Here is a 115,343-nt window from a genome sequence, read left to right as displayed (position 1 = left end):
AAAGTCTCATGAAGAAAATGCCAAGGATCATATGGGAAAGTATTTAGGCCCTGCACAATGGAAATTACCTTTTGATTATTTAAATGGGACACCTGTAAACGCTTATGCACTGCGCCATTTAGCACGCCAACATAAAATGGTAGATGTGGCATATCAGTACTATTACCAAAATAAAGATCCAAAATATATTACTTATTTCAAAGACCAGTTGCAATCATTAAATGGAGCCTTGCAAGCAAATGAGTTTGAAAAAATAGAAGATGGGAATGGCGTATATGAAGTGTTTAGATCTGGTTACCGGGTTTTAAATTGGTTACAGATTCATAACCTATTTTTAGGACAAGAAGCGTATACAGATAAGGATCAGTTAACCACTATTGCCACCTTATTACAGCATGGAGCGCATTTGTTTCAGCATAATCCTGAGTTTGCTTCAGGAAACCATCAAACCAGAGGAATGTCTGCGCTTGCTATGATTTCTATGTTGTTTAGAGATTTTAAAGATACAGACACCTGGTATGAGCATTCCATGTTGCTTTTAGAGCAACATATGTCTAAAGAAATTAATGATGATGGTTTTCAATTTGAACGTTCTATTCATTACCATATGAGCGATATTGATAACTATTTTTATGTGTATCAATTAGCTAAAATTAGCGAGTTAACGGTAAAACCGTTTTGGAAAGAACGCCTAAAATCACTCTTCATCACCCTTACAAAAATTGCATATCCAAATAAAACAGCTCCTGTATTGTCTGATGATACAGATAACCCTTGGGCCACTTATAACGATATTTCAGGAGCTTTAACCCTTGGGTATTTACTCTTTGAATCTCCTAAAATTGGTCATTTTGCGAATGATCATGTGGAGCGTAAAATGTTTTGGTATGTAACCAATTCCCAATTAAAAATGTTAACGCATATTGAAGCGCAAGCACCAACAATGAAGTCGGTTGAGTTTCCTACGACAGGATATTATGTGATGCGTGAGGGCTGGAATCCTGAGGATAAAATGATGGTAATTTCTGCCGGACTAGATGCGGATAAGCCAGACCACCAACATGGTGATATGCTAGGAATCCAAGCTATGGCACATGGAAAAGTTATGCTGCCAAACTATCAAGTACGTTACTCTTTGGAAGATTATGGTTTTTTTAAAAATTCTATGGTTAAAAATGTAGCACTGGTAGATGATGAGTTACAAGGTAAGCAGTATACTTCAAACCAAGGAGGTAGTGGTTTTGGGAAATTTTTGGAGTTGCCACAACCAAAAGTGATTGCTTGGAAAAAGAATGAGAATTCAGATATATTTATAGGAAGTCATAATGGTTTTGAAAAAAGTGGTGTACGTTACAGTAGGCAAGTTATTTACTTAAAAGATGATTTCTGGGTTGTAAAAGATAATTTCTCATCAGCAGCGCCACATGATTACAAGCAAGTTTGGCAAGGACATTATTCTTTAGAAGAAGCGCCGAATTTAATTAGAGCTAGTTTTGATAATGCTTCGGGTTTAGATATTTATCAACTTAAAAAAGCAGATACCATAAGCACTTCTGGCGCACGTGGTAAGCAGTGGACTGTAGTTACCAAAAAAGAGCAAAGTACCTTTAGTTTTATTAGTATAGTATATCCGTATCAAGGGTATGCCAATAGAATTGATGAGAATAAGGAGAAACCCAGTTTTAAAGAGTGGGTACTAAATGATACTTTCTGGAAGTCTTCCGGGGAGGAAACCTATTCATTATCTAAAGAGGAAACAGCAGTATTCTTTTCCGTAAATAAACTGGAATTTGAAAAAATAGTTTTAAATTTTTCTATAGTATCAGATCTTATGGTGACCCTTAAGGATAAAAAACTATCGGTACAAGCTATCGGAGAACACGAAACTGAATTATCGTTTAAAAATAAATCAACTAAAAAATCTATGATGTTAAAGCCTGGAGAGACAGTAGAATTAAGTATCAAATAGAAGTAGCTGATTTATTTGTTAAAACCATTTCAATAGAGGAATTTTGCCAATTATATTTAAATTGAAAGCAGCCCTTTATGGAGATTGAAAAATTTATTTTCTGTCTTGAAGCCGTTCCGGATATAGATGTTGAAAGCATTACGGAAGTGGTGAATACTTTAGAAGATATGGCCTTAAACCAAGGTATTGCAAGTATCTATAAAACTTGTGATACCATTGAAGGCTTAGAGCAGAGCCTGAATGATCTGTTGTATGAAGATCATAATTTTAAAGATTACGAAATTATTTATCTTGTGATGTCAGGAGAGCCTAATAATATTCTGTTGAATGACTATTACTATAGCATTGAGGAGATCGCAGAAATTTTTGAAGGTAAAATGAGTGGGAAGGTGATACACTTTGCCAATGAAAAAATCTTAGACTTAACAGATGAGGAATCACAGTACTTTTTAGATGTTACTGGAGCACGAGCCATATCTGGTTATGGAGCAAAGAAGGGAGCAATTTCTAGCGTAGCAACTATTGACAGAGTCTTTTTTAGCTTGTACCAAGAGAACGATGATTTTACGGAAGTCGTAGAAGAAATGTTTCAAAAGCATTATAATCTTTGCAAACTACTAGATTTCAGATTGTATTACTAAAACTAGTTTTTGGTGCCTTGACAAGAATCAGGTTTGTTAGTAAATATCTTAACTTTAAGAAGTTAAGACTACTCTGTTAAAATACTAGAGTTTACAATGAAATAAAAAGGGTCCTTTTTCAAGGACCCTTTTTTACTAAACTAACTCAACTATAGTCTCAACTCAACTTTAAATTAGATTGTTAATACCCAGAATTCTGCAGTAGTGAAGGTGCTTTTTCAACCTCTGTAGCAGGTATAGGTAAATAGTAATGTTTTTGGAACCAAGGTCTTGTCACTACAGTGTATTCTGTATTTGACAAAGTACCATCAGGTGCTTTTGTCCAAGTAAGTCCTTTGATAGGAAATCCTAGATGCTCTTCGTTCATCCAACGTCTTTCATCAAAAAAGTTATGCCCTTCAAAAGCAAGTTCAATTCTACGTTCTCTTTTAATAGCTTCTTTTAACTCTTCGCCGGTAGCTGTGATAGCTGGTTGCAAGGCTCTAGTAGAAATTTTATTTACAAAAATTCTAGCACTATCTTCATTGCCTAGTTCCGCTTGTGCTTCGGCATAATTTAGATATATTTCTGCTAAGCGATACAATATAAAAGGACGTTGTGCAGCTATATCTGTTGGGGCAGTAAGGCTTTCATCTTGGAATTTTCTAATATTATATCCTGTTTTAGATGAATGTTCCTGGTTTACGCCAATCCCTTCTACAATACCATTAGGAGAGTCAGGACCATCGGGTGTTGTTGCGCTAGGAGTGTCCGCAAGTGCATAATCTACCGTGCGGCCTCGAAACTGTGCTCCTTGATAATTCAAATCAGCATAATAGCGCATTTCTCTATTAGCATTTGGGTTTGCAGGATCATAGATACTTCCTGTAGCATCGGTACGTGTACCGTTTGCCATATTAAACTGTAAGGCAAAATTATGAGTAGGTGATGATAATCCCCATCCTCCATAACCGCTTGGCGATTGTGTTTGGTCCCAAAGCGTATTAACATCCGTTCCAAAATCATAATAGGCAGCGCTAAAAGGCCTAGCGAAAAGAATGTCTTCATTTGGGGCTAAAAATAAGTTTTGGTAGTCTGTGGCATTGCTTACCGCAATAAGGTCTCTGGCGCCTACCATGTCAATAACCACTTTGGCTGCATCTGCAGCATCTTGCCACTTACTAGCTTTAGCATAGTCATATAAAGGTCCGTTTGGCGCAGTACTAGGATCATGTAATTTACTGGCGGCATATAATAGTGTTCTAGATTTTACAGCCAATGCAGCTAGTTTAGTGGCTCTACCAAACTCTGCATCTGGGCGACTCTCAGGAAGGACTGCTGCAGCCTCATCCAATTCGTTTACGATAAATGTGACGCACTCTTCATAACTATTACGTACCAATTGAAAATTGTCATCTAGTCCTAAGGCGTTCTCTAAGATAGGGACACCGCCGTAGTATTTCAGTAATTTAGTATAGGCGTTTGCTCTTAAAAATCTCATCTCGGCTTTTAGGACAGCAACATGTTCAGGATCTTTCTGCATGGCTTCACTTTCATCAATGCGGTCCAAAAATTCATTAGCTAACCTTATGTAATCCCAATAGTTTCTCCATTTTTCATTTAATATTCCAGCATTACTATCGGTCCAACCCGCTCTTAAACGGAATAAATCAAGGTTTTTAAAATTGAATTTAGCTTCAAAAGATCCCGCTTCAATATTAAACCTTCGTGACCACCATTGGGCTTTATTTATACCCCAACTTTCAGTACTATTATAAACAGTATATACTAACCTTTCTACTTGTACGGGGTCACTATATATAAGATCTTCGGCAAACGCATCTGAGGCTTCAACATCTAAAATATCTTCACAACTTAGTGTTGTAAACATGCTAAAAGCGACGAATAGATATATAAATTTTAGTTTTTTCATTGTGCTACATTTTTATTTTAATAAATGAGGGTAGTTGATAATGTTGGATTAAAATGAAAAATTTAAACCTAAGGTGTATGTTTTTAAAGATGGATAGGTACTACCTCTAAAGTTGTTGTAACCATCTGCTTCAGGATCTAGACCCAGTTTGTATACATCAGAAAACATGGTAAGTAAATTGAAACCTCTGGCAAATATTTTTATGTCACCTACTTTTATAACATCTTTAGATAAGGTATAGCCAATCTCTACTTCTTTCAATCTTAAAAATGACGCATCTTTTAACCAGAAATCTGCTCCTTGAAATGGGTCTGCTACGTTGTTTTGTTGACCGCTAAAAGAATCTCCTTGTTGAAAAGCTCTTGGATATGCAGCACTTCTGTTTTCAGGTGTCCATCTTTGGTTGTATACAAATTCTGGTTTTGCGCCAGACTGATCAAAGAACACTAATGTTTCTGCTTTAGCTTGTCCTTGTAATAAAAAGCTAAAGTTTACAGCTTTGTATTTGAAGCCACCAAAAATTCCGTATTGAACTTGGGGTACGTTAGAAGTAAATTTACGAACACGATCTAGGGAACTAATCTCACCATCGCCGTTGGTATCTAAATAAATAGGTTCTCCTTCTACCGTGTTGTTTAATTTAACTTCAGTAGCATCTACCTGAGCTTGGTCTCTAAAAATACCATTCGTAGGATATACAATATAAGAATCTAATGGCCTGCCTTCTCTCTTTAATGCATCAGGAGTATCTAATGCTTCCGCTAAATATTTAACTTCATTTTTAGCTAAAGTATAGTTCATTCCAAGGTTATAGGAAAAGTTATCATTGATTTGGTCACTCCAACTCAATTCAAATTCCCAGCCATAATTATCTACTTCTCCAATATTTTCTGCAGGCAGTGATAATCCAGCAGCATCCGGTATAGCTGCTGCTCTTGTTACTAATATATCTTCTCTATTTTGATTAAAGTAATTAATATCTCCGTTTAATCTATTATCAAATAAAGTATAACTCAAACCAATGTTTTTCATATAGGCTGTTTCCCATGTTACATCTGGATTAGGAACGTTATCACTTCTATACCCATTATAACTCGTGCCAGATACACCAAATACATAATAATTTGGTTGTGCAACGTTTATAGCACTACCATAATCAAAGCGAGTTAAATATTGAAAAGGTCCAATACGGTCGTTACCCATTATGGCATACGAAGCTCTAACTTTTAGTGCATTAAGCCAGCTTACATTTTCTAAGATAGATTCCTTATTTAGGGCCCACGCGACAGCTACACCTGGAAAAGTTCCAAAGCGTTTTCCTGGTCCAAAATTGCTGGAACCGTCACGACGTAATGTTAAGTCTATAAAATATTTTTTATCAAAGTCATAAGACAGAGAACCAAAGTAACTTACGGTAGCAGACTCACTAGAGATACCTGATGATTGCTGCCCTTCGTCACTTCCTGCAAATAATTCTGGATGATCTGCTGTTGGAAAATCTCTTCGTTCTGCCCAGAAATTACGAGAATTAGAACTTTGTTGTTCGTATCCAATAAACCCACTAATAGAGTGTAAATCATTAAAAGTATTTGCATACCTAAGTGTTGTATTTAATAAGGTTTCATCAAATTTCCAGAAACTTTCTCTTAAGATTCTTTCGTTACCTCTTTGAGAGAATCCTATAGAAGGTAAATATTCATTTGTAATTTCATCAAAAGCATACGTAGTCCACGGTGTGTACCATGATTTTTGATCATTATTCATCCTACGGATACCGGCATATCCATTTAAGCTTAGTCCCTTAGTTATTTTACTTAAGTCCCAATTGTATGAGAATCTACTTCTAAGATCGTTATCTACTTGTTTCGTGAAACCAGATGCATTACTTGCCATTACATATGGGTTAGATCCGTTTTCTAAGCCTACACCAGCGGGTAATCCATTAGGATAAATACCTACGCGCGTAGGTTGGTTGGTGTAAATTTGCTTGTATATATTGCCTGCATCAACTCCTGGTTCATTTGTTTCACCAAATCTTCCAGATAAATCGATTCCAATTTTAAAATTATCCGTAATCGTAATATCTAAATTAGAACGAATTTGCTTTTGCTGAAAATTTAGGTCTCCAGAAGCGAACATCCCTTCTCTATCAATTAAATCGCCACTCACAAAATATTTGACATTTTCATTACCTCCAGATATAGATAAAGAGCTTCTAGATTCGGGAGCAGTTTTAGCAAATGTAAGGTCTGCCCAATCTGTATTTGGAAAATTTATAGGATCTGTACCTGCAGCATAGTTATTAATTTGCTCCTGAGAATAGGGTAGTGCTATTCCATTTCGTGTAGCTATTTCATTTTCATAGATGGCAAATTGCGAGGAAGACATCAATTTAGGAGCAACAGAAAAAGAGGAAATTCCGTAGGATGTAGAAAAGTTTATTTTTGGTTTTCCGTTTTTACCTCTTCGGGTAGTCACTAAAATAACGCCGTTTGCAGCACGCGTACCATAAATAGCAGCAGCACCATCTTTAAGAATGCTAATAGAGGCAATATCTTGTGGTGATAATTGAGAGAAAGACCCTTGACCAGCTGCAATACCATCAATAAGAATAAGCGGCGAATTATTCCCTAAAGTAGATTTACCTCTAATCAATAAAGAGATGTCATCATTAGATCCAGGGTAACCTCCTCTATCCGAAACAATTAATCCAGACACTTTACCCGCTAGAGATTTAGCAACATCCTTGTTAGAAGTGTTTTCTATCTCTTCGGTATTTAAAGTACTTACTGAACCGGTTAACTCTCCTCTTTTTCTAGTGGTGTATCCTAAGACTACTACTTCTTCTAAGTTTTGAGCATCAGCTTCGAGGCTAACATTCACTACAGATTGACTCCCAACGGTAACCTCTTTGGTGGCGTATCCTATATAAGAAAACTGTAAGACAACAGCGTTTCCTTCTGTATTGATGCTGTAATTACCGTCAAAATCTGTGCTCGTACCTGTTGTAGTTCCTTTAATGACAATACTCACACCAGGTAAAGGTCCATCAGCATCGGAAACTGTACCTGTTATAGTTTGTTGTTGCTCAAGATTTGAGGATGCTATGGAGCTATTTATCTCAGTGGCAAATCCAGATAATGGCACCAAAGCTATGGCTATTAAAAATACATGCAACAGGCCGTATTTTGTTTTAATGGAAGTATAATTTCCATTTTGTTTGCTTTTTGGTTTTTTCATAATTGTGAGTAATTAAGTGAGTTTTTTTTTGAATAAATTTTAAAGTTTGGTTTCAGTATTTATATCACTCTAGATAGAAGACAGGTATGATTTAAATAATTTTTAGGGTACTTGAATTCTACTTGTGTCTTTTGTGTTTTTAGATTGATAAAATAAACCTCTTAAAATGCGTATTTGATAAAATTTATATTCAGTTATCAAAATAAACGGAAATTAATGCCATACTCATTATCAATTTTACCTTTCAATAACATTATTTTAACCCTTTTAACGAAAAGAAGATAGAATTGGGGTAGTTGAAAAATAGAAGGAGGTGTAATTTGTTGATTTGCAAATTTTTGGATAGATTTTAGGGACGCGCAATTAAATTGAAGAGAATAGGGTGGGCTGAAATATATGGCAATATAAGAGCTGTAACTTTGAATTTTTTGTCATTCCAGAGTCAAGAGAATTTTAGGATAATGCTATTTCAAACTTTTACTCACTACCTAATGAAATACGGGTGTTCAATTGTGAAACTTTTTTATGAAGTGTTTCCCCATTAGACCAAGTTATTGAAATAGATACAGGCTTCTTACAAGTGCCTAATCCAAAATGGATAAGGTTATTGAAACTTTGGGAATAGCCATCGTTTGTGGCGCCAACAATTCTTGTTTGCTTATTCTGGCAGTTTTCAATAGAAATTGCTGCGCCAAGTGCTGTTGCTTTCCCTGAAGGGGCATTTCTAACAGCAACTTTTAAATAGTGTTGTTCTGTGCTAGTTGTTTCGTTTTTAAACAAATGCCATTTTCCTCTATCGTGTCCTAGAAGTAAATCTACATGACCATCATTATTATAATCAAAAGCTTCGATACCCATTCCTATGGCCCCTAGTTCTGGGCTCACGACCTTATGATCATTGATAGGAGTAAAAACTCCAGCACCCTTATTTAGAAATATCGTTGCGTTTATTTCGTGAATTAAATCTCCTCTAGGAACTAATATAAGGTCTTGATACCCATTATTATCTATATCAGCTACGGTGATGCCTGCCGTATGCTCTTTAAAAGATAGCTTGTGTTTTTCGGTGACCTCTTGAAACGTGCCATTTTTGTTTTCTAACAACATATCGTTAAGTCCTTCGGGATGTGGGGATGCTGTATAATTTTTAATTCCATGCAGGATTCCAGTTGCAGGAGACCAAATGTCTCCTGCAAGCATCCATTTGTTGTTTCCTATATAACCAATATAGGTTCCTTTTTTTGAAAAGCTGTCAGGAAATCCTAAAGCATCACTGTTTACCAATCGGATAGTTCTGCCTGAATGTGTTTCTCCAGGGAATTCATATTCATAAGCCGATTCGCCGATGTACAGTGTTTTTTGTGGCCATTGCGACTGTAGGTTCTCTATATTTAGGATTTCACCAGCCTCTAATGGATCTAATTTAAAAGGGCCTCTTTTGGTATAGAAACCAAGAACTTTTCTGCTGGCATCATAAAATGTTTCTCCAATTTCAAAATCTTTGCCTCTAGTAAAGTAAAGGTCAAAGTCGCCATCGTTATCAAAATCTATTTCAGCAACACCCGTAACGTTATCAATATCTTTTTTTAATACTTTAGCCGTTACCTCCGTATAGCTTAAATCGCCATTGCCCTTGTATATTTTTATATTTCCATTCCCGTATAAAATGATGTCTTTAATGCTATCACTATTAAAATCTGTGATTAGCGTTTTTTGACCGTCCGCTTTAATTGCGGGTAAATTTGTAGTATGTACTAATTGGTGATTACTACTATTCTTATAAATATAATTTTCACTTGTGCCTCCTTTTTCCGCATCGGGAAAGGCAAAGTTGAGAAGGTCCAAATCCCCATCGTTATCTCCATCTATAAATTTCACGGTCCTACCGCGCATTAGGTGCAAAGGAGTTTCAAAATCGGCAACAGTGCTAAAATTACGCTGGGTATCTATTTTAAATATTTTAGAATTTCGTGCATTACTTCCAGAACCACCACCTCTTGCAAGAATGAGCTCTAAATTGCCATCAAAATCATAATCTCCTATAGCAATACCATGCATATCGCCCATAATAAGATCATAAGGTTTTTCAAACGTACCGTTATTATTCCAAAGAACTTTTATACTAAAACCATGGTCATTTAATAAGAGATCTAAGAAGCCATCTTGATCTAAATCAGCAATAACAGGTGCCCCCCATTTTCTTAAGTTTTTTTCTTCTCTAGGAAATTCTTTATGAACTTCCGAGAAGCTAAGTTGTTTGCTATGTTGCTGCCCATAAAGTTTAGTGGCGAATGGCTGTGACAATAGGGTAATACTAATGAAAATGAATAAGTTGGTAAGCTTTTGCTGAAACATAGATTTTGTTTTTTGAGGATTTTAGAATCCTTAGTCTTGTGATATTTTAAAAGTTTTATTAAATGTTGCCATGGTACTATCGTTCCACATTTGCTCTAAGTACAATGGATCAAACCATAAGGGTTCTGTATGTGTTTTGCTCCAGTTTTCCGCCTCCGTAACTAGTTTTTCTAAGATTGCTGGATGTGCAGCACTTAAGTCTGTCTTTTCGCTGATATCATGCGTAATATTGAAAAGTTTCCAAGGCTCTTGATGGACTTTTACAGCTTTCCAATCGTTTTGTCTAGCAGCAACATCTGTATAGCCTTCACGATGACGCATGGCAAAAAGTGTTTCCTTGTCATGCGGATTTTGATTGGAAGTAAATGCTTTCCAAATGTTTTTGCCATCTAGAATTTTGTTTTCAGGTATAGTAGCTCCGGCTAAATGGTTTAATGTAGGATAAAAATCTAGGGAAGAAACAGGAAAATCAAACTTTAGACCTTTAGGAACCTTGTTAGGCCAGTGAAAAAACATAGGTACTCGATAACCACCTTCCCAGGTATCTCCTTTTCTTCCCGTAAGTGGAAAGTTATTTGCTCCATGACCCGTATGTCCTCCATTATCACTTAAAAAAATGATTAGGGTATTCTCAAATTGACCAGTTTTTTTTAAATTTTTGACGATATTACCAACTCCGCGATCTACGGCATAAACCATTGCGGCATACGTACGTCTGTCTAGATTTTCAATATGTTTAAACTGCTCTAAATCTTCTGTTTTGGCTTCTAGAGGTACATGTGGAGCATTATAAGCTAGGTATAAAAAGAAGGGTTTGTTTTTATTTTTAGCTTCACGTATGAAACGAGAAGCTTCTCTAGAAAATGCATCTGTTAAATATTCTTTTTCATCAATGGTATTCCCATTATGCTCCAATGGAAGAAGGTAATCATTCACTGGGTTTTTACCCTCATCTTTTTGCCGGTTGAATTGTTTTTTAAACTCTTCAGGGAAATATTTATGACCTCCTCCTAGAAAACCATAAAAATCATCAAAGCCTCTATGATTAGGATGATATTCTGAGGTTTCACCTAAGTGCCATTTACCCATGGCACCTGTATAATAACCAGCTTCTTGCATGGGTACGCTAATAAATTGTTCTTGAGTAGTAATTCCTTTTCCGGTAGAAGCACCATTGGCAGGTAAATTAAATTGAGAACCAATGGTATGTGGGTATCTGCCAGTAAGCAAAGCGGCCCTACTGGGGCCACAAAAAGGATGCGCTACATAGGCTGCCGTAAAAATGGTACCATCTTGTGCTAATTGATCAAGATTAGGAGTACGGATATCCGTAGCCCCATTGAAACCAACATCAGCATAGCCTAAATCGTCGCATAATATAAATAGAATATTAGGGGATAGATTTTGTGGGGTTTTATGTTCTGCAAGATCAGTAGTATTTTTTTCTTTACAACTATTAAAAGTAAGTAGGCTTATAACTACAAACAGTACTATATTTTTAATGCTCATAATGATAGTTTCTTAATTTAATTGCGCCTCATTTTTTTGCCATCCTTGGTTGAATTGAAGCATTAATTTAGCCACTAATTCGGGGTTTTCTTTTGCAATATTTATGGTTTCTGAAGGATCAGTTTTATGATTATATAATTCTATAAAAACAGGCTCGCTATCCTTTTGTGTATAATCTTTCCAGACGATAAAACGGTATTCTTGGGTACGCATAGAATAGCCCATCAACCTATTTTCGAATAAATCTCTATCCCATTTGTCGCCCTGCTGTTTTATGATGCGCTCTTCTACTTTTTCTATTAACGGGCCAAAGTAAGTTTCACGCATTCCTTGTGATAATGGATTTGCCGCCCATTCTCGTAAAGCTGGGGTGGGGAATTGACTAAATGCAGCTTTTTTCCATGCTAGGTCCGGGTTTTTTAATAGTGGAGCAAAACTTTGGCCTTCTACCGTAGCAGGAATAGAAACCCCAGTTAAATCACATAAAGTAGGATACATGTCTACAAGCTCTACTAAGGCATTTGTTTTTTTACCCCGATGTTCTTTTGCCATATCAGGAGACCAAACAATTAAAGGTACTCTTGTTGCTATCTCATAATTGGTAGCTTTTCCCCAGATTCCCATATCGCCTAAGTGCCATCCGTGATCACTCCAAAGAACTATAATTGTGTTGTCACGGATACCAGCCTCGTCTAAAGCTGTAATCATTCTTCCTATTTGCGCATCTATATAACTTACACAAGCTAAATATGCGTGTTTTAGTTCTAAGGCTTGTGCGTCGTTTATTTCTCCTGCATTCGGAATATTTGCCCGCGCTCTTAATTCAAAAGAAGCATGTAATCCCATCTCAGCACCATCCTTTGGTCCAGTAGTTTCTTTTGCTAATTTGATATCTTTTTCATCATACAAATCCCAATATTTTTTTGGAGCAACCCAATCTAAATGAGGTTTTAAAAAACCCAAGCCTAGAAAAAAAGGCTTGTCTCCTTGTTTCACCATATCTTTTAGTGTAGCTATAGCCAAATCTGTGTTGTACCCATCCTCATATTCATTATCGGGCAGGTCCACAAATTCATAGGCAGGTCCGCGACCTAGACCGCTCTTTAAAGATTCTCTTCCGTATTTTTTGACCATTTCGGCACTATTATTCTTATAGAGCTCTTGGTTTTCTACTAGTTTATATCCTCCAGGAGTTCTTGGTGCTCTTGCAGCGATACTATTAGGGTCTGCTTTTCTGCTCCAGGATAATGCTTCATCGGTATATCCAGGATGAAATATCTTACCGGTATAGACCGTTTCGTAGCCATTGGCCCGTAAATGTTGCGGTAAGGTTTTTATAGTTGGATTAAGATCCCTGAAATAGGAGTAATTTTCAATGACACGTAAGGTTTCTGGGCGTGCTCCTGTCATTACACTAGCCCTTGAAGGACTACAGATAGCTTCCTGACAGTATGCATTATTAAATAGCAAACCATCAGCGGCCAAGGCATCAATATTAGGAGAGATAGCAATATCAGAACCGTAGGCTCCTAGTTCGGGTCTTAAATCATCAATGGCTATAAAAAGAATGTTTGGTTGTTTTTTAATTGTATCTTTTTTTACCTCTTGTTCTTTACAACTACTCAGAATAGCCAAAAGGATAAAAATTTTCAGATAATTAATCATGTTCATAAAATTAGATGGACTCAAAGTACAATCATTTAAAGGACTTGTACTTCTTGTAATTTATCTTCTTCTTAAACTATCTTACCCTAGTAAATTAATGCAATTATTTGCTTGTGCATCTCAAAGCCTTTATCATCTACAATGCTTAGATAATTCCTGGTATTATAATCATACATTGTCTTGATTGAGGGGGAGTCCTTCAAATAATGGTTAAAATAGTGCCCATAATGGGGAAAAACCTTTATTTTTATCTATAATGTTTGACGTAATTTGTTCAGATAAAATAGGTTTTAACGAAAGGATATATGGTTACACTTAAAATTAATGGAAAAGAACATCAAGTAGATGCTGCGGAAGACATGCCGCTACTTTGGGTTATACGAGATATTATTGGTTTTACAGGGACCAAATTTGGTTGTGGTAAAGGTTTGTGTGGCGCATGTATGGTGTTGATGGATGGTAATGCTATTAATTCTTGTCAGCTTCCAGTGTCTCTAGCAGTAGGCAAAGATTTGATTACGGTAGAAGGCGAACAAGAAAATTTACAACGTCTTCAAAAATCTTGGGAGAAATTTAATGTACCACAATGTGGTTTCTGTCAATCAGGACAGTTAATTACCGCTACGGCATTATTAACTTCAAAAGCAAATCCAACGGAAGAAGATATTCATAATGCCATGGGGAGGAATATTTGTAGATGTGGCACCTATCAAAGGATTAAAAATGCGATTAATCATTCTGTAGAATTAAAAAATAAAGGATAGGTATGAAAGATGTACAAAATGTAAGCCGTAGAAGTTTCATTAAAGGCATTGGATTAGCTTCTGGAGGGTTAATTATAGCCTCAGGCGCAAGTCTTTTTAATAGTTGTTCTGTAGAAACAAAAGAACTTATCGCATTTAATCCAAATTTATTTGTTCAATTAAATTCTGATGGTTCTTTAATTTTAGTAGCTTCTAGATCAGAAATGGGGCAGGGGGTACGTACTTCTTTAACCTCCGTGATTGCAGATGAGATGGAAGCTGATTGGGATAGAGTTCGGATCTCTCAGGCGGTAGGTGATGTGAAGTATGGCGACCAAAATACAGATGGCTCTAAAAGTGTGCGTCTCCTATATGAGGAAATGCGAAAAATTGGAGCGGCAACAAAAGCCGTGCTAATTGCGGCAGCAGCTAAAAAATGGGAAATAGCAGCAGAAGACTGTCATGCAGAAAATCATTTTATCTTAAATACACAAGGCGATAAAATTGCTTTTGGAGATTTGGTGGAAATTGCAAAAACCTTGGAGGTACCAGAAGAGGTACAGTTGAAAGATCCGAAAGATTTTAAATATATAGGCAAATATCTACCCAGTAAAGATGTCAAAAATCTAGCAAACGGTAGTGCTGTATTTGGTTTGGATGCCAGATTGGAAGGAATGAAGTTTGCGGCAGTTAAAAGATGTCCAGTAGCTTTTGGAAAAGTGGTTTCTTTTGATAAAACAGCCGCTTTAAAAATTGCAGGGGTCATTGATGTGGTGGAAATTCCAATGATAATTAAACCTTTTGGACCCTTAGGAGGTGTTGCTGTAGTTGCAACTAATACATGGGCAGCATTTAAAGGAAGAGATGCATTAGAAGTAGTATGGGATTTAGGTGATAATAAATCCTACGATTCTGAAAAATATATGGAGGAGATTACGGCAAATGTTCAGAAAAAGGGTTCTGTCGTAAAGAGTCTTGGAGATGTGGATCAAGCATTTAAAAAGGCATCTAAAACAATTGAGAGTACCTATCAACTTCCACATTTAGTACATGCTCCTATGGAGGTACCAAATGCTGTGGCTTGGGTAAAAGAAGGTAGTTGTGAGATTTGGGCGCCTACACAAGAACCGCAACGTACCCGAACAGAGGTAAGTGAGTTTTTAGAGACTTCCGAGGATAATGTAACAGTTAATGTTACTTTTTTAGGAGGCGGTTTTGGTCGAAAATCTAAACCAGATTATGTCGTTGAAGCAGTTGCTGTTTCAAAAGCAATTAATAGTCCCGTACAGGTGGTATGGACGCGTGAAGATGATATTCAACACAGTTATTTTCATACGGTATCCTCTCAGCATATGAAAGGGAGTATAGATACGGATGGCAAGGTAACAGGGTGGTTGCATCGGTTTGCTTTTCCTACCATAGGTTCTACTTTTAGTCCGGGTGCAGATGAGCCGGCGTCTTGGGAAGCCGCAAGTGCTGCAAATGTGCCTTTTGAAATTCCGAATATGCAATTTGAAACAGGAAAGGCCCCAGCGCATGTTAGAATAGGATGGTTGCGTTCTGTGATAAATATACCGCATGGCTTTGCAATCAATGTATTTGCAGATGAACTAGCGTATGAAGCAGGAATAGATCCTTTAGAATTTAGACTAAACCTAATTGGTAGTGACCGAATAGAAGAGACTCAAAACGACTATAAATATGATACGGCCCGATTAAAGCACGTTTTAAAAACGGCAGCTAAAAATGCTGAATGGGGTAAAGAATTACCAGAAGGTCATGCTATGGGATTAGCGGTACATTATAGTTTCTTATCGTATGTAGCCTCTGTAGTGGAAGTTTCTGTTATCAATGATAAAGTAAAAGTACATAACATACACTCTGTGATTGACTGTGGTCTAGCTGTAAATAAGAATACAATTACGGCTCAAATGGAAGGCGCTGCAATTTTCGGAATGTCCTTAGCTTTTTATGGTAAAATTACAGCTAAAGACGGGGCTATTGAGCAAAGCAATTTTCATGATTATCAAATGATACGAATGCCACAAGTACCAAATATTCATGTGGAAATTGTAGAAAATAACGAGAGACCAACCGGAGTAGGGGAGCCGGGTGTTCCTGTAATTGCACCAGCAATAGTAAATGCTATTTTTAAAGCTTCAGGGAAAAGGTATAAGAATTTACCTTTAATGGAGTATAAGTTGGTGTAATATAGATCGATCAGAACTTAAAGAAGCAAAAACCCACTACAGCAATTAAGATGTAGTGGGTTTTTTATGAGAGATAGTACTAGCTATTATTCCCAAACTACGGGCATGAAAACCGTCATTTCTGCTTGCCCCCTATTACTCCAAGCAAAATAAGGAACTAGCTGTGTTTTGTACGCTTCAAATTCTGGTGTTTGAACTGTTCTATACATACTTTCGCTGTTATCTTTTCGTAACAGCAATTCGCCTTCTAAGGTAGTTACACCACCTAAAAAGTCAGGCTGGTGCTTCGCTACTAAAGGTCTTTTTTTATCAAAATAGACCTCTAAAATGTTTGTATGCTTAGGTAAATCTGGAGATTCTATACAGTATACTATAGGGCCTCTTTTTACCGCAATTTGATTTCTAATTTCTTCAATTCTTGGATGACCTTCTATTATTTGAATTTCCATGGGCATGTCTAACACGACAGTATCGTTTTTTTTCCAAATACGATTAATAGTAGCATATTTTCCCGCGGTTACAGCTACATCTGTTTCAGATCCGTTTACCATAATTTTTGCGTCTATAGCCCAAGACGGAATGCGGATCATTATATCGAAGGCGGTTTCCTTACATTCTTCAATTGTTAATTTAACCAAACCTTTCCAAGGGTATTCTGTATCTTGGTGTATAATTAGACTTGACTCATCTGATAGTTTTGTCTTTAATACACTACTTCCAAATAAATTTATAGCAATACCATTTTTAGCGATACTATAAGTCCAACCAGAAACTTGTGCAATAGTACGTACTAAGTTCGGCGGACAACAAAAACAACTTAAATAGGGTTCTCTATTAGGTGTTTCCGTGACATTCTCGTGTGCATGATAATCTCTAGTGTTGTTAAGCATTCGCAGCGGATTCGCGTAAAAATAAGAATCACCTTTTATGCTGATTCCGGAAAGGGCACTGTTGTACAGCACAAGTTCCATGATGTCTGCGTATTTAGATTCTCCATGGAGTCCTAACATTCTATAACTAAACATAGCATTACAGATATTTGCACACGTTTCATTATAGGCAGTCATATTTGGCATCATATATTCATTGATGAAGCCTTCTTCAATCATATCCAGATTTGTAGAAGCGCCGTAATGCGCTTGTCCAACAGCCCCAGTGAGGTACATTTTTTTTTGCGTTACATTTATCCAAAGGCGATCTAAAGCATCAATCAAAGCTTTTTCACCAGTTTCTGAAGCTACATCTGCAGCGCCAGCATAGTAATATAATGCTAGTACAGCATGCCCAACAGCTTCCTTAGATTCTCGGATTGGCGTGCGTTCCTGCACCATATCTCCAATAGGATAACCAATCGTGGTATCTGTATGCTCCACAGCATATTTACCTCGATTATTTATAAATCGTTCAGCTAATTCTAAATACTTTTTATCATCCGTAGTTCTATATAACTCTACCAAGCCCATTATCTGAGTTTGATTAAAACCAAACCTACCATAATGCTTAGTTTCAGGCATGAAAATGGTATGCAGTAGGGTAGCATGCTTAATGGCAATGGCTAAAAAATTACGTTGTCCTGTTACTCTATAATGCACGCAAGCCGTAATTAGTAAGTGACCGGTATTATACATTTCATGGTATTTACGATTCTCGTAACGGTCTACCTCAGGACGTAATTGAATTTGTGTTTGCAAATACCCATCAGCTTCTTGCGCTTTGCTTATGATGCTTATATAGTTATCTATTTCTTCAAGAATTTTACTATTTTTATTTTGCGCGTAAACATATATTTTGGCTTCTATAAACTTATAAAAATCACCATCATGCCAGAACATACCTTTATGTTCTCCTTCCTTTTCTCCAGCAGCAATCTTAAAATTATTCAAGGCGTGACCAATATCACCACACAAGACCTCACCCATGTAGGGAATCATCACCTCTTCACAGGTTTTAAACTTTTCAGCCCAAAATCCACTGGTCCATTGACAATCTGTTAGGTTGATATTTTTTAGTTGAACAAATGGACTTGATGAATTATCAATGCTGGAGACTACTGGTTTTTTTATCGTATTATTCATAAAAACAGAATTATATTTTTTCTAAACGACTTATTTTTTAATTTCAATATCATCAATAAAAAACTTGGCAGCCTTTGTTGCAGGCAGATCTTCTTTTTTGATTTCTAGGATCATTTGATCATCGGACTTAGAAGCTAAGGTTCTACGAACTGTAGCTTCTACATGTACCCATTTTCTTCTGGGCAATTTTTTAAGGTCAGAAAAAACCACTTTAATCATTGGATTAGTCAATGTAAGATGAATTTTGTCGGCCACTCTGCCTTGGTCCAACCAAATTTTCATAGAAACCTTTAATTGTCCTGCGGGTAATTTTAGAGCGCCTTTTGGGCTTATTATTTTAACAGTATTAATCGCCAAAGAGTCATTTTTGCCATAGCCTGTAAATTTTAAGCTATTTACTCCCGATGCATAATCGCCATGAACAATACGTAGATATTGAGAGGAAGCTTCATCAATAGACCAAAATTTTTGATAATCATTAGGTTCAGAATCTTCAGGAACCATTTTTAAAGGTCGTGGGTTTTCTTCAAATAAAATAGGACCTTCGAAGCCATAAAATGCAGGCGCTAATAGGTTGCTTGTAGGCTTTTGCCATACACGCATGTATTCAATCTCAAAATCTACAGGAAGCTCCTCTTTATGAGGAAGCCCTAACCATTTGAAAATTTCAGAATCTAACCATATTTCCATGGGATTGTTCAATACCCAATCTGTTCCTACTTGATCTTGGGTAAAATGATGAACCATTTTACCATCTATGAATAATTTTAGAAAGTCTTTTCCCCATTCCGCACCATAAACATGAAAATCGTCTGCTGTTCTAAAGGGCAAGCTTTCTACGTGATTAAAAACTTTAGTAGGTCTTACTGCGGGTGGGCTCCAATCATGAGCGGTTGCTAAATAGGAATTAGCTTTTATATTTCCGTCTATTTTTGGATTCCCCATTAATTCATAGACATCTAACTCTTGTTCATAGCCAATAGCCCAAAAAGCTCCTGTAATTGCAGCATTTCCTTGTTTGGATTTTACTTCCATATAGCCATTTAAGAAACGTTTCTTACCCACTACACCAGCCGTGGTAACAGGTAGCGGTTCGCCTTCAAAAACGCCATAGGTATCATTGTTACTGCCATCTGCATAGTTTTCCTTCGCAAAAGGATAATCAGGTTCCCATTGGGTACGCAATTTAAGAACACCGTCTTCTACGATGACGTTGTGGGGTGCAAATTGAGAAGGAGCTCTCCCTTTCCAAATATAGTAATCTCCATTCTGGCCTTCTACAAACCATTTGGTAGTGTCAATTTCAGTACCTTCAAATTCATCGCTGATCTCTTCATTTAAAATCCAATTTCCTTCATTTGTGGGATCTGAAAATGGATGTATTTTAGATGTAGATGTAAGTGTTTTTATTTGTTTTTTTTGAGCAGAACTCGCTGTTGTATGTAGTAGCAAAAGGGCAAGAACTACTAGTGGGTATAGTGTAAAAGATTTCATTATTAATTTTTTGAACGTTTATTTATTTTGTAGTTTAAGTTGAATTTCTTCGATAGTTAAGTTCTTGGTTTCAATTAAATAGCGGTAAAGAATAAGCATGCCTAGGAACACTGTTGCTGCATAGAAAAGTAGCGTATTACTAATCCCGAATGTTGCCAATTGTGTAGGGAACATCATTTGAATTAACCAGCTAGCTGTACTCGTGATCAAAGTAAAAAATGGGATGGCAATACCGCGTAATGAAATTGGAAAAATTTCTGAAAATAAAACCCACATCACGGGCCCTATAGAGAAATGAAAGGCCGCAATAAAACTTAGAATACCAACCAATACTAAAACAGCATTTATAGTGGCAGATTTCTGGATTAGTAAGCTAGAATGTTCACGGGCATCTTTTTCTCCTAATGATTTAATTAATGCCTCTTTTAAATCAATATCACTATCATATTCAATATCAATCATGCTATGCAACCGTTCAACATTTGGTATTTGGGTCATTTCTGTGATGGCCTCTTTTGTGAGGGTGTAAGTAGCCGTTTTAAAACCTGCATAGGCAATGCCCAAACTTATAACAACCCATACCATTCCGCCAATAATCATGGGGCGTCTTCCTATCTTATCTACTAATAGTAAGCCTAATAGGGTAAATAGTAAGCCAGTTAGTCCTGTCCAAATAGCTTGCATGAAAGCAGCATCAGTTCCTATGCCTATCTGTTCAAAAACTGTTGGCGCATAAAACAAAATAGCATTGATACCAGAGGTCTGTTGTGCAATTGCTAAAGTAAATGCAATGATAAAAGTTACTCTATAATTTTTACTAAAGATTTCTTTTAGCTGTGAGACCACAGAACGGTTGTCATTACTGCTTTTCATGCTTGTCTCCATATCAAGAAGCTGTTCGTTTACCTTGTCTTCAGGCAAAAGTTTCAGCAAGGTTAATCTAGCGTCCTCTTGTTTTCCATTATAAAATAGCCAAGCAGGACTCCGAGGAACAAAGAATAAAAGTATAAACCAAGCGATAGCCGGTAAGATTTCGGAGCCCAACATCCATCGCCAAGTGTTTTCATTAAAATTTAGCTCTTGTATCCAGGCTGTATCGGAGACCCCTAATTGTAGTATCAAATAATTAATGAAATAAGCTCCAGATAATCCTATTACAATATTAATTTGGATCATGGTAACTAGCTTTCCTCGCAATTTAGGAGGTGCTATTTCCCCAATATACATAGCAGCTAATGAGATTGATGTAAAGGCTAAACCACCTAAGAATCTAAAAGCTAATAGGCTTATATAGTTAGGAGAAAAGGCAGATCCGATAGCCGAGAGCACATAGAGGGCAGCCACTATTTGCAAGGTTTTTCGTCTTCCATATTTGTTACAGGCATACCCTGCAAAGAATAAAGCCAATAATACACCAAGTGCTGGGGCGCCTACGACCATTCCTAATTGCAGATCATTCAACGCAAATTCTTGCGAAATGAATTTTACGGTACCCGATATTAAGGCTGCATCTAAACCAAAAACAAAGCCCCCCATGGCAACAATGAGTGCGTAGATGTAAGCGTTTTTTTTATATGAATTCATAAATTATAGGCTTTTGGTGTAGTAATTCTAAGTGTTTTATTCCCAAATAACGGGTAGAAAAACAGACATTTCTGTTTCTTCATTACTTCTATTAGACCAGGTGAAATAGGGAATAAACGTAGTTTTAAAAGTGTTCCATTCTGGTTGATTTACTTTTTGGTACATTGCCGTACTATTCGCAGTTTCTTTTCTAAGTAATACCTCTCCGGAAATTGTGGCAACACCTCCCAAGAATTCAGGATGATACGCTGATTTTAAATTTTTGGTATCTCCTTTGATATAGGCTTCTAAAATACTCGTGTCTTCTGGTAAATCTACAGATTCTAAACAATACACTACCGGCCCTCTTTTTATGGCTACTTGATTTCTTACTTCTTCAATACGACTATGACCTTCGATTAAATTAATGTCTAATGGTATAGTTAAGCGAATAACATCCCCTTTCTTCCAGGGTTGATTTATGGTAGCATATGTTCCTGGAGTAGTTTCTATTTTGGCCTCCTCATCATTAATTGTAATTTTTGAGCCTACTGCCCATTCAGGAATTCTCAATAGAATATCAAAGGGTTCGTCTTTACAGGCTTCAATAGAAATTGCGATATCGCCCTCCCAAGGGTATTTTGTTTCTTGTTTTAGTTTAAGAGCTGAACCATCATTTAAGGTTGTTACTAAATTATTGCCACCATATAAATTAACAGCAATGCCATTTTCAGATTTACTGTAGGCCCATCCAGATACTTGAGCAATGGTGCGCACGAGGTTAGGAGGGCAGCAGAAACACTCCAGATACTCCTGTCTAGTAGGGAATTCTGTGTTCATTTTATCATAATCTCTTGCGCCATGTACGGTACGCAGTGGGTTTGCATAATAATATCGATCACCCGCTATGTTAATTCCAGACAATGCGCTATTATATAATACAGTTTCCATAACATCAGCATATTTTGCTTCTCCATGGAGACCTAACATTCTATAACTGAACATTGAGTTGCAGATGTTAGCGCAGGTCTCATTGTAGGCGGTGGTATTGGGCATCATGTATTCATTAATAAAACCTTCTTCAATTTTATCTTTATTGGTTGATGCTCCATAATGTGCTTGCCCCACAGCACCGGTAAGATACATTTTCTTTAAAGCTACATTCATCCAAAGTGTATCTAAAGCATCAATCAAGGCTTGTTCGCCCGTTTCTGCATATACATCGGCAGCGCCCGCATAATAGTATAAAGCAAGTACAGCATGGCCAACTGCTTCGTTAGATTCTCGTAATGGAGTGCGCTCTTGCACCATATCACCAATAGGATACCCTTTGGTTTCTGGCGTTTCTTCTACTTCATATGCACCTCGGTTATTTATGAATTGCTCCGCTAAATCTAAGTAATTTTTGTTTTTGGTAGTTCTATATAATTCCACTAATCCCATAATTTGGGTTTGGTTAAAACCAAAGCGTCCATAGCGCTCCTTGTCTGTCATGAACAAAGAATACATAAGATCGGCATGCTTAATTGCAATGTCTAAAAAGTTGGTTTGTCCGGTGATTCGGTAATGAATACAGGCACTGGTTAGTAAATGACCAGAATTATACATCTCATGAAATTTTCTGTTTTTATAAGGTTCTCTATCATCAAAGAGCTGTATTTGTGTTTGTAAATAGCCGTTTTCTCTTTGTGCTTTGCCGATGATGGTTATGTAGTCATCAATTTCAGCTCGCAATTTTTCATCTTTGTTTTGTCCGTATACATACATGATAGCTTCCATGAATTTATAGAAATCACCATCATGCCAATGCATACCCTTATGTTTGCCCTCTTGTAACCCCGCAGCTATTTTAAAATTATTCAGCGCATGACCCTTGTCGCCCGTTAGTAAGCTCCTCATGTAAGGAATCATTTTGGTTTCGGCTGTTTTAAATTTATCTGCCCAAAAACCTTCCGTCCATTGGCATTCTCCAAAATCGATACTTTTAAATTTTACATGCGGACTATGAACATTATTTAAAATGCCCTTACCAGCATCTAGGGTGTAACTGGCAGATGGTGAGCTGGCGTTTGCTGCGACAGTTTTTTTTGCATCTGGAGCGCAAGAAATTAGTAATATTCCTATTAGGGCAAGTAATGGTATCCTTTTCATGTTCATCTGGAAACGTTTAGTTGAGTATTAGTCTTTTAAAAGTGAAGGAATCTCATTTTTTATGAGTTCAGGAGTGCGGTACCGATCCATACGCTCTATATCATAATTTTCAAAACTTCTCTTTAGCATCCATAAAGGGCGTTCTAAAGTAGATTCCCATTCAAACATTTTTTTAAACATGGTTTTAACACGTTCGGGATGTGTCGTAGCTAAATCATTTTGCTCTCCTATATCTGTAGATAAATCATAAAGTTCAGCAGGTCTATCTGCAAACCGAATCAGTTTCCAGTCGCCTTCTCTATACGCTAAGCGAACTTCTTTTTTCCAGAAAAGTGTCTGGTGGGGTCTACTTTTATTTGTTCCTTGAAGATAGGGGATAAGGTCTACACCATCAACATCTGTTAAGTCATGACTGTTACCGCCCGCAGCGACATAAAATGTAGGGAGTAAATCTAAAGTGCTTATGGGGTAATTATACTGGCTTCCTTTTTTTATAGTTTTTGGCCAACGCATTACGAATGGCACTCTAATACCACCTTCTAAATGATTTGATTTTGTACCGCTGAGAGGTAGGTTTAACGAGGCATTTTTATCTGTTGGTCCCCCATTATCATTAGAAAATACAACGATGGTGTTTTTGTCTAAACCTAGCTCTTTTAGTTTATTTAAAACCTTCCCACATGCTCTATCTAAGGCTAACGTCATTGCGGCTAGCTCTTTACGCTTGCCAGTTAAATCAGGAAAGGCATTCATATCTTCTTCGGTGGCTTCCATAGGAGTATGCACGGCGTTAAAGGCCAAGTAGATGAAGAATGGATTTTTCTTATTTTTACGCATAAAGGCGATGGCTTCATCTGCTAAAGCATCCGTAACATATCGTTGAGGTTCTTCAAAGTTGCCAAAACCTCTTTCCATTTTGGTGTCATGATGAGCGCTAGAAGCTTCCTCGTAGCCAAAATAGCTGCGCGCCCCGCCCCTAAAACCATAAAACTCATCAAACCCTCTTTTAGTTGGGTGAAAACGGTCCGCATCACCCAAATGCCATTTACCGTACATGGCTGTTTTATAACCTAATGTTTTTAGATAATCGGCAATGGTTACTTGATCTAGAGGTAAGCCCATATCATCGGCCAGAAATTTTGAATTTTCACTCATATATCCTGGCACATTTATTTCTTCATAACCAAAACGTTGTTGGTATTTTCCTGTGATTAAACCCGCTCTAGAAGGGCCGCAGGTAGCATCGGTAACATAACCTTGCGTAAAAGTAACCCCTTGTTGGGCTAATTTATCTAGGTTAGGCGTTTTCATTTCGGTACTACCTTGAAAACCAAAGTCGGCATAACCTGCATCATCAGCAAATAAGAAGATAATATTGGGTTGCTCTTGTGCAGCGCTTATATGATGTAAGCCAATCGAAAGAAGTATAAAGAGGATTCTCATTTTCAAATTATTAATTATAATTCTTATTTATTGATGAAATAACAATAAATTCATAGAATAATTACAAAATAATAGAAAACTAAAAGAAAAAGGGTAGCTGATTTTATCCGGTTATAGCACTATATTATCCATATTGAACTATGAGAAGTGTATAAATAGATATTTGAAGGTTAAATTTGAGATTCAACTTCCATAAACTCTACAGGAGCACCGTTGTGTTTTATAAATGCTACACGCACGCCTTCACCAGGAGAAAAAATATCAACTAAAATATCTTTGCCTTGTAAAGCATCTTCCATATTGGCAACTACATGCGCTACGTGTGGAATGGTACGTACTAATTCTGGCATAGGGCTATCGGCGTCAAACTTTACCCATTCAATTTGATATTCATCTTTGTCAAATTTGGTATAATGAATTTTTCCAGGTTCGTAAAAACCATCCCATTCTTTTTCTTCACTTGTAGGTATGCCGATGTGGCTAAATTTATAGTTCATACTAGAAATTATTAGTGCTTAACTTATTTTGGCTACAGCGCCTTTTTAGGATTAACTGTTCTTGCTAGATTATAAAATCTACAATTTCAGATTTTATACTTTTGAAGTAGGTGGTTAGCTCTTTGAAGTTTTTATCTTTAATAAGCTGTTTGTTTAATAAAGAACTCCCCATACCAGCACCAATAGCGCCAGCGGAAAAGAACGTTTTTATGTTTTCTTTATTTACACCACCTGTAGGTAGTAGTTTTATAGTGTTTAACGGTGCTAATACATCTTTAATATAGGTAGGCCCTAGTTGAGTAGCAGGGAAAATTTTAACTGCAGAGGCACCCAGAGACCATGCTTTGTAGATTTCCGTAGGCGTATAAGCTCCAGGAAATATAGGTATAGCATCTGCAACGGCTTTTTTGATCACCAATTCGTCTATGATAGGTGTCACAATAAATTGAGCACCTGCGCTTACGGCAACCGAGTAATCTTCTAAAGTGCACACGGTACCGGCACCTACATTTAGACTAGGGAATTCTGTTCTTAGCATTGCAATAATTTCAGCGACACCTGCTGTGTTCATCGTAATTTCAATGGTAAATAATTCGGCCTCTATATAAGCTTTAGCTATTTCTCTAACGGTCTCTAAAGTTTCACCTCTAATAATACCTACGATTGGAGCTTTGTAATAAGCTTCCCAAGAAAATGTTGAACTAGTTGTCATAATGCTGTAGTATTTTTTTCTGACCCATTAAAAGGGCTCTTTCTAGAGAAGCGCCATCTAATAAGATTAAATTATCCTTTGCTATGATTTGATTTAGTGCTATTTTGTATAGGCTATATACGGGATCAGGAGCAGCTAGGAAGATGGTTTTATCCGTATTTTTTAAATATTTTATTTCATCACCAATAAGCAAACCACTTAAAAAATAATAGTTACTTTCTTTAGCTTTATTTTGAAGAATATGTCTGGCTCTCACCGAAAATAAACTAGTACTAAGTAATCCTTTTAAACCAAGAGTTACTCCCTCAATAAATGGTTCTGCTTCAAATTTTGTACTTTTCACTTCAATAGAATTAGAGAGTATACTTTTTTGCGAAAGCACTTCAAACAGTTCTCCGGTCATGAAATTTTTCAAGTCGATAAACGTAGCATTGTGATAAGCCAAATGTTTACTATGGGTTCCTGGTAATAATAAGATGCCCTCGTTATAGGAGGCTAATTGGTCGTTTAGACCTATAGCTTGTATTTCTTCTCCGCGCATCATTCCTGTTTCGGTCTTTGCTCCAGATATTAACAGAACTTCTAAATGGGTATTGACTTTTAAATACTTCCACTTTAAATTATCGCCATTAGCTTGAAGTGGAAAATTAGCGTATTCCATTTCAAAAAGGCCAATATTGGAAGAAGCCATCCCTGCGGTAACTACCATATGATTTCGATGTTCTTCGGGGAGTTGCGAAATTTGAGAAGTTAGATATTCCGCGAAAAAAGCGCTTTGTTTTTTTGTTTTTTGTGCTGTATACTGTTCGAATAAAGTTTTTATCCCTTGATTTGTTTTGTGCTCTGCTATAATTTTTAGGTTTGAAGTGGCAACAACTCGTAGTCTAAAATTAGAGGTTCCCCAATCACAACTGATAAAATATTCGCGTACTTTCATTTAAACTAAAGCTTTGGTTACTCTTTTCTTTATTAAATAATCGTCTAAAGCAAAAGTAGAACAATCTACTCCAATTCCACTATTTTTGATACCACCATGTGGTAAGTAAATATCATATTTTACCCCGTTTAGCTGTACTTCTCCAAATTCTAATTGGTCTGCAAAATAAGTTAAAGTCGCGGCATCATTAGAGAAAACATAGGAGGCTAAACCGGCATCGGTATTATTCGCTAATGTGAGTACTTCTTCTTTTGTGCTAAATGGTACAATGGTAGCTACTGGTCCAAAAATTTCTTCTTGTAAAATAGCAGCATTATTATTTTCTAGGCGAATAACGGTAGGTTCAAAGTAATAACCTTTTCGGTCTATGGCATTTCCTCCGTATATTAATTTTCCTCCTTGGTTTAGGGCCTCTTTAATAATAGCGTTTACTTTTAAAACAGACTGCTTATTCGCTAAAGGTCCCATATCAGGTTTATTTTCCCTGCCAAAACCAATTTTTGTATTTTTAAATTTATGAACTATTCCTTCCGTGAATGCATCAATCACGGCTTCATGGATAAAAAAACGATTAGGAGCTACGCAAATTTGTCCTGTATTTCCGGTTTTAAGTGCAGCACCAATAGTTATTGCTAGCTCTAAATCAGCATCATCAAAAACAATAAATGGAGCATTCCCGCCACATTCCATACTGTATCTCTTAATAGATGTTTTGCTACTTTGAGCAATTAATTTTTGCGCTGTTTCTGTAGCTCCTATCATCGTAATTAAACGAGGAATTTTGCTTTCGCAAAGCGGAATACCAACGGCTGTTACATCTCCACTAACAATTGTTATAACTCCTTTAGGGAAATTTATTTCATGACATAGTTCGCCAATTATATAGGCCGATAAAGGAGAGAATTCAGAAGGCTTTAAAATTATACTACATCCAGCAGCAAGTGCAGGCCCTAGCTTAAATCCTAAATTTAATAACGGAAAATTATAGGCCAAAAAAGCTACTGCTACTCCTAAAGGCTGCGATTTGATATAATGCTCGTGTGTACCCTCCTTGTCAGCAATGCTGATATCTTTACGTTTTAGAATTTCTTCCGCATAGTAAGAAAGGGAATTGGTGATACTTGTAAGGTCTTCTAGGCTTCCTTCCCAAGTTTTACCCATTTCATACATTATAGCTTCGCGTAACAAATCGCTTTTTTCAAGGAGTTTATTTCGTAGTTTATCAATCCATTCAATGCGTTTTTCAAGGGGTAATGCAGACCAATATTCAAATCCTTCTTGAGCACTAGTTAAAGCTAATTGGGTATCTTCTTCGGTTGCCCAAGCTAGTGTGGCAATAACTTGCTCATCTGCGGGGCATACCACATTAAAGGTTGCCCCGTTAGAAGCATCTCTTAAAGCTCCGTTTATATATAATTTTTTATGACCGAATTTCAAAGTTGTGTTCATTTCGAGGTGTTTCTTTATCCAGATATTCTTTTAATTTATTCATGTCTACATCTACCCCTAATCCAGGAGTTGTAGGGACGCAAAATTGACCATTAATCACGTTTATTTGGCCTTGCGTAACAATGTCTCTTAATGCATTTTCTGTTCTATCTAATTCCATGGTTGGAAGGTCATTATACATCCTACCTGGATTTTTATCCAAATTACCGATAAAATGAGCAGCTGCACTTATAGCAATCCAAGTACCCCAAGTATGCGGCACCACATCTTTATGAAACGCTTGCACTATAGTAGCAATTTTCTTGGCTTCTGTGAGTCCGCCCGCAGCACAAATATCTGGCTGTGCAATATCAATACATTCATTTTCTAGTAAGCGTTTAAAACCAAATTTTAGATATTCGCATTCTCCTCCGGCAATAGGTATTGTCGTATTTTCCCTTAGTTTTTTATACCCTTTGTAATCTTCAGGCGAAACAGGCTCTTCAAACCAGGAGATGTCATATTGTTCTACTTTTCGAGCCAATTCAATGGCCTCTTTATACGAATAGGCATGGTTAGAATCAATCATTAATCGAATGTCAGATCCAATAGCTTTGCGTATTGCTGCTACATATTTGATATCTTCTTTAAGGCTTAAGCCTACCTTCATTTTTATCGCTTTAAACCCTTGAGATTTATAAAGTAAGGCTTCTTCTATTAATGATTGTTCTAAATTTTCTACTCTTGTAAAATACAATCCAGTAGCATAAGGCTCTATGATTGGATTCTTTAAACCACCTAAAAGTACGGATACAGGCTGATTCAGTAGTTTTCCTTTCAAATCCCATAAAGCCACATCAATGGCACTTAAGGAAGCTTGTAGGGAACCACTTCTAGCATAATCCATAGATCTGCGGTACATTTCCTCCCAAAGCACTTCATTTTCTAATGCAGTTTTTCCAATTAGAAAAGGAGTAAAAAATTCGATTCCGGCCTTAATAACATTGGCAGGACCATAACCTTCTCCCCAACCATAAGTTCCGTCGTCTAAGGTAATTTTGACTAAGCAAATTTTTCGCGTGTCGTATTGCCATTGCGAGAAATAGAAAGGTGTATCTAGCTTATGGCTAATTACGAAAGGTTCTATAGTTTTAATTTTCATGCTTAATCCTATTTTTTATAAATTTTCTTGTGATTTGGGAACAAGAAATTAATGGTTAGTTAATTGTTTATAGAAGCTAATAATTGGCATATCCTAATAGGCAAATGGCACTAATTAAAACGGCGAGCCCTCCTAGTAGAATTTTGAAAGGTTTTCGTGCATTATTCCATTCTCCTGCACGATAAGCCCAAATGTTACTAATGATTAATGCTAGCCCTAAGAGTATAGGCCAGCCTATTACAGGACCTAAATTGCCCATCAATGCTGCGCCTTGTCCATATACTCCCAAGGCGGCAAACCAGAAAATACCCGTTAGAACTGCCCAGAAATATGCTTTTTTACTATTTTTTACTTTATAAGAACTCCAAGAATTATTTTTTATCAATAGAAATAAAGCATAGCCACCGTTCATGATAAACCCGCCTATGAGTACCACTACCCACGAAGCTAAACTTGCATTTTGCGTAGAGGCACTATAACTTTCAATGGCTAAAGATGAAACAGGCCCTGCTTTTATAAAACCAACATTTAAGGAGGCGGAAAGAATACCAGAGGTTACCGCAATGAGTACTCCAATTTTAATAGACTTGTTGCTAGATGAATTTTTTGTATTTAATTGATCTCTTTTTACGCCCGCTACCGCAGTTATCCCAACGCCAATTAGAAGAAGAATTACTCCAGTTAGAATTATGGGGAAAGATGGTTGCTCAAAAGCCCCTTCTATTTGGAACAGCGGAATCATACTTCCAACAGATGCGGCAAGCCCCATCACTATCCCATAGGTGATTGATATTCCCGTTTTTTCTACACTAATGCCAAATAAGATACCACCTATGCCCCAAAGTAATCCATAAAAAGCGGCAATAAATAAAGTGTAGGATGGCGTTTCTTGAATTACTTGAAAAAGATCCGGAATTACAAATAATGCCCAAGCTACCGGAACAATAATCATAGCTACTAAAGACTGAATTAACCACCAAGCTTCCCATTTTAATGGAGCAATATTTTTCATGCCTAATCCGAAAGTTCCTTGAAAGAAACTTGCAAATAGGACTAAGGTTATTGCTAAGGTGTAATCATTCATATGTTCTTTTTTTAGATGTATAGGAATTAAAGTAGTGTTTTGAAAACAAACTCCTATCATACTGCTACAAAGAAAATTGATTATACCTAGCTTTAATTCAATGATTTTACCCCAAGTAGGCATTATTTTAACCCTTCAGAAGCTATTTGATGAGAGTTTAGAGTAATTCTTTGATATAATACGTAGCTAAAACAATAACTCCTCCAGATAAGGATGTCAGCAAAGAAAGAACACTAAAAGATTTTAGAAGTTTACTCACGGATATATCGTGTACTTCTTTAAACAGCCAAAAGAAGCTACTATTTACATGAATTACCCCCAAGGAACCAGCACATATAGCAGCAGTGGTAAATTTGGGGTCTAACATTCCATTGGCAATTAATGGAGCTACTATAGATGCTGTAGTAATCAGAGAAACCGTTATAGAGCCAGTTACCGTCGTAAATAGCATACTTAGAAGAAAAGGAATTATAATAACCATTACCCCAGTGGCATGAACATCAGAAAACAGTGCATTTACTATTTCAGTGTCTTTGATAACTTGCCCGAAAGCCCCACCTGTGCCAGTAATAAGAATTACTAAAGCTGTTTTTGACGCAGCATTCTGAAAATAATGATGTATAGTTTTACTAAAATCTAATGTTGATATCAGTGGTAATGCACATAAAATTCCTAGGGAGAGTGCCCAAATAGGATTTTTAATGAAAGCTATTATTTGGTTGTCTGAAGAGTAAATGGCGCCAATAGACATAAGTGCTAGGGGTAATAAAAGTGCTACAAAAGGCAATATCTTTTTAAAGCCTTTAAGCTGCTTCTTTTCGGCGCTAATTTGGATGGTTTCTTGAGTTTTTGTTCTTTGTAAAAAGGTCTTATTCCATTGGAGCCAGATTAAGCCACCACCGATAGCAAAAATTGCAATTAACATATTTAAGGGAATAATGTCACCTACATTAACTTCTAAAAGTGCGGCTACAGCTAGCGGACCTGGGGTAGGAGGTATAAGCGCATGTGCCACGGTTAAACTCATAGCTAATGAGAGGCCTAGAACCAATATGGAGTGACCAGATTTTTTAGATAAAACCTGTAATGTTGGTAATAAAGTTAAGTAAGCAACATCCATAAATACAGGAATACCAATAAGAAAACCAATGAAAGCCATACTTAACGGCAAAAATTTCACGCCAAATACTTTAATAATTGTATTCGCAATTATTTCGGCTCCACCAGATTCGGACAGTATTTCACCCAAGAATGCACCAAAAAATATGATGAGGCCTATCCATTTCAATGTATTTCCAAAACCATTTAATAAGCTTTCGGTTACGGTACTTACGGTACCACCAGTAGTAAGTCCTAATAGTAAGCCAAAAAAAAGTAATGCAGGTATTGGGTGAATCTTAAAAATAGTGATAGCTACAATTAATAGCGTAATACAAAGTATTAGGGTAATTAATGCCGTCATAGTTTGTGTTTAAACGAATTTGGTTAGAAATCAAAAATAGCAAGAGGTTACCGCTTTTAATGCCTAACCACTATCTTAAATTAGCATTATTTTACCTTATGCAATATTGAGGTATTTAATTAGAAATTATTGATGATAATTACTATCGTGGTCCTAAAGTTTCATTATATTTTTCCATGTATTCTGAAGGAGTAACTTTCATGAGCGTTTTAAACTGTCTATTAAAATTTGTGAGGGTATTAAAGCCAGACTGGTAGCATACGGTGGCTATTTGCATTTCTCCTTCAATTAAAAGTTTACAGGCATGACGTAACCTAATTTCGTTTAAATATTGCGTAAAGGATTTATGAGTTCTTTTTTTAAAGTAACGACAAAAAGCATTGGGTGTCATATAAGCAATAGCGGCTACTTCATCCAATTCAATTTTTTTGTCAAAATTTTCGGTTAAAAAAGTGACCACTCTGCCCATGCGATCTTTTTCATTTTTACTATAGGTATTTGTAATTACCTCTGAGCACAAGGTTTTGTAATTTTCACCTACAGAGAGAATGTCTAAAATATTCAATAAGCCAATTATTCTTGAAAGCCCTTTATTTCCTAATAAGCCTAAAATATAATTGTGTACTAAATAGGTTACCGCTTTAGAAAATTGTAACCCCATGTTTGCACGCTGAAAGAGTAGCTGTATTTTTTTTGATTCAGCTAAATCTAAAAAGTTTTCACCTAAGAAATCAGGGACAAATTTGATAACCACAAGATCTACAGCTTCATCTTCTAAATTATCAGCATAATACTCTTTGTGATTTTTAAACAGATGAGGAACATTGCTTCCTATAAGGTATAGCTCGCCCGGAGCAAAATTGCCTATAGAATTGCCAACATACCTTGTACCTGTACTTTTAATAAAATAAATTAATTCTAATTCCTTATGAAAATGCCAATTTTGTTCAATACACGGCAATCGATCTTGTCTTGCTAGAAATGAATTCTCAGGCCTGTTTTCCGTCTGTTTATAGGTTAATTTCATAATAAAAACTTTTATATGTTATATCACGGGTAATGGCGAAATAGCAATATTGGGGAGGTTAAATTATCAATTATTATATAAATTTCGCTAAATAAAACAAAAAACTTAATAAAATGGGTAATATAATGTTAGACAAGAAAAGTCATTTGTTTAATAGTCAGGTCTATTTTGTTGATGTAGCAGGTAACAAAAACGTCAAACTCTGTTGATCACTGGATCATAAAATGGAGGGCCATTGATGAGTTTGATACTCCTGGCGGTTATTGGTCTAAATGGATCAGAGTAGGGAATCTTCCGAATAGAATTGCTTGGAAGTGGGATACGGATAAAAATGTTAAAGTAAACAATGTGGTCGCTAAATTCAACGGCCAAAGTGGTATTGGAAAAAGGTAAAATTGAATTTCTCTTCTTTTTTTATTCTCAAGAGTCGCTTATTAGAAATGCGCCTTGTAAAGTGATTAAAAGCCCCTTGTCAAATTGTAAAATAGATGTTTTACTGCCTTAAGTACTTCTACTTCATAATCCCATAGGGTGTCCAGATACTTTTAGTAAATTTAGTTTCCTTACGTATTTTCTTATTTATGGCGAGTATAGCATCGTTTTTGTAGCTTCTTTCGTGATCTAAATGTACGCAGACGGCACTATATCTAATTTGTATTCCTTTGATTCCTTTGAAAAATAAACGGTGACCCATTTCCCTATCTTCGCCACCGTATTGCATTCGTTCATCAAATCCATTAACGGCAAGAATATCCTTTTTCCAACCAGATGAATTATGACCATTCCAAGATGCTTTCGTCGTTGTAATTTTATTTAAAAAGGCTGCTTTTTCAGAATCTGCAATCAGTTTTTTCTTTTTAAATTTTTTAGGCAATCCATTTTGCTTTAACCATTTTATATCAAAGCAATTTTGCGCTTCAATATCCTTTTGGGTAATTTCTTCTGATATGGACAGTGGAAGCTTACTGTATCCGCCAGATAAGAAGAACCCTTTTTTTCTATTTACATAGTGGACCTGTACAAAATCTTTTCGAGGTATGCAGTCACCATCCGTCATCAGGATGTAATCAAAATTGCAAGCTCTAATAGCCTTATTTAAAATTTTACATTTTTGGAAGCCATTGTCTTCGTGCCATACATGTTGTATGTTGTAAAAGACATCTTTTTGAATCTCATTAATTAATTGTTTTGTGGCGGGAGTAGAGCCGTCATCGGCAATAATAATTTCAAACTGTTTATAGGTTTGAACGTTATAACCCCAAAGTACTTTTTGCAACCATTTTTCAGAATTGTAAGTACTTATAATTATCGAAAGTGTGTCTTCCATCAGAACGGTATACTATCTTATATGAAATGCTAAAGTATAACGCTAATGATAAGCGTAGGTTATCTCTGTTTTATTAAAACCTTTGGAATAGGTTATTAAATTAAGTAGCGTTTTTTTGTACAATTAGATATGAACTTTAAAAATGCTCTTAAAGCAATTGCAATCTTATGCTTTATGAATTCGGTATGTTATTTTCCGATTGGTAATCATTGTTTTTATTTTGATATCTAATACTACACTTTCGGAAATAATAGGAGAGGAGCATGCATACCCTTCATTTGAAAGTATTACTCGAAATTCCAAGCCGTTAAATTCCATATTTGCATTATGAATGGTCAGAGTAGCTGTTTGAATTCCTGTATAGCTTGCAAAATCGATAATATCAGAAAAACTTGTTCCTCCATCCGTACTTATTTGCCACTGATATTGTGCGGTATTTGAGGCTGTAACAGAAATAGAGCCAGAATTTCCATCAAAAATAATGGTGTCTTGTGGTTCCATAGTAATAGTTGGTGCTGCACTAGCTTCTTGGTAGTCGGGGACAGCATTTGTATTTCCATCTTTTGTACCAGTATATCCGCCTTGATTAATAATTACCCCCCAGGAGTCTATAGATACTGGAGAATTGCCTAGTATAGCATCGTTGTCGGGATCTAGAAAACCAGCTTCTATAACATCAGTACATCCATCAGCATCACTATCAGAAGATAAAAAATCAAAAGTGTTATCCGTATCAGAATCATTAATTTGATAATTTATTGTACCATTGTCAAATTGTCCTGTAGCCTGTACGCTATCGGGTATACCATCCGTACCCACAGATCCGGTTACTTGTCCGTCAACAAGTGTTTTTCCGTGACCAGCTTCAATACCATCATATATGCCATCGTTATCACTATCCAAATCTAAACTGTTTGGTATCCCATCGCCATCAGAATCTAAAGGAGTACAACCGGTGTAAAAACTTTTATCATTTACTACAAAAAATATAGGATCTGCATTCGCGGAAATTTCAAGTCGAAATATTATTGCTTTAGCTCTTTCGGCAGCGGTAAGTCCAAATTCAGATAATTCAACTGCAGCAAGGCGAATATTCTTTTTTTGATTTCTACCACTAGACGAATCATTGGCATTGTATTGATCTACATTAGAGTTTCCTACTACAGGTGTATCATTCCAATTAACTTCAACACCATTACCTAGATAATTTCCATCTTCATCTAGTAAGTGCAGTCTGTTATAGTTCAAACCACTCCCTAATTGTGCGCCTTGGGTGAGTAGAATATCCATCTCACCATCTCCATAAGCAGCTGTGTTTGTTCCTCCTAGACTGAAATACCAGGCATTGTCAATATTTGCAATAGCATACCCCATATCAAGACCTCTTTCTCCTTGATATAGGTACGGATTAAAGGGTATTCCGCCAGAGGTGAGCTGTGGTCCTACGGCATTTGAAGTATTGCCATCTATGGCTCTACCTTCTAATCGTACGCCAGATGTAATACTGGTCACGGGTCTTAATGCGGTCCACGAAGTTTCTACTACCGTTAAATCTCCTACGGTATCTCCATCCGTGTCTACATTATCATAAAACCCATTACTATCTGTATCTATCATAGCAGTGGCTCCAACGCCTGTAGCATAGGTTTGGCTACCTACAGTAAACGCTAAAAGTTCAGAGACATTATCATAAGATGTCGTGTTCAGGGCTCCCACAGATGAGGACCAAAAGCCGCTATAGTTGGTGTAGATAGAAGTTACATAGTTTGTTGACCCTAGACTAGGAGGAGGCGTTCCAAATCCGGTGCTTACTTCACAACCGTCTTCAAAAAGATCGGGAATACCATCATTGTCATCATCCTCATCAATGTCATCTGTGAGTCCGTCTCCGTCACTATCAGGAAAAGGGCTAAGGTTGTCAATTCGTGTGTTTGAATTTATTTCTTCTGTTGTGGAGTAGGGCACAATAGTGCGGGTATTAGTTCCAAATAGAAGAATAAATAAGGTAATAGGTAAGGCTAGAAATAATTTTACTAATGCGGTATGCTTCAATCTGTGTGTGGTATTAAAGGTGTGTGTAAAAATGCTTTAGCGGTTATCCTAAAGCAGCTCTAAGCTAACAGAATTTATAACAGGAGAGTTCTAATTGTTGTTAATAGAATTCTTTTGAGGGTGTATTGGAGGTTTCTTGTTGTTCATGAAATGACCAGTACTAGAATTTATGGTGCAGCCTGACTAATTTGGTTTTAATAATCCTAATATTATACAATAATTTCTTGAAATTGTATAACAACTTCTTCGAAGTGAGAGTTCATCTTTGTAGCACACATAAAACTATACCAAATGGAGACAAATCAATATAAAGGAACGGAAAGAATTAGCGAAAAGGTAATTATCACAAATAATGAATTATTGTTGCATGAAAGTATTGTAAGAGCGTTAGTATCTAAGCAGTCTTCATCTCCAAATTATTTTAGCGCTATGGGCTAAGGTATTACTCACGCTATTATAATAAGAAGACTCCGGTAATCAACACGTATTTGTTTACCGGAGTTTTTTATGAGGTTGCCTTAAGAATTAGGACGTGATTGTAGCTATACTTAGCGCCTTTATTCCTCTATTGGAAGATAAATTTTAAATGTTGCCCCTTTATTACGTACTCCAGAAGCAATGATTTTTCCTTGATGATTTTCAACAATTCTTTTTGAAATGGCAAGACCAATACCTGTAGATCTTTCGTCTACACTAGGCTCTAGTTGCTGAAACATACCAAAAATTTTCTCGTTATGTACTGCATCGAAACCCTTTCCGTTATCTTGAATGATAATTTCACAATAAGTAATTTGTGATTCTGGATCTTCAAATCCAAAATCTTGACCTTTCCCTATAGTGTTAGCTATTTTTATTACCAATTTGCGGTCTAGGCTTCTAAAGGTTATAGAGTTCATTAATAAACAATAAAATAGCTGTTCTATCTGACTAGGTATTATTTTTAAAGAATACAAATCTTCAGTAAGCAATGTAGCCTTAGAGGTTGTAATTTCGGTGGCCAGTCGATCCTTGGTTCTAAGAATAACCTTAGATAAATTAGTGAACTTGTAACGGTCTGATAATTCTTTAACTTCTGAATATTCAAGTAAATCTTTTAAAATATGACGCATTCTTTTGGCAGCGCTTTCAATTTTATTGAAATAGCCTTTGACAGGTTCAGTGAGTTTTTGTGTTTCTTTTTCTCGAATTAAACTACAAAACATTTGGATTTTACGCAAGGGTTCTTGAAGGTCATGACTAGAAACAAAATCATAAGTTGCTAGCTGATGATTTTTTGTAGTAATTTCTTTATTTTTCTCTCTTAAAGTCTCTATAGCGTCTAAATGAAAAGAAATAAGTTCAGCATAAAGCGTAAACATTCCCACAACTTTAGAATTGTCTAATTTATTTGGCTTAGGATCAAGAGCGCAAAGCGTCCCAAAAAAGTTGCCATTATTTCTGAAAATAGGAACTGATATATAACTCTTGAAGCCATATATTTTTGGAGTATGATGGTCTCTGTAGTAAGCATCAGTTCCAACATCGTCAATTACTACCAGTTGTTTAGCTTGCCTAACTTCATGACAAATGGTAGACTCAACTTTTAGTTCATCTCCCGGGAGAAGACCAAAATTAAGATTGTCTAAGACTCCACAAGTAAGCCAGTTATCTGTAGTTACTCTTGCTACGGCAACAAATCCTAAACCGGTACTTTCGCTGATAACATTCAATATTTTCGGAATAACATTTATTGATTGTATGTCATCGATATCCCTCTGATAATTTTTCATTTACATTACTTTCAAAAAATATTATTTCACAATTTAATTTTTTCTACGAACCTCACAAACATTGCTTTGGATTTTCTTAAATAAAATATTTAGCATTATTCTAATCAATATGCTGCAAAAAAGAATAATACGTAGATAATAATTCCCCATGCGGGTAATTATTACCCGATTTTAATAAATGATATATAGTATGTATTTTATTTAATTTATTGATTTTCAGCTGTTTGTGATTATAAATATTTAATCGTTTTTTTTAGGCATACCATTTGCTTTTTGCCAAGAGGATATCATAAGTAGTTAACACTGTAGCATTTACACAGGAGTAAAAAGGGTGTGGATGTCATTCATGACAGAGCAATGATACACTATGAAAGTGAAAACCATAAAAATACAAACGAAGTTAAATCCATACATATATAGCTATGATTAAATATCTAATTATTTTTCTATTCTCCGTAAGTTTTCTGAATGCCCAAACGTATACAAGTGAGACCTCTGTGGAGGTGCGTGTTGGCGATCTTTTTGAAATAGGTAAGCCAAAAGCAAAAGTCTACAAGCATATTGATTTTCCTAAAGCAAATTTTATCATTAAAAAAGGAGGTATTGCTAATTATAAAAATACCGAAGGAGAGCTAGTGGTGGTAACAGCTATAAAAGAGAAGAAAAATGGCGTTACTCAAGTCTATATTAGCCGTAAAGATGGAGGGCGTTTCTTTGGAAGTCATGCGGTAGTTAAGGCAGACGTAAATCAAGCCTTAAGTGCGGGAGAATTGCGAGTATTATGAAATATTCGATGCTGTAATCCATGTAATTAGATAGGCTAAACCTTAGCTATACGATGGATTCTTTTGAAACAATTGATTCTATATAAAGTAGTACTAAAGGTTTAAAATATGTTTAAAAATTTTACAATAGCGCAAAAAGTTCAAGTTGGATTAATTCTAGGAATAGCTTTCTTATTAGTCCTAGGCACAAACCGATTGGATAAAAGACATTTCTCAACCGTTCAGACCACAGTAAACTCGGTATATAAAGACAGGGTTATTGTACAAAATTTGATTTATAAATTGAATGCCATCTTCCATGCGAAGGAAATACGGTTTATACGTAAAAAAGATTTTAATACAATCCCAGACGAAAATCAAAAGGCAGAAGAATTATTTTCAGCTTTTGCAGCCACCAAGCTTACTGGTAAAGAAAAAAATGTTCTTAATGGTTTACAGGATCAGTTTCAAAAGCTTAAGAAATTAGAGACAGATTTATTTCAGTCTTCTAGTAGTTTAGAAGAGAATCATCTAATAGCTACAGAACGTATGTTGGGTAATATGGGGCAGAATTTAGATGTTCTCGCTAAAATTCAGCTCGAGGAAAGTAGAGAGCTGACACAACTTTCTAATAAGTCGCTAGGGATGACTATTCTCTTGTCTAAATTAGAAGTTGCTTTTTTAATATTGATTGGTATAGCCATGTTGGCTCTTATTTTTTATCCCGTAAAAACAGAGGTGGTAGTACAAGAATAATTCTTTTTTAGTGGTGATATTCGGGGTGATGGTATCAATAATTTTAGCTGCTGGGCAGAAAGAAAGAACATCATTTGTCACCGATAATTTATCAGAAATACTTCACAGTCTTAATTCTAAACTAAAATGTTATGCCAAAGAAAATACTATTAACTACTGATTTTTCAATGAGCTCTTGGAATGCTATACAATACGCCTTAAAGCTTTATGAGAATCAGGAATGCGATTTTTATATTTTGAATACGTATGCAAAAGATGTGTATGGTTTGGATAGTTATGTGCTTTTAGACCCTGATGATGTGTTTGATAAATTGTCTGAAAATCTTTCAAAAGAAGGGTTGGGAGATGTATTAGGGCAACTTTCTGGAATTGATAAAAATTTAAAGCATCGTTTTCATGTGTTCTCACGATCAGAAAGATTTTTAGATGCGGTAAAGAATTTAGTGTATAGTCTTCAAATAGAAATGATTGTAGTTGGGGCAAAAGGAAAAACAAATGGGGAACAAGGTAAGTACGGTAGCAATACTTTAGGAATAATAGAGACTATACGAAAATGTCCAGTTCTAATAGTTCCTAAAAATGCCACATTTGATCAGCCAGAAGAAATTGTATTAGCGACTAATTTTAATACCGATTTTGATATTTCCGAAATTAAATACCTCGTTGAAATTGCCAAAATGAGTAATGCTCGTGTTCAAATTTTGAGTTTAACGGATGATAAAGTAATGACAGCGCAGCAAAAGAATAACAAAGTGCTCCTAGAAAAATATTTGAGCGGTCTAGATTATATTTTTAATGTGCTTCACAATGTAAAGATGTCTGCGGCACTCAGCTGCTTTGTAGAAATTAAACATAGTAATATGATAAGCTATGTAGATAAGAAGCCCTCTGTTTGGGAAACCCTTGGTTTTGTAAGACCATCTCTGGGCAAGTTAGGGTATTTCAATGATGTACCTGTCCTCGCACTACACGGTTAAGAAGATCTTTATATGCTTAAAACAAAGCAAATTACGTAGTGCTATTTATGATTTAATAATTTTTTTAGTATTCATTTAATGAGGATTTCATTTTTAGGAAATGTGAATGTCCTAGGAAGTACTCCTTATTAGATGAACTATGCATTTGATAAAACACATGACAATATGAAAAAACTTTTTACCAATTTTAGGGGTGATCTTTTTGGAGGAATTACGGCAGGAATAGTGGCCTTGCCTTTGGCATTAGCATTTGGTGTAAGTTCAGGTTTAGGGCCTAGTGCAGGACTCTATGGCGCTATATTTATTAGCTTTTTTGCAGCACTATTTGGCGGTACAAATACGCAAATTTCAGGGCCAACAGCACCTATGACTGCTGTTAGTATGGTTGTCATTGCTGGTATAGTAGCCTTGAATGATGGCGATTTAGAGAAAGCACTTCCGGCCATTTTACTAGTTTTTCTTTTAGCAGGGTTAATGCAAATAGGCCTTGGGCTATTGGGCATAGGAAAATATATTAGATATATACCTTATCCCGTGGTTTCTGGTTTTATGACCGCCATAGGAGTTATAATTCTTGTAACACAAATTTTACCGTCTATAGGGTATTATCCAAAAGACGATACAGCTTTTGTAGCGGGTTTTAAGCCAGAAGCAGAGGAAATTATATTGAGTAATATTTTAAAAGAAGAAACCGGGGAAGGTATTTTAGTATTAGAAAATTTTCAAGAGACCATAGATAGAGCTAATGAGGTTACTGAAGAACAAATACTTAAAGAAGCAAAAACATTAGCAAACACAGAAGCGTCTGGTGTTATTGGTGCGCTAAAAGTATTGCCAAGGGCACTTCAAAATATCAATTGGCTTGAATTAATTCTAGCCTTATCTACAATCGCCATTATATATGGTTTTAAGAAAATAACAACACTGATACCTAGTGCTTTAGTCGCCCTAATTGTAGTGTCTAGTGTGGCGTTTGGGTTCGGTCTTAATTATCGACCTATAGAAAAGATTCCTGGTGGTTTTCCAATACCTAATTTAAATATGTTTTCTCAATTTGAGTTAGGAGCTATCACCCCATATATTTTTACTGCATTGACTCTTGCTCTTTTGGGAGCTATAGATTCTCTGCTAACTTCAGTAGTGGCAGACAACATGACCAAAACGAAACACCAACCTAATAAAGAATTAATAGGGCAAGGCGTAGGAAATAGTATAGCTGCTATTTTTGGGGGCCTCCCTGGAGCAGGAGCAACAATACGTACCGTCGTAAATATTAATGCAGGAGGGAAGACAAAATTATCAGGAATGATTGCTGGAGTATTACTATTACTTATCTTATTAGCCTTAGGACCAATAGCATCGCAAATACCAGCGGCCGTTTTAGCAGGTATTTTAGTAACCGTAGGTATAGGTGTTATGGATTATAAAGGATTGAAAGCAATTCCTTTTTTGCCTAAAGATGCAAAAATAGGACCTTTTAAATTTAGTTCAGAGGTTGTTATTATGTTGGTGGTATTGGTATTATCATCGGTATGGAATTTGGTGTACGCAGTGGGTGTGGGGCTTATCATAGCGTCCTTACTATTTATGAAAAAAATGGGCGACCTTACAGCAGAGCGGTCAGATGTTAAAACCTTAAAAAAAGAAAAAGGTTGGGCAGATGAAAAAGACTTTCCTGAATCCTTGAAGGAAGAAATTTTTATCAAACATCTAAAAGGACCTCTATTTTTTGGGTCTACTAATGATTTTCAAAATTTAGCGAACCAAATACCAAGAACAGCATCTACGGTAATAATTAGAATGGGTCGCATGCAATATCTAGACCAATCGGGACTCTACACCTTAGAGGATGTATTGTTAGATTTGAAAAAAGAAAATATTAATGTCTTTTTTGTCGGTGTACTTAAGCAGCCTAGGTATATGATGGAGCGTGTAAATATAATTCCACACTTGGTGCCAGATACTCATATATTTAAAAATTTCACAGAGTGCCTTGCCTATGTGAAAGATAATGTCGCTCATGATTTGGAAGATAGAAAAGAGGAAAAATATCAGGAGCTCGTCTAAAGTTACATCTTAGGAAGTAGCTATAAAAACTTATTAAGAGATAAGAACCCTTGCAAATAGTCTTTTGTAAGGGTTTTCTTTTGTTGTAAAAACGGACTTACCTTATTAAAGGGATTAATTTTTTTTGAAGCTAGATAGTATACGAATAAAAAAAGCTTCCAATTTCCTGGAAGCTTTGATTTTAGTGGTGACCTCGACTGGATTCAAACCAGTAACCTCTTGAGCCGTAATCAAGTGCGCTATTCAGTTGCGCCACGAGGCCATTTTTTCACCCTTAACGGGCTGCAAATATATTTCTTTTTAACTTTACAGCAAAATAAGAATTAGTAAAAAATATGGATTTTAAAAAGTATATACGCGACATTCACGATTTTCCGAAGCAAGGCATTGTTTTTAAGGATATTACAACATTGCTAAGTAATCCAGAAATTTTAAATAAAGCAGCAAATGAGCTGTATGAATTCGTAAAAACCCAGAAAATAGATAAAGTTATCGGTCTAGAAAGCCGTGGTTTTCTCTTTGGACCGCTTTTAGCAGCTAAATTAAATGCCGGTTTTGTACCTATTAGAAAACCAGGAAAATTGCCGCATGATGTGTTGAGTGTAACCTATGAATTAGAATATGGGACGGATACTTTAGAAATACACAAAGACAGTATTTTACCAGGAGAGCGGGTATTGCTTCATGATGATGTATTGGCTACTGGAGGTACAGCAAAGGCCGCTCTTGAGTTAATACGTGAATTGGGTGGTGAAGTGGTGCAATGTAATTTTTTAATAGAATTAGGATTTCTTAACGGAAGAGAAAAGCTAAATGGAGCTGCAGTTGCTTCTTTAATACAATATTAGCCTAGAGCATTGGTGGTTACAAAATAACGCCAACCAATAAGTGCTAATTGAAATTTAGAAGCTTTCGCTAAATCCAATCGCTTTTTAGTGAATGAAGGTAATAGTAGGGTATTCAATTTTGCAATAATTTTGAATATAGATTGCTTCATTTTTAATTCTTTATGCAAATATAACTGTAAATTTTAAGTAAGAAGACTGCCGTATGGCAGTCTTTGATAATTATAGGCCTATATGATTTCTTCTTATGCAAGAGTCATGATCAGTGACAGCATCATTAATACTAATAGTTTAGCGAGAATAATCATAGTTGAAAGTTTTAAAGGTTATTAATTGATTGTTTGATGAATATATATAATAGTAATACTATTAACCAAATGGTATGATCCGATTTATTAAAAGTGCATATGGTTATGTTATCATTTTAATGAAATTTGTTTTAATGTGAAACCACGATCGCTGTATTCGTGTTTTAAATACGTAGTTTAAAAGTTGTTTATTGTTTTAAATTAAAACTATTGTAGGGTATTTTTTAGCATTTTGTTTCGGACCAAGGGAGTTTTGGTGTTTTTTAAAGCTTTTTTTATAGTTTTCATTTTTTTAAAACTGAGCCATTATTAATTTGCGGAAGATTTTTAATCAAGCCATAAAACAATTTTTACGACTATTTCGGGGTATAATTATTTAAGTAAACTTCTGTTTTTCACGAACAGTATTGAGTTAAAAATTAATATAGTTTAAAGAGGTATAAAAAATTTGTACTTCCGTTATATTTGTCAAAAAACAACAGCATGCAAAACATACTTTTTATTATTGCCGGTTTGGTCCTTTTAATTTTAGGAGGGAGTTGGCTTTTAAAATCTGCGGTGGCTTTATCATTGCGTTTGAATATTCCTAAAATAGTAATAGGGATGACTGTGGTTTCGTTTGCCACTTCAGCTCCGGAACTTATTGTAAGTATAAAGGCGGCCTTAGATGGTTTTCCAGATTTAGCATTAGGAAATGTTGTAGGCTCTAATATTGCAAATTTAGGTCTAGTTCTAGGAGTAACTATAGTACTGGGCTCTATTGATGTTAAAAAGAGTTTTTACACGACAGATTGGCCTGTGATGATAATTGCTTCCTTGTTGTTTTTCGGCTTTATTTATTTTGATCATGAGATTCAACGGTACGAGGGTATTGCAATGGTTGTATTTTTAGTTGCTTTTTTAATCTATCTATTGCGTTTTCAAAAGCCAGCTGTGGAAGATGAGCAACCAGAAGATGATATTTTATTACCAAATTATAAAACGGCCCTATTTTTAATTTTAGGTGGGGTAGCCTTATGGGGAGGATCGGAGCTTCTAATTTTAGGCGCCGTAGGTTTAGCGAAGTTCTATAATGTAAGTGAACGTGTAATTGCTGTGACTGTGGTGTCTATAGGAACGAGTATTCCGGAATTGGCAGCATCAATCATTGCCGTTATTAAAAAGGAGAAGGCAATTTCTTTAGGAAATTTAATAGGGTCCAATATTTTTAATTTACTAGCAGTATTAGGAATCACGGCAATTATAACACCTATTAAAGCTAAAGACTTAGGACTTCTGGATAATGATATTTTCTGGATGTTGGGAATATCATTTTTGCTATTGCCGCTAGTGTTTTTTCCAAAACGAATGCATTTGGGTAAATGGGAAGGAATTGTCTTATTACTATTTTATTTAGTATTCGTGTACTTCACAATATAGCTTCAATGTAATTGTTTATATAGTAAGATATAAAGTATAAAAAAAGAGCTGTTGAAAAATCAACAGCTCTTTTTATGTATAAAAATTTATGTTTTACTTAAACCTTAGCGGTTTTTACAGTTTTGATAATTCTAGCTGCAATTTTGTATGGATCTCCGTTTGAAGCAGGACGTCTGTCTTCTAACCATCCTTTATATCCTTTTTGAACAGCAATTAATGGAATACGGATAGAAGCTCCTCTATCTGATACTCCCCAAGAGAAATCATTAATAGATGCAGTTTCATGTAAACCTGTTAAACGTTGGTCGTTAAACTCACCATAAACAGCAATGTGCTCTTTTACGTATGGTCTAAAAGCTTCGCAAATTGTAGCATAAACTTCTTTACTACCACAAGTTCTTAATATAGTGTTGGAGAAGTTTGCGTGCATACCAGAACCATTCCAGTCCATATCCTTACCTAATGGTTTTGGGTGGTAATCTATATAGTAACCATATTTTTCAGTCAAACGATCTAATAGGTATCTAGAAATCCAGATTTCATCACCTGCTTTTTTAGCACCTTTTGCGAACAATTGATATTCCCATTGTCCTGAAGCAACTTCTTGGTTAATACCTTCAAAGTTTAAGCCTGCTTCAATACATAAATCTGCATGCTCTTCAACTAGACCTCTACCGTGTGTATTTTTACCTCCTACAGAACAGTAATACATTCCTTGTGGAGCAGGATAACCACCAATAGGGAAACCTAAAGGTAATTGAGTTTTGTTATCCATGATAAAATACTCTTGCTCAAAACCAAACCAGAAATCGTCATCTTCATCATCAATAGTTGCTCTACCGTTTGAAACGTGAGGAGTACCGTCAGGATTCATAACTTCCGTCATTACTAACCATCCGTTAATTCTCTCAGGATCTGGATATATTGCAACAGGTACTAATAAACAATCAGAAGACCCACCTACGGCTTGTCTTGTAGATGATCCGTCAAAAGACCAGTTACCAATTTCTTCTAATGTTCCTTTGAAATCCTCATGCTCTTCAACTTTTGTCTTGCTTCGCATGTTTTGAGTTGGAAAGTATCCATCTAACCAGATGTATTCTAATTTAATTTTGGCCATAATATTAACTAATTATAATTCTTTATAGATTGTAACAAAAGTATATTTTTTTAGCTTTACTTGTAATTTTTTAGGGGGTAAATGTATTAATAATCAATATAATTCTATAAGACCATATTTTTTTTGGGGTATTTTACAATAAATACATTTTTTAACGCTTTAAATTATTAATTTGTTAATTTCGTAATCTGTATTAATATGATAATTACTATGTCTAAACTAAGATTTGATGCTATTTCTAAAAGCTATGAAAGACAGCGCATTACGATAGAGGAAAATGGAAGACGTTCTGAGCTATTTGGAATAAATGTCTTTAATGAAGAGCGCATGCTTCAGTACTTAACCAAAGATGCCTTAGAGAGTGTTCGGAGTGCTATAATTTCAGGTTCTAAAATAGATCGAAAAATTGCAGATCAAGTAGCAGAGTCCATGAAGACTTGGGCTATTACAATGGGGGCAACCCATTATACGCATTGGTTTCAACCTTTAACTGGGGCAACGGCAGAAAAGCATGATGCCTTTTTTGATTTACTTCCTGATGGGCGTGCATTGGAGAAATTTGGAGGCGGACAATTGGTGCAACAAGAACCAGATGCGTCTAGTTTTCCGAGCGGAGGTATCCGTAATACCTTTGAAGCTAGAGGATATACAGCTTGGGATCCTACTTCTGCGGCTTTTGTTTATGGTACGACACTTTGTATACCTACTATTTTTGTTTCGTATACGGGTGAAGCTTTAGATAATAAAGCACCACTATTAAGAGCATTAAATGCGGTAGATGAAGCTGCTACTGCAGTGGCTAAGTATTTTGATAAAAATGTTTCTAAAGTAAATGCTACTTTAGGATGGGAACAAGAATATTTTCTGCTAGATAAGGCATTAGCGGTTTCAAGACCAGATATTGTCATGACGGGGAGAACCTTAATAGGGAATCAGGCAGCTAAAGGGCAGCAGTTGGACGATCATTATTTCGGAGTAATTCCGGATCGTGTATTGAGTTTCATGAGCGACTTGGAAAAGGAATGCACCAAACTAGGAATTCCGGTTAAAACAAGGCATAATGAGGTGGCGCCTAATCAGTTTGAATTGGCACCTGTTTTCGAGGAAGCCAATCTGGCCGTAGACCACAACTTACTCCTTATGGATGTAATGGATAAGATTGCTGATAAGCATAATTTTAAAGTGCTATTTCATGAAAAGCCATTTGCAGGTATCAATGGGTCCGGGAAACATAATAACTGGTCGCTAGCTACAGATACCGGTGTAAACCTATTAAGTCCTGGGTCTACTCCAATGAAGAACCTTCAGTTTTTAACCTTTTTTATCAATACGATAAAAGCTGTAGATACTTATGAAGAGTTGTTGCGTGCATCAATTGCATCGGCGAGTAACGATCATCGTTTGGGGGCAAATGAAGCGCCCCCTGCTATATTTTCTATTTTTGTAGGAACACAACTGGGGAATGTTTTAGATGAATTAGAAGGGGTTTCTCAAGGAAAATTGTCTCCTGAAGAAAAAACGGAACTTAAACTAAATGTTGTTGGTAAAATTCCGGAAATATTACTAGATAATACGGATAGAAATAGAACTTCTCCTTTTGCATTTACAGGAAATAAATTTGAAATGCGTGGCGTTGGCTCAAAGAGTAATTGTGCTAAACCAATGACAGTTTTAAATACTATAGTTGCTAAGCAACTTATAGATTTTAAGAAAGAGGTAGATGCCTTAATTGATAAGAAGAGTCTTAAAAAAGATGAGGCTGTTTTTAATATTTTAAGAGAATATATCAAAACATCTAAACGTATTCGTTTTGACGGTGATGGGTATAGTAGAGAGTGGGAGAAAGAAGCAGAACGCAGAAAATTAAGTAATAATAAAACAACACCGGCAGCACTTCAAGTTCTAACATCTAAAGCAAGTTTAGATTTGTTTAGAACAATGAAGGTGATGAGTGAGGTAGAGGTAGCTGCTCGTAAAGAGGTGGAATTGGAAACCTACATTTTTCAAATTCAAATAGAAGGGAGAATGTATAATGAGCTCGTCTATAGCTATATTATTCCAGCGGCTATAGCCTATCAAAATGATTTGATCAAGAATGTTATGGGGCTAAAAGATATTTATGGAGCTGCACATAAAAAACTTACAGATGGTCAATTATCGATCATTGAGCAAATCGCGGAGCATATTGTGGAAGTAAAAAAACAGTCAGATCTTATGACGGATGCACGAAGAAGTGCGAACCGTTTGAAAGATGTTAATAAGAAAGCTTTTGCTTATTGTGATTCCGTAAAACCTTATTTTGATAAAATTCGTTTGCACTGTGATAAGCTAGAAAGTATTATGGATAATAATCTTTGGCCATTAACAAAATACAGAGAACTATTGTTTCAAAAATAATATCACATTTTTTTTAACTAAAAGCACTCAAATAGGGGTGCTTTTTTTTTTGATTCCACTATTTTTGTCGAAAATCAACATTCATGAGTTCATCAAACAGCGAAAGATATAATCAAAGAGGTGTTTCCGCATCTAAAGAAGACGTGCATAATGCTATAAAAAATATAGATAAAGGATTGTTTCCAAAAGCATTCTGTAAAATTGTACCTGATTATTTAACGAATGATGAAGCGTATTGTTTGGTGATGCATGCGGATGGAGCAGGAACTAAATCGTCTTTAGCTTACATGTACTGGAAAGAAACTGGAGATTTATCGGTTTGGAAAGGTATTGCTCAAGATGCTTTGATTATGAATATTGATGACCTTATTTGTGTTGGTGCTACAGATAATATCATGTTGTCTTCTACTATAGGGCGAAACAAAAATAAAATTCCTGGTGAAGTGTTATCAGCAATTATTAATGGAACAGAAGAGTTAATTTCAGACTTAAAAAATCACGGTGTTATAATTCATTCTACTGGAGGTGAAACGGCAGATGTAGGCGATTTAGTGCGTACCATTATTGTTGATTCAACCGTTACTGCACGCCTTAAAAGATCGGATGTAATTGACAATGCAAATATAAAAGCAGGAGATGTTATTGTAGGTTTAGAGTCCTTCGGACAGGCAAACTATGAGAAAGAATATAATGGCGGAATGGGAAGTAATGGATTGACTTCTGCACGCCATGATGTATTTTCAAAATATTTAGCAGATAAATATCCTGAGAGTTTTGATGCTGAGGTGCCAGAAGATTTGGTGTATTCTGGGAAAGTTAAATTAACAGATTCTGTTAAAGATGCCCCTTTAGATGCAGGTAAATTGGTATTGTCTCCAACAAGAACGTACGCGCCAATAGTAAAAAAGGTTTTAGAGAAATATTCAAGTGAGGACATTCATGGTATGGTTCACTGTAGTGGTGGGGCGCAGACCAAAATTCTTCATTTTATAGATAACCTACATATCATAAAAGATAATCTTTTTGAAGTTCCTCCATTGTTTAAATTAATACAAGAACAGTCTAAGACAGATTGGAAAGAAATGTATCAAGTATTCAATTGCGGACACCGCTTAGAATTTTATGTAAATGAAGCAGTGGCGCTAGATCTAATTCAGATAGCCGATTCTTTTGGTGTGCGTGGTAGAATTGTAGGTAGGGTAGAAGAAAGCCCAACAAAGAAATTGACAATAAAAAGTCAAAACGGAACTTTTGAGTACTAGTATATACGATAAGAGGTAGTTTTTCGTTGTGTCATTAAACGGAATAGTATTATGGAAAGAAAGGCATTTTTAAAAACACTTGGCGCAGGAGCAGCTTTTGCTTTAACATTCTCTTGTTTACACGGTTGTTCTTCTGATAGTGAAAGTGGTGAGACGGCTCCAGAAGAAGAGGGAGAGGTGCCAACTGGTGTTGATATTACGGTAGACTTAAATGCTAGTACTTCGTCTAATCTTCAAAATAATGGAGGTTTTATTTTTGTAAAATCGAAAGATAAATTTACAGAGACCGATATTATTATTGTTAGAAATTTGCAAGGAGAGTTGGTTGCAGCTAGTAAGTATTGTAGTCATGAGAATAACCCTAACATATTATTTGTAAATGAAAATGATGGTATCTATGAGTGTAATGTTCATGGGTCTAGATTTGCGCAAGATGGGACTCCATTAAACTCCATAACAAGCAACCCTCTTAAAGTTTTTAAAACAGAAGTTTTAGCTAATGATATCTTACGTATTTTTGAGGCGTAAACTTCTGAAATTATGAGAAAGCTATTTTTTCTATTTTTATTTTTTTGTGCACTAGTTGTAAATGCACAAAACTGGCAAAAATCTTTTGCCGATGCACAGGCGCTTTCGAAGAGAAATAATCAACCTATAGTATTGGTTTTTGCTGGTTCAGATTGGTGTGCTCCATGTATAAAGTTAGATCGAGATATCTGGCAATCTGAGGAGTTTAAAAAATATGCAGAAAAGCATTATGTGTTATATAAGGCAGATTTTCCACGCCGAAAATCCAATAAACTTCCTCTAGAGATAGAAAATCAGCATAAAATATTAGCGGATAAATACAATACTAAAGGATATTTTCCGCTTGTAGTGGTTTTAAATGAAAAAGGTGAAATTTTAGGGGAAACTGGATACAAGAAAGTGACACCAAATGAGTATATTTCAGTCATAAATGAATTTTTAGATTGAAAAATGCCCCCCTTTATTTACTGTTATTCTTTTCGATACTGGTAAATAGTCAAGAGAAAAAATATGTAACCATATCCGAAACCATGAAACTTATGGGTTCTCGGTTTGATATCACTATTGTTGCAGAAGCGGAGAGTACCGCTAAGAAAAATATTGCGGATGCTGTTGCGGAAATCAGTAGAATAGAAAAGATGATATCTTCTTGGGATGAAACCTCGGAAACCTCAGAAATAAATAGAAATGCAGGAATTAAGCCTGTAAAAGTTAGTGCAGAATTATTCGGATTAATAGAGCGATCTATTAAGATTTCGGAGATTACAGATGGTGCTTTTGATATTTCTTATGCTTCAATGGATAAGGTATGGAAATTTGATGGGAGCATGAGGCATCCTCCTACTTCAGAACAAATAACAGCATCAATTGCTAAAGTGGGGTATCAAAAAATTCAATTGGATAAAGAGCAGCTAACCGTTTTTTTGCCTGATGAGGGAATGAAAATTGGTTTTGGAGCACTTGGTAAAGGCTATGCTGCAGATAAGGCAAAAGAATTGATGTTGTCAAAAAAAGTGTTTGCAGGGGTGATTAATGCATCTGGCGATTTAACCACTTGGGGTAGGCAGGCCACTGGAGAGAAATGGATTGTGGGTATAAGTAATCCATTAGATAGAGAGAAAGTGTTTTCTTGGTTGCCCTTAGATGAATCTTCAATCGCTACTTCAGGAAATTATGAAAAATATTTAGTTTTTGAAGGAGAAAAACATTCTCATATTATAGATCCTAGAACTGGATATCCTTCTAAAGGAATTAGCAGTGTTTCTGTTTTCTCTAAAAGTGCAGAGTTATGTGATGCTTTGGCAACCGCAGTATTTATTATGGGTATTGATACGGGGATTTCTTTAATAAATCAATTAAAAGAAACTGAGGTTATTGTAGTAGATTCTCAAAATAAAATTTTTAAAAGTAATGGTATTACGTTTGATAACCCGTAAATTTAAGTCTATGAGAAAAGTCCTAGTGTTATTTTTGATGGCAACTTCTTTTATGTCTTGTGTGGCAGTTAAAGAGTATGATAAGGTTTATTTAAATGATGAAGAGATGGTTTTATCAGCAAAAAATATGGACCAGTTTGAAACTAATTTTCAAATTTATCGTGAAGCATCTGCAGGAGCAAATGGCGGTAAATCTGGAGGCGGTTGCGGTTGTAATTAAAAGAAAATTTTAAGTAAAACAAAGAATGCAAAAAAATATATTCATCTTTTTAGTCTTTCTAGGAGCTGCGCTACATGGTCAAGAAACTACCTATAAGAAACGTGTGTTGGAAACTACCGAAGTAGATGCCTTGTTTAGTTATTATAGCCAAGATGGTGCCAATGCTGCAGTATCAGGAGGAGATGGTTCAGAAGAATTAACAGATGTTACGTCAACAGTGATCGTTCGGTTACCAATGAATGATGATGACGTGTTAACCTTGGATGTAGGGATTTCAGCATATTCTTCCGCATCTTCTAGTAATATAAATCCTTTAGATGGTAGCGTCAATGAGCGTGCTAGTCCATTTATAGCTTCTTCTGGGGCCTCACAATCAGATGTTTTGGCGCATATTAATCCTACCTATCAGCACAGTTCAGATGATCGAAATAAAATTTGGAATGCTAACGCGTACTTTTCTTCAGAATATGATTATTCTTCCTTAGGAGTAGGTGGCGGTTATGCACAATTATTTAATGAGAAAAATACTGAAGTAACTATAAATGCAAAGGTGTATTTTGATTCGTGGAATCCGCAGTACCCTATAGAATTAAGAGATGGTTTTTTTGATGATCGGGTAATGGGAACTGGTACTTATGCTCCAAGTTTTACGACATTTGATTCTGAAACGCGAAATTCTTACTCTTTATCTTTAGGAGTGACGCAAATTTTGAGCAAGCGTATGCAAGGGTCTCTTTTTTTAGATGTAGTGGCGCAAGACGGTTTGTTGAGTACTCCTTTTCAGCGTGTATATTTTTCGGATAAGGAAGATTTTTTTATTGAAGATTTTCAATTGGCAGATGATGTAGAACGATTGCCTGATACTCGTTTTAAAATTCCAATAGGAGGACGTTTAAACTACTTTATCAATGATTATTTGGTGCTGAGAAGTTATTATCGTTTTTATACAGATGATTGGGGAGTTACCTCTCATACGGCTAGTTTAGAGTTGCCTATAAAAATAAGCAGCTTATTTACGCTATATCCTACTTACAGGTATTATACGCAAACCGCGGCAGATTATTTTTATGCCAAAGAAGAGGCAGTGTCTACATTAGATTATTACACTTCAGATTATGATTTATCAGAATTTAATGCGCATCAATATGGATTCGGAATTCGGTATAAAGACATTTTTACGAATGCTAAATTATTGAGTTTTGGGTTAAAAACAATCGATTTGCGCTTTAGTAATTATGATCGTAGTGATGGTTTAAACTCTTATATTTTTACATTTGGGACTACTTTTGTAAGATAATTCTATTTCTTTTTTCCAATTTTGAAGCTTTGGATTTAGCCTGCTTCCGGGAAATATTTTTTCAAATTGATGATATCCAAGAATTAAGTTCTATATAAATGTGCAAATTTATTGTAATTTCGCACAAAATGTTAGCAAGGTCATGTTAGATAAGTTAAATATAGTAAAACAACGTTTTGATGAAGTGTCAGATTTGATTATTCAACCTGATGTAATTTCTGATCAAAAACGATATGTTGAGTTAAATAAGGAATATAAAGACCTTAAAAGTTTAGTTGATAAACGAGATTTATATATAGAGTTCACGAATAATATAGAAGAGGCACAAGAAATTATTTCTGACGGTAGTGATGCAGAAATGGTAGAAATGGCCAAAATGCAATTAGAAGAGGCTAAGGTAGGTCTGCCAAAATTGGAAGAAGAAATTAAAGTTCTCTTAATACCTAAAGATCCAGAAGATTCTAAAAATGTTGTGGTTGAGGTAAGAGCAGGTACTGGTGGTGATGAAGCTAGTATATTCGCTGGAGATTTATTTAGAATGTATACTAAATACTGTGAATCTAAAGGGTGGAAAACGAATGTTATAGATTTAAGTGAAGGTACTAGTGGTGGTTATAAGGAAATTCAGTTTGAAGTTACTGGGGAGAATGTCTACGGTACTTTAAAATTTGAAGCAGGAGTGCACCGTGTGCAACGTGTACCGCAAACGGAAACGCAGGGACGTGTACATACCAGTGCAGCTACAGTAATGGTGTTGCCGGAAGCTGAAGATTTTGATGTTCAGATAGATCCTAAAGATGTACGTATAGATTTTTTCTGTTCTTCAGGGCCAGGAGGTCAATCTGTGAACACAACATACTCAGCAGTACGATTAACGCACATTCCGTCAGGATTGGTTGCGCAATGTCAAGATCAGAAATCGCAGCATAAAAACAAAGAAAAAGCTTTTAAGGTATTGCGTTCTCGTTTGTATGACCAAGAATTGGCAAAGAAACAAGAAGAAGATGCGGCAAAACGTAACTCGCAAGTTAGTAGTGGAGACCGTTCTGCAAAGATTAGAACCTACAACTACTCACAAGGAAGGGTTACTGATCATAGAATAGGGCTTACTTTGTACGATTTGCAGAATATTGTAAATGGTGATATTCAAAAAATTATTGACGAATTAAGTCTTGTTGAGAATACTGAAAAACTAAAAGAAGCTTCAGAAATTTTTTAAAAATGACTACAGAACATTTAGTAGCGCAAATACATAAAAAACAATCTTTTTTATGTATTGGGCTAGACGTAGATTTAGCTAAGATACCTGAACATTTACTAAAGGAAGAGGATCCCATTTTTGCTTTTAATAAAGCAATTATTGATGCTACTCATGAATTTTGTGTTGCTTATAAGCCTAATACGGCTTTCTATGAAGCGTACGGTATCAAGGGGTGGATAGCTTTAGAAAAAACTATAAAATACTTGAATGATAAGTATCCTGAAATTTTCACTATAGCAGATGCTAAAAGGGGAGATATAGGGAATACATCCACCATGTATGCTAAAGCATTTTTTGATGATTTAGGCTTTGATTCTGTTACGGTAGCTCCATATATGGGAAAAGATTCTGTAGAGCCTTTTCTAGCTTTTGAAGATAAACATACTATTTTATTAGCCTTAACATCAAATGAAGGTGCTTTTGATTTTCAAACAAAAAAAATAGAAGGTAAAGAGCTGTACAAGCAAGTTTTAGAAACGTCTATTACGTATAAAAATGCTCAGAATCTAATGTATGTGGTTGGAGCTACTAAAGCAAGTTTTTTAGCAGATATTCGACAAATAATTCCTTCTAGTTTCTTGTTAGTGCCAGGTGTTGGCGCGCAAGGTGGGAGTTTGTCAGAGGTATGTAAGTACGGTATGACCCAACATGTTGGCTTATTAGTAAATTCTTCTAGAGGCATAATTTACGCATCTAAACAGGAAGATTTTGCGCAAGCAGCAAGAACATGTGCGAAAGATTTACAGAAGCAAATGAAATTAGAATTAGAACAAAAATTCTAGTTAAAATTCATTTAATAATTTCTCTAGCTTTTGAGCTTTAGATTCAAAGAAATCGCCCAATTTGGTGTTTGCATACTGAATATTGTTAGCCTTTTCTATAAAGTTCTGATATAGAAATTCCAATGCTGTAATAGAATATTCTTCTTTATTTAATGCTTTAACTGCCCCTACTTTACAGTGTTGATTATTCATAGTGTTTCTCGTTATTTTCATTATAACAAATATACGTTGAAATGCAGGTTATGGATGTTTACTATTCGTTATATGTAGCTAAAAATCAGGTGTTTTGTATGTCGATTTCATTTTTACTTGTAAATGATTCTAGAAAGTATTGATGATTTTAAATAAACTCCGTTTTTAGTCGTTCTACTCATAATTCTTTCTATTAAAAAAATTAAGTACATTTACAAAAAAGAACCGATTGCTAAGTTATACCAAACACAAACATAAAACTTCTACAAAATGGGTGACTTTTGTTCATGGAGCAGGAGGGAGCTCTACCATTTGGTTTAAGCAGGTTCGGGAGTTCAGAAAGCATTTTAACGTATTGCTTCTAGATTTAAGAGGGCACGGAAATTCTAAAGTAAACTTGAAAGATGCTTTTAGTGATAAGTATACTTTTGATTTTATCACCGATGATATTTTACATGTAATTGACCATGAGAAAATAGAAAAATCTCATTTTGTAGGTATTTCATTGGGTACCATTTTAATAAGAAATTTAGCAGAAAAATATCCGAATCGTGTAGAAAGCATGATTATGGGCGGAGCAATTATGAAATTGAATTTAAGGTCTCAGGTTTTAATACGCTTGGGGGTTATTTTTAAATCCGTTGTGCCGTATTTGTGGTTGTATAAGTTTTTTGCGTTCATTATCATGCCTAATAAGAACCATAAAGAGTCTAGGTCGCTATTTGTTAGAGAAGCAAAGAAATTATACCAGAAAGAGTTTATTAGATGGTTTAAGCTTACCTCAGAGATTAATCCGCTTTTGCGTTTCTTTAGAATGGTAGATATTAAAATACCTACCTTGTATGTAATGGGTAGAGAAGACTATTTGTTTTTACCTTCTATAGAAAAGATAGTGGCTTCACATGCCAATTCAGAATTATTTGTTGTTGAAAAATGTGGGCATGTAGTAAATGTAGAACAGCCACTAGTATTTAATAAAACGGTTATTTCTTATTTGTCTAAAATATAACAAATAAAAAAACCGGTGCTCCCACCGGTTTTAGACTAACTAACTCAAAAAATTACTAAACTCAAATATTATAGTTCAAAAGTAATATCATTTTTATGGACTAAGGTTAAACTAACCTTAGCTAATTGTTATTAATGTTGCTTATAACAGAATAACGCACTTTTTTTTGAGTTATTATATTTGGTAACCTATTTATTTTAAAATAGTTACAATTAATCTTGTAGGGCAAATACTTTTTGTAATAATGCTGTTGTTCTAGAAGCAGATTTAGTTCTTATTTCTTGTTCTTCTACAGCAATCATAGTATAAACACCTTTTAAAGCTTCTCCTGTTACATAATCTGTTAAGTCAGGATTAACTTGAGTAACAAAGGGTATGTTGTTGTATTTGGTAATAAGATTACTCCAAACCTGATCAGCACCTACTTTAGAAAATGAATTTTTGATGACAGGACTAAAAGAGGCGTATAATTGAGTTTCTGTTGTAGATTTTAAATAATTTGTAGCAGCATCATCCGTACCTAATAAAATTTGTTTAGCATCGCTAAATGTAATTCCTTTTACAGCATCTACGAAAATAGGAGTAGCTTCTTTTACCGCATCTTCTGCTGCACGATTTAAAACTTTAAGTCCTTCGTCTGCCAAATTGCTCAAGCCCATCTTACGAAGTGTATTGTCTACTTTTTGTAATTCTTCCGGTAAGGCAATTTTTACAAGTTCATTTCTAAAGAACCCGTCTTCTTGCGTAAGTTTCTGCACTTGTTTATCAATACCAAAATCTAAAGCTTGGCGTAATCCACTAGCAATTTGATCGTTACCGATAGTTCCGCTTTGTGGAAGTTGGTTTACAACTTGTTGTAATTCGTTACAGCTAAATAATAAGAACAGTGCGCTTAGTGCAATAATTTTATATTTCATGGGGATTGTTTTTACAAATTTATAGTTTAAAAAATTGAAGTTAAGAGAAAATGATTGTTTTATTGTTATAAACCATGGTCTTACGTTGAATATGGAGTTTTACTGCTCTAGAGAGCACGATCTTTTCAAGATCACGTCCTTTAGCGATAAAATCATCAATAGAGTTGGTGTGTGATACGGTGGTGGTATCTTGTGCAATAATTGGGCCTGCGTCTAACTCTTCGGTTACATAATGACCTGTAGCTCCAATTATTTTAACACCTCTTTTAAAGGCAGCATGATATGGTTTTGCTCCAGCAAAAGCTGGTAAAAATGAATGGTGTATATTAATAATTTTATTCGGATAACGATCAATGATTTTGCTGGTGACAATTTGCATATAACGTGCTAAGACTACAAAATCTATCTGGTACTTTTCTAAGAGTGCTAATTGCTTGTTTTCAGCTTCAGCTTTCGTAGCTTTTGTAACAGGTATATGGTAATAAGGAATATCAAACTGGTTGGCTACAAATTCTAAATCAGTATGATTACTTATAATAAATGGGATGTCTACGGCTAATTCTCCAGAATTAAATCGACTCAATAAATCATAAAGGCAATGGTTGTATTTAGACACAAACAAACCCATTCTTGGCTTGGTTTCATCCGTATGAATACTCCATTTTATTTTGAATTTCTCAGTTAACTCTTTGTCAAATTGTGTTTTAAAATGCGATACACTCAATTTGGCATCTAAAAATTCACTTTCAATACGCATGAATAATTCGCCAGAGGCTTTTTCTACATGTTGATCTAAGTAAATAATATTTCCTCCTTGCGAGTGAACGAAACCAGTAACGGAGCAAATGATTCCTGTCTGATCTGGGCAATGTATTAAAATTGTTGTTTTCACGGGACTTAATTAAAGGGTAAAATTATGATATTGAAAAGAATAGGTCCTATGGAATGATCACTTTTACAATATTGTAAATTATGTTAGTTAATCTTTGCGTTTTTCGTAAATTGCATGCTGTAAAAACACCTTTTATTGTCAATGGAACAAATTACACCGTACGTACCGAAGAATAAAATTAGAATTGTTACTGCTGCATCATTATTTGATGGGCATGATTCCGCTATTAATATCATGCGGAGAATCATTCAATCTACAGGAGTAGAAGTTATTCACCTTGGCCACGATCGTAGTGTTCAGGAAATGGTAGATTGTGCCATTCAAGAAGATGTAAATGCAATAGCATTAACATCATATCAAGGTGGTCATAATGAATATTTCAGGTACATGCATGATTTGCTCAAGGAACGCGGGGCAGAACATATAAAAATCTTTGGCGGCGGCGGCGGTGTAATTCTTCCGGATGAAATAAAGGAATTAATGGATTATGGGATTGCTCGAATTTATGCTCCAGATGATGGGAGAAAAATGGGCTTACAGGGAATGATTAATGATCTGGTACAACAGAGTGATTTTCCCGTACCGGACTTAAAGATACAGGAGAGTGTTTCTGTTACAGATGCCTTAAAAGCTAAAGATATTAATACAATTTCTAGGTTAATTTCTTTAGCAGAAAATAGACCCGATGAATTTCAGAAACATTTTTCAGGCGTTACTATCCCAGATAGTGTTCCTGTTTTAGGAATAACGGGTACGGGTGGGTCTGGAAAGTCTAGTTTGGTAGATGAGTTAGTGCGAAGGTTTTTGGCAGATTTTCCTGAAAAGAGAATCGGATTGATTTCTGTAGATCCTTCAAAACGTAAAACAGGGGGTGCTCTTTTGGGTGACCGTATTCGTATGAATGCCATAAATAATGAGCGTGTATACATGCGTTCCTTAGCTACCAGGCAGTCTAACCTGGCTTTATCTAAGTATGTAGAAGAGGCGGTTCAGGTATTAAAAGCAGCGGAGTTTGATCTTATTGTGCTAGAAACTTCAGGAATTGGGCAATCGGATACCGAAATTATTCAACATTCAGACGTTTCTCTGTATGTTATGACACCAGAGTTTGGTGCGGCCACGCAACTAGAGAAAATAGATATGCTTGATTTTGCTGATGTCGTGTCTATAAATAAGTTTGACAAAAGAGGTTCTCTTGATGCCTTGCGTGATGTAAAGAAGCAATACATGCGTAACCATAACCTTTGGGATATGAATCAAGATGATTTGCCAATTTTTGGAACTATGGCGAGTCAGTTTAATGATCCAGGAACAAATAGGTTGTATCGTGTAGTTATGAATAAATTAGTAGAAAAGGCGAAGGCCAATTTACAATCTACTTTTGAATTTTATACGGATGACAAGGAACATGCCTTTGTTATTCCTCCTGCACGAATTAGATATCTTTCTGAAATTGCCGAGAATAACAGAAACTATGACGAAAAAGGAGTAGCGCAAGTACAAGTAGCACAGCGTCTATATGGGGTTTTTCAAGCTATTTTATCTATTCTGAATATAAAACGAGGCGTACCTGAACAGACGTATCTTTCAAAAAACGGACTGGATGAAGATGCTATTGAAGCGTTAGGAGTTTCAGAAGAAAATAAACCATTTTTATCTTTATTAGTCAAAGAATTTGATCGTGTAAAGTTAGATTTAGATCCTTACCATTGGGAAGCTATTATTAATTGGGAGGCAAAAGTTCAGAAATATAAAGATCCAATTTATGCCTTTAAAGTACGAGATAAAGAATTAAAATTAGAAACGCATACGGAATCTTTGTCACATACTCAGATCCCTAAAGTGGCGCTTCCTAAGTATAAAGCATGGGGAGATTTATTGCGTTGGATGATTCAAGAAAATGTTCCGGGAGAATTTCCATATACTGCAGGATTATATCCTTTTAAGCGTACAGGGGAAGACCCTACAAGAATGTTTGCAGGAGAAGGTGGGCCAGAGCGTACCAATCGTCGTTTTCATTATGTAAGTTTAGGCTTGCCAGCAAAACGTTTGTCTACAGCTTTTGATTCTGTTACTTTGTATGGCAACGATCCTGACATTAGACCAGATATTTATGGTAAAATTGGAAATGCTGGAGTCTCTGTTTGTTGCTTAGATGATGCCAAAAAATTGTATTCAGGATTTGATTTGTCTAATGCAATGACCTCGGTAAGTATGACCATTAATGGTCCGGCTCCTATGCTGTTAGGTTTTTTCTTAAATGCGGCTATAGATCAAAATTGTGAGAAATACATTATAGAAAATGGCTTAGAGAAAGAAGTGAACGCTAAAATAGCGGCATTGTATAGAGGTAAGGAAGAAAAGAAACCCAAGTACAACGGAGCACTACCAGAAGGGAATAATGGTTTAGGATTAATGTTATTAGGTGTTACTGGTGATCAAGTATTGCCATTAGATGTGTATGAAACGATAAAAGTCAAAACTCTTCATGAAGTAAGAGGTACAGTACAAGCAGATATCTTAAAAGAAGACCAAGCGCAGAATACCTGTATTTTTTCTACAGAATTTGCGTTGCGGTTAATGGGAGATGTACAGGAGTATTTTATCAAGAATCAAGTGCGCAATTTCTATTCCGTTTCTATCTCAGGGTATCATATTGCAGAGGCTGGTGCTAATCCTATTACACAATTGGCATTTACCTTATCCAATGGTTTTACGTATGTGGAGTATTATTTGAGTAGAGGAATGGATATTAATGCATTTGGTCCTAATCTGTCTTTTTTCTTTTCTAATGGCATAGACCCAGAATATGCTGTGATTGGTAGAGTTGCCCGAAAAATTTGGGCAAAAGCTTTAAAACATAAATACGGGGCAGGACCAAGAGCTCAAATGTTGAAATATCATATTCAAACTTCTGGTCGTAGTTTACATGCTCAGGAGATAGATTTTAATGATATTCGTACCACACTTCAGGCTTTGTATGCTATTTATGATAACTGCAATTCTTTGCATACCAATGCCTATGATGAAGCAATAACTACACCAACCGAAGAATCGGTGCGTAGAGCAATGGCTATTCAGTTAATTATAAATAAGGAATTAGGTCTAGCTAAAAATGAAAACCCGCTGCAAGGATCTTTTATCATAGAAGAACTTACAGATTTAGTGGAAGAGGCGGTACTCTTAGAATTTGACAGAATTACAGAACGCGGTGGAGTTTTAGGGGCTATGGAGACTATGTATCAACGCTCAAAAATACAAGAAGAAAGCTTGTATTATGAAACATTAAAGCATAATGGAGAATTCCCGATTATAGGAGTTAATACGTTTCTGAGTTCTAAAGGGTCTCCTACGGTATTACCTGCAGAAGTAATTCGTGCTACAGATGAAGAGAAAAAAGCTCAGATTGTAACTTTAGACCATCTAAAAGAAGTGAATCAAGAAAAATCTAAAGTTGCATTAGAGGAAATTCAAAAAGCAGCAATGAATAATGAAAATATTTTTGAGAAGCTTATGGATATTTCTAAAGTAAGTTCTTTAGGTCAAATTACCAATGCTTTGTTTAAAGTAGGCGGTCAATACCGAAGAAATATGTAAATTAATAAAGCTATAAAAAAAACGCTCTTTTTTATAAAGAGCGTTTCCAAATTCTGTAGGTTTTTCTAAATATTTTCAATTCCTCCCTAAGAAGATTTAAATACTCTTTTTCTTTTAAACCATCCATTTCTAAACCTCTACAATAGGACAAAATATTTTTTGTGATAATGTTGATGTGATGTATGGTAGATGTTCTAATTAAATGAGATTCAGAACGTTCTGCTAATTCAATTTTCTGCGGAATTAAAATAGCATCCGTTAGTAAAGAATCTGCAATAATATCTCTATGACTTTGAGATTTGTATAAATGTAACAAATCTTTATTATAGGTAATGTAGGATACAATTTCCCTACTCATAGAGCACAAATCCAGTGCTTTTCTATAAACAGGTAATGTATTTAAATTTCGATTTGGCATTTGTAGCAATTTTTTTATAAAATTACGACGAGATTACAATTTTTAACTTAACTTTAAATAGCAGAATGTTAATTTTGCTATCGATTATTAATTTTTTAAAGACATATACTTTTGAATCAAAAGATAGACGATTTAAATTGGGGGATCCTTCAGAGCTTGCAAAAAAATGCACGAGATTCTTTTGCGAATATTGGCCGCAAAGTGGGTTTAACACCTCCTGCAGTAGCAGAACGAATTAAGAAAATGGAAGACCTGGGGATAATTAATGGATACAAGGCTATTATCTCTCATACAGCAACCGGCTATCAGCTAAAAGCGATGATTACACTTAGAGCTTTTATGGGGAAATTAAAACCCTTTTTGGAAGCCGTAAAGACATTTGAAGAGGTGGTAAACTGTTACCGTATAACAGGAAATGAGAATATCATCATGGAGGTGGTTTTTAAAGATCAGTTTCATTTAGAAAAATTTATAGATAAGTTAATTCAATATGGTGAAACAAGAACGCATATTATTTTATCTGAAGTGGTTTCTGATGCGCCTGTAGGTAGAAAGCCAAAAATCTAGTTTCGTTAATTTTCTAAAGTGATCCTTTACAAACACTATTTTAATTTGTAGATTTAACTATAATTTGGCGAGATTTTTGATGCATCAAATTGATATGAAAAAAACAATACTCTTTTTAGCTTTAGCTTGTTGTGGTATCTTAAGCACTTCAGCACAACAGATGACACTCCGAAAAGGGGTTGTTTTAGATTCTTTACAAGTCAATGATACCATATCGGAAAGTTTTGCATTATATCTGCCGAAGAAATTTGAACTAGATTCTCGTTGGCCAGTTCTTTTTCTTTTTAATATGGAGGGTAAAGGGAAGCATGTAATGCAACCTTTTCTACAAGCGGCTGAGCATCAAAATTATATTCTCGCAGCTTCTAACAGCGTTAACGATACCCTTTCTCTTACTCAAAATGTATTGATAGCTAGTAGAATGATTAATCAGGTATTGAATATTCTGCCTGTAGATTCTAGAAGAATTTATACAGGCGGTATGGATACTGGAGGAACTTTCGCTTCTGTAATGCCTGTAGTGAGTAAGAATATTAAAGGAATTATTTCTGTTGGAGGAGGTATTGCGAATGTTGATGTTTTAGCTCCAGACAGTCCATTTCAGTTTATTGGAATTGCAGACATCAATGAGTATAGTAGTATTGAGATGGAAGCATCTGAATCGCTTTTAAATAATCTTAGATTCTCCAATCAGTTATTTAAGTATGAAAAAAATACCAAGCCTTTGCCAATGTATCTTATAGATTTTGGCTTGCAAATTTTTGTCTTGAACGCTATGGCGAAAGGAGAAGTAGTAAAAGATATGGAGTATGTAAATTCTGCCTACCGCCAAAATTTACGGGTAATTGATGCCTTAATAAAAGAAAAGAAGTTGCTGCATGCCTATGATTTTGCAAATGAGATATTGGAAGTTTTCAGAGTACATCTAGATGTGTCGGAAATAAAGGCTTCTCAAAAGCTACTAAGAAAAGACAAGGAATATAAGGCAATGAAGCGTTTGGCGTCTAATTATAAGTTTAAAGAGGAGCTATTGCAAGAAGATTATGATTATGCAATTTATGAAGATGTGGCTACGTATAACTTTAATAATTTAGGATGGTGGGCATATCAAATGCAGGAAATTAAAAAATTCCAAGCAAGTACTATTCGTTTTGAACATCAGATGGGAAATAGGTTAAAGGATTTTGTAGATCATCTGGTAAATAAAAATATCAGGCAATTAAAAGAGGAAGAAACCTTAGATGAAGAAGGCTTGAGTTTTCTCTATATGTTGAACACGATTACAGAGCCTACAGATTATGAAGCCTATATAGAGGTTATTTCATTAAGTTCCAAGATAGAAGATTATGATACCGCATTATTTTATTTAGAGGAATTGCTAAAAACAGGATTTAAAGACAAACAACAACTATATGATATTCCTGATACGGCACTTTTAAGAATTTCACCAGAGTATAATGCTTTGATGTTGAAGTACCTTAAGGAAGCTAGGTATGATATTAAGGAACAATAAAATGAGGCACTTTGTTAACGTCCCAATCAATTACTAATCCTTGGGCTAATGACTGTGTGACCTCTTTACCGTATAGAAGTTCGCATAGGTAAAGAGCTGCTTCAAAACTTTTCGCACCACCTGCCGAAGTAATGTACTTTCCGTCATGTACAAATAAAGAATTCTTCTTTACATTTAAATGCGGAAACCTTTCTTGGTATTTATCTAAATCACCCGGAAAAGTGGTAGAGGCTACAGTGTCTAGTAGGCCCGTTTTTGCAAGCACAAAAGCGCCGTCACAGTGGCTCGTCATATAAAGAGCATTTTCATCTACTTTCTTTACAAAACTTAACATTACTACATCGTCTAGATCGGTATCTAAATGATGTTCTGCGCTCGGAATTACTAGAATATCAATATTTGGTAGATTCTTTTTAGTGTAATCAAAATCAGGAAGTATTCGTACACCTTCAAAAGTAGTAATGGGTTTTAATGTATTAGCTACGGTGAAAACGTTCATAGCTTTAATATTTTTCCGAAATTGAGTGTGTTGAAAGATATCGTAGGGCGCTGTAAATTCGGTATTGTACGTGCCATCCATTATTAGGAAAGCTACATTATAGCGATCCGGATTTATTTTTTCTAAAGCTTTTTTATTGTTATAAGAATAATCAGTTTCGCCACACGAAACGAATAGTACCATTGAAAGGAGTAATGTTATAGCAGCTTTCATAGATGTTTTATTTTAAGCCGAATTTACAAACAAAAGCTAGATGTGCAAGAGATGAATGCTAACTATTTTATTTATAAGTTTGTAGTCAAGGAATGATTTTGTCAAGGTTTGCAGAATTACAATTCTTAAAAAGAGACTTACTTTGTTTGATTTTTTAATATGTTATCTATGCGTAAATTACTTTTTATAGCACTACTTTTAATTTTGAGTTGCAAGCAAGAAAAAAAATATCATGATGTAGTTGCCAATGCAATTCCACAAGATGTTTCTGATGCCATGGCAGATATTTTAAAATTTCAACAGGAATTAAATAAAGAGTATAAGGATCCTGAAACATCTCCTTTGTATAACAAGGATAGAAAGAATTTTGAAACACTAGATTTTTTTGAGCCAGATACTACTTTAAGGGTCGTAGCTAAATTTGTGAGAACACCAGATGCTTTACCGTTTTTAATGGCTACCACTACAGATAGAAAATCTGAAGAAGTGCTGTACGGTGTTGCCTATTTTGAAATTAACGGAGCAGATTTTCAGTTAGAGGTGTATCAAAACCCTGCATTGTCTGCACAAGAAAAGTATAGAGAATATTTGTTTTTACCATTTTCAGACGAAACAAATGGATATGCAAGTTATACGGGAGGTAGGTATATTGATTTATCGATTCCAAAAGGGGACAGCATTTTAATTGATTTTAATAAAGCATACAATCCATACTGTGCCTACAATAAGAAATATTCCTGTCCCATTGTGCCTAAAGTTAATCATCTTCCGATAAAAATAAATGCAGGTGTCAAAGCCTTTAAAAAACACTAAGTAAAAAAAGCAGGTCTAACATTAATGTTAGACCTGCTTTTTTTAAGTAGTATAGTGAAGTTTAGTGCTGATTCAGTCTGAAATCTGGATAAGCATCCATCCCGTGTTCGTGGAGGTCTAATCCTTCTAATTCTTCCTCTCTAGAAACTCTTATTCCAACCGTTTTCTTTAATGCAAAAAGGATAAGAAAAGAAGTTAAAGAGCAAAATATTCCAATAATTACAATACCCGCTAATTGATACAGAATTTGTGAACCACCAGCTTTAGTTCCAAAGAAACCTACTGCTAAGGTACCCCAAACTCCACAAATTAGGTGAACTGCTATGGCGCCTACAGGATCGTCCAACTTAATTTTATCAATTAACGCAACGGCTCCTACGACTAGAATACCTGCTAAGGCTCCAATGATGATAGCTTCATTAGGTGACATTAAATCTGCACCAGCGGTAATCCCAACTAAGCCTCCTAGTATTCCGTTAAGAAACATGGTGAGGTCTAGGTTTTTGTAAAGTATGAAAGAAAAAAGAAAAGCAGCTATGCCTCCTGCCGCTGCCGCTAATGAGGTAGTGACAAGCACTAGTGATGTTCCTTCTGGGTCCGCAGATAGTACGGAACCTCCGTTAAAACCAAACCATCCCAGCCAAAGAATTAAAACACCAGCAGTAGCAATGGGAATATTATGTCCTGGAATCGCAAAAGTTTCTCCATTTTCGTCAAATTTTCCAATCCTTGGCCCTAGTAAATAAACAGCTACTAAGGCTGCCCAGCCACCTACAGAGTGTACTAGTGTAGAACCCGCAAAATCATGAAAACCAGCTTCCTTTATAAGTTCTCCTGCGGCATTTACTTCATTGCCTAGGGTAGATAAGAATCCGCCTCCCCATTGCCATGAACCTACAATTGGATAAATTAAGCCAACATAGATGACTGTAAAAATCATAAACCCTCCAATTTTAATACGCTCAGCAACGGCGCCAGAAACTATGGTTGCCGCGGTGGCAGCAAACATTCCTTGGAATAAAAAATCGGTCCAATAGGTATACCCTCCGCTAGGAGCGTAATCTGCGGTCATACCATTAGTGGGAGCTTCAATTCCAAAACCTGCAAAGCCTAAAAAGCCATTAAAATCTCCAGGATACATAAGGTTAAATCCGCCTATGTAGTATAGTAGAAGTCCAGCACAAATAATGAATAGGTTTTTAAATAAAATGTTTATGGTGTTCTTTTGCCTTGTTAATCCAATCTCTAAAAATGAAAAGCCTAAATGCATGAAAAATACTAATGCGGTACACATCATCATCCAAACATTATTAGCTGTAAATAATCCGTCGTTCATAATGTTTTTTTAGTTGATTCCTGCGTTTCCACTTTCTTTTGTCCTTATTCTATAAGCCTCTGTAATTTCCGATACAAATATTTTACCGTCACCAACATTACCTGTGCTTGCGGTTTCTAAAATAGTATTGACTGTCTTTTCTAAGAATTCATCAGAAATTACGATACTTAAATATCTGCGTTGTATATCAGTGGTGCTGTAGGAGATGCCGCGATATACGTGTCCTTGTTTTTCATTACCGACACCTGTTACATCCCAATAGCTAAAAAAGTTTACATCAATCTTATGAAGTGCTTTTTTTACTTCATCGAATTTTGACTTTCGAATTATTGCCTCGATTTTTTTCATGAATGATTTGTTTGATTTGCTGCAAATGTAGATTAAAAATTATTTTTAACAATTCATTAACAGGCTGTCGGTTTGACATCGAAAAATAGTTTTTCTTTTTAAATAATTGTAATTCAGTTAGTTAAGTGTTTATTTTTATGATGTTAGAAAATCAAGCATTTGGAATCTAATTTGTGAGAAATCTGACCTTTGCACAAAAAAAAGAGCCTGACTTTTTTAGAAGTCAAGCTCTTTTCAGTATAAACAATAAACAAATTTTAATTTAGAACGAATAAATCGCAGCAATTAAGAATGATGATAAGCTTTTTGTTGCTTCTAAGTCATTATCTAAATAGAATTCTTCAGATCCGTTATCTAATCTTAATTCTGGTTTGATCGTTAAGTTTTCTACGGTATAGCTCCCTGTCAATGTAGCGGCAAATACACTTGGATCATCAGTACCATCTACACCATCAAAAGTTGTAAAGTATTCTCCTCTTAATCCTAATGTAAAGCTATCTGAAGTAGCTAACTGTGGGTATAATGCTGCACCTGAAAAGCCGGCTCCGTCATTATCAGCATATGCTGCATTTATTCCTAAGAATAAGTCTTCAGTTAAATCAAAACCACCAGTGTAATCAACTTCAAATCCTAACAATGCTTTGTTGTCATAATAGAAATTTAAGAATTGTCCAGAGTATCCTAATTGTGCACCTAAAGAGTATTCTCCAGTTAGGTTGCTATTTACATCGGTTACATTCATTACGGCTAGCATTAAGCTAAAATCTTCCGATAGCGCAAAATCTGCTTTTAAACCTACGTGAGAGAATGGTCCGTTAGAAAATAAATATGAAGTACTGTAGTTAAAGTTTCCTACAGGAGAAATAACTTCATATCCTAGGTAGGTATTAAAACGACCAGCAGTTAATGTTGTTCCTTCAGAAACATTCCAGTAAGCGTATAATTGGTTAATATTAAAGCCTCCTGTAGCAGATTCGCCTCTTGGTCCAAAGGTAACATCTGCCACCGCACCTGTTTTAGTTCCTTCATAGCTTGCTATTAAATTAGCCATACCAAGTGCAAAACCAGTTTCGTCGGCAAATGAAGTTCCTGGGCTTTGGAAAGATTGGCCATCTTCTCCAAAAATAGCTCTATCTGTTGAGCTTAGGTTAGTTTTGTAATATGCATCAACAGAACCGCTTAAAGAAATTGCTTTTTTTTCTTCAACTTCTTCTTGGGCAACTAAACTAGCTCCTGTAAAAAGTACTGCTGCAAAAAATATATTTTTTACGTAATTCGTTTTTGTAATCGCTTTCATAAATGATGTTTTAAATGTTCCTTTTCAGTTTAAAGGAAGTGTTTAAGATTAAGTGTTGTTTGTTGAAATAATGAGTATTGTAATGGAACGCTTGTAGAAGCGTTCCATTGTATAGCTTTATTTATCGTTGATAGTAAACTCAGGATAAGCACTAGAATCATGTTCGTGAATATCTAATCCGTCCATTTCTTCTTCTTGAGTAACTCTTAATCCTAATGTTTTCTTTAAGATGAACAATACAATGAATGAAGCAACAGCCGCCCAAACTATGTATGCTAAAGAGCCGTAAAATTGTACCCATAATAATCCAGCGCCTCCGCCAGAAAGCAAACCTCCGTCTAATGCAAATACACCAACAAGTACTGTTCCTACGAAACCACAAACTCCATGTACAGAGATGGCACCAACTGGATCATCAATTTTTAACTTTTTATCTATAAATTCAATAGATAGTACTACTATAATTCCGCATATTAAACCAATAGCAAGTGCACCCCATACGTTTACGGCACCACATCCTGCGGTAATACCCACAAGTCCGGCTAATGCTCCGTTTAAGGTCATTGAAATATCTGGTTTCCCGTATCTAATCCAAGTTAATGCTATGGCAGCTACGGCTCCCATTGCTGCGGCAATATTGGTATTTATGATCACACTTCCTACGGCAATCGTATCATCCCCGCCAAATGCAAGTTGAGATCCACCATTAAAACCGAACCATCCTAACCAAAGTATTAAAACCCCTAAGGCACCATAAGTCATATTGTGACCTGGAATTGCGTTTACTTTACCATCTTTATATTTCCCAATTCTAGGACCAACTAAGATGGCAGCTACTAAAGCAGCAGCCCCACCAACAGCATGTACTACAGAAGATCCTGCAAAATCTACAAAACCTGCAACGTTTAACCAGGCGCTGTCATCAAATGGCCAGTACCAACTACCTGAAATAGGGTAGATGATTGTTGTTAATACAGCAGAGAATATTAAATAGGTAGAAAATTTTGTTCTTTCGGCAATGGCTCCGGATACAATAGTAGCAGCAGTAGCACAGAATACCGTTTGAAAAAGTAAATTATACCAGTCTGTTGCAGAAAAGAAGAAATATCCTTGTTCTGTTGGACTTGATCTAAAAAAGCCTCCTAGAACAGTGTCGCTACCGTACATAATACCGTAACCTACAGCCCAAAATAATAATGAACCAATACAAAGGTCCATAATATTTTTCATAATAATGTTACCAGAATTTTTACTTCTAGTGAAACCTACTTCTACAAGCGTAAACCCTGCTTGCATAAAAAATACTAAAATGGCTGCAACTATAATCCATAGTGCGCCCATGTCGCCGTTAATGCTCTGAATAGCTTGGTCTAGTGCTTCTTGGCTAACACCTTCCGCTACTTTGCTCACAGCTTCTTGTTGTACTTCACTCATAATATTAGTTTTTTTGAAAATCTTAGTTAGTTAATTCCAGCTTGTCCGCTCTCTTTGGTTCTTATTCTGTATGCTTCGGTAACTTCTGAAACAAATATTTTTCCATCACCTACATTGCCAGTACTAGAAGCTTCTAATATGGTACTTACTGTTTTTTCTAAAAACTCATCGGATACTACAATGGTAAGGTATCTTCTTTGGATGTCTGACGTACTGTAGGATATTCCGCGGTACACGTGACCTTGTTTTTCGTTTCCTACACCTGTTACATCCCAGTAACTAAAAAAGTTAACTTCAATTTGATGCAGTGCTTTCTTTACTTCATCGAATTTAGATTTTCGAATAATTGCCTCGATTTTTTTCATATGTGATTTGTTTGTTGATGAGGCAAATGTATGTTAAAATATTTAACACCCCCTGTTTCGAAGGGGGGATGCTATTATTTTTTTGATAATTGTAATTTATACCCCTAAAATTTATGGGTATCGTTATTTTTAATTCAATTAAATAAAAATTTGATTTAATCAGTTTGCTTATTTCAGCTAAAAGTTGGGAGAAGTAGATTTTTTTATAGATTTTATTGTGATATGTTCAAAAACCAACAAGAAATGATGTAAATCATGTAAAATATAAAAAATGATAACTTATTGTGTAATTTATAACAAAGAGGTAGGGAGGGATAGTTGTATTGGCTGTCTAGAAAATTTTGCTGAACCAGAGTCCTAAAGAAACAGCTATGATGCCTAATACTAAACTTACTATCGTGTAGCTTGCAAAAGCAATTAGGTCTCCATTTTTTAAGAGCGAATTGTTTTCTAAAGCAAATGTAGAAAAGGTAGTAAACCCGCCGCAAAAGCCAGTAGCTAAAAGTAAAGTTTGATTTTCGCTAAGAAAATTATTTTTCAAGGATAGGCCAAGTAAAAGTCCTATAAGAAGGCATCCTATTATATTGACAATAAAAGTGCCTAGATAAAAATTGGTAAAATAGAGATTTAGTGGTTTGCTAATAAGATATCTTAATACACTGCCTAAACCACCACCTAAAAAAACAAGTAGAATTTGTTTCATACTTTAAAAGTATAAAACTAAACTGCTTTTTTATACTTAGTTTCAAGAATATTTAAAGGATAAATATTTTCTGAAGGAATTTGTGCTGTGTTGGTATCTTTTTTTTCCACTCTTTTCTTGTTACTATTTACGCTAAAGAGTAATAGAAAAGCATTTAAACCGACTAAAATAGATAACACACTAAAAAAAGTGACCATAGAACTTTGTTTTATAGTAATACAACGCAAAAATACGTCTTTTCTTACAAAAATCTTAAAATTGTTGTGATCTGCTTAATTTTTGTGGTGTATGTAACTATTGCGTTAATTTTTAAGTAAATATTTAATTGCGAATAGTAAAATTATGAATATTACGAATGTTAATCCAATCCATTTAACGCCTTTATAATTTTTTAGATGGAGATTTTTATCTCTTTTATAAGCGAAAAAAGTAATTACCACGAAAGACACGAAAAAAAGTCCCGCGAATATTAATTGTCCTTTACTGAACATATTTTTTATTTTTATACAAAAATAACCTAATAATAGAAGAGATGAAAAATAAACTTGAAGCTGTAGCGCTTTTTCATGAAACATTTGGAATGGGAGTTGCTAATGCCATGAAAGCTGATTTGGGATCCCGTAAAAATTTGCTTCGTTTTAATTTAATGGATGAAGAAAATAAAGAATATCTTGAAGCTGCTGAAAATAATGATTTGGTAGAAGTGGCCGATGCTTTGGGTGATATGTTATATATATTGTGTGGTACTATTTTAGAACATGGTATGCAATACAAGATAGAAGAAGTATTTAATGAAATTCAGCGGAGTAATATGAGTAAGTTAGGAGCAGATGGTAAGCCTATATATAGAGAAGATGGTAAGGTATTAAAAGGGCCAAATTACTTTGTACCAAATATAGATAAGATTTTAAAGGAATAAAAAAAACCGCCCAATGGCGGTTTTTTCTTTTTTTATTATTCGTTCTATAGTTTATAACGCCATCCAAATTTATCTTCGGCTTTATTATATTGAATATCTGTGATTCTTTTCTTTAATAAAGAAGCGTAGCTTTCCTCTAATTCGGGAAGATCGTAATCTGTCTCTTTAAAGCCAAATCCTGAAATAGGAGAAATAACAGCGGCAGTACCTGCTCCAAACATTTCTTTTAATGAGCCATCTTTAGCTGCAGCAACTACTTCGGCAACGGTTAGTTTCCTAACTTCAACAGCAATCTTTTCTTCTTTAGCTATTTCAATAATACTTTTTCTTGTAATACCATCTAGTATCCTATCACTAGTAGGTCCTGTAATTAAAGTATCATTAATACGAACAAAAATGTTCATTGCGCCCGCCTCTTCGATATATTCATGTGTATTATCGTCTGTCCAGATAACTTGATTGTATCCTTTTTCAACAGCTAGTTGTGTAGGATAGAATTGTCCTGCATAGTTACCACCAGCTTTGGCATAACCTACACCGCCATTTGCAGATCTAGAATATTTTTCTTCAATTAATACCTTTACTTTTCCAGAGAAGTATGACCCTGAAGGGGCAAGGCATATCATAAACTTATATTCATTTGCAGGGGATGCGTGAAAACCTTGTCCCGAAGCAAAAATAAAAGGTCTAATATACATAGAGCTTCCTTCGTTTTTAGGGATCCATTGGTCATCTACTTTTAAGAGAGCCTTAAGACCTTCCATGAAATAATCTTCAGGAATTTCTGGAATAGCTAATCTTTTTGCGGAAATATTTAGACGTTTATGATTGTCTAGTGGTCTAAATAGCCAAGTAGACTCCTCACTGTCTTTGTAGGCTTTCATACCTTCAAAAATTGATTGCCCGTAATGGAAAATTTTTGCAGAAGGGTCTAAAGATACTGGTCCGTAAGGTACAACCTTAGGATTTTCCCAAGCGCCATTTTTATAATCGCAGACCAGCATATGGTCAGAGTAGATACTACCAAATGATAAATTATCAAAATCTACTTGATCAATTTTAGAAGTTTTACTTTTTTCAACCGTAACTAAGTTATTCGCGGTGGTTTCCATTTGTTATATGTTTAATGCAATAAAATTAATGAATAATTACTAGTAGTTCTTCTTTTTTCATCTAAAAATAACCAACTTTGTAACAATTCGGTAAATACTAAAAGATATGAAAGGAATTAACATTTTACTTGTGATAATTGTATGCTTTGTGAGTTGTAAGGGGCAAAATAAACAGACTACCGAGCAGCCGTCAAATGAGAATTCTGTTCTTTATTCTTCTTTTGGTGCAGAAATTTCAGAAGATAATGCCTTAGTGGCAAGTGAGATGACTTTGAAATATCAAAATTTGGTAGTTACTGACACTATAGCAACAAAGTTTAAAGGTACCGTAATAGATGTTTGTCAGGCAAAAGGTTGTTGGATGAATGTTACTTTAGACAATGGAGCTCAGGCTATGGTAAAATTTAAAGATTATGGCTTTTTTATGCCGAAAGATATTGCGGGTAAAGAAGTGATTGTTAACGGACTTGCATTTATAGAACATATGTCTGTAGAGGAACAAAGGCATTATGCGGAAGATGGAGGTGAATCGGAAGCGGCAATTGCATCAATTGTAGCCCCTAAAAAAACATTTAGATTTGAAGCAGACGGCGTTTTAATAACTCAATAATTTGGAACGTAAAATTATAACAACATCTGACGGTTCTACAACTATTCAGATAGTAGATTGGAACGAACAGTACCATTCTATACACGGCGCAATACAAGAGGCATATCATGTATTTATAACAAAAGGACTGTCCTTATATAAGGATAGAGCCATAGCTATATTAGAAATAGGTTTTGGAACGGGCTTAAATGCCTTAATTACGTATATAGAAGCACAAAACTTTAATTTAAAGATAGATTACACGGGGGTAGAAGCATATCCTGTTAGCCCGGAAGAGATTAAACAACTCAATTATATAGCACAGTTAGAGGCTCAGAAGTTTCAAGAAGAGTTTGATAAAATGCATACCTCAGAATGGGAGAAGTCTATAGCGATATCTTCAACGTTTTCATTGCTAAAGCAACAAAAAGATTTTATGCAGATTACCGATAAGGCTGCTTATGATTTAATTTATTTTGATGCTTTTGGAGCACGTGTTCAACCAGAATTATGGACGGAGGAAATTTTTAAAATTATGTATGCTGCGCTAAATAATAATGGTGTGTTAGTAACGTATGCAGCAAAAGGTAGTGTGCGAAGAGCTATGCTTGCGGTAGGTTTTGAAGTAGAACGATTAGATGGTCCTCCTGGAAAAAGAGAGATGTTACGAGCTACGAAAAAGTAACTTAAGAAGCTTGTTAAGTGGGTTTTATGTTAAACCTAAATTAAATAGCATCGTTATGCTTTTTAAAAAAATTACCTTTAAAAAAAATTGCTATGAAGGTATTAATAACAGGTGCTACAGGATTGGTTGGCAATGCTATAGTAACCGAATGTCATAAAAATAAAATTGCCGTAAATTTTTTAACGACTAGTAAGGCTAAAGTCATTGAAAAAGAAAATTACACAGGTTTCTATTGGAATCCAGACCAGGGAGAAATAGACTTAAACTGTTTTACTGGAGTAACTGCAATTATAAATCTTGCAGGAGCCTCTATTTCTAAAAGATGGACAGAATCTTATAAAAAGGAGATTTTGTCAAGTAGAATCAACTCTCTTAAAACACTTAAAAGCGGACTCGCGAAAGTAGATTCATCTGCAATCACGTCTTTTGTGTCAGCTTCTGCTATTGGCATCTATCCCGATTCTATTCAAAAATTCTATTCAGAAGAGGATCAGTTTAAAGCAGACGGTTTTCTGTCGGAAGTGGTACAGGCTTGGGAAGATGAGATAGACACGTTTGGGGACTTCAGTTTTAGTGTGGCCAAAATTAGAATAGGTCTAGTAATGTCTAATAAAGGCGGAGCTTTGCCAGAGATGGTGAAGCCTATTAAGTTTTTTGTAGGGTCAGCTTTTGGTTCAGGCAAGCAGTGGCAATCATGGATACATATCAAAGATTTGGCAAAATTATTTGTTTTTGCTGTTAAGAATGAATTAAATGGCGTGTATAATGGGGTGGCTTCAAACCCTGTAACCAATGAAAAGTTAGTGTCAAAAGTTGCTAATGTTCTAGGGAGACCTTTAATACTGCCAAAAATTCCTGCAGCAGTCCTAAAATTAATTTTGGGAGATATGTCCGCTTTATTATTAGATAGTCAACGTGTTAGTAACAAAAAAATCTTAGAAGAAGGTTTTATTTTTAAATATCTGAATGTCTGCCCTGCCTTAGATTCTCTGTACTCTAATAAGTAATTAAAGCTGCCAAATTTTAAGTTTTTATTTTTTTATTCTTCAACGAAATCACCATTTTGGTGCTTTTCGGCATGTTCCATATAAACTTTGATGACATTTTGACATTTTTGAAGAATTGGCAGTACTTTTGCCAACTGTAAAGTGCAGAATGAAAAATAGAGTCAAAAATGAGCGATATAAATAATACAGAAGATATACAAGAGGAGAACTTAGCGCAACAAGAAGGAGCAGAACATCAAGAAAATTCGGCTGAGCAAGTTGAAGTTGAGGAGCTTTCTGTGGAAGAACAATTGAGAGAAGATTTAGCAAAAGAGAAAGATAAATTTTTAAGATTGTTTGCAGAGTTTGAAAACTACAAGAAAAGAACTTCAAAAGAGCGAATGGATTTATTTAAAACTGCAGGGCAAGAAGTGATTGTTGCTTTGTTGCCCGTTTCTGACGATTTTGATAGAGCGATGCAAGAATTGGCGAAATCAAATGATAAAGAAACGTTTAAAGGCGTTGAATTAATTAAAATCAAATTTGAACAAGTACTTAAATCTAAAGGCCTAGAAGAAGTTGAGGCTAAAAATGGTGATGTGTTTGATGCAGATATACATGAAGCAATAACACAAATACCTGCTCCTAATAAGAAAATGAAGGGCAAAATTATTGATGTAATTGAAAAAGGATTTAAGTTAGGTGATAAAATTATCCGTCATCCAAAAGTGGTTGTTGGTAATTAAACATAAAGTATGAAGGAAGATTATTACGACATTTTAGGCATAGCCAAAGGAGCAAGCGCAGCAGAAATTAAAAAAGCATATCGGAAAAAAGCCGTTCAGTATCACCCAGATAAAAATCCAGGAGATGCAAAGGCAGAAGAGATGTTTAAAAAAGCCGCAGAAGCCTATGAAGTACTAAGCGACGATAATAAAAAAGCACGTTACGATCAGTACGGTCATGCAGCCTTTGATGGTTCTGGCGGTTTTGGTGGCGGCGGAGGTGGTATGAATATGGATGATATATTCAACCAGTTTGGCGATATTTTTGGCGGCTTCGGCGGCGGCGGAGGCTTTAGTGGTTTCGGCGGCGGTGGCGGTGGTCAGCGAAGAGTAAAAGGAAGCAGCCTAAAAATTAGAGTGGCACTTACGCTAGAAGAAGTAGCAAATGGTGTTGAGAAGAAAATAAAAGTTAAGCGTAAAGTTCAGGCTAGTGGGGTTACCTACAAAACATGTGGCACCTGTGGTGGTAGAGGTCAGGTGACTAAAATCACCAATACTATTCTAGGAAGAATGCAGACAGCAGCTACTTGTAGCTCTTGTGGAGGTAGTGGTCAAATTCTAGATCATAAGCCAGGTGATGCAGATGCTCAAGGTATGATCGTTAAGGAAGAAACAGTAGCGGTTAAAATACCTGGTGGTGTGGAAGATGGCATGCAGTTAAAGGTTTCTGGAAAAGGAAATGATGCTCCTGGAAATGGTATTCCTGGAGATTTAATTGTTGCAATCGAAACATTAGAGCATGAAACACTTAAACGTGAGGGTGATAATTTGCATTATGACCTCTATGTAAGTATTTCTGAAGCTGTGTTAGGTACTTCTAAAGAGATTGATGCTGTAACGGGAAAAGTGCGTATTAAATTAGAACCAGGAATACAATCTGGAAAAATTTTACGTCTTAGAGGTAAAGGTATTTCTAGTCTCAATGGGTACGGTGCAGGAGATTTGTTAGTGCATGTAAATGTTTGGACTCCAAAAACACTTAGCAAAGAGCAAAAAGAGTTTTTTGAAAAGATGCAGAATAATGAGAATTTTATTCCAAATCCAGAAAAATCAGATAAATCGTTCTTTGAAAAAGTGAAAGATATGTTTTCTTAAGAGCATTATAATTCATTTTTAAAATAAAAACGTATATTTGAAATAACATTGGGTTTCCAATGTTAATTTTCTTTTTCATAGCAATTTTTTTCCCATCCTTGATTTTATTAAGGGTGGGTTTTGTATTTAAGACCTGTTTTTAACTTTATTTAGTGTTATTATAATAGCCTGCTTCGGTATATTTTTACTTTTCTGATATTATTTATTTACAGGAAATACGGTGTTTTAAAGCATTTCAATATCTTTGATAAAATTGTTTGCATGAACCATGTATTGGTAGCTAAAGAAGTAAGCAAGAAATATGGGACATATACCGCCCTGAACAATATTTCTTTAGAAATTCCTGAAAATAGCATTTACGGATTATTGGGTCCTAACGGAGCTGGTAAAACTTCCCTAATTAGAATTATTAATCAAATTACTTATCCAGATTCGGGTACCGTTCTTTTTAACGGTGAGCCTTTAGATCCTAAACATATTGCTATGATAGGCTATCTTCCTGAGGAAAGAGGCTTGTATAAAAGTATGAAGGTTGGTGAGCAAGCTTTGTATTTAGCGCAGCTTAAGGGTATGGGTAAGGCGGAAGCTAAGAAAAAGCTCAAGTATTGGTTTGATAAATTTGAAATTGGCGATTGGTGGAATAAAAAAGTCCAAGAACTCTCTAAAGGAATGGCGCAAAAAGTACAGTTTATTGTAACTGTTTTGCATGAGCCAAAGCTTTTAATTTTTGATGAACCATTTAGTGGCTTTGATCCTATTAATGCCAATGTTATAAAGGATGAAATATTAGAGCTTAAGAAAAATGGAACTTCTATAATTTTTTCTACGCATAGAATGGAATCTGTAGAAGAGCTTTGTGAATACATCGCATTAATTCATAAATCAGAAAAAATCTTAGACGGCAAGCTTACGGATATCAAGAAAGCCTATAAAAAGAATATTTTTGAGGTCGGGATGCAAGTGTTTAATCCCTCTGAAATTATACAAGAATTAAAAGAGAAGCTTGCTATTTTTGAGGACTACTATGAAGTCAATGAAAACCAATTAAACTTTAAGTTGCAATTGAATGGAAAATCTACACAAGAAATTCTTACTTATTTGGCAACGAAGGCACCCATAAATCACTTCGTGGAAAAAATTCCTTCAGCAAACGATATTTTCATACAAACCATATCTAGTAAAAATTCTAATGAATAAATTACTGCTTATAATTAAACGGGAGTACTTAGCAAAAGTTAGGAATAAATCATTTGTAATCATGACTTTTTTGAGTCCAATACTTATGGTGGCAATGGTGGTTCTTATTGCTTTTTTAACCCAGCTAAATGATAGTGAAAAACAAGTAATTACTATTTTGAACGAAAGCGATTTTTTTCATAATGAATTTGTAATCACGGAAAGCACATCTTACATAGATTTTAAAAATATGAGTCTACAGCAAGCTATAGATTCTACCGTTAACCTAGGGTACTACGGGCTTTTGTATATTCCTGATGCTGCTACATTACAGGAGATTACTGATAAATCATTCTTCTATACCAAAGAGGCTCCAAGTACTTCTACCTTAGATAAAATAGAAGGTATTTTTAAAACAAGACTTCAGCAAAATAGATTGCAAGAGCTAGGAGTGTCTAAACAAGATTTCCTAGAGGTAGATAAGAACTATGATATTAATTTGTCTACTTTTTCAGGAGATATAAACATTAAAGGGTTTAATGAAATTAGAGCATTTATAGGTGGCGGTTTTGGCTATTTAATCATGATGTTTATTATAATATATGGCGGCTTTGTAATGAGAAGTGTTATAGAAGAAAAGACCAGTAGAATCATTGAAGTCATTATTTCCTCGGTAAAACCTTTTCAGTTAATGATGGGGAAAATTATAGGGACATCCTTGGCGGGAATCACACAATTTGCGATTTGGATTTTTTCAGCATCCCTACTAATGTTGGTGGTTATCTTTATTTTTGATATTGATCCTGCGACTTTTACGGGAGCTAATCCTTCCATGGGAGCTATGTCTACAGTACCTGATGTTTCGATGATGAACGAAAAGGTTTTGGCATTAGGAGTTGAAATTTTTAAAATTCCGTGGGTCATGCTCATAAGCTTCTTTCTTGTTTATTTCTTATTAGGATATTTAATTTATAGTTCTATATATGCCGCTATTGGAGCTGCGGTTGACAATGAGACAGATACACAGCAATTTATTCTTCCCGTAATTACGCCATTAATGCTCGCTATTTATGTAGGCTTTTTTTCTGTGTTTAATAATCCTCACGGGCCCATTGCAGTGGCTTTTTCTTTGTTTCCATTAACATCGCCAATTGTGATGCTTATGCGTTTGTCAAGTGGTTTGGGAGAAGGTGGGGTTCCTATTTGGCAGGTTGTGGTTTCTATTTTGTTATTAATTATTACATTTATGGGGATTGTTTGGTTTGCAGCAAAAATTTACCGGATCGGAATTTTAATGTATGGTAAGAAACCAAGCTACAAAGAATTGTATAAATGGTTAAAATATTAATTCATGATTCAAGATCATACGGAGAAAGTAAAAGAGATTCTAGAGGAAGATGTTTGGGGTGCTCTTAAAAATTTTCTAGATCTTGGAGTTCATTTTGGGAAAGGCGATAAAGAAATTCATATCACTATCGGGCTTCTCCTCTTGTTGGTATTGGCTTTTATAGCGACCAGTTTTGTTTTAAAATGGTTGCGCTACCTCTTTACGAGAAGAATGGAGGTAGATGATAAGAATAAGTTTATCAGTGTCTTTAAGTTTATACGTTACGTAGCTTTTCTAGTGGTCATTGTTTTAACAATGAGTGCTGCAGGAATAAATATCACAATACTTTTAACAGCATCTGCCGCGCTCTTTGTTGGTTTGGGTTTAGCTCTGCAAGAATTGTTTCAAGATGTTATTGGCGGTATCTTTATTATTGTAGATAAATCTTTAAGTGTAGGAGATATTGTAGAGGTCGATGGTAAAGTTGGTAAGGTTTTTGAAATTAAACTAAGAACAACTCGTTGTATTACTAGAGACGATAAAGTAGTTATTATCCCTAATCATAAATTTATAAGTGAGACCATTTATAATTATACGCAAAATCATAAGACAACTAGGGAAACTGTAAAGGTAGGGGTGGCTTATGGTAGTGATGTGGCGTTGGTTACTAGATTGTTAGAAGAGTCTGTTTTGGGTCAAAAGGGTATATTAAAGAATCCAAAACCTTTTGTTTTATTTGAGGATTTTGGAGATTCTGCATTGATGTTTGCGGTTAATTTTTATATCGGGGATAGTTTTTCAGATCCAAGGATAAAAAGTGCCATCAGGTATAATATAGATGCTAAATTTAGAGAGCATAAAGTTAGCATTCCATTTCCTCAACGCGATGTTCATATTAAAAGCAATTAAATAATTTGGCAGTTGTGCCAATACAAAATATAGAGTACATGTCTAGAATATTAGTTATAGAAGACGAAGCGGCTATCAGAAGAGTCTTAGTGAAAATTTTATCTGAAGAAAGTGATACGTATACCGTAGAAGAGGCAGAAGATGGTTTAAAAGGAATCGAAGCAGTCAAAAAGGAAGATTATGATTTAGTGCTTTGTGATATTAAGATGCCTAAAATGGATGGGGTAGAAGTACTGGAAGCGGCTAAAAAAATCAAACCAGAAATTCCGTTTATTATGATATCTGGTCATGGGGATTTAGATACGGCTGTAAATACAATGCGTTTAGGCGCTTTTGATTATATCTCAAAGCCGCCAGATTTAAATAGATTGTTAACGACAGTTCGCAATGCTTTAGATAGAAAAGAACTTGTAGTAGAAAATAAAATTCTAAAGAAAAAAGTATCTAAAAATTATGAGATGGTGGGTGAAAGCGATGCTATTGGAGTAATTAAAGATATCATAGAAAAAGTTGCGCCTACAGATGCTCGTGTGTTAATTACGGGACCTAATGGTACAGGAAAAGAGTTGGTTGCTCATTGGGTTCACGAAAAGAGTCAAAGAAGTAGTGCTGCATTTATAGAAGTAAATTGTGCGGCAATACCTTCAGAACTTATAGAAAGTGAATTATTTGGTCACGTTAAAGGGGCTTTTACCTCTGCTGTTAAAGATAGAGCGGGTAAATTTGAAGCCGCTAATAATGGAACAATATTTTTAGATGAGATTGGAGATATGAGTCTTTCTGCTCAGGCAAAAGTTCTTAGAGCTTTACAAGAAAGTAAAATATCAAGAGTAGGTTCAGATAAAGATATTAAAGTGAATGTGCGTGTAGTGGCTGCCACCAATAAAAACCTAAAGAAAGAAATAGAAGACGGGAACTTCAGAGAAGATTTATACCATAGGCTGGCGGTTATTTTAGTTAAGGTTCCTGCGTTAAATGACAGAAGAGATGATATTCCGCTTTTGATTAAGCATTTTGCTTCTAAAATAGCTTCAGAGCACGGAACTGCAGTGAAAACATTTTCAGATAAAGCAATAGCGTTACTTCAAGAATATGATTGGACTGGTAATATTCGTGAATTAAGAAATGTTGTTGAACGGTTAATCATATTAGGAAATACAGAAGTAGATGCTGCTGATGTAAAATTATTTGCTAGTAAATAATTTTACTTACAATCATCTAATTTTTTAAGGGCATTAGTAGCAATTACTTTTGTCCTTAAATTATAATATTTTTTACCTTCAGATAATTTATCATTCAAGAGTGCTAGGTCACATTTGTTTCTTATTTCAATGATAAAGTTACGCGCTTCTTCACAGTTTACTGTAACAATGACGTCTTCCAAGGCTTTTTCAAAGGTTTCTAAAGAGGTGTCTATTGCTTGTCGTAATTCTCTTTCTCGAGTTTCTTTAGAGACAAACTCATCTTTTTTAGCATTTTTAACGTTAAGTGTCAAGACATCTGCTTGATATTTGCTTTGATGGGTATGATGTTCCTTTAAAGATTCTAAACTTAAATAGGTGTTCTTTAAAGCTCTGTTGATTAAAACCTTTGCGCCACTTACACTAGAAGTTTTTGTAGCTAAAATTAAATTGTCTAGCCCGTCAAACAAATTTTTAGACGCATAGCTGCATCCACAATCATTAAGTTTAGTTCTCGTTTTTTCTATCGCATTTATAGCTTTATAAATCTGATACTTGGTCTTGTTTAATTCGGTTTCAGCTAAAGCTTTTTTGGTTTGTGATGTTATATACTCAATATTTGAACCTACATATTCACAATCTCTATTCGTTTTGAAAGAAGAAGTTATTATAATTAATAGCACATAAAGTAAAGAGTATTTACTTATCATAGGTTAAGACTTTAATAATCAACATTTGGGAATGTGACTACAAATTTAGTGTTAACTGATGATAAGGGGGCTATTTATTCGTTGTAAATCATTTTTTTTGGGCTATAAATTGAATAAAATTATTATTTAAACTGCTTTACAGAGAGGTTCTGTGATAGTGTAAAAAAAATATTTTATATTCATAGAATGAATAAAATTGATATTGATTCTTATCGCGTACAAGAATCCGTTAGTTTAAAAAAGATTGCAACAAATGAAAATTTTGGTGTAGATGATGATAAACTAAAAAAGAAATTAGAAAAAGTTAGACGAGCGTTAGGAGATTTTCAAGATATACTATACGCTCACGGAAAATATAGTGTCTTAATGTGTCTGCAGGGCATGGATACTTCTGGAAAAGACAGCCTAATTCGTGAGGTCTTTAAAGATTTTAATGCAAGAGGTGTTGTGGTGCATAGTTTTAAAGTGCCTACAGAGTTAGAATTGAAACATGATTACTTATGGCGCCATTACATTGCACTTCCCGCAAAGGGTAAAGTAGGTGTTTTTAATAGGACCCATTATGAGAATGTATTAGTGACAAGGGTACATCCGGAATATGTTCTGGGAGAGCACATTCCGGGTGTTCATACCGTTGAAGATTTGGATGATGCCTTTTGGGAAAAACGTTTTGCGCAAATCAATAATTTTGAAAAGCATATTGCGGATAATGGAACTATAATCTTTAAATTCTTTTTGCATCTATCTAAAGAGGAACAGCGCCAACGACTGTTGCGTAGACTGCACTTAAAACGTAAGAATTGGAAGTTTTCTCCGGGAGATTTAAAAGAAAGAAAATTGTGGGATAGCTACCAAGAGTGCTATGAAGATGCTATTAATAAAACATCTAAACCACATGCACCTTGGTTTGTAATACCGGCAGATAATAAAAAGGCTGCGCGGTTAATTGTAGCAGAAACCATGCTACAAGAGTTAAAAAAATACAAAGATATTAAGGAACCAGAATTAGATGATAAAATTAAAGCTAATTTAGAGGATTATAAAAATCAATTGGAAAAGGAATAAGAATGAAGAAGACGATCTATTTGTTATGTTTATTTATCGTAACCGCAGTATCCGCACAGAAAACAGATGAAGAACAATTAAAAAGTATTTATACAGCTGCGCTGACAGAGGGTAAAGCTTACGATTGGTTAAACTACTTATCTAATCAGGTAGGAGGTAGACTTTCTGGTTCTGTACAAGCACAGCAGGCAGTAGATTATACCAAATTACAATTAGATGAATTAGGATTAGACAAAGTATGGTTGCAACCTGTGATGGTGCCAAAGTGGAATCGTGGTTTACCAGAGTTTGCATATTTTGAAACAGATCCAGGTATTACGACAAATGTTCCTATTTGTGCTTTAGGGGGTTCAGTAGCTACGCCATACGGAGGTATTAAAGCAAATGTGGTAGAGGTAAAAAGCATGGATGATTTAGCTATTTTAGGAAAACAACGTCTAGAAGGCAGGATTGTTTTTTTTAACAGACCTATGGATCCTGCAAATATTAGCACTTTTGAGTCCTACTCTGGTTGTGTAGATCAACGCTACTCTGGAGCTGCTGAAGCTGCTAAATATGGTGCGGTAGGTATTATTGTAAGATCTATGAATTTGCGTTTGGATGATTATCCACATACAGGTTCTATGAGCTATGGAGATTTAGCTGTAGATAAGCGTATTCCTGCTGCGGCAATTAGTACAAATGCAGCAGATTTATTGAGTATTTCTTTACGATTAAATCCAGATGTTAATTTTTATTTTAAGCAAAATTGCGAACAATTAGAAGATGTACAATCGTATAATGTTATTGGAGAGATAAAAGGTAGTACTTATCCGGACGAGATTATGGTTGTAGGCGGACATTTAGATTCTTGGGATTTGGGAGATGGTTCTCATGATGATGGTGCAGGTTGCGTACAGAGTATGGAAGTGCTTCATCTACTTAAAAAAACAGGGTACAAGCCAAAAAGAACTCTTCGTGTAGTTTTATTTATGAATGAAGAGAATGGGTTGCGTGGAGGAAATGAATACGCAGCAGTGGCAAAGAAAAAGAAAGAAACACATGTATTTGCTTTAGAAAGTGATTCAGGAGGCTTTACACCTAGAGGATTCTCTTTTGATTGTTCAGAAGAAAACTTAGCTAAAATACAAGCCTGGAAACCATTATTTGAACCTTACCTTATTCATATGTTTGTAAAAGGACATAGCGGAGCAGATATTGGCCCTTTAAAAAATGACAAAATGGTTTTAGCAGGCTTGCGTCCAGATTCTCAACGCTATTTTGATCATCACCATGCAGAGAACGATACGTTTGAACATGTAAATAAAAGAGAACTGGAGTTAGGAGCAGCATCAATGGCAAGTTTGGTATATCTTGTAGATACCTATGGAATTGTTGGAACAAAATGATGCTTCAGTATAGATCGTAAAAGGTTTAAATAGAGTATATTGCCTAAAATAATTTAGAAGGCATTGGTTTTTTACTTGTAGATAATCAACGGCGATCTAAATTTTTAAAAATCAATCAAATGAAAAACAATGTTATTATTGCGCTTTTCGGTATTTGTCTAATTTCTTCTTGTAAGGAAGAGAAAAAAGAACCAATTGCTGAAGCGCCTTCAAGAGGTATCATCTTAGCAAATATGGATACCACGGTGAGTCCAAAGGAAAATTTCTACGAATTTGTAAATGGTAATTGGTTAAAAAACACGGAAATTCCAGATGATAGATCTAGCTGGGGAGGTTTCAGTGTGCTCAGAAAATCTACCGATGCAGACGTTCTTGAAATTATAAAAAAAGCAGAAGCTAGTAACAAATATGCAGCGTCTACAGATCAGGCAAAAGCATTATTTATATTTAATTCAAAATTAGATACTGTAGCAAGAAATGAGTTAGGAGTTAAACCTTTAATGCCTACTATAGAAGCTATCAATAATGTAAAAAACCTTAAAGAGTTGCAAACTTTATTGGTGACCAACCCAACAGCTAATTCTCCTTTTTTAAGCATCAGTGTTTTTGCTAATTTAGGAAATAGTAAAATGAATGCAGTATACTTAGGGGAGAATGGTTTAGGTTTGCCAGATCGTGATTACTATTTAGATCAAGATTCTAAGTCTAAAGAAATAAGAGAAAAGTATGTGGCACATATCGCTAAGATGCTGCAATACATTGGTGTAACTGCAGCGCAGTCTCAAGAAGATGCAAAAAAAATTCTAGCGATGGAGACAAGCTTAGCAACTCCTAGATTGGATAAAGTGGCAAGTAGGGATGCTAGAAACTTTAATAATCCTAAAACAGTTTCAGTTGCTCAGAGTCTTATTCCGGCAATCAGTCTTACCAAAATGATGGAGGACATGGGTGTGAAAAAGCAGGTAGATACTTTAATTGTAACGCAACCTAAATACATTCAAGCGTTAAATTCTTTTTTTGAAAAAACACCTTTAGAAGATCTTAAGAAATTGGTGATTTGGGATACTTTAAATAGTGCAGCCGGAAGACTAACAACAGAAATTGAAACGGTAGATTGGGAGTTTTATAGCCAGTATTTAAGTGGTGATAAAAAACAACGCCCTGCAGATGAGAGAGCTTTAGCAACCGTTAATTCTTCTGTAGGGGAAGCTTTAGGTAAATTGTATGTAGATGAAATGTTTCCTCCAGAGGCAAAAGCTAAGGCAGAAACTATGATACATAATATTATTGCTGCTTTTCAATCAAGAATCAAGGTTCTAGATTGGATGAGTGATTCTACGAAAGTTAAAGCTGTTGAGAAATTAGATAAATTCACGGTAAAAATAGGGTATCCTGATAAGTGGGAAGATTATTCCACAATGAAGGTAACTAAGGAAAATAGCTATTTTGATAACTTATTAGCTATTGCTGATTGGAATTTGCAAAAAAACCTTTCCAAAATAGGAGAGCCTGTAGATCGTACAGAGTGGGGAATGTCTCCACAAACGGTAAATGCTTATTTTAATCCTTTAAATAATGAGATTGTTTTTCCTGCAGCAATATTACAACCACCATTTTATGATTACTTAGCAGATGATGCTGTAAATTATGGAGGAATTGGAGCGGTAATAGGTCATGAAATTTCTCATGCCTTTGATGATAGCGGTGCTCGTTTTGATGCTAACGGAAATCTTGTAAATTGGTGGACAGATGAAGATTTAGCTAAGTTTACAGAACGTAGTGGGGCATTAGCAGATCAATATGATCAAATAGAAGTTTTGGATAGCGTAAATATTAATGGCAAATTTACTTTAGGTGAGAATATTGGAGATTTGGGAGGTGTTTTAGGAGCTTATGACGGTTTACAAGCTTATTTTAAGGAACATGGTAAGCCAGATCCAATAGATGGGTTCACGGCAGAGCAGCGTTTCTTCATGTCTTGGGCTACGGTTTGGCGTACGTTAACTAGGGAAGATGCCTTGCGTACCCAAATTAAAACAGATCCTCATTCTCCGGGTAAATATAGAGCTACGCAACCATTGTTAAATATAGATTCTTTTTATGAGGCCTTTGATATCCAAGAAGGAGATCTCATGTATTTAGTTCCAGAAAAGAGAGTTAGAATTTGGTAGACAAATAATCTTAAAACAAGAAATTTTTAAAGGAGCCTTTTAGGCTCCTTTTTTTGTAGGCTAAGTAAATCTTAAAAAATGTAAAGAGTTTTTTTAGCCAAAACAAAATAGTACCTTTGTCGCTCATAAAAAAAAGTAAAATGAAAGACGGAATCTACGCAAAATTCAATACTTCAAAAGGAGAGATTTTAGTAAAACTAACTCACGACAAAACACCGGGAACAGTTGGTAATTTTGTAGCCTTAGCAGAAGGTAATTTAGAAAATAAAGTAAAGCCTCAAGGAACGCCTTATTATGATGGAATTAAATTTCATAGAGTAATTCCAGATTTCATGATTCAAGGAGGATGTCCTCAAGGAACAGGAACGGGTGATGCTGGATATAAGTTTGATGATGAATTTCATGTAGATCTAAAACATGATGGTCCAGGAGTCTTATCTATGGCAAATGCTGGTCCTGGGACTAACGGAAGCCAGTTTTTTATTACGCATATTGCAACACCTTGGTTAGATAACAAGCATACCGTTTTTGGTAATGTTGTTGAAGGTCAGGATATTGTTGATGCTATACAACAAGGTGATAAAATAGAGTCTTTAGAGATTGTTAGGGTAGGAGCGGAAGCAGAAGCATTCAATGCAGTTGAAGCGTTTAGAACATTTGAAGGTTCAAGAGAAAAAAGAATAGCGGAAGAAAGAGCAAAAAAAGCTGCTGAATTGGATGAGATTTCAGCTGGTTTCGAAGAGACAGCGAGCGGACTACGTTACAAAATCATTCAAAAAGGTAATGGAAAGAAAGCAGAAGCAGGAATGCAGGTTTCTGTTCATTATGAAGGATCTTTAATTAGCGGGACTGTTTTTGATTCTTCTTATAAGAGAAAAGAACCAATAGATTTCCAAGTAGGTGTAGGCCAAGTTATCAAAGGTTGGGATGAAGGAATTTGTTTATTACAAGTTGGTGATAAAGCTAGATTTGTAATTCCTTCAGATTTAGGATACGGAAGTGCAGGAGCAGGAGGCGTAATTCCACCAAGTGCTACATTGATATTTGATGTAGAATTGATGAAAGTTAGCTAATACTAAACATCATATTTACATATAAAATAAAAGGGCTCCATTATGGAGCCCTTTTTATATTTTGTTAGATTTTCTATTTACACTAATTATTAGCAACAGTGTATTAATTATTACTAAAATCATCAGGATACTAAAGAAAGTACTCATAGTTTATTGTTTAAGTGTGTTTGTATATCTGTATAACACCTTCAAACGTTTAAACCCTACTAATATTTTATTTTTTGTTACCGAATTGTTGACGCTAAGAAGAAGCAAAACAATATTAACGAGTATTAAGAGTGATAAAATTCCAAAAAATGTATTCATATGGTCAGTTTTTTTTAAGATAAAATTGTTTTGGGAGAACTCTTCTATAACTGCTAGATACTTAATCTTTGAAATAGTTGCGTCTACTTCGTAAATAATTTCAAAAAAAATAAATTTTCACGAATACACCTTCAGATACAGCCGTCTATTTCATTTTGGTCAATAAAAAAGCCCAACCAAAAGGTCGGGCTTCTAATAAAAAAAAATTTACGTATGTATTATAGTACTCTTACGTTTACTGCGTTCAATCCTTTTTTTCCTTGTTGTAATTCAAATTCTACAACATCACCTTCGCGAATTTCATCTACTAAACCAGAGATGTGTACAAAATGGTCTTCGCTTGAGCCTTCTTCAGTGATAAATCCAAAACCTTTAGAATCATTGAAAAATTTTACTGTTCCTTTATTCATTATAAAATATTAAAAAAATTAATTATGCTACAAATGTAATACATAAAAATTTAACGTAGTGATTTTTCGACACTTATATTTATTTAATAACTCTAATTTTACAATAATTTTCTAATTATTAGAGGTTTGGCTGTGGTGTCATTCTCAAATAAGGCTTAATTTCCTCTACGCCTTTCGAAAAGATTTTCTTGGCATCCTCCGTTGCAATGGCTGGACTAACAACAACGTCATCGCCATTTTTCCAGTTTGCAGGAGTCGCAACTTTATGGTAGGCAGTTAACTGTAATGAATCTATTACACGCACAAGCTCATAGAAATTACGGCCTGTAGAGGCTGGATACGTTAATATAAGTTTTACCGTTTTGTCTGGAGCTATAATAAATACAGAACGTACTGTTAAAGTATTATTAGCATTTGGGTGTATCATATCATACAAGTCCGATACCTTACGGTCTTCATCCGCTAAGATTGGGAAATTAACTTCTGTATTCTGAACCTCATTGATATCTTTAATCCATTCTTTATGAGAAGCAGCACCATCAACACTAAGAGCTAACATTTTTACATTACGCTTATCAAATTCATCTTTAAATTTAGCTGCAGTACCTAATTCTGTGGTACAAACAGGTGTGAAATCTGCTGGATGAGAAAATAGGATTCCCCATGAATCCCCTAAATAATCATATAGATTAATCATTCCCATTGAACTATCTACTGTAAAATCTGGAGCTACATCTCCTAATCGTATTGTTGCCATTTTATTTTTTTTTAGATGGTGTATTATTATCCTATAAAATTAGTGGATTGATAGGTTAAAAAGTAGAAATTGAGGTTAAAAATCCCTTAAAATTATTACTTTTAAAGGATGACAGAGCAAGAATTAGAACAACTGAAGTACCCTATTGGTAAATTTGAATGTCCAGAACTGATCACCGAAGCGCAGATAGATAAGTGGATTTTGGATTTACAACTGCTACCTGAACGTATTCAAGCCTTAGTTACATCTCTTACTTCAGAGCAATTAGAGACTCCTTATAGGCCCGAAGGTTGGAGCTTAAGGCAGTTAATTCATCATATTGCCGATAGTCACCACCATAGTTACACGCGTTTTAAATGGGCCTTATCGGAAGATGAACCTTTAATTAAAGCTTACGAAGAAAAAGAATGGAGTAGTCTTTTTGATGCAAGAACGGCCCCAATAATTTTATCACTTAATTATCTAGTGGCTTTGCATGCTAAATTAGTTTATTTGCTCAAAGGTTTGTCAGCCACCGATCTTAAGAAGGTGTATGTGCATCCTGAAGGCAATGTGCGTGTTTCTGTAGCCGAAAATATAGGAAAATATGCTTGGCATGGAAATCATCATTTGGCACAGATACGGGGTTTGGTTACGCGTATGGATTGGTAACGTAGCTATTTTGTATATTTTATTGCATTGTATGGCAGATATGGTTAATTTGGTAGGCTAACTTATAAATTTTTTACTCATTATGGAAACTATCAATTGGTCTGATTTTTCTAAAGTAGATATGCGTGTAGGGACTATAGTTTCTGTAAACGACTTTCCTGAAGTGAGAAACCCTGCTTACAAATTGGAGATTGACTTTGGGCCTGAAATAGGGATAAAGAAAACATCAGCACAAATAACGACGGTTTACAAGAAAGAAGATCTTATAGGGAAACAGATTGTAGCAGTAGTTAATTTTCCCAAAAAGCAGATTGCCAATTTCATGAGTGAATGTTTGGTTTTAGGAGCCGTGAATAATAAAGATGTTACTTTGCTCCATCCTGGATTGAAGGTTGAAAACGGACTTAAGATATCTTGATTTTCTTGCCTCAAAACAGTATTGATAGTATCCCAATTAATTTTAACGAAGAATCACTCTGGATATTAAATTTAGCATTGGCACTCGTAATGTTTGGAATCTCTTTAGAAATTTCTATAGGAGATTTTAAAGCGTTGTTTAAAAAGCCTAAAGCTATTTTTGTTGGTGTACTCAGCCAGTTTTTTCTTCTGCCTCTGGTTACCTTTATTTTAGTAATATTGATAAAACCTTATCCAAGTATTGCCTTAGGTATGTTTATGGTGGCAGCTTGCCCGGGCGGTAACATTTCTAATTTTATTACCCATATTGCAAAAGGAAATTCTGCGCTATCGGTATGTTTAACCGCAATTGCAACATTATTGGCAATTTTTATGACCCCTATAAATTTAGAATTCTGGGGATCTTTTTATGCACCTACTGCGCAGATTTTAAAAGAGGTAGCTATTGAGCCCATGGCCATGGTGCAATTAGTTTTCATGCTGTTAGGGGTTCCGTTATTTCTGGGAATGTGGGTGAATTATTGGAAGCCAAGACTAGCAAAAAGTATTGCGAGAGTCCTTAAAATTGTTTCTTTACTATTTTTTGTGGTACTGATAAGTATAGCATTGTATACAAATAGAATTATATTAGTAGATTACATATGGTACGTGTTTTGGCTTGTAGTGATCCATAATTTAATTGCTTTTATATCTGGATTTTCTTTAGCGAAGTTAGTAGGGTTAAATACCGCAAATACAAGAACAATTACAATAGAAACGGGAATACAAAACTCAGGTTTAGGCTTACTTTTGATAGTTACTTTTTTTGACGGTTTAGGAGGTATGGCATTATTGGCTGCTTTTTGGGGAATTTGGCATTTAGTCTCCGGATTACTCCTTGCTAGTTTTTGGAGTTCTCGAGAAATAATAACTAAAGAAATATAGCTTGAAGAAAATAGGGTACGCTGTTGTTCAAATGTTTGTGGGCACACTTTTATGGTTTTATTTTAAAAAAACAGCACACCATGGCTTGGAGAATATTCCGAAAGATACACCTGTTATTTTTTTATCAAACCACCAGAATGCATTTTTAGACACTATTTTAATTGCTACAAATTGCAAGAGAAAACCTTATTTTTTAACGCGATCTGATGTTTTTAAAAACACTGTTTTGAAGGGCATATTTTCTTTTTTTAAAATGATTCCGATTTACAGAATTAGAGATGGCTTTGCAACTTTACAGAAGAATCAATATACGTTTGACTTTTGTTCAAGTTTACTTAACAAAAATGAAGCCCTAGTGGTGTTTCCTGAGGGCAATCATAATTTAAAACGAAAGGTAAGACCTCTAAGTAAAGGATTTATACGTATTATTTTAAATGCTTTAGAGGTCAACCCGGAATTGAATATACACTTGGTTCCCGTAGGGGTAAACTATCAAGCGGCAAAGAATTTTCCTGATAGTGCAGCCTTATATTATGGTTCTGCAATTTCAGTCAAAGAATTTTTAGAGCAAAGCAGCATAAATAACTCAGAGCAAGCTCTAAAAAATCATGTATTCAAGGCTTTAAAAAATCTTACAACACACATAGAAGATGATGCAAAGTATGCTTTTACAATTCAGAAATTAGAGGCTTTTGGGGTAGATTATACCAAGCCGAAAGAAGTTAATGAGAAATTACTTTATTTGTCTTCTATAGCTAAAATACCGGAAACTATTACAGAAGCTAATAGCTTTGATCTATTAAAAAAATGGATTTTTATGATAATTAATTTTCCTGTCATTCTAGCATGGAATTTAACGATAAAACCCAAAATAAAGGATCTAGCCTTTTTAAGTACATTTAGGTTTGCATATGCAGTAGTCATCTTTCCTATTTATTATATCTTCTTAGCTTTAGGGACTTATCTATTTACACAAGACATCATTTCGGGATTATTGGTTACGATGACAGTTTTTGTATATAATTTGTTTTACACTAAGACCATGTAAAAAAGCATCCTCAATTAGTTGTTGAGGATGCTTTTATATCTTATAACATATCGCTAAAGAAAATAGCGTTCATTAATAATTTATTTGTTCCGTACCAAAAAGCTCTAAAATTAGTGTTGTCTGTAAACACAATAACTTTTCCACGGCCCAAGCTTTGAGCTTGAAAAGGAACGCTGTTACTCAGTAACTTTAATTTTTCCTCAGAAATATATCCACTTAAAAGCGGATTGCTAGTATATTGAATGGGGTTGTTGTAACTACTCTTGTTAGGTTCAATATAAATATTTGTATTTCTAAATAAGGGCAGTACATCATTTTTGTATCCGAAATTTATAGGATGTGAGCGGTCTAGTTTTGCTTCAAAAATTGCACCTCCAGTAACTTGGGCACCAAAGAAGCTTTGTTTTTGCTCATAGGTAATGTCTTTTGCCACTAGCGTATCATTCTTAAATTTTAAATTAATAAATTCATTTTTTGCTAACCATTTCGTTGTGTTTCTATAGCCTATAAGAGTGCCTCCGTTTTTTACCCACATTTTTAACTTTTCAGATGCTGCTTTATCAATTCCTCGGTAGGAATTAGGCATTATTATGGCGGTATACCGACTTAAATCGGTTCTGCTGAAATAATCCGTATCTAATTTAGTAAGGTTGATATTATAACGTTGATCAAATAAATGCCATATTTCTCCAGCGTCATAAGAAGTAATTCCATTACCGACGATAATAGCAACTTCCTGTTTTTCTAAGGCCTGAAAAGATCCGCTGCCTAAATCAATACCTAAGGTGTGCCCTGTGCCTACAGAAATAATATCAATATAACTTTCTTGAGCTACTTCTTTTAAAAAGGTGTGCAATTCTTCTGGATTTAGTTTTTGGTTTTGTACAGGAATGAGAATAGATCCATAGTCATAGGTATTGCCTTCAACAGAAAATGGTTTTTCTCCTACTTTAGCTCGTATTCCTTTGTTTAATATTTTATTTAATGCTTTAGGAGTGTAGTACTCATTCCATTCAAATACGTACGCATAATTAGATAAGTTACCCACACTACCAGATAAAGTTGGTAAGGCTGTTATTTCCTCCCCTAAATTTGCAGTAGAATTTACTTCGGTATAGTCTAGGTTGAAAGCTAATGGAAATGTCCAAGCAGAAATATCATAGAAAAGGCTGTCTGTAAAGGTGGTGCGCTTTTCGAACATAGCCTTTATTAATCTACTATTCCTTTGGTTCATAGGAACTACATAACTATTCTCTTTATGAAATGCTTTGCCATTAATTTTGGCGTCACTTTTTAAGTGATGTAATTTTATTTTTTGACGTTGTAAAATTTCAGCTAAATGCCAGGATTTAGCAGCGTCCTTAGCATCCCCAAAAATAATAGTCTTTGTTTTATTTTTAGAGTTTTCTGTTAAGGCGTCTTTGTAAAACTGTTGTTGGTATAGTAGTAATTTTACACGCATATTCTCGGCAGCTTCAATAGTAGAGAGTGCCGTTGTAAATTGGTTTTTTATTGTGAAAGGGAAGGTGAGAATTCCATTTTCACTTTCTTGAATATGGCCTCGAGAGCTAGCTTGCTCAAACAAAATACCAATACCACCATTTACATCCGGAAAAGTAGATCCTTTACCATAATAATAGTCGTCATAGTTTTCTTCAGAAAAATATAAAGAACCAATGTTATCTAGAGCCTTAGAGTGGTACGTAGCAATTTCTGTAGTAAGCTCTTGATTTATTTTTGGAGTTAATGGGTGAACTCTGTCTGGCTCTCCCGGTTGAAAAAAGAAGGTGGCGTTGGTTCCCATTTCATGGTGGTCTGTTAAGATGTTAGGCATCCATTTATGAAAGGTAGCTATTCTAGCTCTACTTTCTGGTAATTGTACAGGGAGCCAATCGCGATTCATATCAAACCAGTAGTGGTTGGTTCTTCCTCCAGGCCAAACTTCATGATATTCACGGTCATTATTATCAGGATTTAAATTTGAACTTTTATTGGTGTTTGCCCAATAAGCAAACCGTTGTAGCCCATCTGGATTGAATGATGGATCTAATAGAATAACCGTGTTTTCTAGTAGCTTCTCAATAGCATCTCCTTCGGCGGCAGCCAAGTAATAAGCGTAAGCTAGTGCTGCATTACTTCCACTAGGCTCATTGCCATGGATAGAAAAACCTTGATAAACAACAACAGGTAGGTTTGATACATCTTGAGTGGCACCTGTTTCTTTGGTAATTGAAAGATGATCTTTTTGAATCTGTTCTATCTTACCATGATTTTTTGGAGCGGTAATCGTAAGTAATAATAAAGGCCTGCCTTCAAAAGTTTCACCACGATTTTCAATACTAATACGATCAGATGAAGCTGCTAGTGCTTGCATGTAATAGACCAGTTTGTCATGAGTAATATGCCATTCTCCAACTTCATGGCCAATGATAGATTCTGGCGTAGGAATATTTTTGTTGTAATTGGTATTTGAAGGGAGGTAGTAATCTAGGGTTGCTTTTTCTTGAGAGGTAAGGGTAAGTGATACTAGAAATAATGAGAGAAAGATAAGTTTTTTCATAGAGTAGTTTGAATTAGTCCCTATAAAAATAAAAAAACGACTCTTAAAAGAAGAGTCGTTACCATTAATTTGTGAAAATTAAATTTTATATGTCGTCAAAGCTAACATCTGTAAAGCTTTCCGTTGATGTTTTTTCTGCAGAATTTTCAACCAAGACATCTTCTTCTCTTTTAAAATCTTTTTGATGACGCTCAGAAATTACTTCGGTACCTTTTTCTTCTATGATGTAATTCATCATCTCATCTAGATTTTCTTTAAATGCTGAAAAGTCCTCTTTGTAAAGGTAAATTTTGTGTTTCTTGTAGTGAAATGATCCGTCGTCATGAGTAAATTTTTTACTCTCCGTAACCGTTAGATAATAATCACCAGCTTTTGTGCTTCTTACATCAAAAAAATAAGTTCTTCTACCTGCTCTTAGGACTTTGGAGTAAATTTCCTCCTGATCCATCAATTCTTTTTCCCCCATTGCTAAAAAAATCTATAGTTAATTATTAGTGTACCTTCAAAAATGGCAAAAAATTGCTAATCTAACAACTTTTTTTAGCTTTCTTTATCAATCAATTGTGTGTGGTAAAGTTCCTTGTAATACCCATCTGTCTCAATTAGAGAGTCATGCGTTCCTTCCTGTAATATTTTTCCTTCTTTTAAAATAATGATTTTATCAGCGTTTTTTGCTGAGGATACTCTATGGCTTACCAATAAAGTTGTTTTGCTTTTAGAAACATTCTTCAAATTCTTAAGAATCTCTTCTTCCGTTTCTGTATCTACGGCAGATAAACAATCATCAAATAAATATATTTTCGGGTCTTTCAATAAGGCTCTTGCGATAGAAACACGTTGTTTTTGTCCGCCACTTAATGTAATACCTCTCTCTCCTAATATCGTGTCATATTTTTTTGTAAAATCCATGATATTTTTATGCACTACAGCTTTTTTGGCAACAGCTATAATTTCTTCATCAGTGGCATTTTGCTTTCCAAACTTGATATTATTTTTGATGGAGTCAGAGAAAAGAAAAGCATCTTGGGGTACTGCACCAACTTCTTGACGAATAGAATTCAAATTAAGATTCTTAATAGGGGTATCATCTAATAATATTTCTCCTGAGCTCACGTCATAAAGACGCGCGATAAGATCTAGAATTGTAGATTTTCCAGAGCCTGTTTTGCCAATAATAGCTACTGTCTGTCCTGGTTCAATGGTGAATGAAATGTCATTAAGCGCTGTAATTTCTGTGTCTTCATATGTGAAGGTTACATTCTTAAATTCAATTTTCCCAGATAAAGGGGTAGGAGTTAAGACTTCATTTTTAATAGATGGGGTTATTTGTAAAAACTCATTGATACGTTTTTGTGATGCCTCCGCACGCTGAACAATAGAGGTAAGCCAACCAATAACCGCTACAGGCCAAGTAAGCATATTTACATAGATTACGAACTCCGCAATAACACCAACCGAATCTATTTCACCATTAATATATTGTTGGCCACCAATATAAATCACAAAAATAGTACTGATTCCTATTAATAATACCATTAAGGGGAAAAACCATGCATTTACCTTAGCTAGGTTCATACTCTTGTTCTTTCCTTCTATAGCCAGTTCTGTAAGTTCTTTATTAATATCATTTTCTAAACCGTAGGCCTTGATAACAGAAATTCCAGAGAAAGATTCTTGCGTAAATGTAGATAACTTAGAAAGGTATTGTTGTACAATAGTGCTTCGTTTGTGAATAACTTTGCTAATGTTATAAATCAATACAGATAATATAGGAAGCGGTATCAGGGTATATACTGCCAATTTAGGCGCCGTCATGAACATTAAGGGAATGATGCAAGCAAAAAGTGTGATGGTGTTGATGCCATACATCAATGCTGGTCCGGCATAATTTCTTACTTCACCCACATCTTCACTAATCCTATTCATTAAATCACCAGTCCTATTTTTTTTGTAAAAATTGAGGTTTAGCAATTGATAATGATCAAATACTTCGTTCTTTAAATCGTATTCGATATATCTAGATACTTTGATAATAGTCTGCCTCATTAAAAAAGTAAATAGCGCAGCTAACAATGCAGTTCCTAGAATAATTAAAATATTTTCTAGCAGCAATTCTTTGGCTTCAGACTTATCAATGATATTATTCCCGTAGTTTTCAACAACTTTAATCGACTTTTTTACATAAGAAGGAGTAACCAAAGAGAATACCCTTGCTATTATGGTGATGAACAACCCTAAAAGCAGTTGTGTGCTATATTTTTTTAAATATTTATTGATGTATTTTAATTCCTTCATGAAGCCTTAGTTCCTGTAAAGTGTTGAATTTTCTAATCGAAGTGACAAAGATATGTGATTAAAGTAAAATGAAATGTTATAAAACTGATAAGATATAACCAAACCATAACCTAGTATTAAAAATATAGTTCTATTTTTGCCGCTTGAAGTTTAACCCATTTAAGTTCTTTAAAAATGCTTACAAGAAGGCATGTGCGAGTAAAAGTAATGCAATGTATTTATGCATTAACACGTTCCAATGACGATTCTTTAGAAAAACAACAAAAGTTTTTGAAATTCAGTATTGAAAATACATATTCGTTGTATTTATTGATGATGAGTTTGATGAAGGAAATCCACGATTTGGCAAAACAGCAAGTAGAGCTTTCTGCAAATACATATTTATCAAGTTCATCCAATACTTTTGATGACAAGAAGAAATTTGTAAACAATAGGTTTATAAAAATGATTTCTGAAAACAAGGTTCTTGAAGAAGAGCTAGAAATAAGAAAACTTCAGAATTGGTATTTAAATGATGAGTATGTAAAGCTACTTTACAAAGAAATTATAGCAAGTAATTACTACAATAAATACATGCATGCAACCGCTTCTAGTTTTGAAGATGATAAGCAGTTAATTGTAGATTTGTTTAAGAATATCATTGCTCCTAATGAAAAAATCTACGATTATTTTGAGGACGATAAACTTACTTGGGTAGATGATATTCCTTTAGTGAATACATTTATTTTAAAACTTTTGAAAAAGGCAAAGCCAGATGCTGTAGAATCTTATTTTTTACCTCCTTTAGTTAAGGATCAAGAAGATGTTGAATTTTCTAAAAAACTTCTGTCTAAAACCTTACTTCAAAATGAGAAGTTGGTCAAAGAGATTGAGGGTAAAACTCCTAATTGGGATAAAGATAGAATTGCAGATATAGATGCAATTTTATTAAAAATGGCAATTGCAGAATTGTTAAATTTTCCTTCCATACCAGAACGTGTTACTATTAATGAATATTTAGAACTTGCCAAAGAGTACAGTACGCCTAAGAGTAGTACGTTTATCAATGGTATTTTAGATAAGCTAATAAAGGAATACGAGCAGGATGGAAAACTAAACAAAATTGGTAGAGGTTTATTATAATATTGTTTATTTTTGATTAAAATTATAAATATTTAGACGGTTATGAGAAAAATAGTTATCGCATTAAATGTATTGATGGTAGTTGTTTTAATGTCCTGTAAGGAAGATGCAACAAGTAAAATTAATAATTCAAATCTAGAAGCAGCAGGTCAGAGAGATGCAGCAGCAAAAATGCTACCTGTAATGTCTTTTGAAAATGTTGAGCATGATTTTGGATCAATAGTTCAAAATACACCGCAAGAAACTGTTTTTAAATTTACAAATACAGGAGATGCTCCTTTGATCATTACAGATGCAAAGAGTACTTGTGGTTGTACAGTTCCACAATATCCTAAAGGAGCAATTGCCCCAGGAGAATCTGGAGAATTGGTAGTAAATTTTAATGGTTCAGGAAGCAACTTAGTTACTAAAGTTGTTACGGTATCTGCGAATACAGAGAAAGGATCAGAGCAATTGAGAATAAAAGCATTTGTAACCCCTAAAGATGGTGCTCCAGTAGGGCCATTAAAACAGTCATAATTACATGTTAGAAAAATATCCATTTATTCCGCTTATTGCAATCTTCGTAGTATTTTATTTCTTTATGATTGCGCCTCAAAGAAAGAAGCAAAAGCAAGAAAAGAAATTCTCAGAAGAATTAAAAAAAGGAGATAAGGTTGTTACTAAAAGTGGAATGCACGGAAAGGTTGTTGAGTTAAATGACAAAGACAATACCTGTGTTATAGAAACTTTAGCTGGTAAAATAAAGTTTGAACGTTCTGCTCTTTCTTTAGAGATGAGTTCAAAACTTAATGCTCCTGCGGTAATAGAGAAAAAGTAAGTTAACGTAGTATAATACGTTTAAAAAAAGCACCTTGAAAAAGGTGCTTTTTTGTATTGTATGAGTTTCTGTAGTAACTTATTACTTAGATTTTTTAGCCGTCAATTCGCAAATTTTCACAATTACCTGTATCGCACTTTCTATACTTTCTAAAGGAACATATTCATATTTTCCATGAAAATTGTGACCTCCAGCAAAAATATTAGGACAGGGTAATCCCATAAAACTTAACTGTGAACCATCAGTGCCTCCTCTGATAGGTTTTATAATAGGTGTAATGTTTAAGGACTCCATCGCTTCTTTCGCAGTTTCTACAATATGGTAGACAGGAGTAACCTTTTCTTTCATATTAAAATATTGATCTTTTACTTCAATATTTATGCATTCACCATGTGTAAATGTCAATTGATTCTTAATCGTAGAAATTAGCTTCTTTCGTTCTTCAAATAAATCTTTATCGTGATCGCGGATGATCAGTTCAATAGTCACCTTTTCTATTTCACCAGAGATATGATGAACATGGAAAAACCCTTCACGACCTGTTGTTTTTTGAGGGACTTCATCTTCTGGGAGTAATGACATAAACTCATTAGCAATACTAATGGCGTTAATCATTTTTCCTTTTGCATACCCAGGGTGTACACTTTTACCGGAAATAGAAATCTTTGCAGAAGCCGCATTGAAATTTTCATATTCTAATTCGCCAACCTGACTACCGTCCATGGTATAGGCCCAGTCCGCTCCAAATTTTTCTACATCAAACTTATGAGCGCCACGACCAATTTCTTCGTCAGGAGTAAAACCAATTTTTATAGTCCCGTGTTGTATTTCAGGATGATTAATAAGGTACTCCATAGCCGAAACTATTTCAGTAATTCCTGCTTTGTCATCAGCACCAAGAAGCGTAGTGCCATCCGTGGTAATTATAGTTTGCCCTTTGTATTGAAGTAAGTCATCAAAATAATCTGGAGATAGGATAATATGTTGCTCTTTATTTAAAACAATGTCTTTACCGTCATAATTTTCAATGATTTGTGGACTTACATTGGTGCCGGAAAAATCTGGCGAAGTATCAAAATGTGCTATAAAACCAATCACGGGAATATTCGAATTAGGACTATTACTCGGTAAGGTAGCCATGATGTAAGCATTCTCATCAATTTCAACATCACTTAGTCCAATCTCTTTTAGTTCTTCAACCAGTTTATTTGCAAGGATCCATTGTTTTTTAGTACTAGGTGTAGATGCCGAGTGTGGGTCGCTTTGCGTGTCAACAGTAACATAACTCAAAAATCTATTAAGAATAGGGTTCATTTGTTTTAGAATTTTTTATAAAAATACGAATTAGGAAATTTGAATCGTAATTATTCAAACTATTATACTTTTTTGTCAAGGATTACGTTTGGGTTTCTATATTTCTTTTCAGTCATTCAATCCAAACAAATGAAATTTAAACTTTTATTTTCTGTTATAGTTCTTTTTTTTAGCGTTATCGCAACTAATGCGCAGGCATGTATTTTAGATATAGGTAGTAAAAATGCAGATACGATTAAAACCATTTTTCAATTAAATGAAGAGCAAACTACGGCTTTAGAAGTCTTAAGAAAAGATTTAAAGGCAGAGCGCGAGGATCAGGAGATCGAAGTAAAGAAGCTATATGAAAGCCATCCACAAAGTACGCCAGCAGAACTTTTAATTTTAGCAGAAAAACATAAGAACTTAGAAGATAAAATGCTAGAAACTACAGTGCGTTATGATCAAAAGCTTATCTCCCTGTTTAATGAAAAACAATATGAGCGGTATCAATTGCTTTGTGAATCAGCAAATAGAACACCCATAGAAAAACTAGTAGAATAAGGTTCATTGTTGTGTTAATAAAATTAAAAACAACGCGTAAACTTAGTTGTTGATGTTTGTATTTTTGTGAAAATTTAGCTTTTCATGTACAAACTTATTTTACGACCACTATTCTTTTTGTTTGATCCAGAGAAAATTCATCATTTCTCTTTCTTTATGATTAAACTTTTGGGTAAAATTGGTTTTTCTAAAATTTTCAGATCCATTTACGTTATTGAAGACCAGAGACTGGAGCGCAAATTATTTGGACTTACCTTCAAAAATCCGGTAGGATTAGGTGCTGGTTTTGATAAAAATGCTAAATTATATAACGAATTATCAGATTTTGGATTCGGTTTTATAGAAATAGGAACGCTTACTCCCAAGCCTCAAGATGGCAACCCTAAAAAAAGACTTTTTAGATTAAAAGATGATCAAGCTATTATTAACCGAATGGGATTTAATAATTTAGGCGTTTTAGAAGCTGTAGAAGAGCTCAAGAAAAACCATAGAGTTATTGTTGGTGGGAATATTGGGAAGAATAAAGTAACACCGAATGAAAAAGCTACGCTAGATTACCTGATCTGTTTTGATGCACTATTTGATCATGTAGACTATTTTGTTGTAAACGTAAGTTCCCCAAATACTCCGGGCTTAAGAGAGTTACAGGATAAGGAACCTTTGACTAAATTATTGAATCAATTAAAATTAGAAAACACTAAATTAGCCACCACTAAAACGGTTAAAGAAAAACCTATTTTACTTAAAATCGCTCCAGATTTGACAGATAGCCAGCTACTAGATATTATAGATATTGTAGCTGCTACCAAGATAGACGGTATTATAGCCACCAATACAACAATTAATAGACAGGGCTTAAAGTCTCATCAGTTACTTTTAGAAGAGGCTGGTGGTTTAAGTGGAAAACCCTTAGCGCAACGAAGTACGGAAGTTATTCGGTTTTTGTCGGAGAAAAGTAATAAAGCTTTTCCAATTATTGGAGTTGGCGGAATTACCTCTCCTGAAGAAGCATTAGAGAAATTAGATGCTGGAGCAGATTTGATTCAATTATGGACAGGTTTTATTTATGAAGGTCCTGCCTTGGTAAAGAAAATTAACAAGGCTATTTTAAATAGAAGTTAATTCGTCCAATAATCAACCACAAGAACATCTTCTAAGTGTGGAGTTAATAACGCTCCAAAAGCTTTGTGATCAGGATGTGGTAGGTATTTCTCACGGTCGGCTTCACTTTTAAAAGTTAGAAAAAAACAATGGGTAAATCCTTTGTTTAGATTTTCTGGACTATTATTTAAGCCCCACTCGTAACTAAATATTTCTTTTATTTTTTTTGGTAGTTCTTGAAAAGCGGCTTCTATTTTTGTTATATCGTCATTAGAAGTTTCTTCTTTAAATTTGAATAACACTACGTGTCGCAATAGTTTTGTGCTGTTCAGGCTTGTAGTGTGGGTCATTTTTTCTTTTGTTGCGGTTTTTTCTTGTGCGCTAATTGTTATGAAGGCTAAAAGGGAAAGGGCTAAACTTATTGTTTTCATGAGGAATCTTTCAGGTAAGATATAATAATCCTATTTATTAGTTTCATTTTTCTAGTTATATTTAGCATAACAATACTTTTCTCCCTTGAATTACGAGCTTATATACACCTTTGTAATTACTACTGCTGCTCTTGCTATTACGCCAGGGCCAGATATTATATATGTCCTCATGCAAAGTGTTATCAATGGTAAAAAAGATGGCATAGCAACTGCTTTTGGGTTGGTAAGTGGCTGTATAATTCATACCAGTTTATTAGCTTTTGGGGTTTCGGCATTAATCAAAGAAAACCACCTTATTCTAATAGGCATTAAGGTATTTGGAGCTTTGTATTTATTTTATTTAGCTTTTAACGTATTTAAAAGCGCAAGTGAGATTACATTAAATGTAGCTACTATTCCAAAAAAGAGTGCTTTTGAACTTTTTAAACAAGGATTTATAATGAATGTTTTGAATCCAAAAGTCACTATTTTCTTCTTAGCATTTTTTCCTGGTTTTTTATTTAGCAAAGAAATGAGTCCCGTACTTCAGTTTTATATTTTAGGCTTTATTTTTATACTAATCTCTTTCTGCGTTTTTGTACTTATTGCCATTTTATCAGGAATGGTATCTAAATATCTGAAAGCGAATAAAAAAATAGGCTTTATTTTAAAGTGGATGCAAATTATTGTTTTTATAGGTATCGGTGTCTATCTGTTATTTTCAAATAATTAGTAGTAATTTTGAAATAGATTACAATTGGTTTATGACTAACAAAGTAAAAATAATTGAATGTCCTCGTGACGCAATGCAGGGAATAAAGACTTTTATTCCTACAGAAGAAAAGGTGAAGTATATTCAATCTTTGTTAGGCTGTGGTTTTGATACGATTGATGTGGGTAGTTTTGTGTCTCCTAAAGCGATTCCTCAAATGATCGATACTTCAGAGATGTTATCCTTATTAGATTTGTCTAAAACTAAAAGTAAATTGTTGTCTATTGTTGCCAACGTTAGAGGGGCAGAGGACGCTGCAAAAGAAGCATGCATAGATTATTTAGGATACCCTTTTTCGATTTCAGAAAATTTTCAAATGCGGAACACGCATAAAACAATTGAAGAATCGGTTGCAATTTTACAAAAGATTCTTGAAGTGGCTAATAACGCTAATAAAGAAGTGGTAACCTATATTTCTATGGGTTTTGGAAACCCTTACGGGGATCCATGGAATGTTGAGATTGTGGGGGAGTGGACAGAGAAATTATCAGAAATGGGAGTTAAGATTCTATCACTCTCAGATACTGTGGGTACCTCTACTCCAGACCAAATTACCTATTTATTTTCTAATTTGATTCCAAAATATCCGCATATAGAATTTGGAGCACATTTGCATACCACACCTACTAAGTGGCATGAAAAGATTGATGCAGCTTACAATGCAGGTTGCCGTAGATTTGATGGGGCCATACAAGGGTTCGGTGGTTGTCCGATGGCTAAAGATGAGTTAACGGGTAATATGCCTACAGAAAAGATGCTTTCCTATTTTACATCGGCTAAAGCTGATAGTAATGTAAATTGGATGGTTTTTGAAGCGGCTTACAATAAAGCCACCGAATTATTTTCTAAATACCATTAAATTTCTTCTACATTTACAACAAATAGTATATTTATTTAGATTTAATACAAATAATTTTGCGTGACTTCTTTTTTGATGTTAGATTTGCAGCCGAAAGTTTATTTATAATAAATCTTAATAAACATTGACTATGAAAAAATTGCTTTTATTACCACTTTGTGCAACTATGTTATTCGTTTCTTGTAACAAAGATGATGACAATGATTCTGGAGATAATGGATCAGCTATTGTAACCCCTACCTTATATACTTTTGAAAGAGATGGTGTTTCTACCGTAAGTTTTGGTGGACAAACAACAAGGATTTTAATGGCGGGAGAAACTACGGATGCCTTTAAGGCCTTTGAGACTGCAACGGAAGCTTCAATAAAAGCTATGTTTGCTCACGTTGAAGGTGCTGTTGATTTTTCAGATGATGATTTAAATAGCTCAGATAAAAGTATTGAGAGTAAAGTGGCTGCTTCTTCAGACTTCTTTGCTGCAAATACTACCGAAGCTGCTATTATTAAAGGAGAATTTGCAGGATATATTGAAGGGCAAATCAATGAAGTATTTCCTAATGAAAATGTTCTTGCAGCTGCAGGTGTTGCAGGTCAAATAGCAGATGGTACTTCTACAAGATATGTTAATGCTCAAGGATTGGAATACAATCAGATGTTCGCAAAATCATTATTAGGAGCTTTGATGGTAGATCAAATTTTAAATAATTATTTAAGTACCGCTGTTTTAGATGCAGAAAGCAATAGAGTTAATAACGATAATGATGTTGTAGAAGAAGGAAAATCGTATACGTCTATGGAGCATAAGTGGGATGAAGCGTATGGCTACATTTATGGTACTTCTGAAAACCCGGAAAATCCTAATTTAACGATTGGTGAGGATGATAAGTTCTTAAATGAGTATACAGGTCGTGTTAATGATGATACAGATTTCTCTACCATTGCAGCAGATATTTTTGAAGCTTTCAAATTAGGAAGAGCGGCTATTGTAGCTAAAGATTACGATGTACGTGATGAGCAAGCAGAAATAATTCGTGAGAATATTTCTAAAGTAATTGCAGTTAGAGGAATTTATTACCTACAACAGGCAAAAATTAAAATTGAAAATGGGGAAGTTACTGGATCTTTCCATGCATTATCTGAAGCTTATGGATTTATTTATAGCCTTAGATTTACAAGAAAGCCAGGAACAAATGATGCTTACTTTAGTAAGGAAGAAGTAGATGGATTACTTTCGCAGTTAACTGGAGATGGTGAGAATGGTCTTTGGGATTTGGAAGCAGATACCATAGAAAGTATTTCAGAAGCTATTGCTGCAGAGTTTGATTTTACTGTGGCACAGGCTGCAAGTGTTGAATAAATTTTATTGAAAAATATATAAATTACCAAGCCTTATTTAATACAATAAGGCTTGGTTGTTGAAAAAAGTTAGTATGAAAAGAACAAAAGTTTGGGGGTTTATTATCCTTTTGAGTTTAATTGTTTTTGCTTGTTCAACAAGTGATGATGGAGGGGGTACTTCGGAAGAGACTGATGATAATTTCAACCGCAGTGCAATGCTTATAAATTGGGCCGATAATATTATTATTCCGGCATATACCGCTTTTAATGCAGATGTTGCTGTAATGGTACAGGCTTCTTCTGTATTTACGGAAACGCCGTCTGAAGCAAATCTTCAAAATCTGCGTAGTGCATGGAAAGATGCTTATGTATCTTTTCAAAGTGTTTCTATGTTTGAGATAGGAAAAGCAGAGGAGTTAAACTTTAGAAATCGTCTAAATGTATATCCAACGGATGTAACAAGTATTGAAGAAAATGTAAGCAATAATACGTACAATTTTTCATTGCCTTCCAATATAGCTATACAAGGTTTTCCTGCAATTGATTATTTGATTAACGGTTTGGCAGGTACTGATGCGGAGATAGTGGCTTTTTATAATTCAGAATCTACTGCTACTGGGTATAACGGTTATTTAAATGAACTTACAAATACTGTTTTAGAATTGTCTAATACCGTTTTGAATGACTGGGAAGGTAGTTATAGAAGTACTTTTGTGGCGGGTACAAGTTCATCCGCAACAGGTTCAGTAGATAAGTTGGTCAATGATTTTCTTTTCTACTACGAAAAATCGTTAAGAGCAGGTAAGATAGGAATTCCCGCAGGTGTATTTTCTGTAGATCCACTACCAGAAAAAGTGGAAGCGTTATATAGTAAAGAAATTGGTAAAGAATTGTTGTTAGCTGCAATTACAGCATCTCAGAACTTTTTTAATGGAAAAAGCTTTACATCAGCTTCAGAAGGAGAAAGCTTAAAATCATATTTAGATTTTTTAAATACTATTAAGAACGGAGATGATTTAAGTACACTTATTAATAATCAGTTTGATATTTCTAAAACCAAAGCGGCAGAGTTAGGGAACGATTTAGCACTTCAAGTGACAACTGATAATTCTAAAATGACAGAGACTTATGATGAATTACAACGTAATGTAATATTACTTAAAGTTGATATGCTTCAAGCCTTAAGTATTAATGTCGATTTTGTCGATGCAGACGGAGATTAATGGAAACGTATTTTAATACCTATTTCAGTAAAGAAACTAAGACCGCTAATTTAGCGGTCTTTCGTGTTTTTTTTGGAATAATGATGTTTTTCAGTACCCTCCGGTTTCTGAGTTACGGTTGGGTAGATAAATTGTATATTCAACCGAAGTTTTTCTTTTCTTATTATGGTTTTGAATGGATAAAGCCTTTAGGTGTATATACGTATGCCTTATTTATAGTTTGTCTGATAAGTTCGTTTCTTATCATAATAGGGTATAAGTATAGGTATAGTATTATTGTCTTTTTTTTATGCTTTACGTATATTGAATTGATGGATAAGACCACATATCTTAACCATTATTATTTTGTGAGCTGCCTTAGTTTTCTATTATTATTTTTACCTGCCAATAGAAGATTTTCTTTAGATGCTTATCTTGATAACTCCTTAAACCAAGAATATATTCCAAAATGGAATGTAGATTGTATTAAGGTGATGTTGTTTATCGTGTATTTTTATGCGGGTTTGGCTAAATTAAATAGTGATTGGCTGTTAGAGGCTATGCCGCTTAAAATATGGTTACCTTCTAATTATGATCTTCCGATTTTAGGGAGTTTATTGCAAAAAGAATGGGTACACTATGCGTTTAGTTGGGGAGGAGCCCTTTATGATTTGATGATTCCTTTTCTATTGCTATACAAACCCACCCGTTGGTTTGGTTTCTTTATGGTGGTAGTTTTTCATGTGCTCACAAGAATCTTATTTCCTATAGGTGTATTTCCTTTTGTGATGATCGTTAGTGCTTTAATTTTTTTTGATAGTGATTTTCATGAGAAATTAATCCATAAATCTTCGAAGCTAATGAAATTAAAACCGTTAAATAATTCGGTCGTGGGGCAACGTTTTCCTCGTAAAATTCCACTACTAATAATAGGCCTATTTCTTTTAATACAATTACTTTTGCCGTGGCGTTACTTGCTTTATCAAAATGAGCTTTTCTGGACAGAGGAAGGGTATCGTTTTTCTTGGCGAGTTATGTTGATGGAAAAGGCAGGCTATGCTCAATTCAAAGTTGTTGATAGTGCTAGTGGTAAATCATTCTTAATTGATAACAATGATTTTTTAACCTCGTTTCAGGAAAAGCAAATGAGTACGCAGCCTGATTTTATTTTGCAATATGCGCATTATTTAGCCGATCATTTTTCAGAGAATGGAGCTAAGAATATAGAAGTATATGTAGAGAGTTACGTGGCTATAAACGGAAGATTGAGTCAGCCTTATGTAGACCCAAAAGTTGATTTAGCAAAGGAAAAAGATTCTTTTGCGCCAAAAAATTGGATACTTAATTTTAATGATGATATTAAAGGACTTTAAAATAATTGTAGGGGTAATTTTTTTAGTATTTACAGCTGCAGCGCAGGCGCAATTTACCATTTCAGGAACAATAACTAGCGCAGAAACTAATGCACCTGTAGTAGATGCAGAAGTATACATCTATGAGTTGTCAAAGAAAGTTGTTAGTGCATCTGATGGAACTTTCCTATTTAGTGATGTGAAGCCAGGATTCTATAAAATTGTTGTTTTTTCATTTGAATACAGCATATCAGAACAAACCATTGAAGTTGTGGATAATACGTCTTTGTCCATCGCCTTAGAAACACTTGGAGAGCAATTATCAGAAGTAGTTTTGGTAGCTAGAAAAGAAAAGATTTTTGCTTTAAATAAATTAAAAGCAGTAGAAGGTACTGCCATTTATGAAGGCAAAAAAAGTGAGGTAGTACTTATAGATAATCTAACAGCAAATCTAGCCAGCGGTACCGCTAGACAATTATATGCGCAAGTGGCTGGATTAAATATTTATGAAAATAATGATGCGGGTTTACAGCTTAATATTGGTGGTAGAGGCTTAGATCCAAACAGAACGGCAAGTTTTAATACCAGACAAAATGGATATGATATTTCTGCAGATGTTCTTGGCTATCCTGAGAGTTACTATACTCCACCAGCAGAAGGCTTAGATAAAATAGAAGTGATTAGAGGAGCGGCATCTTTACAATACGGTACTCAATTTGGAGGTCTTATTAATTTTAAGATGAAGCAACCTAATCCAGATAAAGAAATAGAGTGGATTTCTAGACAAACATTGGGCTCTAATAATTTATTCACCAGCTTTAATAGTCTTGGAGGCACGGTGGGTAAAACGCAATATTATGCTTTTTATAATTTTAAAACAGGAGATGGCTTTCGTCCAAATTCAGAATTTGATTCCTATAATGGTTATTTGCATGTAAATCATGATTTTTCAGATAAAACTAAACTGACCTTTGAGTTTAGTTATTTAAATTATTTAGCGCATCAACCAGGAGGGCTTACAGATCAACAATTTGAAGATGATCCATCTTTTAGCAATAGAACAAGAAATTGGTTTAATGTAGATTGGAAATTATATTCCGTGAGGTTGGATCATTCCTTTTCAAATAAAACAGATTTCAGCCTTAACTTATTTGCCTTAGATGCTTTTAGAAAATCGGTAGGTTTCAGAGAAAATAGAGTTTCTCAGGAAGATGATTTAACGGCGCCAAGAGAGCTTATCGTTGGTAATTTTAATAACTGGGGAGCGGAAGCAAGAGTCTTAACTCGCTACAATTTACTGGATGGAGACCACGTGTTTTTGGTGGGTTCTAAATATTATCAGTCTAAAAACTCCGAACGCCAAGGCCCCGGAACAAATGGAGCAGATGCAGATTTTGGTTTTGCAGATACAGAATATCCAGATTACTCCAGACAGAGCGATTTTGAATTTCCAAACTTAAATTTAGCGCTCTTTGCTGAAAATATTTTTAATATAAAGGATAATTTATCCATTACGCCAGGTGCTCGTTTTGAATATATAAAAACAGAGAGTCAGGGGGCATACAAGCAAATAAACTTGGATAATGCCGGTAACCCAATTTTAAATATTGAGGTGCCAGATAATAGAGATTTTTCGCGTCAGTTTGTGTTACTAGGAGTGGGTGTTAGTTACAAACCATTTAAAACCGTAGAATTATATGGTAATTTTAGCCAAAATTATAGATCGGTTACGTTCAATGATATCCGTATTAACAATCCGTCTTTAGTTATAGATCCTGATATTTCTGATGAAAGTGGTTATACGTTTGATTTAGGAGCAAGAGGTAGAGTCTCTAATGTTTTGTCTTATGATGTAGGCGCCTTTTTATTGCGTTATGACAATCGATTAGGGGTTGTTTTAAGAGCCGTTAGTGATATACAGCAAGAACAGTTTAGAGGAAATATTGGAGACGCCATAACCTATGGTTTTGAAAGTTTCTTAGATTTTAATCTTTGGAAAACAATATCAGATAATGATAACGGAAAGCTTAACTTATTTGTAAACTTGGCGCTAACCGATAGTGAATATATTTCATCTCAGGAAAATAATATAGAAGGGAATAAAGTAGAGTTTATACCAGATGTTAATCTAAAAACAGGGTTAAGTTTTGGGTATAAAGACCTGTTAGGCAGTTTGCAGTATACCTATTTAGGAAGTCAATTTACAGACGCCACCAATTCTCCAAGAGATTTTGATAGTCAAAGTGGTATCATAGGGGAGATACCGGCATACGATATTTTAGATTTTTCGTTGTCGTATTCTTATAAATATTTCAAATTAGAGACAGGGGTAAACAACCTTTTAGATAATAGCTATTTTACCCGTAGAGCTACAGGATATCCGGGGCCTGGTATTTTACCAGCTCAGCCAAGAACATTTTATACAACCTTGCAATTTAAATTTTAGTCCCCATCAGTATCTGTTGTAGTAATAATTATAGATAAAATACTTTGTACATCTACGGCAAATAAAATCTGCAGTTCATTCAATTTTGTATGTAGGATTTCAACGTCGGTGTGGTTGCTAGTTGCGGCCTCGTCTAACGGAACAGGAATAGCATCAATTGCGGCGTATATTTCGGTAAATTTAGCTTGAATGGTAGTATTTAAATTGGCATTTTTACTGATAGATTGCACATAGTCATCTAGCCCTAAAGTGTTGGTAGATCCAAAGTAGGCCAATTCCACAGTTTTTATATTCGCTTCAATAATGGCTAAAGAGGTATTGCTGTAAAATGCTTGTGCTAGTTCAGGGTTTACTACGTCTGATTTTTCTAAGCCAGCAGGTTTTCCAACTTTAGTGGTTTTGGTAACATCAATAGTATTGTAAAGGCCATTATAATATAAGTTTAAAGAGCTAGAAATACCACTACCACTATTTGCAAGAAATGTGCTCGCATAATTTTCTCCGCTACTATCCCAAATACTAAATAATAAATTTGCGCGAGAAGTTACATAGATGCTTGATAATCTTAAATAATCTCTACGTTTTTCCGAAGCTAAAAAAGCAGCGTTGGTGCTTGCTAAATCGTCTGCAAATAATAAATATTCTAAGGCGGCTAAAGATTTTACTTGCGGACTTATGGTTAACATTAATGCCTCGTCAATAGTATTATTTTCTGTTATAAAATATTCCACAGATCTTGGTACGGTAGGCCAGTTGTAAATAGAGTTATGTACAAACTGATCTTTAGCGCTACCAATATTGTAGGTGTACGTTTTCTCGTAAACAAGAGCAGTAAGCTTCCATTGCTGTCTTAAAATCTCTAAATTAGCTATGGTCGTAGTGCTAGTGTAATTACTAGCTGCTGTTTGTAAGGCATTGGCTTCGGTTACGAAATTAGCAATTGTTGGTATTATATTGTTGTGTGTTAAATCGCTAAACATAAGGTTAACGTCAAAATCAGATGCGCTAGTAGTATCATCATTATCACAACCTAAGTTCAATGTAATAATAAGAGTTGTAAGGCTTAAGATTATTTTTTTCATGAATTAAAGTGAGTTTACAAAATCTATAACTTGTTGTCTTTCTTCTTGCGATAATTGTTTGAAAGCATTTTTACTGGCTTCTGCTTCGCCACCATGCCACAGAATAGCTTCTTCAATAGTTCTCGCACGACCGTCATGTAAAAAAAAGGTATGGTTATTTACAGTAGAAATTAAACCAATACCCCATAGGGGTTGCGTGCGCCATTCCCTACCAGTAGCTAAAAAATCTGGTCTATTATCTGCTAAATCCGCTCCCATATCATGCAGTAGAAAGTCAGAATACGGTTTTATGGTAATATTATTTAAAACAGCGGTTATTTCAGAAATTCCAGTAGTTTGATTGATGCGGTGACAATTAATACAGTTTATTTCTGTAAAATTTGCTTTTCCTTTTAAGACCGATAAATCCTCGTAGTTTCTTCTATTGGGCACTGCTAAAGTTGCTTGGTAGAATACTACTTTTTCTAATTGCGAATCTGTTATTTCGGGTTCGCCTCCATTTACAGCATCAGCGCAATCTTGTTGTGGAGAAGGACATTCTTGCTCGGTGAATAGGGAGCTGGTAAGACCCATATCTCCATGAAAAGCACCAGCTATTTGTTGTTTCAAGCTTGGGGCATTAGCTTTCCATCCATATTTGCCAAGTGTGGTTGTGTTTTCTTCGACGTTCCAAACATAATTTGCTTTTCCTGAAATTCCATCCCCATCAGCATCAGATTCATCTACAAATTGTAATATTTGATCGTCGGGTAAGGCATTTACAAAACCAAGTCCTATGGTTTGTTGTGCTACTCGTGGGGAGGTTAGTATGCCCTCCAGGCTACCAAATTTCTCATCAGAAAATGAATATATTGGTTTTTGCAACTCATAAGTATTTCCATCAGGATATGCTCCATTTAATATTTCATAAGTGACATTCACCTTAGCTTCATAGTCCACGCCGTTATTAGCTCTATCTTGAATTTGCGTGTTGTAACCCGCTACAGGATTCGCATTTCCAAATAAATCTTGACCAGGAAGGCTTATTCGCATTAAAAAACCACTAGAATCTTCTCCATTAACTAATGGGCTTCCTCTTCCATCTTTAAAGTGGCACCCGGCACAGGAACGCGCATTAAATGTTGGTCCTAATCCGTCTCTGGCTGTTGTTGATGCGGGTGCAGATACCCAGTTTTGATTGAATAATGAATTTCCCGTAGAAAAGGCTCCAATTTCCGTAAAAGAGAGGCCGTCTACTTCAAATCCAAACGCATTGGCGCTGGTGCTATTGACACCTAATTCACCAGTTAAAAATTCTTCTCCCTCTTCATATAAGTCCTCAAAGGTTATATAGTTATCATCTTCTGTAGTACAGGAGAAAAAGCTCAAGGTTATAAGGAGAATAGATGCAATATGTTTTTTCAAATTGATGGTTTTTAGTAAATAATAGGATGGTAAAAGTCCCGAAATAAAAATTCCGGGACTTTTTAATACCTTAGAAAAATCCTAAATTATATTTAGTTAAGATTTATTCCCAATACCGATGCCGAAGCACTAATTTCATTAGCTAAATCAAATAAAGCTACAACACATTGCATTACAGGTCCATCTGTATTATCTGATGTTTCTTGAGTGATTAAGTAATCAAATGGTTGTGCATTATCACCTATAAGAGCGGCTCTCGTAGCCACCAGACTTGCGGCAGCTTCAAGTGTAGCTGCTTGCGCTGGATCAGTTTGTTTTACTAAATCAATAAATGAAGCGCCGTTTATAGTGCCGTAAGAGCCATAAATTACATTTAGTACACCCTGTGCATTTGCGTAAACATCGCGTTGTGTATTATCAGAAAAACAAGAATGCTCGTCTTCTTGGCCTGACGCATCAATGCCATCTGTAGAATCAACAGGCGCAATCATACGCTCGGAGCTTAATTCATCTCCAGCAATAAAAAATGCACCGTTAATAGCTTGTTGTAAGGCTGTTTCAGTATCTAAAGCTTCAAATACAGTTCTATAGGTGCCACCTTCACTCCAAGTGCTAACTAAATCATTTAAGTCGTTTACTAAGAGGTTTGTGACAACAGTTAAATATTGAGCTCTGCGATCAGCATTTTCCGCGGTAGTATAATCTGTATAAGAACGTTGTCCTGGCAAATTTTCTGCAGGGGCAGTATTATCTTGGCCCCAAAGTAAAAACTCAATAGCATGCCATCCAGTACTCATAGATTTATCATCAACGCCTTCATTTGAGCCTGCCAAAGCTTCTTCTGTAATGGTATACGTTTCATCGCCAATAATACTATTGTAATCACCAGCGTAAGATTCTGTTCCAGTTAAAACATAATCAATATAACTTTCATCAATTGGCCATGCATTCATTTGTCCTTCATTACCAATAGACCAAGATTCTCCTTCAGTATCAATAGGTCCGTTAGTTTCTCTATAGGCTTCTGTTTGCCCATAATATTCTCTAGCACTTAACCATG

101 protein-coding genes and 1 tRNA gene (2 of these 102 running past the window's edge) are annotated in these 115,343 nt (G+C 35.1%); 54 read left to right on the top strand and 48 right to left on the bottom strand.

Translation table 11 applies throughout. The annotated features are described in order from the left end of the window. Together M666_RS19565 and M666_RS19560 are read left to right on the top strand one after the other, a co-directional pair. Positions 1 to 1,969, top strand: the 3' portion of a protein-coding gene (locus tag M666_RS19565; RefSeq protein ID WP_029445528.1) for a heparinase II/III family protein. Its footprint begins 272 nt before the window's first position; only the last 1,969 of its 2,241 coding nucleotides appear in the window; its start codon lies off the left edge, out of view; it ends in the stop codon at positions 1,967 to 1,969. Between the two features lie 77 nt (positions 1,970 to 2,046). Beyond that, entirely contained in the window at positions 2,047 to 2,610 is a 564-nt protein-coding gene (locus M666_RS19560) for a DUF6642 family protein (RefSeq protein ID WP_029445529.1), read from the top strand. A 181-nt stretch (positions 2,611 to 2,791) separates the two neighbouring features. Here M666_RS19560 and M666_RS19555 read toward each other — a convergent pair whose 3' ends face one another. The 5 genes from M666_RS19555 to M666_RS19535 all read right to left on the bottom strand — a co-directional run bounded on the left by M666_RS19555 (position 2,792) and on the right by M666_RS19535 (position 13,291). Then, entirely contained in the window at positions 2,792 to 4,522 is a 1,731-nt protein-coding gene (locus tag M666_RS19555) for a RagB/SusD family nutrient uptake outer membrane protein (RefSeq protein WP_029445530.1), read from the bottom strand. A 48-nt stretch (positions 4,523 to 4,570) separates the two neighbouring features. Then, positions 4,571 to 7,762: a SusC/RagA family TonB-linked outer membrane protein gene (locus tag M666_RS19550; protein ID WP_029445531.1), complete on the bottom strand. Its 3,192-nt coding sequence runs from the start codon at positions 7,760 to 7,762 to the stop codon at positions 4,571 to 4,573. Between the two features lie 477 nt (positions 7,763 to 8,239). Beyond that, complete coding sequence (locus M666_RS19545) at positions 8,240 to 10,117, bottom strand: CRTAC1 family protein (RefSeq protein ID WP_029445532.1); 1,878 nt, start codon at positions 10,115 to 10,117, stop codon at positions 8,240 to 8,242. Positions 10,118 to 10,147: 30 nt separating this feature from the next. Beyond that, entirely contained in the window at positions 10,148 to 11,626 is a 1,479-nt protein-coding gene (locus tag M666_RS19540; protein WP_029445533.1) for a sulfatase-like hydrolase/transferase, read from the bottom strand. 12 nt (positions 11,627 to 11,638) lie between these two features. Beyond that, positions 11,639 to 13,291 (bottom strand): sulfatase, encoded by a 1,653-nt coding sequence (locus tag M666_RS19535; RefSeq protein ID WP_029445534.1) that lies wholly within the window; start codon positions 13,289 to 13,291, stop codon positions 11,639 to 11,641. Positions 13,292 to 13,596: 305 nt separating this feature from the next. On the opposite strand from M666_RS19535, the gene M666_RS19530 reads away from it, so the two are divergent. Both M666_RS19530 and M666_RS19525 read left to right on the top strand, forming a co-directional pair. Beyond that, a complete protein-coding gene (locus M666_RS19530) occupies positions 13,597 to 14,055 on the top strand; it encodes a (2Fe-2S)-binding protein (RefSeq protein ID WP_029445536.1) in 459 nt (152 codons plus the stop codon). 2 nt (positions 14,056 to 14,057) lie between these two features. Then, positions 14,058 to 16,244 carry a xanthine dehydrogenase family protein molybdopterin-binding subunit gene (locus M666_RS19525; RefSeq protein ID WP_029445537.1) on the top strand — a complete coding sequence of 729 codons (2,187 nt, stop codon included), beginning with the start codon at positions 14,058 to 14,060 and terminating at the stop codon, positions 16,242 to 16,244. 86 nt (positions 16,245 to 16,330) lie between these two features. On the opposite strand, the gene M666_RS19520 is transcribed toward M666_RS19525, so the two are convergent. The 15 genes from M666_RS19520 to M666_RS19450 all read right to left on the bottom strand — a co-directional run bounded on the left by M666_RS19520 (position 16,331) and on the right by M666_RS19450 (position 36,658). After that, a complete protein-coding gene (locus M666_RS19520) occupies positions 16,331 to 18,319 on the bottom strand; it encodes a glycoside hydrolase family 127 protein (protein ID WP_029445538.1) in 1,989 nt (662 codons plus the stop codon). Between the two features lie 30 nt (positions 18,320 to 18,349). After that, on the bottom strand, positions 18,350 to 19,813 hold the full coding sequence (locus M666_RS19515; RefSeq protein WP_029445539.1) for a family 16 glycosylhydrolase: 1,464 nt from the start codon (positions 19,811 to 19,813) through the stop codon (positions 18,350 to 18,352). A gap of 18 nt (positions 19,814 to 19,831) precedes the next feature. Next, positions 19,832 to 21,397 (bottom strand): MFS transporter, encoded by a 1,566-nt coding sequence (locus M666_RS19510; protein WP_029445540.1) that lies wholly within the window; start codon positions 21,395 to 21,397, stop codon positions 19,832 to 19,834. A 36-nt stretch (positions 21,398 to 21,433) separates the two neighbouring features. After that, complete coding sequence (locus M666_RS19505; protein WP_316932432.1) at positions 21,434 to 23,533, bottom strand: glycoside hydrolase family 127 protein; 2,100 nt, start codon at positions 23,531 to 23,533, stop codon at positions 21,434 to 21,436. A 21-nt stretch (positions 23,534 to 23,554) separates the two neighbouring features. Then, positions 23,555 to 24,970: a sulfatase gene (locus M666_RS19500; protein ID WP_039326103.1), complete on the bottom strand. Its 1,416-nt coding sequence runs from the start codon at positions 24,968 to 24,970 to the stop codon at positions 23,555 to 23,557. Between the two features lie 170 nt (positions 24,971 to 25,140). Further along, positions 25,141 to 25,467 (bottom strand): hypothetical protein, encoded by a 327-nt coding sequence (locus tag M666_RS19495; RefSeq protein ID WP_029445543.1) that lies wholly within the window; start codon positions 25,465 to 25,467, stop codon positions 25,141 to 25,143. A 64-nt stretch (positions 25,468 to 25,531) separates the two neighbouring features. Next, a complete protein-coding gene (locus tag M666_RS19490) occupies positions 25,532 to 26,179 on the bottom strand; it encodes a bifunctional 4-hydroxy-2-oxoglutarate aldolase/2-dehydro-3-deoxy-phosphogluconate aldolase (RefSeq protein WP_024479568.1) in 648 nt (215 codons plus the stop codon). Then, entirely contained in the window at positions 26,169 to 27,116 is a 948-nt protein-coding gene (locus tag M666_RS19485; RefSeq protein WP_025614220.1) for a 2-dehydro-3-deoxygalactonokinase, read from the bottom strand. Before M666_RS19485 ends, M666_RS19490 begins: the two co-directional genes overlap by 11 nt. After that, the gene (locus M666_RS19480; RefSeq protein WP_029445544.1) at positions 27,117 to 28,565 is read right to left on the bottom strand and encodes an aldehyde dehydrogenase family protein; all 1,449 of its coding nucleotides are present in this window, start codon (positions 28,563 to 28,565) and stop codon (positions 27,117 to 27,119) included. Next, the gene (locus M666_RS19475) at positions 28,537 to 29,706 is read right to left on the bottom strand and encodes a mandelate racemase/muconate lactonizing enzyme family protein (RefSeq protein WP_029445545.1); all 1,170 of its coding nucleotides are present in this window, start codon (positions 29,704 to 29,706) and stop codon (positions 28,537 to 28,539) included. The genes M666_RS19480 and M666_RS19475 overlap by 29 nt, the downstream gene beginning before the upstream one ends. Before the next feature lie 76 nt (positions 29,707 to 29,782). Continuing rightward, on the bottom strand, positions 29,783 to 30,790 hold the full coding sequence (locus M666_RS19470; protein WP_029445546.1) for an L-rhamnose/proton symporter RhaT: 1,008 nt from the start codon (positions 30,788 to 30,790) through the stop codon (positions 29,783 to 29,785). 157 nt (positions 30,791 to 30,947) lie between these two features. Beyond that, entirely contained in the window at positions 30,948 to 32,252 is a 1,305-nt protein-coding gene (locus tag M666_RS19465; RefSeq protein ID WP_029445547.1) for a GntP family permease, read from the bottom strand. Positions 32,253 to 32,394: 142 nt separating this feature from the next. Next, positions 32,395 to 33,279, bottom strand: coding sequence for an AraC family transcriptional regulator (locus tag M666_RS19460; RefSeq protein ID WP_029445548.1), 885 nt, complete (start codon positions 33,277 to 33,279; stop codon positions 32,395 to 32,397). 511 nt (positions 33,280 to 33,790) lie between these two features. Further along, the gene (locus tag M666_RS19455; RefSeq protein ID WP_039326099.1) at positions 33,791 to 34,606 is read right to left on the bottom strand and encodes a glycosyltransferase family 2 protein; all 816 of its coding nucleotides are present in this window, start codon (positions 34,604 to 34,606) and stop codon (positions 33,791 to 33,793) included. 165 nt (positions 34,607 to 34,771) lie between these two features. Then, positions 34,772 to 36,658: an immunoglobulin domain-containing protein gene (locus M666_RS19450; RefSeq protein WP_029445550.1), complete on the bottom strand. Its 1,887-nt coding sequence runs from the start codon at positions 36,656 to 36,658 to the stop codon at positions 34,772 to 34,774. A gap of 291 nt (positions 36,659 to 36,949) precedes the next feature. Between M666_RS19450 and M666_RS20525 the strand changes: the two genes are divergently transcribed. Continuing rightward, entirely contained in the window at positions 36,950 to 37,096 is a 147-nt protein-coding gene (locus tag M666_RS20525) for a hypothetical protein (RefSeq protein WP_155854694.1), read from the top strand. Between the two features lie 119 nt (positions 37,097 to 37,215). Here M666_RS20525 and M666_RS19445 read toward each other — a convergent pair whose 3' ends face one another. After that, entirely contained in the window at positions 37,216 to 38,427 is a 1,212-nt protein-coding gene (locus tag M666_RS19445; protein WP_029445551.1) for a GAF domain-containing sensor histidine kinase, read from the bottom strand. A 422-nt stretch (positions 38,428 to 38,849) separates the two neighbouring features. Between M666_RS19445 and M666_RS19440 the strand changes: the two genes are divergently transcribed. The 4 genes from M666_RS19440 to M666_RS19425 all read left to right on the top strand — a co-directional run bounded on the left by M666_RS19440 (position 38,850) and on the right by M666_RS19425 (position 42,991). Beyond that, a complete protein-coding gene (locus M666_RS19440; protein WP_029445552.1) occupies positions 38,850 to 39,212 on the top strand; it encodes a hypothetical protein in 363 nt (120 codons plus the stop codon). A gap of 108 nt (positions 39,213 to 39,320) precedes the next feature. Further along, complete coding sequence (locus tag M666_RS19435; protein ID WP_029445553.1) at positions 39,321 to 39,947, top strand: hypothetical protein; 627 nt, start codon at positions 39,321 to 39,323, stop codon at positions 39,945 to 39,947. Positions 39,948 to 40,078: 131 nt separating this feature from the next. After that, entirely contained in the window at positions 40,079 to 40,924 is an 846-nt protein-coding gene (locus tag M666_RS19430) for a universal stress protein (protein WP_029448221.1), read from the top strand. A gap of 165 nt (positions 40,925 to 41,089) precedes the next feature. Then, positions 41,090 to 42,991 (top strand): SulP family inorganic anion transporter, encoded by a 1,902-nt coding sequence (locus M666_RS19425; RefSeq protein ID WP_029445555.1) that lies wholly within the window; start codon positions 41,090 to 41,092, stop codon positions 42,989 to 42,991. A gap of 185 nt (positions 42,992 to 43,176) precedes the next feature. Here M666_RS19425 and M666_RS19420 read toward each other — a convergent pair. Then, a tRNA-Arg gene (locus tag M666_RS19420) sits at positions 43,177 to 43,253 on the bottom strand. Between the two features lie 73 nt (positions 43,254 to 43,326). Between M666_RS19420 and M666_RS19415 the strand changes: the two genes are divergently transcribed. Next, on the top strand, positions 43,327 to 43,839 hold the full coding sequence (locus M666_RS19415; protein WP_025614233.1) for an adenine phosphoribosyltransferase: 513 nt from the start codon (positions 43,327 to 43,329) through the stop codon (positions 43,837 to 43,839). Here the strand turns inward: M666_RS19415 and M666_RS19410 are convergent. Further along, positions 43,836 to 43,988, bottom strand: a complete 153-nt coding sequence (locus tag M666_RS19410; protein ID WP_024479582.1) for a hypothetical protein — start codon at positions 43,986 to 43,988, stop codon at positions 43,836 to 43,838. The genes M666_RS19415 and M666_RS19410 overlap by 4 nt on opposite strands. A gap of 639 nt (positions 43,989 to 44,627) precedes the next feature. Between M666_RS19410 and M666_RS19405 the strand changes: the two genes are divergently transcribed. Beyond that, positions 44,628 to 45,563: a calcium/sodium antiporter gene (locus M666_RS19405; protein WP_029445556.1), complete on the top strand. Its 936-nt coding sequence runs from the start codon at positions 44,628 to 44,630 to the stop codon at positions 45,561 to 45,563. A 97-nt stretch (positions 45,564 to 45,660) separates the two neighbouring features. On the opposite strand, the gene M666_RS19400 is transcribed toward M666_RS19405, so the two are convergent. Beyond that, a complete protein-coding gene (locus M666_RS19400; RefSeq protein WP_029445557.1) occupies positions 45,661 to 46,683 on the bottom strand; it encodes a glutamine synthetase beta-grasp domain-containing protein in 1,023 nt (340 codons plus the stop codon). 210 nt (positions 46,684 to 46,893) lie between these two features. On the opposite strand from M666_RS19400, the gene M666_RS19395 reads away from it, so the two are divergent. The 9 genes from M666_RS19395 to pyrF all read left to right on the top strand — a co-directional run bounded on the left by M666_RS19395 (position 46,894) and on the right by pyrF (position 55,866). After that, entirely contained in the window at positions 46,894 to 49,080 is a 2,187-nt protein-coding gene (locus tag M666_RS19395; protein WP_029445558.1) for a glutamine synthetase III family protein, read from the top strand. 83 nt (positions 49,081 to 49,163) lie between these two features. Next, positions 49,164 to 50,342: an AIR synthase related protein gene (locus tag M666_RS19390; RefSeq protein WP_029445559.1), complete on the top strand. Its 1,179-nt coding sequence runs from the start codon at positions 49,164 to 49,166 to the stop codon at positions 50,340 to 50,342. A 51-nt stretch (positions 50,343 to 50,393) separates the two neighbouring features. Continuing rightward, positions 50,394 to 50,870, top strand: coding sequence for a Rieske 2Fe-2S domain-containing protein (locus M666_RS19385; RefSeq protein ID WP_024479587.1), 477 nt, complete (start codon positions 50,394 to 50,396; stop codon positions 50,868 to 50,870). A gap of 12 nt (positions 50,871 to 50,882) precedes the next feature. Continuing rightward, on the top strand, positions 50,883 to 51,317 hold the full coding sequence (locus M666_RS19380) for a thioredoxin family protein (protein ID WP_029445560.1): 435 nt from the start codon (positions 50,883 to 50,885) through the stop codon (positions 51,315 to 51,317). Further along, the gene (locus M666_RS19375; protein WP_024479589.1) at positions 51,314 to 52,306 is read left to right on the top strand and encodes an FAD:protein FMN transferase; all 993 of its coding nucleotides are present in this window, start codon (positions 51,314 to 51,316) and stop codon (positions 52,304 to 52,306) included. Before M666_RS19380 ends, M666_RS19375 begins: the two co-directional genes overlap by 4 nt. A 10-nt stretch (positions 52,307 to 52,316) precedes the next feature. Next, positions 52,317 to 52,526, top strand: a complete 210-nt coding sequence (locus M666_RS19370) for a DUF4266 domain-containing protein (RefSeq protein ID WP_024479590.1) — start codon at positions 52,317 to 52,319, stop codon at positions 52,524 to 52,526. A 25-nt stretch (positions 52,527 to 52,551) separates the two neighbouring features. After that, on the top strand, positions 52,552 to 53,823 hold the full coding sequence (locus M666_RS19365; protein ID WP_025614237.1) for a DUF3570 domain-containing protein: 1,272 nt from the start codon (positions 52,552 to 52,554) through the stop codon (positions 53,821 to 53,823). Between the two features lie 142 nt (positions 53,824 to 53,965). Further along, positions 53,966 to 55,042 (top strand): peptide chain release factor 1, encoded by a 1,077-nt coding sequence (gene prfA / locus M666_RS19360; RefSeq protein ID WP_024479592.1) that lies wholly within the window; start codon positions 53,966 to 53,968, stop codon positions 55,040 to 55,042. 2 nt (positions 55,043 to 55,044) lie between these two features. Further along, a complete protein-coding gene (gene pyrF, locus M666_RS19355; protein ID WP_029445561.1) occupies positions 55,045 to 55,866 on the top strand; it encodes an orotidine-5'-phosphate decarboxylase in 822 nt (273 codons plus the stop codon). On the opposite strand, the gene M666_RS19350 is transcribed toward pyrF, so the two are convergent. Then, positions 55,867 to 56,058: a hypothetical protein gene (locus M666_RS19350; RefSeq protein ID WP_025614239.1), complete on the bottom strand. Its 192-nt coding sequence runs from the start codon at positions 56,056 to 56,058 to the stop codon at positions 55,867 to 55,869. A 229-nt stretch (positions 56,059 to 56,287) separates the two neighbouring features. Here M666_RS19350 and M666_RS19345 point away from each other — a divergent pair, with 229 nt between their 5' ends. Further along, on the top strand, positions 56,288 to 57,067 hold the full coding sequence (locus M666_RS19345) for an alpha/beta fold hydrolase (protein ID WP_024479595.1): 780 nt from the start codon (positions 56,288 to 56,290) through the stop codon (positions 57,065 to 57,067). 212 nt (positions 57,068 to 57,279) lie between these two features. On the opposite strand, the gene M666_RS19340 is transcribed toward M666_RS19345, so the two are convergent. Continuing rightward, positions 57,280 to 57,984 (bottom strand): DUF4197 domain-containing protein, encoded by a 705-nt coding sequence (locus M666_RS19340; RefSeq protein WP_024479598.1) that lies wholly within the window; start codon positions 57,982 to 57,984, stop codon positions 57,280 to 57,282. 40 nt (positions 57,985 to 58,024) lie between these two features. Then, positions 58,025 to 58,876 carry a formyltetrahydrofolate deformylase gene (gene purU / locus M666_RS19335; RefSeq protein WP_029445562.1) on the bottom strand — a complete coding sequence of 284 codons (852 nt, stop codon included), beginning with the start codon at positions 58,874 to 58,876 and terminating at the stop codon, positions 58,025 to 58,027. Between the two features lie 141 nt (positions 58,877 to 59,017). Between purU and M666_RS19330 the strand changes: the two genes are divergently transcribed. After that, on the top strand, positions 59,018 to 62,473 hold the full coding sequence (locus M666_RS19330; RefSeq protein ID WP_029445563.1) for a methylmalonyl-CoA mutase family protein: 3,456 nt from the start codon (positions 59,018 to 59,020) through the stop codon (positions 62,471 to 62,473). Positions 62,474 to 62,504: 31 nt separating this feature from the next. Here M666_RS19330 and M666_RS19325 read toward each other — a convergent pair whose 3' ends face one another. After that, positions 62,505 to 62,891 carry a hypothetical protein gene (locus M666_RS19325; protein WP_024479601.1) on the bottom strand — a complete coding sequence of 129 codons (387 nt, stop codon included), beginning with the start codon at positions 62,889 to 62,891 and terminating at the stop codon, positions 62,505 to 62,507. A gap of 111 nt (positions 62,892 to 63,002) precedes the next feature. Here M666_RS19325 and M666_RS19320 point away from each other — a divergent pair, with 111 nt between their 5' ends. Both M666_RS19320 and M666_RS19315 read left to right on the top strand, forming a co-directional pair. Further along, the gene (locus tag M666_RS19320; RefSeq protein WP_024479602.1) at positions 63,003 to 63,458 is read left to right on the top strand and encodes an Lrp/AsnC family transcriptional regulator; all 456 of its coding nucleotides are present in this window, start codon (positions 63,003 to 63,005) and stop codon (positions 63,456 to 63,458) included. Positions 63,459 to 63,552: 94 nt separating this feature from the next. Then, the gene (locus M666_RS19315; RefSeq protein WP_029445564.1) at positions 63,553 to 64,971 is read left to right on the top strand and encodes an alpha/beta hydrolase family protein; all 1,419 of its coding nucleotides are present in this window, start codon (positions 63,553 to 63,555) and stop codon (positions 64,969 to 64,971) included. Here M666_RS19315 and M666_RS19310 read toward each other — a convergent pair. Then, positions 64,958 to 65,683 (bottom strand): DJ-1/PfpI family protein, encoded by a 726-nt coding sequence (locus M666_RS19310; RefSeq protein ID WP_024479604.1) that lies wholly within the window; start codon positions 65,681 to 65,683, stop codon positions 64,958 to 64,960. The two genes, M666_RS19315 and M666_RS19310, sit on opposite strands and share 14 nt — an antisense overlap. Before the next feature lie 168 nt (positions 65,684 to 65,851). Between M666_RS19310 and M666_RS19305 the strand changes: the two genes are divergently transcribed. Continuing rightward, positions 65,852 to 66,496, top strand: a complete 645-nt coding sequence (locus M666_RS19305; RefSeq protein WP_024479605.1) for a DUF1684 domain-containing protein — start codon at positions 65,852 to 65,854, stop codon at positions 66,494 to 66,496. A gap of 61 nt (positions 66,497 to 66,557) precedes the next feature. Here M666_RS19305 and M666_RS19300 read toward each other — a convergent pair whose 3' ends face one another. The 7 genes from M666_RS19300 to M666_RS19270 all read right to left on the bottom strand — a co-directional run bounded on the left by M666_RS19300 (position 66,558) and on the right by M666_RS19270 (position 72,176). Beyond that, entirely contained in the window at positions 66,558 to 67,832 is a 1,275-nt protein-coding gene (locus M666_RS19300; protein WP_029445565.1) for an ammonium transporter, read from the bottom strand. A 9-nt stretch (positions 67,833 to 67,841) separates the two neighbouring features. After that, a complete protein-coding gene (locus tag M666_RS19295) occupies positions 67,842 to 68,180 on the bottom strand; it encodes a P-II family nitrogen regulator (RefSeq protein WP_024479607.1) in 339 nt (112 codons plus the stop codon). 262 nt (positions 68,181 to 68,442) lie between these two features. Then, on the bottom strand, positions 68,443 to 69,477 hold the full coding sequence (locus M666_RS19290) for an outer membrane beta-barrel protein (protein WP_024479608.1): 1,035 nt from the start codon (positions 69,475 to 69,477) through the stop codon (positions 68,443 to 68,445). Between the two features lie 117 nt (positions 69,478 to 69,594). Continuing rightward, positions 69,595 to 70,911: an ammonium transporter gene (locus M666_RS19285; RefSeq protein ID WP_024479609.1), complete on the bottom strand. Its 1,317-nt coding sequence runs from the start codon at positions 70,909 to 70,911 to the stop codon at positions 69,595 to 69,597. Between the two features lie 26 nt (positions 70,912 to 70,937). Further along, entirely contained in the window at positions 70,938 to 71,276 is a 339-nt protein-coding gene (locus M666_RS19280) for a P-II family nitrogen regulator (RefSeq protein ID WP_024479610.1), read from the bottom strand. A gap of 331 nt (positions 71,277 to 71,607) precedes the next feature. Continuing rightward, positions 71,608 to 71,979, bottom strand: coding sequence for a fluoride efflux transporter CrcB (gene crcB / locus M666_RS19275; protein ID WP_025614249.1), 372 nt, complete (start codon positions 71,977 to 71,979; stop codon positions 71,608 to 71,610). A 17-nt stretch (positions 71,980 to 71,996) separates the two neighbouring features. Then, entirely contained in the window at positions 71,997 to 72,176 is a 180-nt protein-coding gene (locus M666_RS19270) for a hypothetical protein (protein WP_024479612.1), read from the bottom strand. 335 nt (positions 72,177 to 72,511) lie between these two features. Between M666_RS19270 and M666_RS19260 the strand changes: the two genes are divergently transcribed. Then, the gene (locus M666_RS19260; protein WP_029445566.1) at positions 72,512 to 72,898 is read left to right on the top strand and encodes a pyrophosphohydrolase domain-containing protein; all 387 of its coding nucleotides are present in this window, start codon (positions 72,512 to 72,514) and stop codon (positions 72,896 to 72,898) included. Positions 72,899 to 72,942: 44 nt separating this feature from the next. Here the strand turns inward: M666_RS19260 and M666_RS19255 are convergent, their stop codons facing one another. Further along, positions 72,943 to 74,010, bottom strand: coding sequence for a branched-chain amino acid aminotransferase (locus M666_RS19255; RefSeq protein ID WP_024479615.1), 1,068 nt, complete (start codon positions 74,008 to 74,010; stop codon positions 72,943 to 72,945). 106 nt (positions 74,011 to 74,116) lie between these two features. Between M666_RS19255 and M666_RS19250 the strand changes: the two genes are divergently transcribed. From M666_RS19250 to M666_RS19210, 9 genes are all read left to right on the top strand, one after another. Continuing rightward, complete coding sequence (locus M666_RS19250) at positions 74,117 to 74,620, top strand: DUF4920 domain-containing protein (RefSeq protein WP_029445567.1); 504 nt, start codon at positions 74,117 to 74,119, stop codon at positions 74,618 to 74,620. A gap of 1 nt (position 74,621) precedes the next feature. Then, entirely contained in the window at positions 74,622 to 75,284 is a 663-nt protein-coding gene (mnmD, locus tag M666_RS19245; RefSeq protein ID WP_029445568.1) for a tRNA (5-methylaminomethyl-2-thiouridine)(34)-methyltransferase MnmC2, read from the top strand. A 92-nt stretch (positions 75,285 to 75,376) separates the two neighbouring features. Further along, positions 75,377 to 76,291: a TIGR01777 family oxidoreductase gene (locus M666_RS19240; protein WP_029445569.1), complete on the top strand. Its 915-nt coding sequence runs from the start codon at positions 75,377 to 75,379 to the stop codon at positions 76,289 to 76,291. 167 nt (positions 76,292 to 76,458) lie between these two features. Beyond that, positions 76,459 to 77,016, top strand: coding sequence for a nucleotide exchange factor GrpE (locus M666_RS19235; protein ID WP_024479619.1), 558 nt, complete (start codon positions 76,459 to 76,461; stop codon positions 77,014 to 77,016). A 9-nt stretch (positions 77,017 to 77,025) separates the two neighbouring features. Continuing rightward, positions 77,026 to 78,150: a molecular chaperone DnaJ gene (dnaJ, locus tag M666_RS19230; protein WP_029445570.1), complete on the top strand. Its 1,125-nt coding sequence runs from the start codon at positions 77,026 to 77,028 to the stop codon at positions 78,148 to 78,150. 261 nt (positions 78,151 to 78,411) lie between these two features. Next, positions 78,412 to 79,347 (top strand): ABC transporter ATP-binding protein, encoded by a 936-nt coding sequence (locus tag M666_RS19225; RefSeq protein ID WP_024479621.1) that lies wholly within the window; start codon positions 78,412 to 78,414, stop codon positions 79,345 to 79,347. Continuing rightward, positions 79,340 to 80,674, top strand: coding sequence for an ABC transporter permease (locus M666_RS19220; RefSeq protein ID WP_024479622.1), 1,335 nt, complete (start codon positions 79,340 to 79,342; stop codon positions 80,672 to 80,674). Before M666_RS19225 ends, M666_RS19220 begins: the two co-directional genes overlap by 8 nt. Before the next feature lie 3 nt (positions 80,675 to 80,677). Beyond that, positions 80,678 to 81,562, top strand: a complete 885-nt coding sequence (locus tag M666_RS19215; RefSeq protein ID WP_024479623.1) for a mechanosensitive ion channel family protein — start codon at positions 80,678 to 80,680, stop codon at positions 81,560 to 81,562. A gap of 38 nt (positions 81,563 to 81,600) precedes the next feature. Further along, positions 81,601 to 82,764, top strand: coding sequence for a sigma-54-dependent transcriptional regulator (locus M666_RS19210; RefSeq protein ID WP_024479624.1), 1,164 nt, complete (start codon positions 81,601 to 81,603; stop codon positions 82,762 to 82,764). A 2-nt stretch (positions 82,765 to 82,766) separates the two neighbouring features. On the opposite strand, the gene M666_RS19205 is transcribed toward M666_RS19210, so the two are convergent. Next, positions 82,767 to 83,453, bottom strand: coding sequence for a hypothetical protein (locus tag M666_RS19205; RefSeq protein ID WP_025614256.1), 687 nt, complete (start codon positions 83,451 to 83,453; stop codon positions 82,767 to 82,769). 186 nt (positions 83,454 to 83,639) lie between these two features. Between M666_RS19205 and M666_RS19200 the strand changes: the two genes are divergently transcribed. The 4 genes from M666_RS19200 (at position 83,640) to M666_RS19185 (ending at position 89,150) form a co-directional block, all read left to right on the top strand. Next, on the top strand, positions 83,640 to 84,518 hold the full coding sequence (locus tag M666_RS19200; RefSeq protein ID WP_029445571.1) for a PPK2 family polyphosphate kinase: 879 nt from the start codon (positions 83,640 to 83,642) through the stop codon (positions 84,516 to 84,518). Between the two features lie 2 nt (positions 84,519 to 84,520). Next, positions 84,521 to 85,906: a M28 family peptidase gene (locus M666_RS19195; RefSeq protein ID WP_025614257.1), complete on the top strand. Its 1,386-nt coding sequence runs from the start codon at positions 84,521 to 84,523 to the stop codon at positions 85,904 to 85,906. A gap of 119 nt (positions 85,907 to 86,025) precedes the next feature. Continuing rightward, positions 86,026 to 88,077, top strand: a complete 2,052-nt coding sequence (locus M666_RS19190; RefSeq protein ID WP_039326090.1) for a M13 family metallopeptidase — start codon at positions 86,026 to 86,028, stop codon at positions 88,075 to 88,077. Positions 88,078 to 88,217: 140 nt separating this feature from the next. Further along, positions 88,218 to 89,150, top strand: a complete 933-nt coding sequence (locus M666_RS19185) for a peptidylprolyl isomerase (protein ID WP_029445573.1) — start codon at positions 88,218 to 88,220, stop codon at positions 89,148 to 89,150. 524 nt (positions 89,151 to 89,674) lie between these two features. Here M666_RS19185 and M666_RS19180 read toward each other — a convergent pair. After that, positions 89,675 to 89,866: a cold-shock protein gene (locus M666_RS19180; protein ID WP_013549199.1), complete on the bottom strand. Its 192-nt coding sequence runs from the start codon at positions 89,864 to 89,866 to the stop codon at positions 89,675 to 89,677. 118 nt (positions 89,867 to 89,984) lie between these two features. Then, positions 89,985 to 90,623, bottom strand: a complete 639-nt coding sequence (locus M666_RS19175) for a peroxiredoxin (RefSeq protein WP_024479630.1) — start codon at positions 90,621 to 90,623, stop codon at positions 89,985 to 89,987. 108 nt (positions 90,624 to 90,731) lie between these two features. Here M666_RS19175 and M666_RS19170 point away from each other — a divergent pair, with 108 nt between their 5' ends. The 4 genes from M666_RS19170 to M666_RS19155 all read left to right on the top strand — a co-directional run bounded on the left by M666_RS19170 (position 90,732) and on the right by M666_RS19155 (position 93,663). Next, a complete protein-coding gene (locus M666_RS19170; RefSeq protein ID WP_024479631.1) occupies positions 90,732 to 91,274 on the top strand; it encodes a YfiT family bacillithiol transferase in 543 nt (180 codons plus the stop codon). Between the two features lie 82 nt (positions 91,275 to 91,356). Continuing rightward, entirely contained in the window at positions 91,357 to 91,692 is a 336-nt protein-coding gene (locus M666_RS19165; RefSeq protein ID WP_025614260.1) for a tRNA-binding protein, read from the top strand. A gap of 5 nt (positions 91,693 to 91,697) precedes the next feature. Next, entirely contained in the window at positions 91,698 to 92,615 is a 918-nt protein-coding gene (locus M666_RS19160; RefSeq protein WP_029445574.1) for a bile acid:sodium symporter family protein, read from the top strand. A gap of 1 nt (position 92,616) precedes the next feature. Continuing rightward, positions 92,617 to 93,663 carry a lysophospholipid acyltransferase family protein gene (locus M666_RS19155; protein ID WP_029445575.1) on the top strand — a complete coding sequence of 349 codons (1,047 nt, stop codon included), beginning with the start codon at positions 92,617 to 92,619 and terminating at the stop codon, positions 93,661 to 93,663. Positions 93,664 to 93,703: 40 nt separating this feature from the next. Here M666_RS19155 and M666_RS19150 read toward each other — a convergent pair whose 3' ends face one another. The 3 genes from M666_RS19150 to M666_RS19140 form a co-directional block, all read right to left on the bottom strand. Continuing rightward, on the bottom strand, positions 93,704 to 96,223 hold the full coding sequence (locus M666_RS19150; RefSeq protein WP_029445576.1) for a M14 family metallopeptidase: 2,520 nt from the start codon (positions 96,221 to 96,223) through the stop codon (positions 93,704 to 93,706). 85 nt (positions 96,224 to 96,308) lie between these two features. After that, positions 96,309 to 96,689 carry a PUR family DNA/RNA-binding protein gene (locus M666_RS19145; protein ID WP_024479636.1) on the bottom strand — a complete coding sequence of 127 codons (381 nt, stop codon included), beginning with the start codon at positions 96,687 to 96,689 and terminating at the stop codon, positions 96,309 to 96,311. Positions 96,690 to 96,763: 74 nt separating this feature from the next. Beyond that, positions 96,764 to 98,518: an ABC transporter ATP-binding protein gene (locus M666_RS19140; protein WP_025614264.1), complete on the bottom strand. Its 1,755-nt coding sequence runs from the start codon at positions 98,516 to 98,518 to the stop codon at positions 96,764 to 96,766. Positions 98,519 to 98,692: 174 nt separating this feature from the next. On the opposite strand from M666_RS19140, the gene nusB reads away from it, so the two are divergent. Genes nusB through yajC form a run of 3 tightly spaced genes read left to right on the top strand, consistent with a single transcriptional unit; the run spans position 98,693 to position 100,460 of the window. Beyond that, on the top strand, positions 98,693 to 99,640 hold the full coding sequence (gene nusB / locus M666_RS19135) for a transcription antitermination factor NusB (RefSeq protein ID WP_024479638.1): 948 nt from the start codon (positions 98,693 to 98,695) through the stop codon (positions 99,638 to 99,640). 42 nt (positions 99,641 to 99,682) lie between these two features. Continuing rightward, positions 99,683 to 100,159 carry a DUF1573 domain-containing protein gene (locus tag M666_RS19130; protein WP_025614266.1) on the top strand — a complete coding sequence of 159 codons (477 nt, stop codon included), beginning with the start codon at positions 99,683 to 99,685 and terminating at the stop codon, positions 100,157 to 100,159. Between the two features lie 4 nt (positions 100,160 to 100,163). Further along, on the top strand, positions 100,164 to 100,460 hold the full coding sequence (gene yajC / locus M666_RS19125) for a preprotein translocase subunit YajC (RefSeq protein WP_025614267.1): 297 nt from the start codon (positions 100,164 to 100,166) through the stop codon (positions 100,458 to 100,460). Positions 100,461 to 100,541: 81 nt separating this feature from the next. Here the strand turns inward: yajC and pepT are convergent, their stop codons facing one another. Continuing rightward, positions 100,542 to 101,774 carry a peptidase T gene (pepT, locus tag M666_RS19120; RefSeq protein WP_029445577.1) on the bottom strand — a complete coding sequence of 411 codons (1,233 nt, stop codon included), beginning with the start codon at positions 101,772 to 101,774 and terminating at the stop codon, positions 100,542 to 100,544. A 129-nt stretch (positions 101,775 to 101,903) separates the two neighbouring features. Between pepT and M666_RS19115 the strand changes: the two genes are divergently transcribed. Continuing rightward, positions 101,904 to 102,317: a hypothetical protein gene (locus M666_RS19115; RefSeq protein WP_029445578.1), complete on the top strand. Its 414-nt coding sequence runs from the start codon at positions 101,904 to 101,906 to the stop codon at positions 102,315 to 102,317. Positions 102,318 to 102,401: 84 nt separating this feature from the next. Then, complete coding sequence (locus M666_RS19110; RefSeq protein ID WP_029445579.1) at positions 102,402 to 103,439, top strand: quinone-dependent dihydroorotate dehydrogenase; 1,038 nt, start codon at positions 102,402 to 102,404, stop codon at positions 103,437 to 103,439. Here the strand turns inward: M666_RS19110 and M666_RS19105 are convergent. Next, positions 103,436 to 103,849 (bottom strand): Dabb family protein, encoded by a 414-nt coding sequence (locus tag M666_RS19105; protein WP_029445580.1) that lies wholly within the window; start codon positions 103,847 to 103,849, stop codon positions 103,436 to 103,438. The two genes, M666_RS19110 and M666_RS19105, sit on opposite strands and share 4 nt — an antisense overlap. Before the next feature lie 85 nt (positions 103,850 to 103,934). Here M666_RS19105 and M666_RS19100 point away from each other — a divergent pair, with 85 nt between their 5' ends. From M666_RS19100 to M666_RS19075, 6 genes are all read left to right on the top strand, one after another. Then, positions 103,935 to 104,561 (top strand): LysE family translocator, encoded by a 627-nt coding sequence (locus M666_RS19100; RefSeq protein WP_029445581.1) that lies wholly within the window; start codon positions 103,935 to 103,937, stop codon positions 104,559 to 104,561. A 31-nt stretch (positions 104,562 to 104,592) separates the two neighbouring features. Next, entirely contained in the window at positions 104,593 to 105,459 is an 867-nt protein-coding gene (locus M666_RS19095; protein ID WP_029445582.1) for a hydroxymethylglutaryl-CoA lyase, read from the top strand. Between the two features lie 130 nt (positions 105,460 to 105,589). After that, a complete protein-coding gene (locus M666_RS19090) occupies positions 105,590 to 106,816 on the top strand; it encodes a DUF4856 domain-containing protein (RefSeq protein WP_025614272.1) in 1,227 nt (408 codons plus the stop codon). 73 nt (positions 106,817 to 106,889) lie between these two features. Continuing rightward, the gene (locus tag M666_RS19085; protein WP_029445583.1) at positions 106,890 to 108,020 is read left to right on the top strand and encodes an imelysin family protein; all 1,131 of its coding nucleotides are present in this window, start codon (positions 106,890 to 106,892) and stop codon (positions 108,018 to 108,020) included. After that, positions 108,020 to 109,372 (top strand): HTTM domain-containing protein, encoded by a 1,353-nt coding sequence (locus M666_RS19080; RefSeq protein ID WP_029445584.1) that lies wholly within the window; start codon positions 108,020 to 108,022, stop codon positions 109,370 to 109,372. The genes M666_RS19085 and M666_RS19080 overlap by 1 nt, the downstream gene beginning before the upstream one ends. After that, positions 109,353 to 111,797 carry a TonB-dependent receptor domain-containing protein gene (locus M666_RS19075; RefSeq protein ID WP_029445585.1) on the top strand — a complete coding sequence of 815 codons (2,445 nt, stop codon included), beginning with the start codon at positions 109,353 to 109,355 and terminating at the stop codon, positions 111,795 to 111,797. Before M666_RS19080 ends, M666_RS19075 begins: the two co-directional genes overlap by 20 nt. Here the strand turns inward: M666_RS19075 and M666_RS19070 are convergent. From M666_RS19070 to M666_RS19060, 3 genes are all read right to left on the bottom strand, one after another. Next, positions 111,794 to 112,879, bottom strand: a complete 1,086-nt coding sequence (locus M666_RS19070; protein WP_029445586.1) for an imelysin family protein — start codon at positions 112,877 to 112,879, stop codon at positions 111,794 to 111,796. The genes M666_RS19075 and M666_RS19070 overlap by 4 nt on opposite strands. A gap of 3 nt (positions 112,880 to 112,882) precedes the next feature. Further along, the gene (locus M666_RS19065) at positions 112,883 to 114,283 is read right to left on the bottom strand and encodes a di-heme oxidoreductase family protein (protein WP_029445587.1); all 1,401 of its coding nucleotides are present in this window, start codon (positions 114,281 to 114,283) and stop codon (positions 112,883 to 112,885) included. Positions 114,284 to 114,375: 92 nt separating this feature from the next. Next, positions 114,376 to 115,343, bottom strand: the 3' portion of a protein-coding gene (locus tag M666_RS19060) for an imelysin family protein (protein ID WP_029445588.1). It continues 238 nt past the right edge of the window; only the last 968 of its 1,206 coding nucleotides appear in the window; its start codon lies beyond the right edge, outside the window; its stop codon occupies positions 114,376 to 114,378.

The sequence above is a fragment of the Cellulophaga baltica 18 genome (assembly GCF_000468615.2).
Lineage (GTDB): Bacteria > Bacteroidota > Bacteroidia > Flavobacteriales > Flavobacteriaceae > Cellulophaga > Cellulophaga baltica.
Note: the sequence above shows the minus strand (reverse complement) of the source record. Positions and strands in the feature narration are given on the sequence as shown.

What these genes read in the sequence shown, in the direction of transcription:
- M666_RS19190 (WP_039326090.1), top strand. Translation starts at nt 86,026, where the DNA reads ATGAAAAACAATGTTATTATTGCGCTTTTCGGTATTTGTCTAATTTCT.
- M666_RS19460 (WP_029445548.1), bottom strand. Translation starts at nt 33,279, where the DNA reads ATGAAATTAACCTATAAACAGACGGAAAACAGGCCTGAGAATTCATTT.
- M666_RS19485 (WP_025614220.1), bottom strand. Translation starts at nt 27,116, where the DNA reads ATGAAAGTACGCGAATATTTTATCAGTTGTGATTGGGGAACCTCTAAT.
- M666_RS19195 (WP_025614257.1), top strand. Translation starts at nt 84,521, where the DNA reads ATGAAGAAGACGATCTATTTGTTATGTTTATTTATCGTAACCGCAGTA.
- M666_RS19465 (WP_029445547.1), bottom strand. Translation starts at nt 32,252, where the DNA reads ATGACGGCATTAATTACCCTAATACTTTGTATTACGCTATTAATTGTA.
- M666_RS19095 (WP_029445582.1), top strand. Translation starts at nt 104,593, where the DNA reads ATGACTAACAAAGTAAAAATAATTGAATGTCCTCGTGACGCAATGCAG.
- M666_RS19110 (WP_029445579.1), top strand. Translation starts at nt 102,402, where the DNA reads ATGTACAAACTTATTTTACGACCACTATTCTTTTTGTTTGATCCAGAG.
- M666_RS19490 (WP_024479568.1), bottom strand. Translation starts at nt 26,179, where the DNA reads ATGACAACTAGTTCAACATTTTCTTGGGAAGCTTATTACAAAGCTCCA.
- M666_RS19430 (WP_029448221.1), top strand. Translation starts at nt 40,079, where the DNA reads ATGCCAAAGAAAATACTATTAACTACTGATTTTTCAATGAGCTCTTGG.
- M666_RS19470 (WP_029445546.1), bottom strand. Translation starts at nt 30,790, where the DNA reads ATGAATGATTACACCTTAGCAATAACCTTAGTCCTATTTGCAAGTTTC.
- dnaJ (WP_029445570.1), top strand. Translation starts at nt 77,026, where the DNA reads ATGAAGGAAGATTATTACGACATTTTAGGCATAGCCAAAGGAGCAAGC.
- M666_RS19385 (WP_024479587.1), top strand. Translation starts at nt 50,394, where the DNA reads ATGGAAAGAAAGGCATTTTTAAAAACACTTGGCGCAGGAGCAGCTTTT.
- M666_RS19540 (WP_029445533.1), bottom strand. Translation starts at nt 11,626, where the DNA reads ATGAGCATTAAAAATATAGTACTGTTTGTAGTTATAAGCCTACTTACT.
- M666_RS19455 (WP_039326099.1), bottom strand. Translation starts at nt 34,606, where the DNA reads ATGGAAGACACACTTTCGATAATTATAAGTACTTACAATTCTGAAAAA.
- M666_RS19415 (WP_025614233.1), top strand. Translation starts at nt 43,327, where the DNA reads ATGGATTTTAAAAAGTATATACGCGACATTCACGATTTTCCGAAGCAA.
- M666_RS19475 (WP_029445545.1), bottom strand. Translation starts at nt 29,706, where the DNA reads ATGAAAATTAAAACTATAGAACCTTTCGTAATTAGCCATAAGCTAGAT.
- M666_RS19400 (WP_029445557.1), bottom strand. Translation starts at nt 46,683, where the DNA reads ATGGCCAAAATTAAATTAGAATACATCTGGTTAGATGGATACTTTCCA.
- M666_RS19185 (WP_029445573.1), top strand. Translation starts at nt 88,218, where the DNA reads ATGAAAGACGGAATCTACGCAAAATTCAATACTTCAAAAGGAGAGATT.
- M666_RS19075 (WP_029445585.1), top strand. Translation starts at nt 109,353, where the DNA reads ATGATATTAAAGGACTTTAAAATAATTGTAGGGGTAATTTTTTTAGTA.
- M666_RS19515 (WP_029445539.1), bottom strand. Translation starts at nt 19,813, where the DNA reads ATGAAATCTTTTACACTATACCCACTAGTAGTTCTTGCCCTTTTGCTA.
- M666_RS19405 (WP_029445556.1), top strand. Translation starts at nt 44,628, where the DNA reads ATGCAAAACATACTTTTTATTATTGCCGGTTTGGTCCTTTTAATTTTA.
- M666_RS19410 (WP_024479582.1), bottom strand. Translation starts at nt 43,988, where the DNA reads ATGAAGCAATCTATATTCAAAATTATTGCAAAATTGAATACCCTACTA.
- M666_RS19295 (WP_024479607.1), bottom strand. Translation starts at nt 68,180, where the DNA reads ATGAAAAAAATCGAGGCAATAATTCGAAAGTCAAAATTCGATGAAGTA.
- M666_RS19180 (WP_013549199.1), bottom strand. Translation starts at nt 89,866, where the DNA reads ATGAATAAAGGAACAGTAAAATTTTTCAATGATTCTAAAGGTTTTGGA.
- M666_RS19425 (WP_029445555.1), top strand. Translation starts at nt 41,090, where the DNA reads ATGAAAAAACTTTTTACCAATTTTAGGGGTGATCTTTTTGGAGGAATT.
- M666_RS19260 (WP_029445566.1), top strand. Translation starts at nt 72,512, where the DNA reads ATGAAAAATAAACTTGAAGCTGTAGCGCTTTTTCATGAAACATTTGGA.
- M666_RS19435 (WP_029445553.1), top strand. Translation starts at nt 39,321, where the DNA reads ATGTTTAAAAATTTTACAATAGCGCAAAAAGTTCAAGTTGGATTAATT.
- M666_RS19440 (WP_029445552.1), top strand. Translation starts at nt 38,850, where the DNA reads ATGATTAAATATCTAATTATTTTTCTATTCTCCGTAAGTTTTCTGAAT.
- prfA (WP_024479592.1), top strand. Translation starts at nt 53,966, where the DNA reads ATGTTAGATAAGTTAAATATAGTAAAACAACGTTTTGATGAAGTGTCA.
- M666_RS19390 (WP_029445559.1), top strand. Translation starts at nt 49,164, where the DNA reads ATGAGTTCATCAAACAGCGAAAGATATAATCAAAGAGGTGTTTCCGCA.
- M666_RS19300 (WP_029445565.1), bottom strand. Translation starts at nt 67,832, where the DNA reads ATGAACGACGGATTATTTACAGCTAATAATGTTTGGATGATGATGTGT.
- M666_RS19235 (WP_024479619.1), top strand. Translation starts at nt 76,459, where the DNA reads ATGAGCGATATAAATAATACAGAAGATATACAAGAGGAGAACTTAGCG.
- pyrF (WP_029445561.1), top strand. Translation starts at nt 55,045, where the DNA reads ATGACTACAGAACATTTAGTAGCGCAAATACATAAAAAACAATCTTTT.
- M666_RS19330 (WP_029445563.1), top strand. Translation starts at nt 59,018, where the DNA reads ATGGAACAAATTACACCGTACGTACCGAAGAATAAAATTAGAATTGTT.
- M666_RS19380 (WP_029445560.1), top strand. Translation starts at nt 50,883, where the DNA reads ATGAGAAAGCTATTTTTTCTATTTTTATTTTTTTGTGCACTAGTTGTA.
- M666_RS19170 (WP_024479631.1), top strand. Translation starts at nt 90,732, where the DNA reads ATGACAGAGCAAGAATTAGAACAACTGAAGTACCCTATTGGTAAATTT.
- M666_RS19285 (WP_024479609.1), bottom strand. Translation starts at nt 70,911, where the DNA reads ATGAGTGAAGTACAACAAGAAGCTGTGAGCAAAGTAGCGGAAGGTGTT.
- M666_RS19535 (WP_029445534.1), bottom strand. Translation starts at nt 13,291, where the DNA reads ATGATTAATTATCTGAAAATTTTTATCCTTTTGGCTATTCTGAGTAGT.
- M666_RS19495 (WP_029445543.1), bottom strand. Translation starts at nt 25,467, where the DNA reads ATGAACTATAAATTTAGCCACATCGGCATACCTACAAGTGAAGAAAAA.
- M666_RS19240 (WP_029445569.1), top strand. Translation starts at nt 75,377, where the DNA reads ATGAAGGTATTAATAACAGGTGCTACAGGATTGGTTGGCAATGCTATA.
- M666_RS19350 (WP_025614239.1), bottom strand. Translation starts at nt 56,058, where the DNA reads ATGAATAATCAACACTGTAAAGTAGGGGCAGTTAAAGCATTAAATAAA.
- M666_RS19555 (WP_029445530.1), bottom strand. Translation starts at nt 4,522, where the DNA reads ATGAAAAAACTAAAATTTATATATCTATTCGTCGCTTTTAGCATGTTT.
- M666_RS19085 (WP_029445583.1), top strand. Translation starts at nt 106,890, where the DNA reads ATGAAAAGAACAAAAGTTTGGGGGTTTATTATCCTTTTGAGTTTAATT.
- M666_RS19165 (WP_025614260.1), top strand. Translation starts at nt 91,357, where the DNA reads ATGGAAACTATCAATTGGTCTGATTTTTCTAAAGTAGATATGCGTGTA.
- M666_RS19500 (WP_039326103.1), bottom strand. Translation starts at nt 24,970, where the DNA reads ATGAGAATCCTCTTTATACTTCTTTCGATTGGCTTACATCATATAAGC.
- M666_RS19115 (WP_029445578.1), top strand. Translation starts at nt 101,904, where the DNA reads ATGAAATTTAAACTTTTATTTTCTGTTATAGTTCTTTTTTTTAGCGTT.
- M666_RS19270 (WP_024479612.1), bottom strand. Translation starts at nt 72,176, where the DNA reads ATGGTCACTTTTTTTAGTGTGTTATCTATTTTAGTCGGTTTAAATGCT.
- M666_RS19150 (WP_029445576.1), bottom strand. Translation starts at nt 96,223, where the DNA reads ATGAAAAAACTTATCTTTCTCTCATTATTTCTAGTATCACTTACCCTT.
- M666_RS19525 (WP_029445537.1), top strand. Translation starts at nt 14,058, where the DNA reads ATGAAAGATGTACAAAATGTAAGCCGTAGAAGTTTCATTAAAGGCATT.
- M666_RS19130 (WP_025614266.1), top strand. Translation starts at nt 99,683, where the DNA reads ATGAGAAAAATAGTTATCGCATTAAATGTATTGATGGTAGTTGTTTTA.
- M666_RS19480 (WP_029445544.1), bottom strand. Translation starts at nt 28,565, where the DNA reads ATGAACACAACTTTGAAATTCGGTCATAAAAAATTATATATAAACGGA.
- M666_RS19290 (WP_024479608.1), bottom strand. Translation starts at nt 69,477, where the DNA reads ATGAAAGCGATTACAAAAACGAATTACGTAAAAAATATATTTTTTGCA.
- M666_RS19140 (WP_025614264.1), bottom strand. Translation starts at nt 98,518, where the DNA reads ATGAAGGAATTAAAATACATCAATAAATATTTAAAAAAATATAGCACA.
- M666_RS19510 (WP_029445540.1), bottom strand. Translation starts at nt 21,397, where the DNA reads ATGAATTCATATAAAAAAAACGCTTACATCTACGCACTCATTGTTGCC.
- M666_RS19080 (WP_029445584.1), top strand. Translation starts at nt 108,020, where the DNA reads ATGGAAACGTATTTTAATACCTATTTCAGTAAAGAAACTAAGACCGCT.
- M666_RS19255 (WP_024479615.1), bottom strand. Translation starts at nt 74,010, where the DNA reads ATGGAAACCACCGCGAATAACTTAGTTACGGTTGAAAAAAGTAAAACT.
- M666_RS19370 (WP_024479590.1), top strand. Translation starts at nt 52,317, where the DNA reads ATGAGAAAAGTCCTAGTGTTATTTTTGATGGCAACTTCTTTTATGTCT.
- M666_RS19105 (WP_029445580.1), bottom strand. Translation starts at nt 103,849, where the DNA reads ATGAAAACAATAAGTTTAGCCCTTTCCCTTTTAGCCTTCATAACAATT.
- yajC (WP_025614267.1), top strand. Translation starts at nt 100,164, where the DNA reads ATGTTAGAAAAATATCCATTTATTCCGCTTATTGCAATCTTCGTAGTA.
- M666_RS19225 (WP_024479621.1), top strand. Translation starts at nt 78,412, where the DNA reads ATGAACCATGTATTGGTAGCTAAAGAAGTAAGCAAGAAATATGGGACA.
- M666_RS20525 (WP_155854694.1), top strand. Translation starts at nt 36,950, where the DNA reads ATGGAGACAAATCAATATAAAGGAACGGAAAGAATTAGCGAAAAGGTA.
- M666_RS19545 (WP_029445532.1), bottom strand. Translation starts at nt 10,117, where the DNA reads ATGTTTCAGCAAAAGCTTACCAACTTATTCATTTTCATTAGTATTACC.
- M666_RS19365 (WP_025614237.1), top strand. Translation starts at nt 52,552, where the DNA reads ATGCAAAAAAATATATTCATCTTTTTAGTCTTTCTAGGAGCTGCGCTA.
- M666_RS19280 (WP_024479610.1), bottom strand. Translation starts at nt 71,276, where the DNA reads ATGAAAAAAATCGAGGCAATTATTCGAAAATCTAAATTCGATGAAGTA.
- M666_RS19175 (WP_024479630.1), bottom strand. Translation starts at nt 90,623, where the DNA reads ATGGCAACAATACGATTAGGAGATGTAGCTCCAGATTTTACAGTAGAT.
- M666_RS19325 (WP_024479601.1), bottom strand. Translation starts at nt 62,891, where the DNA reads ATGCCAAATCGAAATTTAAATACATTACCTGTTTATAGAAAAGCACTG.
- M666_RS19205 (WP_025614256.1), bottom strand. Translation starts at nt 83,453, where the DNA reads ATGATAAGTAAATACTCTTTACTTTATGTGCTATTAATTATAATAACT.
- M666_RS19200 (WP_029445571.1), top strand. Translation starts at nt 83,640, where the DNA reads ATGAATAAAATTGATATTGATTCTTATCGCGTACAAGAATCCGTTAGT.
- M666_RS19305 (WP_024479605.1), top strand. Translation starts at nt 65,852, where the DNA reads ATGCGTAAATTACTTTTTATAGCACTACTTTTAATTTTGAGTTGCAAG.
- M666_RS19315 (WP_029445564.1), top strand. Translation starts at nt 63,553, where the DNA reads ATGAAAAAAACAATACTCTTTTTAGCTTTAGCTTGTTGTGGTATCTTA.
- M666_RS19530 (WP_029445536.1), top strand. Translation starts at nt 13,597, where the DNA reads ATGGTTACACTTAAAATTAATGGAAAAGAACATCAAGTAGATGCTGCG.
- pepT (WP_029445577.1), bottom strand. Translation starts at nt 101,774, where the DNA reads ATGAACCCTATTCTTAATAGATTTTTGAGTTATGTTACTGTTGACACG.
- M666_RS19560 (WP_029445529.1), top strand. Translation starts at nt 2,047, where the DNA reads ATGGAGATTGAAAAATTTATTTTCTGTCTTGAAGCCGTTCCGGATATA.
- M666_RS19395 (WP_029445558.1), top strand. Translation starts at nt 46,894, where the DNA reads ATGTCTAAACTAAGATTTGATGCTATTTCTAAAAGCTATGAAAGACAG.
- M666_RS19210 (WP_024479624.1), top strand. Translation starts at nt 81,601, where the DNA reads ATGTCTAGAATATTAGTTATAGAAGACGAAGCGGCTATCAGAAGAGTC.
- M666_RS19145 (WP_024479636.1), bottom strand. Translation starts at nt 96,689, where the DNA reads ATGGGGGAAAAAGAATTGATGGATCAGGAGGAAATTTACTCCAAAGTC.
- M666_RS19220 (WP_024479622.1), top strand. Translation starts at nt 79,340, where the DNA reads ATGAATAAATTACTGCTTATAATTAAACGGGAGTACTTAGCAAAAGTT.
- M666_RS19445 (WP_029445551.1), bottom strand. Translation starts at nt 38,427, where the DNA reads ATGAAAAATTATCAGAGGGATATCGATGACATACAATCAATAAATGTT.
- M666_RS19520 (WP_029445538.1), bottom strand. Translation starts at nt 18,319, where the DNA reads ATGAATAATACGATAAAAAAACCAGTAGTCTCCAGCATTGATAATTCA.
- M666_RS19070 (WP_029445586.1), bottom strand. Translation starts at nt 112,879, where the DNA reads ATGAAAAAAATAATCTTAAGCCTTACAACTCTTATTATTACATTGAAC.
- M666_RS19090 (WP_025614272.1), top strand. Translation starts at nt 105,590, where the DNA reads ATGAAAAAATTGCTTTTATTACCACTTTGTGCAACTATGTTATTCGTT.
- crcB (WP_025614249.1), bottom strand. Translation starts at nt 71,979, where the DNA reads ATGAAACAAATTCTACTTGTTTTTTTAGGTGGTGGTTTAGGCAGTGTA.
- M666_RS19505 (WP_316932432.1), bottom strand. Translation starts at nt 23,533, where the DNA reads ATGAACATGAAAAGGATACCATTACTTGCCCTAATAGGAATATTACTA.
- M666_RS19550 (WP_029445531.1), bottom strand. Translation starts at nt 7,762, where the DNA reads ATGAAAAAACCAAAAAGCAAACAAAATGGAAATTATACTTCCATTAAA.
- nusB (WP_024479638.1), top strand. Translation starts at nt 98,693, where the DNA reads ATGCTTACAAGAAGGCATGTGCGAGTAAAAGTAATGCAATGTATTTAT.
- M666_RS19215 (WP_024479623.1), top strand. Translation starts at nt 80,678, where the DNA reads ATGATTCAAGATCATACGGAGAAAGTAAAAGAGATTCTAGAGGAAGAT.
- M666_RS19310 (WP_024479604.1), bottom strand. Translation starts at nt 65,683, where the DNA reads ATGAAAGCTGCTATAACATTACTCCTTTCAATGGTACTATTCGTTTCG.
- M666_RS19340 (WP_024479598.1), bottom strand. Translation starts at nt 57,984, where the DNA reads ATGAAATATAAAATTATTGCACTAAGCGCACTGTTCTTATTATTTAGC.
- M666_RS19250 (WP_029445567.1), top strand. Translation starts at nt 74,117, where the DNA reads ATGAAAGGAATTAACATTTTACTTGTGATAATTGTATGCTTTGTGAGT.